The following is a 113540-nucleotide window of genomic DNA, read 5'->3' as shown; positions in this document are numbered from 1 at the left end:
GCGGCGATGGTCTTGGCGGCTCCTGCCATCTTCACCTTGTCCGCGCTGCCGGCCAACTCATCCTTGATCACCTTCATCGCGCCGCCCATTTTCTTGAAGTTGGCTTGGCGCGCGCCGATCGTGTCAGCCGGAGATGCTGCGATGGCAAGCGTTCCGCCTGCTGCGGCGACAAGAGCGATAGCGGCGGCAATAGTGCGGATACGGGGCTTGTTCATGGCAAGGTCCTGTCTTGTTGCAGCGTGATCAAAACGGCTTCAGCGCCAAAGCGGAAGGCGGCTTTTGGGGAAACACTTTCAAATATGCCTCGCGGACTGTGGCAAGGCCATCTTCAACCATTTTTGCGGCCGTGCGTCCATACTTGTCGGCAATGTCTGTGCGCGCGCCACGGCTTGCCAATACGCGCAGCATTGGTTCAAGGTCAGGATGCCAGCCACTGCTTAATGCGCGATGCAGTGCGGTCATCCCATTGGCATCAGTGATGTCGACGTTGGGTGCATAATCGAGCGCCAGCGCGAGCGCATCTGCGCTCTGCCCGGATGCAGCAGCCAGCAAGATGTTAGTGCCGTTTGCCAGAACAAAGGCCTTGTCTGCCCCCGCAGCCGCCAGCAGCCGCATCGCCTCGGCCTGCCCGGCCTGCGCCGCACTGAACAGCGGTGGCGTGGGAGGAACGGGCGGCGGCGGCACGCCAAAATTGGCCTCGGTCACCCAGACGACGCGCGATGGGCCGGTCAGAGCATTGGGATCGGCCCCCTTTGCCAGGAGTGCTGAAACCAGCACCCCCTGCCCCGCTGCTGCCGCCACATGCAGCGGGCGGGTGCCGTTGCGGTCAATTTCGGCCAGGTCCCAACTGCCGCGCGCCAGCAAGAGTTGCGCCGCCCCCCAGTTCTTTTGATAGAGCGCCAATTGCAAGGCACTGGTGTTTTCCGGCCCGCGATGACGAATGTCTGCGCCTGCCTGGACCAGCAGTTCCACCGCATCACCATTGCCGCCCGCAATGGCGAAGAACAGCGGCGTAAAGCCCTCCGCCGCCCTGCGGTTTGCTTTCGCGCCCGCTTTGAGCAGCAGCGCCACCGCATCTGCCTTCCCGGCAGAAGCGGCCCACATCAGCGGGGTTTGCCTGCGCGGATCGGGGGTGTCGGGCTTGGCACCCTTAACCAACATCGCGGCCACGGTTTCGGCAGACGCAAACCGCGCGCACAGGGCCAGCGGCCAGGCCCCTTCGGCTCCCGGCTTGCGTGGATCGGCACCGGCATCCAGCAGCGCCTGCACGATGGCGGCGTTGCCACGCTCGCATGCCAGCGCCAGCGGGGTCAGCCCATTGGCATCGGCAAGGTTCGGCTTGGCCTCATGCTTTAACAGCAGCGTGACGAGAGCGGGATCCTGCACTTCCACCGCGCGGGCGAGCGGGCTTTCGCCATAATCGAGCGCCGCGTTGGCATCCGCACCGCGCTCAAGCGCTGCCTGCAGAGCCACTGCATCGTCTGCCGCAATCGCAGTCGCAATGACATCTGGCACCGACATCGCGCCAGCCAGCAGAAGCCCTGCCACCAGCTCAAGCATCAGCCAAACCCTTGAGCGGCCCGATGCTATCGCCAAAGCTTGTCGCCGGAACGCCCAGCAGGTTCAGTCCCGCCAGCATCAGGTCCGACATCGGCGTGCCCTTGGCTACCTCCAGATGCCGCCCACCTTTCACCAGCCCGCCGGCCAGGACTACGGGTAAGTCCATGAAATCATGGTCGTTTGAATCACCAAAGGCCGATCCGCGAAGCACCAGCATGCTATCGAGCAGCGAGCCTTCGCCATCGCGAGTCTCCTTCAGCCGTGCCAGCATATAGGCGAAGAACTGCATGTGATAGCGGTTGATGACCGCCAGCTTGCCCATCTTGTCCGGGCTGCTGCCATGGTGGCTGAGCATGTGGTGCGAATCCGGAATGCCGATTTCCGGGTAAGTCCGGTTGGAAATCTCACGCCCGATCATGAACGTGCCGACGCGCGTCATATCGGCCTGCAGCGCCATGACCTGCAGATCGATCATCAGCTTCACATGTTCGGCAAAATCATCAGGAATGCCCGCCGGGGCTTGGATCGAGGTGGTCTGCGCAGTGGCTGGAGAGGCTTGCGCACGCTGAATGCGTTTTTCGATGGCGCGGGTGGCGTCCATGTATTCGTTCAGCTTGTGCCGGTCTTCCATGCCTAGCGCGCCCGTCAACCGCGCCGCATCCTCGCGCACGAAATCGAGGATCGAGCTCTGCCGACGCAATTGCGCCAGACGGCTTTTCTCGTCCAGCGCTTCGCCATCGCCGAACAACCGCTCAAACACCTCGCGCGGATTGGCGGTTACGGGCAGCGGCACGGTTGGCGTCAGCCACGAAATGCCGTTGGTATAGGCGCAGGAATAGTTGATGTCGCAACTACCCAGTAGGCTCGCCTGATCCACGCCGAGTTCGAGCGAGGGGATTTGCGTCGCGTCTCCCAGATGTGCGGCGAACAGCTGATCCATTGACACGCCGCAGCGAATGTCCGGGCCTTCGGTCTGCTTGGCCCGGGTGCCGGTGAGGAACGCCGGGCACGAACGGCCATGCCCCGCTGGCCTGTCACCAAAGGCCGCCGCCTGCGCATGGCCAAGGCCGCTGACCACCAGAATATCCTTGCGGTGCGGCTCAAGCGGCCCGAGCGTGGACGGCAAGGTGAAATCCGCGCCGGTGCCGGTGGGCCGGTATTCGGCCATGGTCATGCCATTGGGCGTGTAGAACACCTGAAAGCGCTTGGGCCGCTGCGCCACATCGGCGGCGCCGGCACTTGGCATCATCGCCTCAAGGAACGGCAGCGCCATCGTGGTGCCAAGCCCTCGCAACACGGTGCGGCGCGAAAGGGCTGCGCGGCGCACAATCACTTGGCCGCTCCTGCACGCGCGACGTTCAGCGCTGCGGGAGCTTTGCGCATGGTAAAAGCCGGGCTGGTGACAATGCCCCGAACGATGGTCTGCACGCGATAGTCCTCCTGCGCGGCCTTGCGCGCAATTGCACGGACCGCTGGCATGTCATTCGGCCCCAGCCCGCGCGCGAGGGCATAAGTCATCAGCCGCTCGGTAAAGGCCTGCGCAAATTCATCGCGCCGGTCGAGCAGCACTTGCTGCAGCCCGGTGAACCCTTTGATCGCGCGGCCTTCGGGCAACGTGGCCGTGTTGTCGATCGCCTGGCCCGCATCGACCGTGCGCCACGCGCCCACCGCATCGAAGTTCTCCAGCGCAAAGCCCAGCGGGTCCATCTTGGTATGGCAGGCGGCGCAGCTGGGATTGGCGCGGTGCAGTTCCAACTGCTGGCGCGCGGTAAGCTTGCGGCCATCATGCTCTGCCTTAAGCGCGGGCACATCAGCCGGTGGCGGGGGCGGCGGTGAGGCCAGCATGTTGTCAAGAATCCACTTACCGCGCTTCACCACCGAAGTGTGATTGCCATAGGAGGTGACTGTCAGGATGCTCGCCTGCCCAAGCAGCCCACCCCGTTGCATGACAGGATCGAGGCTGACCTTGCGGAACGCCGTGCCGCTCACGCCCGCAATGCCATAGTGCTTGGCAAGCCGCTGGTTGAGGAACGTGTAATCGGCGCGGATGAAATCCGTCACCGGGCGGTTCGCGCCCATCACGTAGGAGAAAAACATCTTCGTCTCGCCCGCCATTGCCGTACGCAGGCGGGTATCGAAATCCGGGAACTCGGTGATATCGGGGCGCTGCTGTTCAAGGTTGCGCAGATAGAGCCATTGGCCTGCAAAGTTCTCGGTCAGTGCCTGCGCTTTGGGGTCAGCCAGCATACGCGCAATTTCTGCATCGATCATGCCGGGTGCGCGCAAGCCGCCGTTTTCCGCCAGCGACAGCAGCCGTTCATCAGGAATCGAACTCCACAGGAACAGCGCCATGCGCGTGGCCAGATCAAGATCGGACACACCATAGGCCACACCCGCAATCCCCGCAGGCGGCGGGCTTTCCACCACGAACAGGAATTGCGGCGAAACGAGAATGGCCTCGACCGCCGCCTCGATCCCTTGCTCGAACGAGGCCCCTGCCCGCTCAGCGGAATAGAGCCGCATCAAAGGCGCGATATCACCTGTCGAAACCGGCCGCCGCCATGCGCGTCGTGCCAGCGACGAGACGATCTTGCGCGCGCAAGGCTCTTCTTCAGCGGCGCTGCGTGGACGGCATCGAAACACCGCGCGCTGGCTTGGCGTTTCGGCCATACCCTTGACGTCATAAGGCCCGGCCACATCCAATTGCAGCACATCGCGCGGAAAATTGCGCTGCGAATAGCGCGGATGCATGCGCCACGACGGCACCTGCAATGTGCCCGCGCGCTGGCCATCCACCCACACGTCCAGCGGCAGCAGCTTGGGCTTGTCGAGCGGCAGTGGCACATAATCGGTATTGTTGCGCAGCCACTGCACGCTTTCATCGGGCCAGGTCTGCCGCCGGAACGAAACGCTGATGCGGTGCGTCCCAGCCGTCATCGGCACCCGCAGCGTATAACGGTCCTCGGTCAGCCGGTCGTTCTCGTTGTTGGTATTGGAATTGAGCCAGGTGACGACATCATACAGTCCATCATAACGCGCATAATAGCGCACCGCCGCGCCCCCGCGCGATGCCAGCGGAAGGTCGCCTCCACCCAGATTGGTGGTGGCCCGTTCGTTGAAGGCTGGAATGCCCGAATTGCCGACCGAGCCATCCTTTGGCACCTGCCAAGTCGTTACAAAGGCGCGCGCTGGTACAAGGCCAGTCGCTTGCCGCGCCACTTTGCCTGCCACCGCCACATAGCGTTCCATCAATGTGGGCGAGACGCTCAACACATCGGCGATGTTATCGAAGCCGAAGCCCGAATTGTCCGGCGGCAGATCGCGCGCCACATCGGCCTCAACCCCCAGTAAATCCCTGACAGCGTTGGCATATTCCACGCGGTTCAGGCGACGCACCGCACTTTTGCCTGGATCGGGATGCGCGGCCACATATTGCGCGCGTACGGTATCCAGCCATTCGACCATCGCCGCGCGCTGCACCATATCAGGCTGCGGCTTGGAATGCGGCGGCATTTCTCCTGATGCCACGCGACGCAGGATTTTCTCCCACGCTTCGGCATTGCGGCCGGTGGCAACATCGCTGGCCTTGAGATCGGCGACCGATAGCCCCGCCACATTGTCAAAATCATTGTGGCAACGCGAACAGTACTTATCGAGCATAGGCTCAATCATCGCCGCGCGCCCATTGGCTAGCCCAGAAGCAGGAGAGCTATCAGCATTCGTCGAGGCGAAGAGGCAAGTGCCGGTTAGCAGCACGCTGGCGATCAGTGCAGTTCGTCCGGCGGGAACCCGCCAACCCGGCTTCATCCGAAATGCGCCCCTTATTCCGTTGTAGCAGGTCTGGCCAAATACCTGCTGCGCGGTGCGGACTATCGGGCGGAGGTGCATGCGTCCATTGCCATTAACCGGACGTTGCGTGTGCATTATTCGCGCACTAGCGCTAACCGTTCAACCATTGGACCAAGGCGCTCATCGGATCATCTAGAATGGCGCGCGTAGCTCCTTGCTCAATGCTCACCCCATTATGCAAAAAGCAGATGCGGTCGGCACTGCGCGCGGCGTCCTCAACATCGTGCGAGACGAAGATGATCGGCATGGTACTTGCCGCCCTGATCTCTGCCAGCAAGGCGTGAAGTGCCCGCCGCGTTGGCTGATCCACTGCTGAAAACGGCTCATCCAACAGCAAGACATGCGGATCGCGGGCAAGAGCGCGGGCAAGTGCGACGCGTTGCTGCTGGCCGCCTGAAAGTTCCGCAGGATAGCGCGTGCCCAGCCCGTCGAGATGGACCCGATCAAGCAAGGCGGCCGCGCGCGCCTCACGCTCGGCGCGAGGAAGGTCCAGCATGGACTCTGCCACATTGCCCAGCGCAGTCATGTGCGGAAACAGCGCGTAAGACTGAAACACGATCCCGACACGCCGTGCCTGCGCCGCCACATCGGTGCCCAGTTCACGGTCGAGCCACACCTGCCCATCGCAGACAATGCGGCCATGGGCGGGGCGATAGAGCCCGGCAATCGCCTTGAGAATCGTAGTCTTGCCTGCGCCTGAAGGCCCAACCAAGGCCAGCGATTCTCCGGCAGCAACGGCAATGTCCACCGAAAGCGCAATCGGCGCGTCCTGACGCAGGTGGATCGACAGGCCTTCAGCCATGCCGGTTGGTCCGCCTGCTCAGCACGAAACTGGCCGTGACTGCCACCAGTGAAATCGCCATCAGCAACGCAGCCATGCGCGCGGCCGCCGGGTTATCGAACGCCTGAACCCGATCATAGATCGACAGCGCTAGCGTGCGCGTCTCGCCCGGAATGGAGCCGCCCACCATCAGCACAACGCCAAATTCGCCCAGCGTATGCGCAAAGGCCAGGACAACGCCGGTCACAATGCCCGGCCAGGCCAGCGGCAGTTCAATCCGCCAAAGCGTACGCCAGAGCGAGTGCCCGCACGTGGCCGCAGCATCGCGCAGATCTTGCCCTATGCTCTCAAAGGCCCGCTGTGCGGGCTGGATGGCGAACGGCAGGTTGACCAGCACCGACGCTGCAAGGATGCCTTCGAAACTGAACACCAGCGAACCACCGTACAGCGCCGTCCACGCGTGGCCAGCCGCAGAATCCGGGCCCATGCCGACCAGCAGGTAAAAGCCGATGACCGTTGGCGGCAGCACCAGCGGCAAGGTCAGCAAGGCCTCGATCACGGCCCGCCCGCGCATCTGTGTGGTGGCAAGCCAACGCCCTACCAGAACTGCAACCGGCAAAAGGATGACAATCGTCAGCACGCCGAGCCACATGGACAATTGGAGGGCCTGCCAGTCCATCACCTCTCAACTCGCCTCGCCGGGCAAAGCAAAGCCATGGCGCACGAATATCCGCCGCGCAGCAGGTTGCTGGACATAGCGGTAAAAGCGTTGGGCCACTGGACTTGCAGATTTCATCAGCACCATCCGCTGCCGCAACGGCCGATGCCATGCCGCCGGGATCAACGCATAGCGGGCGCGGGCCGCAAACGCTGGGTCCAGCACCAGCGAATAGGCCACGATACCGCCCTGCGCGCCCCCGTCCGTGGCGAACTGCAGCGCTTGGGAAACATTCTCTCCGAGCACAAGCTTGCCAGCGAGCGGTTTCCACAGCCGGGCATGCTTCAACACCTCTTCAGCCCGCTTTCCATAAGGCGCGTGAGCCGGATTTGCGATGGCAAAGCGCGTGATCTGGCCTGCTTGCAGCGCCGCACGCAGACCGGCCAGATTGCCATCCACACGCAGCGGCGAACCTTTGGGCGCCACCAACGCGAGCCGCCCAATGGCATAAGGCGTCCCCCGGTCCACCGTCTTGCCCGCCTTTGCCAGAGCCAGCACATAGTCCTCATCCGCCGACAGAAACAGCTGAAACGGCGCTCCTTGCTGAAGCTGGCGGTAGAAATTGCCCGATGAGCCGAACGTCAGCGATACCTTTTGCCCGGTGTCGCGCGAGAAAGCAGCAGCAACTTCGGTCAGGGCAAGACGAAGGTCAGCGGCAGCAGCAATGTTCGGCACTGTCTGCGCCGCAGCGGGCGTAGCCAATCCCAACGCCAGGAGCAGAAACCCCAGCCGTGTTGTCAGGATTCTCAACTTCCCCGCACCCTTCCTGCGATGTATACCTCAACGCACATCGCAGGAAGGGTGCAGTCCTGTCAACGCGGTTGCACGAACGATCAGGACGGATTGGCCAAAGCGCATGACCGGAGAAAGCAAGCAACCTCTGTTGAAGCTGAAAGTGCAGGTACTGGTGGCCGAAGCGATTGCGATTGGCCCCGGCAAAGCCGATCTGCTCGGCGCAATTGAAAGCACCGGCTCGATCGCCGCTGCCGGACGGGCGCTGGGTTTAAGCTATCGCCGCACGCGCGACATGATCGATACGCTCAACACGTGCTGGCGCGAACCGCTGGTCTGCACCACCAAGGGCGGTCGCACAGGTGGCGGAGCGATGCTTACGCCTGCAGGAATGGAGGTACTGAAGCAGTATCGGATGCTCGATACAGCGCTCAATGCCACTGCGCGGGAATGCGGTGCCGCGCTCCTCGCGCTGGCCGGGCCGCGCGATCCCTGACTGTTGACCAATAGCAGTCCAGCAAGGCTCCATTCTTCATTCCGCTGTCGGTATTCCTTGTTAAATTACTCCAGCCTTGATCTGGCCAACGGCGTAATCACAGGCGCGCGCTGTCAACGCCATGTAAGTAAGCGACGGATTCTGGCAGGCAGACGAACTCATCTGCGCGCCATCGGTGACGAACAGGTTGGGCACATCGTGCGCCTGGCTCCACTTGTTCAGCACACTGGTTTTCGGATCATGCCCCATCCGCGCGCCGCCCATTTCGTGAATGGCCGATCCCCCCGCGCCGGGCCGATCAAGGCCCATGATGACCTTGCCACCTGCTGCGGTCAGCATTTCGGCGGCATCGGCTTTGGCTTGGGCCAGCGCGGCATGCTCTTCCTTGCCAAAGGCAAAGGCGATGTTGAGCAGCGGCAGGCCATTGGCATCGGTGCGGGTGCGGTCTAGCGTCAGGCGGTTGGTGCTGCGCGGCAGGCAATCGGCAAAGGCCACCAGCACCATTTTCCACATGCCGGGCTTGCGCAGCGTGCCCTTGAAGTCCTTGCCGATGCCCGCCATCCGCTTGCCCTGCGTCCATGTTGGCTGCAACGCGCCGCCCTGAAACGAGAACCCCCGCGTGTAGCCATCGCCATCCAGCACATCCATATTGCGATACCGCGCGATCACCGTGCCGGTGGGCCTGTTGCCATAAGTCGTGTGCTGTTCGAAACCGGGGAAAAGGGCCATTGATGACAGCGTGTTGGCATGGTCCATGATGTGTGTGCCCAGCACACCGCTGGAATTGCCCAGCCCCTGCGGCGCAGCCTCGGTTGCCGAATTCAGCAGGATGTGCACCGAATTGAAGGCGCCTGCATTGAGGAACACTACCCGCGCTGATGCCCGCTCCCGCGCTTTGGTCTTGGTGTTCACCCACCGCACGCCGGTGGCTTTGTGGGTCTTGGGATCATATTCCACCGCTTCCACCACGGCATCGGTCACCACTGTGAGCAGTCCAGTCTGCATGGCGGCGGGCAGAGTGCTTGATTGCGTGGAAAAATAGGCACCGTACGAACAGCCACGCGCGCAAATGGCGCGGTTCTGGCAGGCTGCGCGGCCTTGGTCGGGCTTGGCCTCGGTCAGGTTGGCTGTCCGGCCAATGGTTAGGCAGCGCTCTGGCCATTTGGCGCGGATGCGTTCACGTACGGCCTGTTCCACCACGTTGAGCGCCATCGGCGGCTGAAAGCGCCCATCGGGCAATTGCTTAAGTCCCTCTGCCGCGCCCGAAACACCGATGAATTCCTCAACCTTGTCATACCATGGGGCCAGATCGGCATAGCGGATCGGCCAATCGGTGCCATGCCCATCGCGCGCATTTGCGCCAAAGTCGTAGTCTGACCAGCGATAGGATTGCCGCCCCCATGTCAGCGACCGCCCACCCATCTGATAGCTGCGAAACCAGGTGAAATCGGTGTTCGGACCCTGCGAATAGGGATTTTCCCGGTCATTCACAAAGTGGTTTTGCGTAAACTCGGTAAAATGCCTGTTGAGCATCTGCACCGGATGCTCACGCGCATACATCGCTGCATCGCCTGATCCACGGAACGGCATATCCCATGGCGCTTTGGTCTCGGTTTCGTAGTCCTGCTGATGCGCAATATTGCGCCCGCGTTCAATCATAAGGACTTTCAGGCCCGCCCGCGTCAACTCCATCGCCGACCAGCCGCCCGTGATGCCCGACCCGACAACGATAGCATCAAACTGCATGTCAGTGCCTGCCATCACCCAAACTCCACTGCCGTCCAGTCGCTTGAAAAGGCGCGGGTTTCGGGCGTTACAGGCACGTCTGGATCAAACCGGCCGGGCACCAGTTCGTATTGCAACTCTTGCGAGCCACCTGCCTCGGAGGTGTAGTATCCAGTCAAGATCAGGCCCTTGATGCGGCTCCACGGCGCAGGTTCGCGCAGCGGCGGCCCCTGCGGGAACGCTTGTGCATCCAGTGCGGCCAGCACGCTGGCGCGCTGGGCCAGCGCAAGCTTCAGAAAGTCTCCGCCCGCCCGCTGATCCAGCGTCTGCTCCAGCCATGGCACATGCCGCAGCGAACCATCGGCGCGCAGATGCGGGCCATAGTCGCCGCCCGCCACAGGCTTGCGCGTGCCTGCCAGGCCGTGCGCCAGAGCAATCGCCACGAAATCCCCCACGCCAACATCGCCAGCGCCCGGTGTGGCGGTGCGCGGAATCACCAGCTGGCTCACTTCGCGCAGCAGCTTGCGCTGCCGCTCGGTCGGAGCCTCGTCATCGCCCAGACCGGTTAGCTGAACCGCGCCAACAGGCACACCGATGGCGAGCGCGAACAGAGCAGCGCCGCCCAGAAAATCGCGCCGCGTCCAAGCGCTCATACCGTGGCTCCGCGCGTGTCCTGCTTTGCGCCAAGCCCCGCAAAGAGGCAAACCGCAATTGCGCCCACAATCCCGATGGCCCCTGCCGCCACAAACGCGCCCTGCATCGTGCCCATGGCCTGACGCGACAGGCTGATCAGCAAGGGCGAGGTAAACTGGCCGAGGAAAAAGCAGGCCGTCCACACCCCCATCCCGCGCCCGCGATGTTCAAATGGCAGGAACGATTGCGCCCACCCGATCAGCACCGGGATGGCCATGCCTGCCCCGGTTTGCTGCACGATCATGCCGGCGGTCATCCAACGCCAGTCATGGGCATTGCCGATGAGCAAAAGCCCTATGCCAAGAAATCCGAGGAACAGGGTGATTTGTCCACAAGGCCCCATACCCCAACGTCCGGTGAGCCAGTACAGGACAGCGCCCGCAATAATGAAGAGACTGGGAATTGCGCTGAGGTTGGCGACCTCTTGCGCGCTGGTCACGCCAATTTCGCCCCAGACAATCGCGCCGTTGATGATGAACACATAATACAACGCCGATGACAGCAGGGTAACGAGACCATAAGTGGCAACCCCTTTCCACGGGAACGCAACCTGGGCTGGGGTTGAAACGGCTACCTGCTGGGGCACTGATCCGAACGGCCGGGGTTCATAGATAAATGCCCAGCTTAGCAGGCAGATTACAAATCCCATCCCGTAGATCGCAAAGGAGGCATTCCAATAGATTCCGGTCAGATAGCCGGACAGCAGTATCGTACCGCTTGCCAGAAACGGTCCGACCATGTTCTGCAACGCAAGCCAGTTGCGCCGTGGCTGCCCGTCCCAGTAATCACCGATCAGGGTATTGATGGACGTCAGCAGGATCGCTTCGGGCACACCCAGAAGCAGGCGCGACACGTAAATTGCATCGAGATCCGTCAGCATCAGCGGTGCCATGCCAACAAAACCATAAACGGCCGCAGCCGTAATCAACAGGCTGCGCCTGCCGAAGCGGTCAACAAAGTACCCGGCAAACATGGCAACAAATGCGATTGTCAAACCCGGCGCAGAGACCATTGCCGGCACTTTGGTCATCGCACCGGGATCAAGCCTGAAGTGTGCGATGATCGAAGGGACTGCAGGAAACAGCGAGACGATAGCCAAAATCGGCAAAAAGCCTGCCAGAATGATCGTCCAGCCTTGGGCAAGTCCGGGCTTGCGCGACAAGGGATCAGTTTCAATCATATCGCTCTGCACCTTTTGCATCCCCGGACTTTCCCTGCATGTGGCTTAAGCCATCTTGTGTCTTCACAATTGAGATCCGGACTTCATCCGGAGATGTTCAAGCAAAACTGATCTGCTTTTCATCATTGTTGAATGACGGGAACGGCATGTAGGAAATGCGCAATTTCTGTTGAAGCGTAAGCGTATGGTCACCTTTGGGGAAGCCGCCTGCGCAGCGCACAAAGATTGTCGCAGGTGCACCAAAGGCCCAGCGCCGATCGTAGGTGGTTTCCATTTCGTCCAGCGTCAATGGCCCAGCGCCCTCGTCAAAGCGAATGGCATCGCGTGCAAATACTTCGCCATCAATCCCGACATTGAGTTCCTCGACCATGGAAAGCCGCAAGCCGCGATAGTAGCCCAGCTTGGTTTCAAACGCGAAGCCATCGGGCGCGTCCTCCGGCCCGGTGTTGCGCACGGTTGCCGGATTGATGATGTACTTGTCGAACATTACGCAGCCTCCCTGACGCCGTGCCGCGTTTCGGCCTTTGCGATCAATCGTTCGAACATCACATGCTGGCGGCGCACCTGTTCGCGGCTGTCCACTTCGCTCACGTCCTGAATCCAACGGTTGCCTTCGTATTCGCTAGAAAGCGTGCCTTCCCATCCGCAGCCCACCAGCGCGTCGATCACTTCTTCATAGGCAATCGCTGGGTCGGTGCAGTCCTCGTTCATTTCATAGAACTTGGCCTGAATGTGATGGAAATAGGGGGCATAATCGGCCAGCCGCTTCGGGTTAGCATAAGGCGCATGGCGCAGCGTTTCAGCCATCGCCACTTCGGCCTTGTTGCCCTGCATTTTCACGGCAACTTCATAGATCGTGTACTCGGCCATGATTTTGGCCTCATGGCTATCGACGATGAACTGCGCCACTTCAGGCCGCGCACCCTGCCGTTCAAAGCGGGCGCGGAATGCGGGCGGGTAATGCTTCATGAAAATGCCCATGTCGGGCAGGATGCCAAGGTGCCTAGTACCCAGCCGGTCAGCCTCTTCGATGGTGCGCAAGATCCACGCATGTTCCAGATGCCACGGTGCATGAACTTCAACGCCCATATGGACATCCAGCTTTTCGGCAAAAGGCACACAGCGGCCAAGGATGTCGGGCCGGACGAACACCAGCACACGCATGTTCTTGATGCCCAACCGGTTGCACAGCGTCAGATCGCGCACAATGCTTTCAACCTGTTCGTGATCCGACATAAGCTGGTCTTTGCGCAGCTTCGTGTCGAGGAACATGTCATAAGCGGTGAAGTGGCAGCCGTGGCGCGCAACCATAGCCTTCCATTCATCAACCTGGGCATCTGACAGGTTGGGGAACGTCGGCATGTTCTGCTCTGGCAGAATTTCAATACCTGTTGCACCGATGGAAGCGGCAAAGGAAACACAATCCTCCACGCCCATCTGGCCCAGAAACATCTCTTCCTGAAAGGAGTAAAGGCTGACGCCCCGTTTGATCTTCGACATCGCAGGCCTTCTTCAAAAATGTCAGCCGGGCAGTTGTTGCCAACCGCCCGGCCTTAGTACCAATTTAGAAATCGAAGCCGAACGTGACACCGATCTGGCGCACGGAGTTGAAGCCGAATAGGTGGCCCAGCCCGACACGGCCCGCATTGGCTTCAGCTGGATCGATGCTGATATTGGTCGGCACGCGCTCATCAGTGCAATTGCGGCAGTATACCGAGGCACGCCAGCCGCCCTTGCCGCTCACGCCCAAGCTGGCACCCAACAATTGATGCGCGCGAAACTGCGTGCCGGGTACCTGGTTGACCGTGAACCACTGCGAGGAACGATGCGTGATATTGCCTTCAACAAAGGCATCCATCGCGCTGCCCAGCGCCCATTCATACTTGACCTGCCCATTGGCAACCAGCTCAGGAGAAACGGGCGTGCGCAACCCGCCTGCGTTGAACTGGCGCCCTGTAGGCGCAAGGCACGAAGGCGTCTGCTGACCGGGATAGCATTCCGCACCCGGGAAGTCCTCGAACGTCGAATCCAGCAAGGTGGCCGAACCTGTCAACGAAAGGCCGGTCACCGGACGGATCACGGTCAACAACTCGATACCCTTGCTGGTTGCAGCGGCAGCGTTCTGCACAAAGCTCGCCCCGGCAAGCGCATTGAACGAAGACACCTGCAGGTTCTTGAACTTCGAATGGAAGGCTGTGAGGTTGAACAACAGCTTGCCGTCCATCCAAGTGGACTTCAGGCCCAGCTCGATGTTGCGGTTCGTTTCAGGCTCGACCACCGGCGAAGCTGCCGTAGCGGGCAGGAGATCCGCAAAACCCGGCCCCTTATACCCGCGCGAATAGGTCGCATAGACCATCACATCGCGGGCGAAGTTGTATTGCGCACCAAGGCGATAGCTGAAGTCAGTGTTCGATGTGGTCGCCTTCACTTCGCGGCGCGGTCCGCCCAGCGTGACGAAGTAGAAGCTGTTGTTCTGGACCGAGTCGATTTTCAGCTTGTCGTGCGTAACGCGCGCACCGGCGATCAGCTTCAGGTTATCGACCACCTCATAGGTGAATTGGCCGAACGCTGCATAGCTCTTGCTGTCGAGCGAATAATCGCGGTCCTGCCCAAGGAAGAACACGTTGCTACGCGGGCATGCGGGCGGCGGGCCGCCGATGTTGGTCGCGCCAACGCAGAACGGAAACGGCGTGAGCAGGTTCTGCGGACGCAGACTGTTGCCGCCAAGCTGCGCCTCTACATCGGTCTGCGCGTTGAAGAAGAACAGGCCAACCTGCCCGGTAAAGCGATCCCCCGCCGGCAACGCCACGCGCAATTCGTTGGTGAACTGGCGATAGCGCGTGTCCGAATAGTTGCGATCCGCCCCGTTGTTGTTGGTATAGTCGGTGTCGAAGTTCTGCTCGCGGTCGGCAGCTTTCCACGCCACGGTATTGCTGATTTCGATGCCCGAGGACAGCTCATAGGCCAGTGTCGCCTGAACCCCGCCGCGGGTCACGTCGCGGTAGAAATCGCCATTGCCCGCAATCAGCAGGTTCTCATTGCTCGGCACGATGCCCAGCGCCGTGTTAAGCGGCACCGCTCCCGCCAGCGACGAAAGGTTGCGGTAAGGGCGGTCGAAGTACGTCGCGATGCCCTTTTCCTTGTTGTAGTCCCCGATGACATAGAGCGAAAGCGCATCGCTCAAGTTCACCAGATACTTGGCGCGCACGCCCCACTGTTCCTGGCCGAAATCGCCCTTGCCATTGCCGATGAACTTCACCACCGGATCCTGCGTCGAGAACACCGCATTCAGGCGCAGCGCTGAATTTTCGGACACCGGCACGTTGACCGTCGCCTGACCGATGAAGCCCAGTCCGTTGTTCGGCGTTGTCGGACGGTGCACACCTTCAAGCTGCACATTGCCTTCGGTCGTGCCGATCTTCGGGCGGTTCGTGACAATGTTGAGCAGGCCCGCCGAAGCGTTCTTGCCAAACAGCATGCCTTGCGGACCGCTCAGAACCTCAACGCGGGCCACGTCATAAAACGTGCCGACTGCGCCGCCCAAGATCGAGTTGGCAAGGTTCACTTCGTCCTGCTGGATGGCCACGCTTGCTTCCAGCGTCTGCTGAAAAGCCAGCGTGCCTACGCCGCGGATCGTGAAGTTGTTCTCGCCGCTCACCTGCAGGCTGGGGGCAGCCTGATTGAGCTGGCTCAGGTTGGTGACGCCAAGCGAACGCAGCGATTCAGATGTAACGGCGGTCACGCTGACCGGAACATCCTGCAGGCGCTCGGTACGGCGTTGTGCGGTGACGACGATGTCGTAATCGCGGGGCTGATCTGCCGTAGCATCTTGCTGCGCTTGCGGTTCGGCGGGCAACATCGTGGCATCGGCGGCAAATGCCGCACCGGGCATAGCTGCCCCAAGCAACAGAGTAAGTGTAAGATTGCGCATTGAAATCCTCCCTCCTGAAGACGCAACGAAGGGAACGTAGCCGTGCCGCAATTCAGCACTCCTCGATCCCGCGCTTCGTGATCGATCACCATTCCGAACAAGCGGGCCCGAACAGGCGGACTCGAACTGGTGGGATGGCCCCTCCGACGCGTCATTATTCGCGCTGACCGGTTTCCTGAGGTCCAGCGCGTTTTCAATATAGGCCCACCGCGCGTATTGTGTTAATTGTTTGATACAATGCTTAGCAAACGATTTGGATAATACCTTATGCGCTTCAAAGGTCTCGATCTGAACCTGCTCGTTGCACTTGATGTTCTGCTGGAAGAGCGCAACGTCACCCGCGCCGCAGAAAGGATGCACGTGGGCCAATCCGCCATGAGTGCAGCGCTGGCTAGGCTACGGCAGCATTTTGAAGACGATCTGCTGATCGTCTCGGGGCGCCAGATGGTTCCATCTGCCTTTGCCGCCACTTTGCAAAAGCCGGTCAAGGACGTGATCCTTCAAATCGGCAGCCTGGTTGAAACCGAACGCCAGTTCATCCCATCGCGTTCCACAAGGCATTTTACGGTGGAAATGCCTGACCATCTGCAAATGGTGGTCCTGCCGATGCTGATGCGCCAAATGTCCGCCGAAGCGCCCGGGGTCATTATGGACATTCGCCCTCCCAGCCGTGATCCATTCCCCTCGCTTGCAACCGGAGAACTGGATCTCGTCCTGACACCGGGAATCTATGCCGACCCGGAATTCGTGCACGAAGTCCTTGCCACCAACCAATTGGTTATCCTGGGCTGCAAGGAAAACCCTTGTCTGCAGCACCAGCCCGACATGGAAACCGTTTTGTCGTTACGGCAGGTCATCGTGCCTTTTGATCGGTACAGGCTGGGCCTTTTCCTTAACGAACAGCAACTGTCACTCTATTCCGGCAGAGGCCGCACCGCGCTGATTTCGCCCAATTTCGGTTGTATTCCGGCATGCCTCGTCAAGACTGAAAGGATCGCCATCCTCAACCGCAGGCTGGCCGAAGCATCCGTGCTAAGCTTTCCGCTCGTCCTCTGGGAAGTGCCGCTCGAAATGCCGACACTGGACGATATCATGATGTATCACCCACTCCGCCGTAGCGATGGTGGGCTCCTCTGGCTGCGCAATCAGTTAAAGCAAGCGGTAACAAATCTTGGTCGTGGTACGCCGGGCCGGAATTGAAAATCGCTGATTTCACAATTGTTGGCAGGGCCAAAGCCGAACGAGGCACACTAAATCCCTACCCGCCACGTCACAGCTCAACTCGCCCCAGCAATAAGTCCAAATGTGCTGAAATCAAACGCGAGATTTCGACAAAGGGGAACTCAGGGCGGGTCAGCATGATCGAAACCAGTCCATGCATCCCGGCCCACACGGTTTGTGCAGCCAGCTCTGCAGCATCCGGGTCGGCAACCACTTCCCCATAGGCACCGCGCAAAATCGAAAACGCTGCAAGCCCTGCTTCAAGCCCGCGATGCGTTCCGCTGGCCTCATCCATCGCAATATCAGCCATAAAAGCAACACGATAGGCCGCCGGTTCTTCGAGGCCGAAATCGATATAGGCGCGGCACAGTTCGCGCAGCCGCGCATGCCCCTTCATCGTCGTATCAACTTTACGCAGCCGCAGCTCCAAACTGCCAAAAGCGCGAATGCACAATTCCACCGCAATCGCATCGCGGTTGGGGAAATGGGCATAAAGCGAAGGCTGGCTGATCCCCACCGCCCTTGCGATCTGGCGCGTGGTTACTCCATCCAGACCATGCCGCAGAAACAGGTGCTGCGCCTCATCAAGGATCTGTTCGCGCCGGTCGAGCGCCTTACCCGGCATCGTACTCCGCGCCTTGTCACCTTCTTGCTCCATGGTGCCTCTTTGCGCCTTGACGATCCTTCGTCAACCTATCATTGATAGGCTATCAGCGATAGGTTTCGGAGTCGAACTGAATGTCATATCGTCAGGCCAGCCTCGGGGCGCTCGGCTTTGCGTTGCTGTTGGGGGCATGTTCAGGCGCTGATGGGCCGCAGGAAAAGCCCTTGCCTGTGGTCGAAGCAGTCTTGCCGATGAGCGGGTCTGGGCGCGCCAGCGATGGCAGCAGCTTTCCCGTCCGCGTGCTCTATGATCGCGAAGTGGCGGTATCGCTGCGGCTGGGCGGCACCCTCTCGGCGCTGCCGGTGCATCCGGGAGACCGGGTTCCGGCAGGCGCACTGCTAGTCGCAATCACGCCAACACTGCAGGCCGAAGCCGAACGCCGCGCCGCCGCCGAGGTCGATCGGCTAAGCCGCGCCGAACGCCGCACCGAAACGCTGCTGCCCGCAGGCGCAGTGTCCGAAGCGCAGCGCGAAGATACGCAAAGCGCGCTGGCCGCTGCCCGCGCCACTTTGCGCGCCGCGCGCTATGACCGCGCCTCCACCACCGCACGCATGCCCTTTGCCGGGCTGGTGCTGGCTCGCATGCACGAGGTGGGCGAGACGGTTTCCCCCGGTGAGCCCATCGTTCGGATTGCCGATCTCACCAGCCCCTTGCTGGCCCGCGCCGCCGTCACCCCTGGCATCGCCATGCGCATGCCGATAGGCACCACTGTTCAGCTCTCGCTCGCCAGCCACGGCGAAGTCACAGGGCGGCTGCTGCGCAAGGCCAGTCTAGCCGATCCAATCACCGGCACGCTCGATCTCGATTTTGCCCTTCCCTCAGGGCGCGGGTTGCTCAGCGGCTTGACCGGCAGCCTGATCATTCCAGAAGGGAACGCGAACGCCGCAGGAGGCCGCCTGACCATTCCCGCCGAAGCCTTGCTCGATGCCAATGGAAAACAGGGCCACGTCTTCGTGCTCGATCCCAAATCGTCCATCGTGCGCCGGCAGGCCGTTGGACTGCAAGGATTTTCGGGTGATCTTATCGCGGTTGAAGGGCTGGCTCCCACCGCGCGCGTCATCACCACTGGCGCAGGCTTTGTGCGGGATGGTCAGAAAGTGCGAGTAGACGCCCGATGACCTTCAACCCCGCAGCCTTCGCACTGGCGCGCTGGCAATTCACGCTTGTAGCTGCGCTCCTGCTCGCAGCGCTTGGCCTTGCCGCGCTGTACACCATTCCACGCACCGAAGATCCGCAGCTCAATCCGCCGATCTTCGTGGTCAATGCCGTCCTGCCCGGCGCCTCCCCTGCCGAGGTCGAGGAGCTGGTCACCCGGCCAGTCGAAGATGCCGTCCACCGGCTCGATGGCATCCGCGAAGTGCGCTCGCGCAGCACCGATGGCCTTTCGGTCACGCGCATCGAATTCAACTGGGGCACCGATCCTGACAGCAGCTATGACAAGATCACGCGCGAGGTATCCGCCCTGCGCGCCAGCCTGCCTGCGGGCCTGCAACGGCTCGATATCGTGCGCGGACGGCCCATCAACGTGGCGATCGTCGAAGTGGCTTTGGTCAGCGATCTTCTGCCGATGCACCGGCTGGAAAAGCTGGCCGACGGTCTGCGCGAACGGCTGGGCACGATACCGGGGATCAATGAGGCGAAGTACTGGGGTGCTGGCCGCACGGAAATGCGCGTCGCGCTCGATATGGCGCGGCTGGCCGCGCTTCGCCTGCCTCCTTCCGCCGTGACCGACGCCTTGCGTGCCGCAGGGCAGGAAAGCCCGGTCGGCGCGGTCAATGCTGGCGACCGGCGCTTCACCGTCAAGTATGGCGGCGCTTTCCGCTCTCCCGAGGCTATCACGGCGGTGCCACTTGTTGCGGGCAATGGCCGCGCCTTGCATGTGGGCGATGTGGCCACGGTGGGCTGGGCGCAGGATGAACCTGACCATATCACCCGCTTCAATGGCCAGCGTGCGCTGCTGATTACCGCCACACAGGGCAAGGATCAGGACGTCACGCGCCTGTCCGCCGCGATCTCTGCAGAGTTAGACGCCTTCGAACAGACCCTGCCCGGCGGGGTGAAACTGGTGCGCGGCTTTGACCAGTCTGAAAACGTGAAACATCGCATCGGAGGGCTGACGCGCGATTTCCTGATCGCGCTGGCGCTGGTCAGCCTTACCCTTTTGCCGCTGGGCTTGCGGGCAGCGGGCGTGGTGATGATTGCCATTCCGCTCTCACTGCTGATTGGCGTCGCCATTCTCGCAGGGCTGGGCTTTACGCTGAACCAACTGGCCATCGCCGGGTTCGTGCTGGCGCTGGGCATTCTGGTCGATGACGCCATCGTGGTGGTCGAAAACATCGCGCGCTGGCTGCGCGAAGGGGCAGACCGGACGACCGCCGTGATCAAGGGCACCGGCCAGATCGCCCCTGCCGTGCTGGGCTGCACCGCGTGCCTTGTCTTTGCCTTCGTGCCGCTGCTGGCCTTGCCCGAAGCCTCGGGCGAATTCATCCGGTCGCTCCCGGTGGCAGTCATTGCTACGGTGATGGGGTCACTCGTCGTGGCCTTCATGATCACGCCCCTTGCCGCCCGCGTGATCCTCTCGCGCCATGAACACCCTGAGGGCAACCGCCTGCTGCAGGCCGTGCAGCGTGGCATTCACCGCTTCTATGCCCCCGTCCTGCACCGCGCGCTTGATCGGCCCAAGCGCTGGATGATCGGCCTGCTGCTGCTTTGCGCATTATCCTTGCCGCTGGTCAGCGTGATAGGATCAAGCCTTTTTCCGCCCGCCGAAACCCCGCAGTTCCTCGTCCGCATCGAAATGCCCCAAGGCACCGCGCAGCGCCGCACCGATCAGGCGGTGCGCTGGGTAGAGCAAGTTATCGCCGAGCGGCCAGAAGTGCGCTGGACATCCGCGAATGTCGGCCGAGGCAACCCCCAACTTTACTACAATGTCGCGCAGCGTGAGACCGATTCTGCCTTTGGCGAAGTCGCGGTGGCGTTGGAAGCGTGGGAACCGGGCAAATCGGATGGTTTGCTGAACGATCTTCGCCGCCGCTTTGATGAATACCCCGGTGCGCGCATCAGCATCATCACGTTTGTCAACGGGCCTGAAGTTGAAGCTCCGATCGTAGTGCGAATTTCAGGGCCGGACATGCAGCGGCTGGCCACTCTTTCGGGCAAAGCCGAAGCAGCGATGGCAGCGGTCTCGGGCGTGCGTGACATCGGCAATCCCCTGCGCCAATTACGAACCGATATTCATCTGGCCGTGGATGAACCTGCAGCAGCAGCAATTGGCGTGGCTCCGGGCGCAATCAAGGATGCGGTGCGCATCGGCCTCTCAGGCATCTCAGTCGCAAGTTTTCGCGATAGCGATGGCGATGATTACAGCGTGACCGTGCGCCTGCCGAATACCGGTCGCGGAGAGCTGGCACAGCTCGGCCAGATCTTCGTCCCCACGGCAAACGGGGCGAGTGCCCCGCTTGGCGCGCTGGCAACGCCCGAACTGCGGTCCGAAGCCGCCCGGATCGACCGCTTGCGCCGCTCGCGCATGGTGACGCTCACCGCCTATACCGAACCCGGCGTACTGGTGTCAAAAGCCACGCGCGAGGTAAAGGCCAAGGTCGAAGGCGCACTCGATCTGCCGCCGGGCTATCGCATCACCTTGGGTGGCGAGGCCGAAACATCATCGCGCAGCTTTGCCGGGCTCGTGCCAGCAATTGTGATATCCTCGCTTGGCATACTTGCCGTTCTGGTGCTGGAATTCGGGCGATTCCGCACCGTGGCGGTTGTTGCGGGCATAGTGCCGTTCGGGTTCCTTGGCGCAGTTGTCGCGCTTTGGCTCACCGGCAATTCACTGTCCTTCACCGCTGCGGTCGGTCTGATCGCGTTGGTCGGGATAGAGATCAAGAACTCCATTCTGTTGGTGGACTTCACCGACCAGCTAGAACGTGATGGCTTGTCATCACGCGAAGCGGTCGAACGTGCCGGAGAGCTCCGCTTTTTGCCGGTGCTGCTCACCTCGGTCACTGCCATCGGCGGCCTCTTGCCGCTTGCAGTGGAAAACAGCGGTCTGTTCTCCCCAATGGCCATTGCCATGATCGGCGGGCTGATATCGTCAACACTGCTCGCCCGCATAGCCACGCCGGTGATGTATTTGCTGCTGGCAGGCAAGAATCCCCGCAAAACTGCTGATTGGGCAGGAGCAACCACATGAACCTGCGTCACTTGGCTCTCTTCACGCTGACTGCTGTGTTGGCAGGCTGCACTGCCGGGCCAGACTATGCCGCGCCCGAATTGCCTGTTGCACCCCTATGGCGGCGGCCGGTAGCCATCGGCACACCTGACGCCCGCCCTTGGTGGCAGGGCTTTAATGATCCGGTGCTGGACCGTTTGGAAGCCGAGGCACTTTCGGCCAATCTCTCGATCGAACAGGCGTTGGCCCGGCTGGATCAGGCTCAGGCAACAGCCTCTGCGGCAGGCGCAGCGCGTTTGCCAGCGGCAGACGCTGGCGCTTCTGGAGCCAGGGCGCAGCAATCGCTGAATGCAGGCCTTGGCCAGCTCTCGCGCTTCGTCCCCAATTTTCCACGGACCGTGGACAGCGCCAACGCAACGCTAAGCGGGTCATGGGATATCGACCTTGCCGGAGGATTGCGGCGACGGCAGGAGGCTGCGCGCGCCGGGACGGCTGAAGCCGAAGCCGGTGTAGGCGCTGCGCGGCTGGCGGTGTCTGCCGAACTGGCGCAGGCTTATTTCCGCATGCGCGTGACCGAGGCGCAAGGCCTTGCGCTGAAAACACTGGCTGCCCGCGCGCGCGAACGCCAGGCGATCATGGCCGCCCGGCTGGCCAGCGGGGCCGCTTCGCATACAGAAGCCGAGCGCACATCAGCAGCCGCCGAACAAGCTGCAGCCGCCCTTCCCCAAATCGATGCAAGGATCGAAACAGAGCGCACAAGGATTGCCATCCTGCTGGGGCGTTCACCGTCGCTACCGATTGATCTCAATGGCACGCTATATGCCGATGCGCCCGATCCGGTCGCCGGGCTGCCAGCCATCGTATTGCGCGGACGCCCCGATGTGGCCATGGCCGAGGCGCGGCTGATCTCCGCCAACGCTGCCATCGGCGCGGCCATGGCGGAATACTGGCCAAGCGTCTCGCTCAGCGCGCTGGCAGGTGTGCAGAGCAACCGCTTCGGTCAACTTTTCACCGGCGATTCCATTGCCATGCAGGGCGCGGTCGGGCTGCGCTGGCGGCTATTCGATTTTGGCCGGATCGATGCACAAGTCGCCTCTGCGCGCGGGCGCAACCGCGAAATGCTGGCTACTTACCGCGAAACCGTGTTGCGCGCGACAGGCGATGTTGAAGTGGCGCAAGCAGCACTGATCGCCGCCCGAGCCGCACTTGCCAGCACCAAGGCCGAGGTGGACCTGCGCCTGGCGGCCAGAGACCGCGACCGAGCCTCATTCCATGCAGGTGCAATAAGCAAGGAAGTTTTGTCAGCTTCGGAAAGCGCACTGGCAGAAGCGCACCTGCGCCTCGCCGAAGCGCGCGGAAATCAGGCAGCAGCGTTGGTAGACATGTCCCGCGCCCTCGGGCTGCAGACATTCTGACCGACATGCGACAATACTGCGATAGCCACCTTACGGATTTTGCGGCCAATTCTTGCGCTCAACCGTCCAGCGCGGATCGCGACACAGCCCGCAATCTGCGCCTTCAAATAGCGCCGCCGACCTGACCGATCCACGCAATTGCCATTCAAGCCAGTTCACCGCAGCCATCGCAGCCAAACCGCCATTAGGCTGGGCGAATGTGCCGCCATGGCCGACATCAAGATTCAGCATCATGGTTGGCACATGCGCAATTTTTGAAAAATCATCCATGCCGTTGGAGTAAGCGATATCGGTCTTGCCGCCTTCAAAGTAGACAACTGGCGTGTGCAGGCGTGTCAGCCAGCTTTTCGAAGTTACGGGCGAAGTGGCCGACGACGTGGTTTGGGCTGTACCACCATAAGCCGCAGATTGCGCAGCACATCCCGGCAGAGTGGCCAGAAGGCAAGAAATTGTCAGCGCGGTCAATCCGATACGCGCCTGAAATGTTTGCTTCATCGCTTACCCACCACCGGCCCGACTTGTGCCCTGCACCTTATCCATGCGCTTGTACAAGGCCAGTTTGATGTCCAGCCGGTTGCAAGTGTCTGTTTTCGAAATCTCGTTCCTTTTGAAAATTAGCATAATAGAGTTCGGAAAAATGCTTCGCAAAACCAGCGCCGCAATCGATGACTTTCAGATTTTTATTCAGATATCTAAACAATTTCAGTATTATATTCTGATGGAAGGCGATCCCCGCCGCACCATCCTTCGAGAAAAAACGCTACAAACGAACATTATTGACTTTCGTATGTATTTTTTGCGAGAGCAAACGCATGATGACTCAGTACGACATTCTCGTGGTTGGTGGCGGCATCAACGGCGTTGCGATTGCCCGCGATGCCGCAGGCCGGGATGCGCGCGTCTTGTTGGTGGAGAAGGACGATCTGGCAGCGCACACCTCGTCGGCCAGCACCAAGCTGATCCACGGCGGCTTGCGCTACCTCGAACAGTACGAATTCCGTCTCGTCGGTGAATCGTTGGCCGAGCGGGAGCGGATGATGCAGGCCGCGCCTCATCTGATCCGCCCGCTGACGTTCTTGCTACCGCATGACAAATCCATGCGCCCGCGCTGGATGATGCTGGCCGGGTTGTTCCTTTACGACCGACTGGGCGGCAAAAGCCGCCTGCCCCGTTCGCGGTCGGTCAATCTGTCGAGCGATCCGATGGGCGCACCGCTCAAGGCCGAAGTACAGCGTGGGTATGCCTATTCAGATTGCTGGGGAGATGACAGCAGGCTCGTGATCGCCAACGCCCTTGATGCTGCAGAGCGTGGCGCCACGATCATGACGCGAACCCGGCTTCAAGCTGCAGAGTCCATGGGTGGGCGATGGCAAGCGCGTTTACACCCCGCAAATGGAGTACCCTTCACCGTCAGTGCGCGGGCCATCGTCAACGCGACGGGTTCATGGGCTGCCGATTTTTCGCGCGCTTTCGCGCCCAAAAGCGCGGGTGGATCTTTGCGCATGATCAAGGGCAGCCACCTTGTCACGCGCAAGCTTTATGAGGGCGATCATGCGTTTCTGCTGCAAAACCATGATGGCCGCGTGATCTTCACTATCCCTTACGAAAGCAACTTCACGCTGATCGGCACGACCGATGTTGACTGGACTGGTTCGCCGGAAAAGGCGAAGGTTGCTCAGGCCGAGATCGATTATCTGTGCAAAGCCGTGTCAGACTGGTTCCGCAGCCCGCTTACATCGCACGATGTGGTGTCAGCCTATGCCGGAGTCAGACCGCTTTATGACGATGAATCCGATAATCCTTCAAAAATTAGCCGTGACTATGTGCTGAAATACGACAAGCAGAGCGGTGCGCCCTTCCTTTCGATCTTTGGCGGCAAGATCACCACGCACCGTGCTTTGGGGGAGCGCGCTGCGAACATGCTGCAGGCTGATCTGTCACACATGGGGCGTGAATGGACAGCCACGGCACCACTGCCCGGCGGCGATGCAGGGCCGCGCGGCCTCGCTGGAATTCTGGATGACATCGCAGTTGAAGCGCCATTCCTCGATCCTGCCACGATCAAACGGCTCGGCCAAAGCTATGGCACACGCTTCCGGCGCATCCTGAACGGTGCACACTCAAAGGCCGATTTGGGGCGCGATTTCGGTGGCGGACTTAGCCAGGCCGAAGTCGATTACCTGATGCGCGAAGAATGGGCTGTGACCGCGCAAGACATCCTGTGGCGGCGATCAAAGCTGGGCCTGCACATTCCTGCAGTCCGCCACGCCGAACTTGAAAACTACATTACCAAAAAATCATGCGTGACGGCACAAGTCTAACAATAACAATAGTATGGAGGGGGTCATTGGCTCGAAAAAGGCCTTTATTGGTGAACTGATTTCGGAATGCATTGGTTTACTGATCATCATCCTTATCGGTGAAAGCGCAGCGTCCATGCTGCTGCTTTATGACTCTAGCCCTTATCAGAACGCCTATTGGGGCGTTGGCATCACTTGGGGCCTTGCGGTGACTATCGCAATCTATGTAACCGGCGCGGTATAGGGAACACACGCAAATCCCGCTGTCATGCTGGCCCTTGCGGTTTATCGCCAGTTTCCGGTTCGCAAAGTGTTACCGTTCTGGGCAGCACAAGTGCTTGGCGCGTTTCTGCGCGGGGCCATCGTCTATATAGTTTTCACACCCATCATCGACAATTTCAACACGCTACATGGCCTGACCCGTGAACAGGGCGGAGCCGCAGGTGTATTCTTTACCTCGCCAGGTGCGGGCATCACCCCGATCCGCGCTTTCTTCAACGAAATCGTGTTGACCTCAATTCTGGTGCTCGGCATTTTCGCGATTACCGAGGAATACAACACACAGGCGCCACAAGCCAATTCCAGCGCGCTGATTATCGGCCTGCTTGTGGCCATGATTGGCGGCGGCGCAGGTTATCTGGAAGGTTGGCCTATTAACCCTGCGCGCGATTTCGGTCCGCACCTGTTTGCCTTCCTTGCCGGGTGGGGTCCATCAGCCTTCCCGGCAGCAGGCAATTACTGGTGGGTGCCGGTGGCCGGGCCGTTCTGCGGAGGGCTGGTTGGCGCTTCGATCTATCAATGGCTTATCCGCCCTTTCCTGCCCGCCCGCCACGCCGCACCTGCGGGGCTCGATTCCGCCGTGTGAGCCTCACATTGCTGCTGCTGATGGCGGTGCACAGCCGCCAATGAACCGCTACAACCGCACTTCTCAGACAGGATAGGACCCGCCATGTTCACTGCACCCTTTATCCTTGCCATTGATCAGGGCACCACATCCACACGCTGCATTGTCTTTGATGCAAAGGCACGCATCGTATCTGTGGCACAGCGTGAATTTGCGCAACATTATCCGCACCTTGGCTGGGTGGAGCACGATCCTGAAGATATCTGGAACGACACCGTTACTGTAATGCGCGAAGCCGTGGCCCACGCGGGCGTTGCGGTGCAGGATATCGCTGGGATCGGCATAACCAACCAGCGCGAAACGGTTGTGGTATGGGAGCGCGCAACGGGAAAACCGATCTATAATGCAATCGTCTGGCAAGACCGCCGCACGGCCGATGTGTGTGCCCGGCTGAAGCAATCCGGTGCCGAAGCCGAAGTCACCGCGCGCACGGGGCTGCTGCTTGATCCCTATTTCTCGGCCACAAAGCTTGCGTGGATTCTCGATCATGTCGATGGCGCGCGGGCAAAAGCGGATGCAGGCGATCTGGCTTTTGGCACAATCGACAGCTTTCTGCTCTCAAGGCTGACGCAAGGCAAAGTCCACGCCACCGATCCGACCAATGCCGGACGCACCGCGTTGTTCAACATCGTGGAACAGCAGTGGGACGCTACGCTGCTGCAGTTGTTTGATGTTCCAGCCAGCGTTCTGCCACAAGTGCATGACAATGCACATATATTCGGCATGATGGAGGCAAGCATCCTGGGCCGGGAGATCCCGATTGCCGGGATGGCAGGCGATCAGCAGGCCGCGCTTTTCGGCCAAGGCTGCTTCCATCCTGGCATGACCAAATCGACGTATGGCACCGGCTGCTTTGCCCTGATGAACATCGGCACAGCGCCGGTCATGTCACGCAACCGGCTGTTGACTACCCCTGCCTATCGCTTGAACGGCGTTACCACTTATGCACTCGAAGGGTCCATTTTCGTGGCAGGTGCGGCGGTAAAATGGCTGCGCGATGGCCTGCGTATCATCATCCACGCTTCCGAAACGCACGACATGGCGACACGCGTTTCTGATAGCCATGGTGTCTACATGGTGCCGGCCTTCGTCGGCATGGGCGCGCCGCATTGGGACCCGGAAGCACGCGGGCTGATCTGCGGGTTGACGCTGGATGTTACCGCGGCCCATCTGGCGCGGGCAGCACTGGAAGCAGTCGCCTATCAGACTCTGGACCTTGTCGATGCTATGCGTGCCGACATTGGCCCTGCGACATGTGCCTTGCGGGTGGATGGAGGCATGGCCGCCAACGATTGGCTTTGTCAGTTCCTGGCCGATGTCATGACAGCACCCGTCGAACGGCCCGGCATTGTCGAGACAACCGCGCTAGGCGCAGCATCACTGGCAGGGCTTGCCACCGGCGTGTGGGACGGGCTCTCCGCGCTAGAAGAGATCTGGGCACTTGAGCGGCGATTTGAACCCGTAATGGCTGGCGCTGATCGGGAAAAGATGGTCGCAGGGTGGCGCAAGGCGGTGGCGCAGGCACTGTACAAACACCCGGTCTGACCCCAACCCTGCCAGTTTCCCTGCCCCTGCTCTACTCTCCGAACCAACGTTCGGGGAGCATTTTCGCTTGAGAGCCTCACGCTTCCTAATAGAGACAAACGAAATTCGTTTAGTTCGTTTTTGATTGACAGACCATTGACCAACGCCAATTCCTTTTTCGTGGCACCTCCGGGCAGCAATGCCCGATCGGTCATCGTAGACTGCTGGTTTGGCGGTCAAGCGCTTGGCAATACCTGGACGGATCGGGGCTCGTCCGAAAACTACGTCATCCACCTTGGTCTCAATGCAAAGCTTTGGGCCGATTGGCAGGCGACCGTCACCGGCACCTGTGGCCGGAACGAGGATCTGGCCTATCAGGTGCGGATCAACGCCTTTTCGCCGCAAGTTGCCGCGGCGCTCGCCAGCACGAACCCCGCCGCTGCCCTCAACCTGTTCGGGCCGAACAGTCTTGCCGTGCTGCAATCGATCAACAACGATCTGTTTGCAGCCTCTGGCATCAGCAAGCAATTCGTGGGCGAAGTGAAGCTGGACGGCTCTGTCATCACCCTTCCCGGCGGTGACGTGCGTATGGCCGTCGGCTATCAGCGGCAGACCGACAAGGTAACCAACGGGCTGATGCTTGGCACTCCAGACAATTCGTTCGCGGCATTCGGAGGCCTCAAAAACCTTTCGCGGGATTCTGACGCATTTTATAGCGAACTACTGCTTCCCATCATTGGCGAGGGCAATACCATGCCCGGCGTGGAAAAGCTGGAAATCGACCTTGGTATCCGCACCACCAAGATTTCAGTGGTGAGCCGTTCCACCAATCCCAAGGTTGGCGTGAACTGGTTAGTGGCAGCTATGGCCGCTCGTTCCGCGCGCCGGGTCTGACGCAGTTGGTTGGCCCGGTCGCCGCCGTATTCGTGCAGCAATATGCCACGCCGAACGGCCCGGTTCTGGGATACACCACAGGTGGCGGCAAGCTTGATCTGCGGCCGGAAACGGCAACGAGTTGGTCCCTCGGCGCAGAATGGCAGCCTGACGCCAGCCCCGGCACCAAGATCTCGATAAACTACTTCAACATCAGCTATAGCAACCAGATCAGCTCTTATCTCAGCAACCTGAACATACTGCAGAACCCTGCGCCCTTTGCCGGCGAGATCAACACTTGCCCGTCTGCGGCCTGTTCTGCCCTGATCGACAAGTTCATCAACGGCGTCGGCTCCGATGCGTCCCCCCTGCCCGTGTTCGGCCCGATCCTCGCCTCGCAAGCCGTGTTCGTTGACGGGCGCGACCAGAACCTTGCCACAACTCGGACCGCCGGCCTCGATTTCGATCTGCGTCACCGGATTGCCACTGAAAGCGCAGGCCAGTTCGACCTTGGCATAAGCGGCACCTATTTCTTCAACTACCGCCTCACGCAAACGCCGGGCGCGCCTGTGAAGCGCGTATCGTCCTACACCACGATCGATGCGAGCTTTGCCTATGCATTTGCATCGGACAATGCGGTGCTGAATGGCGTGCGTATCGGTCTGGATGTGCGCAACCTGTTTGATACTGATCCGCCGTTTGTGAACATTGCCTTCAATGGCAACGGTGACGGTGCCTTTGATCCGCAGACCGCCAATCCCCTGGGCCGTGTGATCGGCCTTTCCATGTCAAAGAAGTTTTGATCCACGCCGATCCAAAGCCTGTTCAACGGCAGGCTTTGGAAGGCTGGCTGCCCTTTTCCACCGCAAGTAGAAGGTTGTGAAACCGACCGTCTGTTTCCATAAACAGTGCATGAGCAAATCAAACAGTGCCCGTCAGCGCCGGATTATCGAACTTGCCCGGCAACAGGGGCGGGTGAGTGTTGACGATCTTGTCACCCAGCTTTCTGTGACGCCGCAAACAATCCGCAAGGATCTGAACGAACTTTGCGAGCAGGAACTGCTGACGCGCGTCCATGGCGGCGCCATTGTCACCTCGGGTGTCGAAAACGTAGGCTATGAAGCGCGGCGGAAACTGGCGGCGGAAAGCAAGGATGCCATCGGCATTGCCGCAGCCGCGCTGATCCCCGATGGCGCATCGCTGTTCATCAACATTGGCACCACAACCGAGGCTGTGGCCCGCGCACTGGCCAAACGCACCAACCTGCTGGTCATCACCAACAATCTGAATGTGGTGGATATCCTGACGCCAAATCCAGCCATTGAAGTCATCGTCGTGGGCGGGCGCATCCGTCATTCCGATCGTGCCTCGGTTGGCCCTTCAGCGGTTGATTTCATCCGCAATTTCAAGGTCGATTTTGCCGTCATCGGCTCGAGCGCTATCGATTCTGATGGCTCGCTGCTCGATTTCGATCTTAGCGAAGTGCAGGTATCACACGCCATCGTGCAAAACTCCCGTTCGGTCACTCTGGTGGCTGACCAGACCAAGCTGGGCCGCAACGCACCCGTGCGCATCGGGCATATCAGCGATATCGATGTCTTCGTAACCGATCATATCGATGACCCAGCCTTGCTTGCAGTATGCGAACAGGCTGAAGTTCGCGTCATGATGACCATGCCCCCGCCCTCTGATGCAAAGGCGCATCGCCCTGATGGCAAAGCGCGCTGATTGGCCTCATCTGGGAACAGTCCCAAAGTTCTCCTTGAACACGAAATTCCGGTCTGTGATTCAAGGCGCCCTTCACTTTGATGTCGGCGGTCCGTTCGGAGCATGCCATAGTCAGCGCAGTCATCTTGACTAGTGATGAAGGCAAATCGGGATATTTGCCTCCCGATACGCCCTCGCTCGCCCGCCCGCGCGAGCTATTCGGACAGGTCGTCAATGGGCAAACCGTGGGCGCATCCACTTCATCGACCATTGCCGAACGGATCGAACAAGCCGTGTGCAACGGCCCGGATCAGCTGCGGCCCATCACCGAAGGCACATTGTCACGCGAATTTGGTGTTGGCCGTCGAATTGTGCGGCAAACTAGCCGTATCCTGCAGTTGCGCGGCATTCTGGAACCGCGCCGTGAGGGCAATGGGCTTGGCGGCTTGTGGGTTGTAACGCCCACGCTCGATCAGGCCCTGATGGCTGTTTCCGAAGAAGTGGTTCTCTGCAAGGCTGCTGATACGATTGGCGAGGCAAGCCGTTGGCTGGAACCTGCTGTTGACGGCCGGGATGATGCCCTTGCCAGACTGGTGCGGTCAATGTTGTAGCAAGGAGCGCTTGGGCCATTCAGCAGCACGGCCCCACCGCGTTCAGAGAGCCTTGCCGGATGGCTTGCCTCTCGCCTGCTCGATGCAATCACGCTCTCACGCGCACCGCAAGTGGCGCTGGGCTCGCTAGGCGCTATTGCAGATGATTATGGCGTCAGCCTTGAGGTAGCGGTTGAAGCCGTCCGCATTCTGTCCGATGCGCAGAATGTCGAAGTGCGGCGCGGGCGGAGTGGCGGCGTCTATTCCGCTGCGCCGCATGCTGGCCGTGCGCTGCATATCGCCAATGCCTATCTCGCCACCAATGGCGTTTCCGCCTCTGCCTGCCGCGAAGTGCTGGGCAGCATCAACACGGGCATGATTGAACTGGCCCGCCAGCGCCGCACGACAGAAGGCCTTGCCAACATCCTGCGCTCCTTCAACCAGATGCAGCATGCGGCCAACGGAACCGAACTGGGCAAGGCTTGGTACGGTTTAATCCGGGATATCGCCGATATGGCCGACAACACTTTGCTGCACTTCGTTGCACGCGCACTGGCATCTTCCATTCTGATGCGCCGCACCCGCAGTGCAGAACTGCCCGATGATGCGGCGCGCGAACTTCTGGCCGCCAGCCAGCAGATCCTCGATCACATCACCAGCGCACCGGTAACGCCAATCACTTCAGCCCAGTCCCGCTGCCAGAAGGCGCTCGAAAACTACTGGTAGCGCCTGCGCGCACGGCCAACCTCACCCCATGAAACCCTGCTCCTGCGCACACCCGCCAGTCGCGCAAGTTCAGGTCGCGCGCGCCCCTTCCCCCCGCCCTGCGCCCCGTGCTGATCAGGGAGTCAAATAGGCCGCTATTTTCCCAATCCAAAACGAACCAAAGGAAAATCAGCAATTCGCCGGTCGTCACCCCGTCAAGCGGGTGAGACCATCATGGGAGGGAAATAGCATGCGCACCAGACGCCTGAATCTGCTTGTGTCCGCTGCAGTTATCATCGCCGTAGCTCTACCAGCCTACGCGCAAGACCAGTCCGTTGCGGAAACAGCGTCAAACGATCCAAACGTAATCATCGTTACGGCACAAAAGCGCGCACAGAGCGTGCAGGACGTGCCAATCGCCATCACCGCCGTGTCTGGCTCCTCGCTTGGCATGCTGCAGATGCGCAGCGGCACCGAACTTGCGCGCCAGACGCCCAACCTGTCGGTTAGCGTGTTGGGCAATGAAGATCAGCCCAAATTCTCGGTGCGCGGCATTGCGCAATCGGCTTTTGATCTCAATGCCTCGTCTCCCACCGGCATCTTCTATGATGAAGTCTTCGTCCGCGCCTCGTTCCTGGGCGGCGCATAATTGTTCGACATGGACCGCGTCGAAGTGCTGCGCGGGCCGCAAGGGACGCTGTTTGGCAAGGAAACCGTGGGCGGTGCGGTCAGCTATGTAACCCGCGCGCCACAGTTCGATACTTCAGGCTTCATCTCGGGCGAACTGGGCAACTACAATTACGTCGGCCTTCAAGGTGCGGCCAACACTCAGCTTGTGGAAGATCGGCTTGCATTGCGCGTTTCGTTCAATACCAGCGACAGCGACGGTTTCGTCAAGAACCTGCTGCCCGGTGGCCGTGACAAATCGAACTTCAACAAAGTCGTCGTGCGCGCCGCGCTGAAGTATCAGGACGATGCCGGTTTCGACGCGACCCTGCGCTACAGCTACATACGCAGTTCGCCCGAAGCGGTGGGCACCAATGTCACCGGCTATTTGCCGGGCAATACCAATGCCTTCGGCTTCGATCAACGCCGCGATCCCACCACCGGAGCGCGGCTTGATGCGCGTGAGGGCTATTATGATCGTGATGGCCGCATCCGCGTGCGCGGCGATGACATCAATCTTACGATCAACAAGGATTTGGCTGATGTTACGCTCACCTCGATCTCGTCATACTTGAAGGGTTACTTCCTCAATGAAGTCGATGGCGGATTTGAAGGACGCCATACATATGTCCAGACCCGCACATCATATGCGGCCTGCATGGACGGGACATACGATTTTTCGCCCACCATCAGCCTCTATGGCGGTATCCGCGTGACACATGATAAGGCGACCATGCGCAACTTCCGCTCGGTCGTGAACATTCCCGGCCTTGGCATTCCCACCACCAATGTCGATTACACCGAAACCCAGCCAAGCGGACGGCTCGGCCTTCGCTACAAGCCGTCGTCCGATTTCATGGCCTTTGTGCAGTATGCCCGCGGCTATCGCAGCGGCGGCTTCAATGGCGGGGCATTGGTCTTCCCCGGCGATCTGAACATCGCCAAGCCCGAGTTTCTCGATGCCTATGAAGTGGGCATCAAAAGCCGCCTGCTGGACCGCAAGGTGACGCTCAACCTTTCAGCGTTCCATTATCAGTTCAAGGATCAGCAATTCATCAATTCGATCTCGGTGATCAATCAGGCGCTGGTCAACGCGGGCCGTTCGCGGATCAACGGGATCGAGGCAGAGATAAACGCCGCCCTCACCCCCCAATTCCGCCTTTCCGCAGGACTGGGCTATCTTGATGCAAAGTACACCAGCCTTGTGCTGAACGGCACCGACCTTGCCGGAAACCGCATGATCGAAGCGCCGAAGTTCTCCATGAGCGCGGCGGCGGACTATACCGTCCCGCTGGGCGGATCGGCCGAGCTTTCGCTCCATGGCGATATGGTGCACAAAAGCTCGCAGTTCTTCACCGCCTATAACGACAAGGTGTTCCCCTTCAGCCTGGGGCGCACGCCCGGCTTTGAGGAATACAATGCCCGCGTTGGCGTGTCCTTCGATGATGGCAAGTACGAACTGGGCCTGTGGGGCAAGAACTTAAGCGATAACAAGATGTTGGTCGGCGTGGGGATCGAAACCAACACCAACTTGCGTTTTGGCACGGTGCCCTATCCCCGCCGCTATGACGTTGATTTTCAGGCGAAGTTCTGATCATGGCAACAGGTTCTTCCAACAGGGTCAAGGCAGGGGCGCTGGTCGCCTTTGCCGCCTTGCTTGTTGCCATGGCAGGCCTGTTCCTTGCTGCAAGGATTCAGGTAGGCGACTGGGTGACCGTTTCTGAAATCCACTTCCGGGGCCAAAGCGGCGCAACCATGCGCGCGTTGCAGTTCCGGCCAGATAGCGCCACCCCGCAAAGCCCTGCGCCTGCCATTCTGGCGGTGCATGGCTACCTTAACAGCGCTGAAATGCAGGGCAATTTTGCCACGAAATATGCGCGGCGCGGTTATGTTGTGCTGGCCCCCGATCAGCGCGGGCACGGTGGCAGCGATCCGGTGGCCTTTGCCGATGGCTTTGGCGGCCCCGATGCGCTGGCGCACCTACGCAGCTTGCCCTTCGTTGATCGCAACAACATCGGTCTGGAAGGCCACAGCATTGGGGGGCTGGACGGTGCTCAGCGCCGCCAAGGCCCACCCTGATGGCTACCGCTCGCTGGTGCTTGAAGGGTCAAGCGTCGGCGCACCCTTCGCACCCGAGGGCACCCGCGCCTTCCCGCGCAACCTGCTGGTAGTTTACGGCACCCGCGATGAATTTGGCGGCATCATGTGGGGGCCAGAAGCCCCGCTGCAGACGGGATCGGTGCAAAAGCTGCGCGATCTGTTTGGCAGCACCGCACCAGTGGTTCCGGGCAAACTTTACGGCAACCTTGCCGATGGCAGTGCCCGCAAACTGCTGACTCCCAATGTAACCCACGCATGGCTTCACCAGTCCTCCACCGGCATCACGCCAGCGCTTGAATGGTTCGCGCAGACGCTGGACGGGGCAAAGCTGATCCCCGCGCAGGACCAGATCTGGCCGTGGCGCGAATTTGGTGGGCTCCTCGCCCTGCTGGCCTTGCCGTTGGTGATTGCAGGGCTGATGTCCACTGGCCCGGCAAGCACTGCGGCACCTGCCAGCACCACCCGATCAGCACGGCGCAACATCGAACTCGCCGCGACTGCCATCGTGTCAGCGCTGCTGTTCATTCCTGCCTGCATGGCAACAGAGGCGCTGCTGGGACAGAACGTGCTTTTCCGGCAGACGTTCACAAACCAGATCGCGGGTTGGGCCTTGCTGAACTTTGCCCTATCAGCACTCGTGCTGCGGCGTAAGCGCGCAGCATTGAGTCTTGGCGAAGCGCCATCAGCCCTGCCCGTGGCCCTGCTGGCGCTTGCTCCTGCCTATGCGCTCGTGTTTTTGGCGGAGCGGCTGTTGCACGTCAATCCTGGCTGGTGGTTCAACACGATCAGGACGATTGACGCGGAACGGTTGGGCGATTTCCTGCTCTATGCGCCGTTCTTCATCGCCAGCAGCCTTGCATCGTTGCGGTTGATCCAGACCGTTGCACCACTTGAGCAGGGAAGCCTTGCCCTGGCGACCGTCCGTGCAATGGCCGCCGTGTCGGGAGGTTTTGTGCTGTTCCTGATTGCGCAGTACGGCACCCTTGCCGCCACCGGGCATCTCCTGCTGCCCAACGAAGGCTTGCGCGTGATCCAAACCATCGGCCTGGCCGTGTTTCTTGGCTTTTGCGGCCTCTTTGGTGCGGTCTCTCAGCGCCGTCTAGGCACGGTGGTGCCTGCTGGGCTAGTGTCAGGGCTGTTTGTGGCATGGACGCTCGTTGCCACCCAACCTATCGGAGCCTGACATGATCCGTATCGCACCGCTTTTGGTTTGTGTCCTTCTGGCTGCAGGTCCTGTTGCTGCGCAAGCCGCAGACCCGGCGGCGCCTGCACTGCGTTTCGTATTCGAAGAACGCGTGGACCTTGAAACGCCCGAACCGGCAGGCGAAGGGCCGCGCGGCGCAGGTAATCGTATCGGGCTGCTAGGCGGAACGGTCAAAGGCCCGGCACTCAATGGCACGATCCTGCCCGGTGGCGCGGATTGGCAGTTGATCCGCAAGGACGGCTGCTCCGAAATCGTCGCGGACTATTTCATCCGCGCAGATGACAAGAGCCTGATCCACATCCGCAATGTCGGCCTTGCCTGCCCGCCCAGCCAAGCGCGTGGGGCCTATGCCCGCGCCAATCCGGTTTTCACCGCACCAGTGGGCCCGCACGATTGGCTCAACAAGTCGGTCTTCACGTCCACCATCGAACCGGTGATGGATGCCAATGGCACGCTTAAACAGGTGGTCTTGCGCTTCTACGAAGTGCTCTGATTGGCCTCAGCATCCCAGCGGCAGGATCAAGCTGCAGCCAGCGCTGCCAGAAATTCACGAATTCTGCGCGCGTTCACGCCAAGATCGCCAACCCCGACGCGGCTGACCGAGCGCATATCCACCCGGCTGCCTTTTCCGTCGGGCGTTGGCACGATCCGCAGCACCACATCATCCTTGAATCGGATGTACGAAACGCTGGCCGTGGCCTCCACATGACCCCGCGCCGGATCGGCTTTGGCAACGTCCCAACCAGCGGCTTCGGCAAGGCGGACAGCATCAGCTGTCACGGCCGCCACCGGTTTGGCAATCGTGACAGGGCCAAGATCGGGATAGGCTTGGCCATGAATACGCTGCCAGTTTTCGACTGTGTCAACGCCCACAAGGTTATCAGCTCTGAGCGGCAGAACCTCAAACTGCGGCGGCGTGGCAAGATCGGTGGTCAGATCATGAATGGCAGGCCCATCGCCCGCCACCAACGGTCGGCTTGCCAGAAAACCGACGTAGACCAAGGAAATAGCAATAGCCGCCCAAGCCTTAGTGCGGGCTGGCCATACTGCACTGCGCCCCGCAAACAGCGCCCATAACCCGATCAGCAGCGCCACCAGCGCAACCAACGCGCCACCGAGCAGTGCCGAAAATCCGGCCATTTTCGCTATCACATCATAGCGCGCCAGCGTTAGACCGATGGCCGCTATGGCAACAGATGCAATGGCGATGCGCATTGACCACCGCGCAAGGCCGGTAGCCCGGCCCGCGCGCTTGATGATATCGGGGTTATTCAGGTTCATGCGTTTAAGTCAGCAGGAAAGCGAGTCCGCGTCAATCATTGCGCGCATCCTGCCGGGATCGGTGTAAGGCCAAGCATGTTCGTACGACCACGAACTGCTGACATCGGAACTCAGGCCTAACGATGACACGTCGTGTAATCCTTGCAGGCGGCGGCCATGCCCATCTGGCGGTGCTGGCAGACTGGGCTTCCGCTCCACTGCCCGATACGGAGTGTTGGCTTATCACGTCCTCGCGCCATACCGCCTATTCCGGGATGCTTCCGGGCTGGCTTGCGGGGCATTATCGGGCCAGTGACCTGCTGATAGATCTGGCTCCGCTGGCGCAGCAGGCCGGGGCGCAGTTGGTGATTGCCGATGTGGTCGGGCTTGATCCCGATCGCCAGTTTCTGACCCTGTCTACGGGTGAGGAGGTGGCGTTCGATCTGCTTTCGCTGGCAACCGGCGGTGAGACCGACATTTCCAGCCTCACGATGCTAGGCGACCGGCTCCTGCCTGTAAGGCCGGTAGGCGCATTCATCGAGCGTTGGTCCGCTTTGCTGGAACAGAACGCCCGCACTTCGTCCATCAACATTGCCGTGGTGGGTGGCGGCGCTGCAGGCGTGGAACTCGCGCTGGGCGCGGCAGCAGCGGTCCACCACAGGTTCACCAACGCACGGATATCGCTCGTCTCCTCGGAAAAGGGCTTGCTCGCAGGCCACGCTGCCGCCGTGCGCGAGCGAGCTTTGGCAGAACTGGTAAGACGCGGGATAACTGTGCACTTTGCCCACGCCGCAGCCACCGAAGACGTCTTGCGCCTGTCCGATGGCACATTCCTGCCGGTTGATTGTGTTATCGCAGCAACCGGCAGCAGGGCCCCGCGCTGGCTTGCCGGATCCGGCCTTGCCTGCAACCAGGCAGGCTTCGTGGCCGTTGGTGCGGATTTGCGCAGCGCTTCCCACCCCGCAATTTTTGCCGCTGGAGACATCATAAACCGGACCGACCGCAAACTCGAACGGTCTGGGGTTCATGCTGTGAAAGCAGGCCCGGTACTCGCGGCAAACTTGCGCGCCACGTTGAACGGCACCACGCTCAGCCAGTACCAGCCTCGCAGCAGCACGCTCTACTTGCTGGCAACGGGCGACAAGCGGGCGATAGCATCATGGGGCCGCTTTGTTTCGACCGGGCGCTGGGCATGGGCGCTCAAGGATTGGATCGACCGGCGTTTCGTTAGGCTATACACTCAGGCCGCGCGTCATGATCCCAATATGCCGTTGCCCAAAATTGAACGGCCTGCCGCTTAATCAAGGAGCGATTTTTTGAAACGCATTGCCGTTGCTGGGCTGCTTTTGCTTGGGCTTGCCGCATGGTTCCTGTTCGATCTCGGGCAGTATCTGACGCTGGACGCGCTCAAAGCGCAGCAATCGACCATTGACGGATTTTACCGGACAAACCCGCTGCAGGTTCTCGCGGTGTTTTTTCTCGTCTATGTCCTGCTCACAGCGCTTTCCATTCCGGGCGCGGCGATCATGACTTTGGCCGCAGGCGCTATTTTCGGCGTGGCGACAGGGACGGTTCTGGTTTCCTTTGCCTCCTCAATCGGCGCAACACTTGCGTTTCTGGCGTCTCGCTACCTATTCCGCGATGCGGTGCAGGCGCGCTTTGGCGCACGGCTGAAGCCGGTGAACGATGGCGTTGCGCGCGATGGCGCGTTCTATCTGTTCTCGCTGCGGCTCGTTCCGGTTTTCCCGTTCTTCGCGGTCAACCTGCTGATGGGGCTGACCCCGATCAGGACATGGACTTTCTATTGGGTAAGCCAGGTTGGTATGTTGCTGGGCACCATCGTTTACGTCAACGCGGGCACGCAGTTGGCGCAGATCAGCACGCTGGCAGACATCGCCTCGCCCGGGCTGCTGGCATCCTTTGCCGCGCTTGGCCTGCTGCCGTGGCTGGGCAAATGGGTGATGGCCGCCATCAAGCGCCGCCGCGTCTATGCGCGCTGGAGCAAGCCAAAACGGTTTGATCGCAATCTGGTGGTGATCGGGGCTGGTGCAGCAGGGCTCGTATCCTCGCTGATCGGGGCCACCGTGCGTGCCAAGGTCACGCTGGTCGAAGCATCAAAGATGGGCGGCGATTGCCTGAACTATGGCTGCGTGCCGTCCAAGGCGCTGATCAAGTCTGCGCGTATTGCCCATGCCATGCGCCATGCCGAAAACTATGGTCTTGAAAACACCGACCCGCGCTTCAGCTTCAAGGCGGTGATGCGCCGCATCCACGATGTGATCGCCACCATCGAACCGAACGATAGCGTGGAGCGTTACACCGGCCTCGGGGTTGACGTGGTTCAGGGCTATGCCCGGATCATCGATCCGTGGACGGTCGAAATCGCGCGCAACGATGGCACATCGCAGCGCCTCACCACACGCTCGATCATCATCGCCGCCGGGGCCGAACCGCTGGTGCCCGACCTGCCAGGATTGGCGCAATCAGGCTATCTCACCAGCGATACCTTGTGGGAAGAATTTGCCCGCCTCGACGAAATTCCCCGGCGCATCGTGGTGCTGGGCGGCGGCCCTATCGGCTCTGAACTGGCGCAGGCCTTCGCCCGGCTGGGCGCGCAAGTGACTCAGATCGAGCGGGGCGACCGCCTGCTCCCGCGCGAAGACACTGACGTGTCCGACCTCGCCCGCGCAGCGCAGGAAGCCTCAGGCGTGACCGTGCTGACCGGCCATGAAGCGCTGCGCGTGGAAAACGGGCCAGACAGGCAGGTTGTCGTATCAGCAGGAGGGCAGGAAATGGCCATCGGCTTCGATGCCTTGATCGTGGCGGTCGGGCGCAAGGCGCGGCTATCTGGCTATGGGCTCGAAGCACTTGGCATCGAAACGCAAAAGACCGTCGTAACCGACGAATATCTGGCAACAATCTATCCCAATATTTATGCCGCGGGCGATGTTGCCGGCCCCTATCAGTTCACGCACGTGGCCGCCCATCAGGCGTGGTTTGCCAGCGTGAATGCGCTGTTCGGCCAGTTCAAACGCTTCAAGGCCGATTACCGCGTCATTCCGTGGACAACCTTCCTCGATCCCGAAGTTGCCCGCGTGGGCCTGAACGAACAGGAAGCGGCCGAACAGGGCATCCCCCACGAAGTCACTATATTCCCGATGCACGAACTTGATCGCGCCATTGCCGACAGCGCCACGGCAGGCTTCGTCAAAGTGCTGACCCCTCCGGGCAAAGACAAGATCCTTGGCGTTACCATCGTCGGCGAACATGCCGGAGAACTGCTGGCTGAATATGTGCTGGCGATGAAGCACGGCCTTGGCCTGAACAAGATCTTAGGCACGATCCACACTTACCCAACCATGGCCGAAGCCAATAAGTTTGCCGCCGGAGCGTGGAAGAAGAAGCACGCCCCCGAAGGCCTATTGCGGTGGGTGCAGCGTTATCACACATGGCGACGCAGATAGGGCGAAGCAAAGCACTGGAAGCTTTGCCGCGCACTCGCCACAAACAGCCCGTGCTTTGCAAAACCGTGGATTGAACCGGAGAACCTGCTTGCTTTCGTCTCGTCTCCTGCTGTCTGCCGCTATTGCTGCCGTTGCCTGTGCCGCGCCTGCCATGGCCCAGCAGGCGGGCATCCAGATCGCGCTGGTGGACGCTGCCACCAACCAGCCCGCCGCCGATATCGAAGTGCGCATCGAGAACGAAGACATCGGCTTTTCCCGCACCCTGCGGTCTGATGCGCAAGGCTTTGTCCGCGTCGAAGGCCTCACCACAGCGGGGACCTATCGCGTCACCACGCGGGTTGCCGGGGCCTATGTCAGCGACCAGCAGGCCAGCGTCACTTTGCGCGCAAACTTCACCAGCAGCGTCACCCTGCGCCTGACGCCCGTGGGCACTGAGGCCATCGTCGTCACCGGCGCGCGCGGCATTACCCGGCTCAACACAGTCAATGCCGAGGTTTCGGCTTCGATTGGCCGCGTGGAACTGGCCGCATTGCCGATCGAAGGGCGCGATGTGCTGGGCGCGCTCGTCCGCCTGCCGGGGGTGGTAGCATCGACCGGCTTCTTTCCCGAAGCGCCCTCGATCTCGATCAACGGCTCGAACGGCCTTGATACCAATTATCTGCTCGATGGGATGGACAACAACGAGAACTTCCTTGGCGGCATAAAATTCCCGGTGCCGCTGGGCTTCACCCGCTAAGTGACGGTGCTCGCAAACTCTTATTCGGTGGCCTATGGGCGCACCGCCAATGGCATAGTCAATTACACCTCCCCATCGGGCACGAACGATTACCACGGCGAAGCCTATGCGCTGGTGCGCCCCGGCCGCCCCTTCGACGCCCGCTCCCCCTTCCCGCGCCGCGACCTTTCGGGCAACGCCGTGGGTGAAAGTTTCGAGCGCTATCAGGCAGGCGGTGCCATCGGCGGGCCACTGGTGCGCGACAAGACCTTTTTCTACGCCAATCTCGAATATACGCGTGATCGCAATGTGCAGGTGGTCGATGCGCCCGCCTTGGGAACCGTGGCCAATGTGACCGGCAACAACGCATTCCTGCTCGGTTCGGTCCGGCTCGATTATCGGCTGACCGAGGATTGGACGCTGGGCCTGCGCGCCAATATCGGCCGCGTCACGATTGACCGCCCGGGCGGAGCGCTTGGCGGCGGCAATGTGACCTTTCCTTCGGCGGGATCGGATCAGGACCGCTTCTCCACACTTGTTGCCGCAACTGCCAGCTATTCAGGCGATTCATGGAGCTATGACGGTGCGGTCCAGTTCAGCCGCTTTCGCTGGAACTATGGCAAGCCCAAAGGGCCCGCTGGGCCGCAAGTGGCCATCCGCGATCCCAGCGGGTTGACCGTGGGCGTCGTTGGTCATCCGGGCTTTGTCTTCAACAATCTGGAAGAAACCTGGCAAACCACGCACCGGCTGCAACGCAAGCTGGGCAGCCACAAGCTAAGCGTGGGTGCCGATGTGATCCACGCCGACTTTGCCCTGCTGGGCGGCGGCAATCCCGATGGCAACTACACGGTGGACCTGACAGCGGGCCAACTCGCCAGTCTGGCCGCTGGCGGCAGAGGGCTGGCGCTGACCGCGCAGGATGTGCTCGCGCTCAATCCTGCCGTCGCCAACTACGCGGTCGAACTGCGCCCGCAGACTTTTGGCACCCTACAGACTCAGCTGGCCTTCTACGTCGAGGATGAATGGCAGCTCAGCCCGCAGGTGACGGCGACGCTCGGCCTACGCTGGGACTATGACAGCCTGACCGCGCAAGGCAGCGGCAGTGGCGATACCGACAACATCGCGCCGCGCTTCTCGCTCAACTATCGGCCCGATGCGCGGTCCACGCTGCGGTTTGGCGCGGGGTTGTTCAACGGCAAGCTGTCCTACGCCGTCATTTCAGATGCGCTTCAGCGCAATACCACTTCACCCGGGTTCCTTGCCCAACTTGCGGCACTGCAATCGCAGGGTATCCTGCCCGCAGGGACCGACCTTTCGCGGGTGACCTTCGATGGCAATCTCACAGTGTCGCCCACCTGCGCCACGGCTGCCGCCTGCCCGCCCCCAGCACAAGTCCAAATCTTGCGCGATAGTGCCACACTGGGCGAAGCACGCATTCTCAGTCCCACCGGCTACCAGAACCCGTGGAGCCTGCAATTGAGCGGGGGCTACCAGTTTCAGGCCAGCGATGCGCTCACGCTGTCGGCTGATCTGATCTACAGCCGCACCCGCAATCTGGCGCGGCTGCGTGATCTCAACGCGCCCGCGCCCTTTACCCCGAACCTTGCGAACCTCACCCCCGCCAACATCGCACTGCTGCAAGGCCAAGCCGATAACGCCGCCCGCTTCGCGCTCGCCCAAGCGCTGGGCCTCGTCCGCTCGGTAGCTGCTGCCGATGTCACCCGCCCGGTTAAGCTGATCCCCGGCGGCGCGAGGCAGATCACCGTGACCGAAATGGCCGGTGAAGCGGAATACAAAGCCTTGATCCTGCAAGTAAACAAGGTGCGTGGAGCCGATGCCTACGCCTTCCGCTTAAGCTACACCCTGTCAAAGCTCACCAACAATACCGACGACATCAATTTCCGCGCCGCCAATGCGAACGACTTCAGCACCGAACGAGGCCCGTCCGCAAATGACCGCCGCCATGTGATTTCGGCGGTCGGCTATATCTACCCGCTCGATGGACTGACGCTGAGCGTGGCCGGCCTGTTCCAGTCGGGCCAGCCGGTGAACCTCGTGCCCGATGCGCGCATCTTCGGCACGCAAGATCTCAATGGCGATGGCGCGTCCTTCGGCGAAAACTTTGTCGGCAATTCGGATCGTTATCCGGGCGAGACGCGCAACTCCGCGCGGCTGCCATGGTCGGCCACGGTCGATCTGGGCCTGCGCTATGCCATTGCCGGCTTTGGCGGCCGGTTTGAATTGAGCGCGGATGTGTTCAACCTTTTCAACACCAACAACGAATCCGGCTTTGCCAATGCCGCCACCACGTCCAATCAGGTGCAGTTCGGCGGAGGCGTACCTTTCGTGCAGCGCAATGCCGGACCGCCGCGCCAATTCCAGTTCGGCGCGGCCTTTAAGTTCTGACGGGGAATCACCGAACGTGGCGGTATTGCAACATCTTCAGGGCCTTATCGGCATCGCGGCGATCCTGCTGCTGGCATGGGCCCTGTCAGAAGACCGCAAGGCCCGCCCCGGCTGGCGCTGGATGGGTGGCGCGTTACTGCTGCAATTCGCCATTGCGCTGGTCGTCACGCAAGTGCCGTTCGTGTGGACCGTGGTCGGCTATGCCAACAGGGCGGTTTCGGCGATCGAGGCGGCAACGCTGGTCGGATCATCCTACATGTTCGGCTACACCGGCGGTGGGCCCATCCCCTTTCTGCTGAAAACGGGAGCGGAACCTCCGGTCGTCGTGGCTTTCCAGATCCTGCCGCTGATCATCGTCTTCTCTGCCATCTCGGCGCTGCTGTGGCACTGGGGCGTGCTGCGCATGGTCGTGCGCGGTCTGTCGTGGGCGCTGCAACGCACGCTGGGCGTCAGTGGCGTGGTGGGCCTTGGCGGTGGCGCAACGATCTTTCTGGGCGTGGTCGAATCTCCATTGGTGCTGCGCGCGTGGTTTGGCCGGATGAGCCGGTCGGACCTGTTCATGATCATGGTGCTGATTATGGCGACAATCTCGGGCGCAATCCTCGTCCTCTATGCCACCACCCTGTCAAAGACCGTGCCCAATGCGGTCGGCCACATGATCGTCGCCTCGCTGATTTCGCTGCCAGCGGCCATCCTCGTGGCGCGATTGATGGTGCCGGGCGATGGTGAGCACGATACGTCCCCGGCCGAGGCCGACTTGCGCTATGAAAGCAGCATGGATGCGGTGATCCGCGGCACGATGGAGGGCGTTACGCTGGTTCTGGCGGTCATCGGCATCATCATCACCGTCTTCGCGCTAGTGAATCTCATCGATCAGGCGCTGTCCCTGCTGCCGCTCGTCGAAGGCGCACCACTCACCTTGCGGCGCACGCTGGGCTGGCTGCTCTCGCCTGCCATGTGGGCCATCGGCGTGCCGTGGGACCAAGCGCCTGCTGCCGGCAGCCTGATGGGCACGAAGGCCATTCTCAACGAGTATGTCGCCTATCTCGATCTGGCCGCCCTGCCCGCAGGAACGCTCGATCCGCGCAGTCTGCTGATCGTGACGTATGCGCTGTGCGGCGTTGCCAATCTGGCCTCTGTCGGCCTGATCGTCTCCACCATCGCCACCCTCTCGCCCGAACGCCGGGGCGAGGTTGGCCAGTTGGGCATGAAAAGCTGGCTGGCCGGAAACATGGTTTCGATGATGACCGGTGCGGTGATCGGCTTGGTCACATGGTCATGACCGAGACCTAAGGAACACGCCATGTTCGATGCCCGCCTGCGCCCGCTGATCGATCCGCCGCTGAACGCGATGGGCCGCGCACTCGCGCGCCGGGGCATCGGGGCTGATGCGGTCACGCTGGCTGGTCTGGCCCCTGCCCTAGCCGCTGCCTATACCATTGCCCACCACCACTACCTTATCGCGCTGGCCCTGATCCTCATCAACCGCCTGATCGACGGGCTCGATGGAGCCGTCGCGCGGGCCAGCGGACTGACCGATTTCGGAGGCTACCTCGATACCCTCGCCGATTTTGCCTTCTATGTCGCCGTGCCCATCGGCTTTGGCCTTGCCGCGGCGGACAACACGGTGCCCGCGATGCTCTTGATCGCTAGCTTCACCCTCACCTGCGCCAGCTTCCTCGTCTTTGCCGCGATTGCCGCCAAGCGCGGACAGGAAACCGCAAAGCACGGCGCCAAGAGCTTTTTCTATTCCACTGGCCTTGCCGAAGGCGCAGAAACCATCGCCGTATTTGTCGCCATGTGCCTGTGGCCCGCCTACTTCCCAGCCATCGCCCTCGGCTACACCATACTGTGCCTGCTCACGGTCCTCCAGCGCAGCCTGCTGGCCCGCCAGACCTTCACGGATTAACGGCTACAAGCGGGGCAATTACTTCGGCCAAGCCTTAGGTCACTGCTCCATATATAAGACCTTTTGGGGCAAAACCAATTGGCGGAGAGGGTTGAATGCGAACCGCCTGTTTCAGGACATTTTTCTGCGGTCCATTACATCTCATATTTTCAACGTTTTCCAGTTCTTTGGTGATTTCGGCATCCGAAGGCTTTCCTGGACATTTCGCTTCATATAACCTGCAAAGTGGGACTGAAAGTGGGACCCAAAAGGTTCGGCAGAGACATCGAGATGGCGGCGCGCACACTCAACAAGCTGACAGCGATTCAGGCCGCAAAGCTGACCGCGCCGGGCCGACATTCGGATGGCGGCGGGCTTTACCAGTTCATCGACGACGCCAAGCGGCGGCGCTGGATTTTCATGTATACCCGACGCGGAAAGCGCGCCGAGCTTGGCATTGGAGGCGGGCGGACATGTCGCCCGCAGCTGCCCAGACTGAGGCTGCTGCACTGCGGGCGATCCTTGCCGCTGGCGACGACCCGAAGGCAGAACGCGACAAGCTTAAGGGTGTCCCGAGCTTCGGGGACTTCGCCGACGCCCATGTCGAGGCAATGACGCCTTCCTGGCGCAATCCCAAGCATACAGCGCAGTGGAAGATGACGCTGACCAGATATGCCGCGCTGCTGTGACACCGCCCAATCGACAAGATTGGCACGCACGAAGTCCTCGGGGTGCTGGAGCCGTTGTGGAAGCGCACGCCAGAAACCGCCGAACGCCTGCGCGGTCGGATCGAGAATGTGCTGAGCGCAGCCAAGGCCAAAGGGTATCGGTCAGGTGAGAACCCGGCGCTGTGGCGCGGTCACCGGATCAGCTACTGCCCAAGCGCCAGCGGCTGTCACGCGGCCATCATGCCGCGCTGCCCTATGCTACGGCACCTGCATTCATGGAGGATTTGCGGGGACGCAGCGCAACGGCCGCACGCGCCTTGGAGTTCACCATCCTGATGGTCGCGCGGTCGGGCGAGGTGCTCGGCGCGCACTGGGACGAGATCGACCTTCAGAACAAGCTCTGGACGGTGCCGGCCGTGCGGATGAAGGCAGGGCGCGAACAAGGCTTGCTGCTATCGCGACGAGCAATCGAAATCGTCGAAGCGGTGGCAGATATGGGCACCGAGAGGTTTGTCTTTTCAGGCCCCAAGCCGGGTACACCCCTTGTCTTCAATGGCAATGGCGATGCTGCTGCGACGAATGAAGGTCGATGTCACTGTTCACGGTTTTCGCTCGACATTCCGCGACTGGGCGTCCGAGGTAACCAGTTACCGGCACGAGGTGTGCGAGATCGCATTAGCTAATACCAACGCTAAAAATGGCCGAGGCCGCCTTTCGGCGCGGCGCCCTGTTTGAAATGCGGCGCAAGCTCATGGATGCATGGAGCAGCTTTTGCGGGGCATCCAAAACGCCGAAGGTGGTTGCGATCCGGCGGACTGCTTAGGAGACCACGCCAGAGTCCCGCACGCGTGCCCAGAACTGGACCGGTAAGAGACAGTCAGCTTTTCGGCGAACGACCGGAATAGCCGACATTTCTCATCGCCTTGACATCGGCAGAAGCTGGGCCCTCATCGCCTAAACACCCACCGGCTAGTGCCGCCGGACATGGCAATGCCATGAGGAATCTTCTGAACGGTGTAAATCTCTGTTGATCGACCAATCTGGGTTTCTCCCCGGCGCCCGCAACTCGTAGTGAAGGACTCGATGCCTCCGCTAATGGCGAAGGTGAGTTTCGTGCCGGCCTGATCAACTTGCCCATGCTTTTCCTGCGTCGTGCTGATTGTGCAGCCATCCTTCTCGGGATGTCGCCGCGTAATCGTCCAGTTGAATCGACCGTCCGCGTCTACCGCCAAGGACATCGACCGGGCGACAGTCATTGTCACCGGCTCGGTGACGATGGTGGTACGGGTCATCGACCCATAGCCCACCGTGCCCCCAAGGCTGGTGCCTGCCGTCACGCCGACATTGGGAACGAGCTTGATCCGTGGGATCAGCACCAGCTCCTTGCCGGTGCTCGACTGGGTCCAGCGCCCCGTGATGTCCACGGACGCAGGCGGAGTCGAGAGCAAGGCGGCACCGGCCAGCGCGGCGAGGTAGAGGATTTTCATCGGAGGTCTCCGCAATCGCATCAAAACACGCCGACCCAGCTCTCGCTGGCGGCAAGCTGGTTGGATTTCCCCCAGCACATCAGGCCGGGTCGCTCGACGCTCTGGCCGTCCTTTTCCAGGCGGTAGGTCATCTTGCGGCAGCGGAAGCCATTGACCTGCTCCTCACTGTCTACGCGGAGCGATCCGGCAAAGCCGTTGGCAGCCCAGCGATGGACGTGACCAATCGCAAGACTGGCAAGACGCTGCTCGTCTCCACCATGTTTTGCGGAATATTGGTCACGCGGCCAGACAGGCCAGCCCGAATAAGCGAAGCCACCCTCACAGCCGGTACACCGCACTTTGCCGAACTCGATATAGGCGTCCTTGGCGGTTTGCCATTCCTGCGGGATTTCCATCCGGCTGGGATATTGCGTGTCGCTCTCCGCCGGCCGCCGTGCCGCGCGCGGAGTGGCGGTTTCAGGTGCCGATTGCGCCTCGTCGACTGCCTGCGTTGGAGCCTCACCCTGCTTGGGTTGAGTTTTTTCGGCAGCCTTGCACCCGGCGACAGTCGCCGCTTCGCTCGCGCGTTGCTCGGCGCCGCGCTGGGCGGCGTCCTTGATGTCGGTACCGAGGTTACGCTGGCCGCGCGCTGCGCCCTGGAGGCGCGTGAGCAGCCCCCCGGCGCCCTCGGCACCGAACAGGCTGGGGCGACGCTTCTTCGCCTGAGTGGCGCAATCGGACTGGGCGTGGGCGGGCAGCGGCAGACCGACGCTGGTCGCGAACAGCAGACCCGCGACAAGGGTTATCGGCAACACAGGTTTCATGAGTTTCTCCTGATTGAAATGGCGCGGGTCACTGCGCGCTGGACCAGCTCGACAGCAGCACTTCGCGCTCAGTCTCGCCGCTATTGTGGAGCTTGAGCGTCCATCTGCCGCGGGTGGCGGGGCGATCGACGAATATTGATCGGAAGGTCTGGCTAGCCTCCGGGGTTGCTGCGTCATTGCGACCGGCAACCGCGCCGGTGTCGTCGATCAGCGTCGCCGACACGACGCTTGCCGCGACCAGCGTGAGGCCAAGATTGCGCGCCGCCTTGACCGGGATCGCAACATCCATCGTCTGACCCGGTGCCAGCTTCACCAGTTTGGCGAAGTCGGCTTTGCTTGATGGTGCCGGCGCAGGTGCTCCGTCATCGGTCAGCATGATCCGCGCCGTCGCACCGCCACTTCCACCGCCGGTCCCGCGATAGGCCGATGGCCCCTGCGCGAGGCGCGGCTTGACGAAGGACGAGAAGGGTCCGGTCTCGGTCATGGCGGTATGGATCACGTCGTCTTCGGCGGCGTCGGCGATCGTCCACCGTGCGGACTCGACGGCCACTACGCCGTCATTGGGCTTGGCCATCGTGCAGATGGCCGGGAATACATTGCCGGCGAGGACCGAGAATTGGACGCCCTTGCGCTCGGTCGTCGTTGCGTTGAACTGCGCAACGACGCTCGGGCGCAACTCTCTCAGCGCATGCATGGGAATTTCGAGATATTCGAGCGCCGCGCTGATCTGATCAGCGCATACGCTGCCCATATTCGGTGTGCCGAGCATGACGAGGCGCGACACCTGCGGCCGGCCATCCGCATAGCTTGGCATCAGATCATGAATATAGCGGCGGCTGATCAGCCCGCCCATCGAATGAGCGACTAGGTCGATATGCCAGGCGTTGCGATCCTTCTGGGCGTAGCTGACATATTTGGCGAGTTCGAAGGCGTTTTGCGCGATGGTGTAGGTCGCCCCGAAATTACCGACCTCCTCGCCGGTATTCATGCGGCCATGTTCGGGCTTTTCGCCGACCGCGAACGCCTTCCAGTCATAGCTGTGGGTCGTAGTCAGGATATTCTGCCACGATGCCCAGGCACCCCAGTTGGACCACAGACCATGGACGAGGACGAGCGGCTTGGGCGCGACCTTGAGGTTGCGGGTCTGCTCATCGACCTTCTTGCCCTTGTCCTCCAGCTCGGTGCGGATGCGCTGGATCGGGCGCGGGCGACCATCGTCGTACCAAGCATAGCCGGAGCTGTCCCAGTTGAACTTGACCTCGCGCTGCTGGCCGGCGGGCACGATCACCGACAGTTCGTTGATCGTGCCATCGGGCTTTGCGCCATCCCATTTGTCGCCCTTGAAGGCAGACATCCTCGTCCGTCGTCCGAACGGTCTCGGATGCGACCTGTGACAGATTGATGTTGGCTTTGGCGAGATTCGTATCCGTATCGGACGTCGGACGCACCACGACCTGCGCGGCATAATTGTAGGTCATCGACGTGGTGCTGGAATGGCTGCCCTTGCCCGACAATTTGGGCACGGTCTTGCTGTCGCGCGTTTCCTGGGTGCGCGAATAATGCACCGTCCCGCCCCAGCCGCTCGCGCATTGCGCGCCGATCGCCGGGGTTGCTGCGCCCGAGAGGATGACGCCCAGCGCCAAGGCAGGGAAACTACTGTGCATCGCGATCATGATGTCCTCCAGTGCGGCAATCGCCGTGGAGGAACACGCTACTGGGCAGGCCGGCCGTGACCAGCGCGCGTTCGGTGGAAGCGGCCCATCCCGCGACCGGTCAGGGGAATGAAGACGAACCCGGATTTCTCAGCGACGAATCCGATGGCGGGAGGTCAGGAAAGCCCCAGCCGTTCCAGCACCGATTTCACATAGCTCGGCCCAACCTGCACCACCGCGCCGTCGCGCATCTCCAGCGCGATGAGACCTTTGCCGAGCCGCTGTACACCCTGGACCAGCGCCGGGCGGATGAAGGTCGAGCGGTGAACCCGCATCAACTCGTCGGCGTCGAACAGCTTTTCCAGCGCCGCCATCGAGATGCGATGGATGTAGCTGCGCGTGGCCGTGTGGAAGAGGACATAGTCGCGCGCCGCCTCGACCCATTCGATCTGGGCGATAGGGAGGCGCAGGTTGCCGCCCGCGACCTGCACCCAGATTGCATCATCGCGCGCTTCAGGCTCGGGCATGGTCGCCAGCCGGTCGGCGGCATCGCGCAGCGCGCGCCGCCGCCGCGCGCGCTCGACCGCCTGGCGCAGCCGGTCGAACCGCACCGGCTTCAGCAGATAGTCGGCGGCATCCACCTCGAATGCGTCGGGGGCATATTGCTCGAACGCGGTGACGAAGACGATTTCGGGCCGCGGATCGACCGCAAGGTCAGCAGCAACGCGTATTCCGCTCTTTTTGGGCATCGAGATGTCGAGGATTACCAGGTCGGGTGTCAGCGTTGCGATCTGGTCCTCCGCTTCTTCGCCCGTAGCGGCAGTGCCGACGACATCAGCCGCGTCGATGTCGCCAAATAGCGAATCGAGCCGTCGCAGCGCCAGCGGCTCGTCATCGACCAGCAAAACCCTCAACGCGGTCATGCCGCACCCTCCCCGCTTCGCCGCGCCAGCGGCAGGCGCACCCGCGCAACGAAACCGCGTGGGCGCGGCCCGGCCTCCAAGCTGCCCGCCTCTCCGAACAGCGTTTCGAGCCGCTGACGGATATTGGCCAGGCCGACCCCGGTGCCGGGACGAACATCACCGTTCCCGCCATCACCATCGTCCTCGACCGACAGGTTCAGCATGTCCGCCTGCGTTTCGGCGCAAACACGGATCGTGACCGGATCGGCGGACGGCGCGAGCGCATATTTGATCGCATTCTCGACCAGCGGTTGAAGCAGGAAGCCCGGCACCAACGCGCGGTTCAGCTCTGGCGGACAGACGAACTCGACCGCCAACCGCTCGCCAAACCGCACGCTTTCGATCTCCAGATAATGCTGGAGCGTCGCCAGCTCATCCTCCAGCGGCAGCAGCGCGTTGGACTCCGACGACAGGGTCGCACGGAGGAACTCCGACAGCTTGGCCAGCATGGCGTCGGCCGCATCATAGTCACGGGTCACGATCAGTGAGGAGATCGCGTTGAGCGTATTGAACAGGAAATGCGGATTGAGCTGGTAGCGCAAGGCGGCGAGACTGGCCGCGCTTGCCGCCGCCTCGGCCCGGCTTGCAACCTCCCGCGCGACCGCAAGTTCCAGTTCGCGCGCACGCGCCAGCTTGTTCGTCTCGATCACTGTGAATGCCGCGCCGAGCAGCGCGAACTGCCAAACCAGCGCCACAAAGTTGTTGGTCGCCCGCAGCGCGAATGGCGCCGAGCGCACCGGCGTGTCCAGATACTCGTCAACCCATTGGGCCATCACCGCATCGATCAGTGCGAGCAACGCGGATGCCGTGAATGCCGACAGGATCATCGCGGCAAGCCTGACGATCATGTTTCGATGGCGGGTGCGCCGCGCCGCCCAGTAGATCCCCCCCGAGAACAGCCCGCCCAGAACACAGATGTTTACGACCGACATGGCAACATAGGCGCTGGGGTCGCCGAACAGCGAATAGGGGATAAGATAGAGCACCGCCGACAGCGTCCAGGTCGCGATGACCAACGTGAGCGTTTGGCGATGTTCGGTCTTCAGCTGCATACGACCCCACGGATAGCACGCTCTGCTGATAGCGAAAACGAAGGCGACTGACGCCTGCCCTCGTCGCACCCAGATCGGACTTCGTCGCGCGACTCTGCCTTTGCCGAACCTGTATCGGGATCGGTCGCGAAGCCGTGGCGGTCCAACGCGGTCAACCATATCCCGGCCCCTATTCGCGGCGCCTTGCCGCCGGGAGGTCGATCATGGCTCATCACGTTCATCGTTGCTGCGTCGCTGCACTAGGCCTGATCGGTGCCCTCGCTGCCGCACAGGCGGTTGCCCTTATCAGCGAAACGCCGGTGCCCGCCGCGATCCTAGCGCAGCGCTCGCTTGAGGTACTCCCGTCGGGCCATCCCGTCGTTCTCGTAACGCTCGACAATTCGGCTCCCAAGCGGTTCATTATCGACACTGCCGCGAGCATCACCGCGATCATGCCCAAGCTTCGCGCGGCGATTCCGGGCATTGTGGCCAAAGCCGGTGGCGCTCCGCTTCAGGCCGTCAGTGGATCGACTGCGATTGAGAGCACGGTTGTCGAACGGCTTCATCTGGCAGGCCGCACGTTCCGCAAACGCGACCTGCTGCTGCTCCCGCCAAGCCCGACTGACGCGCTGGGCATCGACGGCATTTTGGGTGCCGACATCATCGCGAATTTTGTGGTCGAGATGGACATGCCCGGCGGGCGATGGCGCATGACCGATACGGTCGAGCCCGCCATGCTCAACCGGATCGCCGGATCGGTGCCCTTCACCCTCGACGACCAACGCGCGCCTCGGCTCACCGTCCGCATCAATGGAGTCAACATGTCGGCGGTGCTCGACACCGGGGCGCGCGGAACGATCCTGAACTGGGCGGCCGCGAAGGCGATTGGCCTGTCGCCCGACAGCCCCGGGGTGGCCAAGGCCAGCGACATCAAGGGCGCGAGCAGCCACACCACCGCGAGCGTCGAGGCACCGCTGACCGAACTCGCGATCGGCGATGTGAAGATCGCGCGTCCCAAGGTGCGGGTTGCCGATCTGTCGGTGTTTAATGTGCTGGGCTTCACGCTCGATCAGCCTGCCGTAATCCTGGGCATCGACATGTTCGCCGACCGGCGGTTCGTGATCGATCACCCCGGACTGCGCCTGCACATCTCTCCGCCCGCACTGCGCGTGGTCGCGCCCTGACTCCAAGCGAGGTAAACCCGGCATGAAGGTCATCCTGTCCACCGGCGCTGCAATCGGCGCGGTAGCCATCATCTGCAACGCATTCGCCCAGCAGGCGACGAAGCCCAAGATCGAGGCGGTCTATTGGCTCTCCGCCGAAACCACGTCCGGCATGGCGACCGGCCAGCCGAACGGCGTCGAGAAAAGTCTGACACTCCAGCTCGGCTCCAGCCGCAGCCAGCCGGCACCGAGCGCGGCGCATCTTCCGCCCCAGGGGCTTAAGACGGGCGAGCGGCTCCCGCTGATCACGCCGAGGGGCATCGAGCAAAAGGCCGACGCTCCGACCGACTATCGGCCCGGAATGCCCAACGGGCCCAAGGGGCGGATCGAGCTCTTTTGGGGTTGCGGCGAGAACGCGCTATCGGGACAGCCATTCGTCGTCGATCTGTCTACGTTCCGCCCCGGCGGCCAATCGCCCTTTGGTGCGGTTCCCCAGGTGCGCGCGATGACGCCGCCGTCCCAGGGGCGTCACGCGACCTACGGCGAATGGCCCAATGGCCGAAAGGAGACGCGCGTTCCGCGCGATGCCTCGCTTGCCGGGGAGCATATCGTCCAGGCCAATTACGCGCCCGAAATACGCTTCACGATCGCCAACGGAGCCGACTTTCTCGGCCCGCTGACGCCGAAGCACGACGCTTTGCCGTCTGGAGCGGTGATGGTGAGCTGGCCTGCCCTCACCCATGGACGCGGCACCATCATGACCGTGGTGGCCGCGCGAGAAGACGGGACGACGGTCATGTGGTCGTCGAGTGCAGTGCGGATGCCGGGCATGGCACTGCCCGATTATCTGGCGGAAAGTGAAGCAGCACGGCTGGTCCAGCAGCGCATTCTCCTCTCGCCGCAGACGACCCAGTGCGCGGTCCCGGCGGCGGTGGCAAAAGCGTCGGATTCGGCGATGCTGATGATGACCGCCTTTGGCGCCGAAGCGAACTACGGATCGCCGAAGGACGCGCCGCTTGGCTGGGCGGTCAAGCTGCGTACCAGGGCGACGCATATGAGTGTGCTCGGCGTCGATCTCGCCGCGATGATGCGCGGTGACGACGACGGCGCAGATCGCGATGCCCCAGCAAAAGAGACAAAGCCGAAGAAGAAGCGCGGCTTGCTGCGCGGCGTCATCGGCGGCGCGCTCGGCATTCCCGGCTGAATCCAGCCCCAATTCTTTCAATCAGGAGATTATCATGCACGGTTCGCTCCGCATTGCGTTCATCGCCCTCGGCCTGATCGGGCTTGGCACCGCCGGTCACGCCATCGCGAATGGGCCGGTTCGCTATGTCAGCAACCTCAAGCCGCCCGCCGATGCCCAGGCCCGAAAGGATGCCTTCCGCAAATTCGGCGAGGTCTCGTGCACTGACTGCGAGGGCGGTATCGCCTTCGACAGCAAGCCGACGGCGCCCTACGACCAATATAGCGGCAACTATGCTGAATGGCCGCGTCGTGCAGGTAGCTGGCCGGTCGGTCATGTGCACCGCTGGAAGGGCAAGGCGTCGACCGGAACGATCACCGTCGTGACCGAAGAGCAGGTCGACGGGTTAAAGTGCCGCCGCCTCGAATATAAGCTGGTGCGCGGCACCGCATCGGCGATCCGCCCGGGCCTCATCTGCTTCGGCCTCGCCAACCGTGAGTCCACGGTCGAGAACTGGCACGAAGTTTACTGATCCTTGTCGCCCTATCGGCGCTTGTCGCCGCATGTCGAACCCATACGCCAACTATGAGAAACTGGCATAGGCTGTCGTGCGCTGCAGCTTGAGCGATGCAGGGATCAGCTGCGCACCGAACTGCCTCTGGTAAACGCATGCCCTCCAAATAGTGTCGCGACGTCGCTCGCACCTAAGCGGGAACAATCGTCGCCATACACTAGCCCAGAAAATCTGCCGATTTAGGGATCATTGCACGATAGGATGAACGACGGGAATAGCGCTGACGTGATGGGGTGGAATTCTGACGGTCGGTTTTTGACAAGATTAGCGAGAACTAGCCATTGCGCGGAGCGCCATGATCAGATGTCGACAAACCGTCCGATCTCGATCCGCTCAAGGAAAGAGCGGTCGTGACTCACGACAAGCAGCGCACCGTCGAAGTTCCGAAGAGCGTTCTCGAGAAGTTCGACGGTCTCAATGTCGAGATGATTGGTCGGCTCGTCTAGGATCAGCAGCCAAGGCGCGGCGGCCCCGCCTAGTGTCGCGGCCAGACTTGCCCGTAGGCGTTCTCCGCCAGACAGCGAGCCCACTATCCGCCGGGCGTCGTCGTTTCGGAAAGCAAAGCGGGCGCACAGCGCGAACGCGGCTTCTGCGTCCAGCTCTGGATGTAAGGCGCGCATGTTATCTACCACACTCGCCTCGGCATCCAGCATTGCGGCGTGTTGATCGAGCAGCGATATCCGTTCATTCGCTCGCCAGACGCGGCCGTCCACCGGGTCGAGTTGCCCAGCCGCTATCCTCAGGAGCGTTGTCTTGCCGGCACCATTCGGTCCCCTCACCGCGATGCGTTCCGGACCATCGACGCGAAGCGTCCAGGGCCCGAGCCGGCGACCACCGAATTGTGCTTGCACCCCATCCAAAGCCAGCAAGCGGCTGCCCAGTGGCAGTCCACTTGTCGGCACGTCAATCCTGAGAGGCGTGACGATTTCCACCAGAGCCCGCGCTACCTCCTGGCGTTTTCTGGCATCTGCGACGATCCGATCGGCGACGGACTGTTCCCGACCACTGCTGTTCTCGGCACGCTCTGCCTTTGCACCAAGGAGGATTTTTGGTTCCGATTTCCGGGCGGCGAATTTACGTCCCGCCTTGTCGCGCCGAGCCTTGTTTTCGAGTTGAGCCTGAGCCGATCCTTTAGCCCGGCGAAGCGCGGATTCGGCCCGCTCGCTCTCAACGGCGAATCGCTTTCTTTCATCTTCGCGCGCTTGTGCGAAAGCGGACCAGCTCCCGCGAAAAGCGCGCACCCCAATCGGATTCAATTCAACGATCCGGTCCATGCATCCCAGCAAATGCCTGTCATGACTCGCGACGAGGACGCCGCCCTTCCAGTCACGGATTAACGCTTCGACGACTTCGCGTCCCGCGGAGTCTAGATTATTCGAAGGCTCGTCCAGCAGGAGGAGGTCGGGCGCTTCGATTCGCAGCCGAGCGACACCGATGCGGGTTCTCTCACCGCCGGACAACGTGCCAATCCTACGCGCTAGCAGGTTTGAGGACAGGCCCACCGCCTCCAGAGCGCTTCCAATTCGCTCGTTCAAGGTCCAATCGGCCAGGTCGAAATCGTCAGCACTCCCGTCTCCGGCAAGGATACGACGGAGCGTTTCGAGCTGGTGGGCCACCCCCAACGCTTCCTCGACGGTCCAATTCTCGGGCATTTCCTGTTGAAGCATGCCGACCGACCCCGAAACGCTCAGCGTGCCGGAGTATAATTCATTTTCACCTGCGATCATGCGCAGCAGGGTCGATTTTCCAGATCCGTTGCGTCCGACAAGGCCCACTCTTTCGATGCCGATGGACAGCGTCAAATCATGAAAAAGAACTTGCCGGTCAGGCGTGAATGCTGAGAGCGCGTCGAGCGTAAGTAGAGCAGACATAGAGAACCGTATTTTCAAACAGGGGAGGGCAAAATCCGTCACTGATCCTGTTGTCCACGTTCGTTCTCCGCTATTTGGCCGCAGCTGATACTGACCGAACCTTGTTTGATCAAGACGATGTCGGCTGTTGGGATCTCAAAACTCATTCTTTGAGGATCGCTTTTGGGTAGACACCTGAAAGGCCCCTTTTTCACAAAGGTCGCGATTTCCTGCCAGTGAGGAACCAACCCCGAAGCGGTCGACTGATATTCGACTGTAGTGATACTGCACACTGGCAGGTCGCCGCTAACCTACCGCCATGGATCATCACTACGTTTGAGGCGAGCCGACTTTGCGGCGCGCATATACGATTGCAATGCACGGTCCCATCCCATGGCAGTTGCGATTTCATGAAGGATACGCGCGCAATATCGAGATCAACTTCCGAGGGCGGTGCTTTACGGCTCCCCAAAGAAAAAGCCCATCAGCGCGAGGCAGCAGACGAGAAGCGCTGGTCAAAAGTCACACACGATGACCGCTAACGTCAATGGCAGCTCCCCGCCCAAGGTGATGGCCCTCCGCGATTCCAAGACCGGTCAAGCAGCTTTGCTACAGGTTTTGCCAGAAGCCGACTTTCTTGTGCCGACCCAGTAGCGGTCCCCGGTTCTGTAGATTATGGAAGCGCATGCTTATCCGCCCTTTCCGATCTTCAGACGCCCCTAATTTGGCCCAGTTGTTCTACGCCTCGGTGCATCAAATCGCGGCACAATATTACACAGCCGAGCAAATTCGAGCATGGGTGCCTGATGTCCCAGATCCAGCACGCATTGACGCTTGGGGCAGAGACGGGCGAATTTTTCTAGTCGCCGAAGATGACGGTGAAGCGTTGGCTTTCGCAGATCTGGAGCAGGATGGTCACATCGATCATTTCTTTTGCCGTGCTGATCGGGCCGGGACGGGTGTTTCCGCTGCACTTTATCATCACCTCGAAACGGAGGCGCGCGCCCTTAAGCTGACGCATCTTTACGTGGAAGCCAGCGAGCCGGCGCGGCGCTTTTTCTTGCGCATGGGCTTCACTGCGGGCCATCGACGCGACTTCGTCATTGGCGGCGTGCCAATCCATAATTTCCGAATGGATAAGCAGATCTAACGCCAGCGTCTTAGCGGCCGCGTTCTACCCACATTCAGCCATAGAGCGCCCGGCTCGGTGATGCCCGAAGCTGATATTACCGCCGGATTCCTGGTGACCGGTCTTGGGCAGGGTGACGTATGTACGTAAGGACCGATACAGGGCGCGAAGCTGCCGTGTATCATCAGTCCGCTAGGCGTTAAGAACGCCGTTATTAAGCGCGACTATCGCTTGGGCATTGCGACTTAGATTAGTTCACGGTTCCTTCGAACGGCCATAGCGCGCAGGGCTCAATAACCATGCATTGACGGCAGATTCGCGCCAGCCTGCGCATCGTTCGCTGATTGCTGTTTGCTTGAGGAAGGTTCCCTGGTTGATCTTGCGATACAGCGTTCAGCGGCTGAGGCCTGTAGCTTTAAGCGCCGCTGGAAGACGGATAATTCGGTCAACGGCTTCGGTCATCGTTGGGTCCTTTCATGCGGCGTTCCTGATGCATCGGCTGGACAGCCTTGGCTATGCCGAGATCGCCCAGCGTCTCTGGATTGCGCTTGGTGAAGTCAAGCGGCGGATGGCGGAGGCGATGGTCGCGCTTATTGAGGCCGACGCGGGTGACTGAAATCGCGCCGAGTGCCATGCCTTGCCACCAGTGAACAGCCCTCTCGGCGGTAGCAGTCGGGGTAACGGGTGAAACCGATACCCCCAGGCAGAGGGTTGGCATGCTCTCCGACACGAAGATCAAGAAGGTGGCCAAGTGTTGCGAGCGCTGCGCTGGCGCATTGCTCGTCGCTTACCGATCCGCCCGAGCCTGCGACCCCGATTCCGCCAATCACCTCTCCGCCGTGCATAATCGGCAAGCCGCCGCCCAGCAGCAGGAGTTCCGGAACATTCGCCAGGTTGCGTGATCCGGGATCGGTTGCAGCCCGCTCGGCCAGAGCAGATGTGCTGGTCTTGGTTGACAGGGCCGTGAAGGCCTTGCGTTCGGCCGCACGAGTGTTGTGCGGCCCGATGCCATCCCCCCGCTGGAGCACAATCAGGTTACCGCCGCGATCAACGATAGCGACAACAGCGTCCCTGTTCGTGGAGCGGCACGATGCGAGTGTCGCGTCAGCGAGCGCATTGGCCATCTCTAGCGAAACTGAGCGCTGCGAGGCAGGCGCCGGCACGGCGGTCACGGCAGCAAGCCCAAGTGGGATAAGCAGGCCAATCATCATCAGTTGCCGCGATAGGTCGAATAACCATAGGGGCTGACCACGACAGGAACATGAAAGTGCCCTGCCTTGCCTGACACACTGAAGGTTACGGTAATCTCGGGAAAGAACGGCTTCGCTTCAGCATTCGGGTAGGCCGACATATCGAATTGCAGCCGATAGGTGCCGGTCTCAAAATCGGCGCCCGGGCCGAAGCTGCGCACGCGGCCGTTCTGGTCAGTGCGAGCCGTGCCGACCTCCACCCAGGTTCCAGCGGTGTCACGCTTTGAGAGAGTGACAGGGACATTTGCGCCGCCGACACCTTCTGCGAGGTCAAGCACATGGGTCGATATCTCTGCGGCCGCGGCCGGCGCCGCGATGAGGCTGAGTACGATCGGCGCAAGCGAGCTAGTCATCTTCATCGGTATGATCCTGATTTTTTGGCTGGGCCCGGGGAGTGGGGATATAGGCCCCTAGCGAAAAGCCTAATAATACTCGAATAAAATGATTGAATGCCTATCATTCACAATTATAATAATGTCGTGTTAGATCCCAGACTTCTCGAGGCGTTTGTGGCGGTTGCCGATGCCGGGAGCTTTACAGCTGCGGCACACCGACTGAACTCGACCCAGTCAACGATCAGTCAGCAGATCGGCCGACTGGAAGGCCTGATTGGCAAGGCTCTGCTCGATCGCTCTGCCCGGCCCGTAAAGCTCACCCCAGTGGGCGAACGCCTGATCGGATATGCGAGGCGCATTCTCGCCCTTCAGAGCGAGGCTGCCGCTTTGCTGGCTGATCCTTCGGGCAGCCGAATCCTCCAGATCGGCTTGCCTGATGATCTGATGACGGCCACGATGGGTCAGGGGTTTGCCCGCTTTGCCAAGCGCTACCGTGAAATTCGCCTCGATGTCACGACAGGGCTTAGCAGGGATCTGTCGCAGCAGTTTCGCGAAGGGGAATTCGACGTGGTCATCGTCAAGGAACCCCGCGCGCAGGCCGACGCGGTCGCAAGTTTTTCCGAGCCGCTGGCGTGGATCGAGGGTGCCAACGAATTGCAGCAGTGGTCTGAACCGATACCGCTCGTCGCCTTCCCGCCGGGCGGGCTCTACCGGGGACAGATGGTCGAACAGATCGAGGCCGCAGGATTGCGCTGGTATCTGGCCTTCACCGGGAACAGTCTTGTCAGTGTGCTGCGCGCCGTGGAAGCCGGGCTTGGCGTTTCGCTCGTGCCTGTTGCCACAGTCAAACCCTACGCAGTCCAGACTTGTCGGCAGTTTGAACCCGTCCCGCCGATGGTCCTGTCGGCTTACGCATGGGAAAAGGACGCCGCAACGAACGAACTTCTGTCTGTTTTGACACAGATCGTGTCGCTCGAACGCGTGGCCAGCGGTTACGCAGAAAGCCCGCCGACCAAGGCCTGAGCACGAGCCAGCAAAGGCCGCCCGAACGCTTAGTTCCATCAGCGACGGCCTTTGTTCAGCTTCTACCCTTGCATAACGTCGATTATCCGCAGACGTCGCTCCTCTCCAGCGCGATTAGGCCACGTAATCGACTGGCCCGCCTTAAGGCTGAGGAGTCCTGCTCCGACCAGAGACAGGATCGAGATGCGACCTGCGTCGAAATCGGCTTCCGTCGGATACACGAGCTACAGTGTGCGTTCGACAGGTTCACAACAATGTTGCGGACGTCTCTCGACCATCTTCCGGCCTCCCGGCAGCGCGAGCTTGCCCATGTAATGCGCGTGCTCTGCGAGGAGTTCGAGGCCGCGCATGCGATCGGCACCAAGGATTGGAAGAAGGCCCGGCGCATCTTCAAGTTCGTGCTCTACGGATCGTTCGCGCGGGGCGACTGGGTGGACGATCCGGTTGAAGGTTATCAGTCGGACTATGACATCCTCGTCGTCGTCAACGATGAGCGGCTGACCGAGTACGAATATTGGTCGGCAGCCGAGGACCTGCTGATGCGTGATAAGACGATCACCAAGGCACTCAATGCACCGGTCAATTTCATCGTCCATTCGCTGACCGATTTGAACGCCAAGCGGCGTGGTATGCGCGGACGCGAAGGCAAGGCCTATCGCGTCGCTGCACGTCCCAATGGGACAGATCGCCCGGCCTCTTTCGAGTTTTTGGCACGCTATGGCATATGGTGGCAAGGGGTATTGGCGGAGAGGGTGGGATTCGAACCCACGGTACGGTTACCCGTACACCGCATTTCGAGTGCGGCGCATTCGACCACTCTGCCACCTCTCCATGGTGCCAATCTGGGTGCCACAAAGGGCGTTCCCGGTCGAGGAAGCGCGCCGTTAGCGCATGGTTGCTGGCTTGCCAAGCTAAAAGCGGTCAGCTTGTGCACTGGTATCGCGGCTTTGCGAGTGTTTGGTCCCAATGCCTTTGTTGGCGTAACGCTTGTGCGCGCCGCGGCACGCTCCTATATTCTCCCTATGGATCGTGCGAGCTTCTTTTCGTCTCAGGCCGGACGCGCTATTTCGGCCCCTCCCGTCTCTTCGGCGCGTTTTTCAATCGGGGATGTGGTGCGCCATCGCATGTTCGGCTTCCGCGGCGTCGTATTTGATGTCGACCCGGTCTTTGCCAACAGCGAAGAATGGTACGAATCGATCCCCGAAGACATCCGTCCACCGCGGGACCAGCCGTTCTACCATCTTCTCGCCGAGAACGATGAAAGCAGCTATGTCGCCTATGTCAGCCAGCAGAACCTGCAGGGCGATGCTGAATCTGGCCCGGTCGAACACCCTTCGCTTGAAGAAATGTTCGAAGGCTTTCGCAATGGGCGCTATCGCCTGCGCCGCAGCCTTTCGCACTAACCGGGCGCTGCCTTAGGGCGAAGCACTACTGCCATAACCGCACTCAGTTTTTCAGCTTCCACCCTGAACGCAGCACGAAGTATACGCCGATGCTCAGCGCAAGGTTCAGCACGCCCAACCCGATGGCGCCCTGAAGCACGGCCATGTTGCTGCTACCAATATCGCTGCGCCCCAGAAATCCGAAGCGGAAGCCCGAAATCACGTAGAAAATCGGGTTCATCCGGCTGACAGCCTGAAACGCCGGGGCAAGGTTGTCGATCACGTAGAATGTGCCCGACAGCATCGACAGCGGCGTGATCACGAAATTGGTAACCGCGGCGTTATGGTCAAACTTTTCCGCCCAGATCGAGGTTAGCACCCCGATCAGTGCCAGCAGAATCGCCCCCATCAATCCGAACCACACCACCGCCCAAGGGTGCGCCATCGACAGCGACACGCCCGGCCACAGCAGCATTGCACCTGCCACAGCAAGGCCGACCAGCACGGCACGCGTAACCGCCGCCCCCGTTAGCGCAAGCAGCAGTTCGCCGGTTGAGATGGGCGGCATCAGATAGTCCACGATCGTGCCCTGGATCTTTCCTCCCAGCATGCTGAAGCTGGAATTGGCGAAGGAATTGTTGATCATCCCCATCGCAATCAGCCCTGGCGCAACAAAGCTGGCAAAGTTCACGCCCAGCACTTCGCGCGCTGCACCATTCGTGCCGCCGCCCAGCGCCAGCGTGAAAATCATCAGATAAAGCAGCGTTGTTACCGCCGGGGCCCAGATCGTCTGGGTCTGCACCTTGAAGAACCGGCGAACTTCCTTCATATAGAGGGTCCACAGCCCCAACTTATTGAAGCCACGAAAAACCGGTTGCCCCGGCGGGGTGAAAGTTCCGGTGTTGCGGGAAGTTGCCCCATCGCGGGCTAGCGCTTGATCGACCATGGTTGTGGCGGTATCGCGGCGGCGGGGCCAAGGCAAGGCCCGCAAAAGCGAAGCCAGTGCCAACCCGCCCGGCTGGTCGGATTACGATTTTTACGTCGGCCGCATTTCCGTGGCCCTGAAGGACAGGTTTGAAGCATGAGCTGGACCGAAGAGCGGATTGAGAAACTGACGCAGATGTGGGAAGGCGGCTCTACCGCCAGCCAGATCGCCGAAGAACTGGGCGGCGTGAGCCGCAACGCGGTGATTGGCAAGGCCCACCGCCTTGGCCTGAAAGCACGTCCATCCCCGGTCAAGGCCAGCGACAAAAGCGAAGCCTCGGCCGAACCGTCGGTCCCCAAGGCACCACGCGCAACCCCTGTTGCGGCGCCTCCGGCTGAGCCCAAAGTAGCAGCCCCGCGGCCTACACCGGCACCTCCGCCTCCTCCGGCCCCACGCGCGGCACCACCTGCTCCGGCCCCTACGCCAGAGCCGAAGACCGCATCCGATGCGCCTGCTGCCCCTACGCAGCCGCGCATCGTCTCGGTCGGCCCTGGAGGCTTCCTTCGCCAAGGCCCCGGCGATCAGCAGGCACCCATCCCGCCCGCGCCGCCACGCCGTCTTGTGCCCGCTCGTCCCAGCCCCGAAATCGCAGACAAGACCAGTCTGCTTGATCTGAATGATCGCATCTGCCGCTGGCCGATGGGCCATCCGGGTGAGCCCGATTTCCACTTCTGCGGTGAAAAGGTAAACCCCGGGTTCCCCTATTGCGTCGAACATTGCGGCCGCGCCTATCAGGCACAATTGCCACGCGGACATCGCCGCCCTCCCCCGCCAATGCCTTTCGGTGGACCGCGCGTACGCTGACCGTATTGGCCATATGCCGACTGGTCCTTGTTAAAATGTATTCAGGACCATTCGCCAATGTCGCATTTGTGCAACGCCGCATGGTTAATTCCATGCGGCGTTTGCCGTCCTACCGGACATGACACACGACCCTTCGCCTCGCGGTTCTCGTTCCCGCCTGCTCAAATGGCTCGGTATCGCGTCCGATGATGATGCAGACCAAGAACCAGCACGGCCCGAGGTTGCAAACTTCCGCGATCCCAGCGCGCGCGAAATCTGGCTCCCGGCCAAACGCCGCCTGCTTGGCAAGGTTGCCGATTTCCTGATCGATCATGATCTGGAAGTGATGCCTTGGACTCTCGAAATAGCTTATGATTGCGTGACCGGCGCCAACCCCCGCCTTGCGCAGCTGATCCTCGAACGCACCGAAGAGGGCCAGACCATATCGTTGGCATGGCTTGAACAGGTCATGCGCGAGGAACGTGGCGAAGGCTCTGCAGAAATGCTCGCTGCGCTAATGTCGCGCCTTGAGGAAAGTCTTGAAGACTTTGCCAGCACCACCAGCAGCGCCCGGACCGCAACCAGCGAATACGGCGCTGCGCTGCAGCAGCATGTCGATGATCTGGAGCAGGTCAGCCGCGCTGGCGTGGTAATTACCGAATTGGCTTCGCTGGCCAAGGCCATGATGCATCGTACGCGCGAGATTGAGCATAACCTTGCTCAATCCGAAGAGCGGGCAATGGCGTTGCAAAACAGCCTGGATGAAGCGCGCCGCGTGGCTGACGAGGACCACCTTACCGGCCTGCCCAATCGCCGCGCCTTCGAAGCGCTGCTCGATCAGGAACTGGCCGTGGCTGCCGATCGGGGCGAGCCCCTGTGCGTCGCCTTTGTCGATATTGATCACTTCAAGCGTATCAATGATACTCACGGCCATGCCGCAGGTGACCGCGTTCTCAAGATTGTCGCGGAAACGCTTGGACGCATTTCAGACGCCCGCTGCCACGTCGCCCGCCATGGCGGAGAGGAATTCGCAGTGCTGTTTCGCGCATTGAGCCTGCAAAAGGCATGGGACCGCCTGGATCAGGCGCGTGAGGAGATTGCCGAACGTCGGCTCGTCAATCGTGCCACAGACATGCCCTTTGGCCGCATCACCTTTTCAGGCGGCATTGCCGATGCCTTTGCCTATCCCACCAAGGGTGAGGCTCTGCGCGCGGCAGACGAAGCGCTTTATGCCGCCAAGCAGGCCGGCCGGAACCAGATTCTGCTTGCCGGACAAGAGCCACCGCCGCTTGAGAACGCAGCCTGACAGGCGTCAGGCTGTACCTCTATCTTAGCGGTATTGGGAGTTCTGTGCGCGCTGGAATGCAAAGCGCGCCACCTTGCCTTCAATGATGCTGGTGCGCAGCTTGATGCGCATTTCATCGGCACCTTCTTCACGGGTGCAGACCAGCCGTGTGCCGCCCGAAGGAAGCGATTCGAGCGCGCTGATGGAAACGCCTGCCCCATCGCAACGGCTGCGGACAACGGCTTCGGTCAGGCTCAGGTTCATGGCACGGCTCATGGTCGGTACTCCTTCGAAAACAGGTCAGCGGGCGCAAGGCCAAGGGCTGCATCGCCAACGCGCGCAGCTTCGCATCTTGGGAAAAGCCTAGACCGGACAGGATTTGTGCTGTGGTCCACAGGCGGCTCCCGATGCGTAAGCGGGAGCGCGAGGGTCTCTCAGCCGGAGGTGCCTACAATAGTGTGACCGCCGATGGTTTGCCCTGCACCTGAAATGGCGAAATAGCAAAGAGAAAGCGCAATGGCGTTGTTGCTAGGATGGTCAGTCCAGCAATCGAAATTCAATTGAAGGTTGTATTACCTTGATCTGGCGCACCCATTCTTCGTATCGCCACGGGATCACTTCACTATCAAAGTAAGCCTGCCGCTCGCCCGTCCGGTCATAAAGGCTGACGGAGTCAGTGCTGTCATCACAGCGTTCGATGCGGATAAAGGCAATGTCGGACAATGCAATCGCACCGTGGTCTCCTGGATGCTTTGCCGTGCGCCCCTGCCACCATTCGAGCGTTCCTGCGTTCGTATTGACTCGGCTGCCCCGGCGCGTGTTTGCCAGCAACGGCCCGGCGCCTCCGGCCAGCGCCAAAGCGCCCATCACGCCCGCCACCGGTACTAGCCATGGCGCGCACTCGCCGTCTTGGCTGCAATTGTCCTCCGGCCGCACGCTTTGGGATGCCGCCAAAAACACCGCTCCCACCATCGCCATCACCCACCAGCGCACATCACGCCGCGCGCTGCGTTCGAACAACAGGACGGTTTCGGATGCGGCTTCCATGATCGCACCTTCGCAGGAATTCCTCACCGCTTTGCAAACGCTGCACGCCAACGAAAAAGGCCCCACCTTGCGGCGGGGCCTCGTTCATCTTGCAGCTTGCGCCGAACCTTAGTCGTCAGACTTGAGGAACGCAGGCATGTGATCCGGGGCCGGACCGTCTTCACGGTCACGGCGCGGACGATCACCGCCCTCACGACGTGGACCACGGTCACCACCGCCACGCGGACCACGGTCGCCACCACGGCCGCCGCCGCCGGGACCACGACGGTCGCCACGATCACCACCACGGTCCGGGCGGTCACCCTTGGGTTCGCGCGGCGGACGTGTGTCTTCCAGTTCGGCACCGGTTTCCTGATCGACAACGCGCATCGACAGGCGAACTTTGCCACGCTGATCGATTTCGAGGACCTTGACGTAAACGTCCTGGCCTTCCTTCACCACGTCGGTCGGCTTTTCCACGCGCTCGTTCTTCATTTCGGACACGTGGACGAGACCGTCCTTGCCACCCATGAAGTTCACGAAAGCGCCGAAATCAACGATGTTGACGACCTTGCCCTTGTAGACCTTACCCGGTTCAGCTTCCTCGACAATACCGAGGATCCACTGACGTGCAGCTTCGATCTGCGTCAGGTCCGAAGAACTGATCTTGATCAGACCTTCGTCATCGATGTCGACCTTGGCACCCGTGGTAGCCACGATCTCGCGGATCACCTTGCCGCCGGTGCCGATGATGTCGCGGATCTTCGACTTGTCGATCTGCAGCGTCTCGATACGCGGGGCGTGAGCCGAAAGCTCGGTGCGGGCTTCGCCCAGCGCCTTGGTCATCTCGTTCAGGATGTGCGCGCGGCCTTCCGAAGCCTGCTTCAAAGCAACTTCAAAGATTTCGCGCGTGATACCTGCAACCTTGATGTCCATCTGCATCGTGGTGATGCCCTCAGACGTGCCGGCTACCTTGAAGTCCATGTCGCCAAGGTGATCTTCGTCGCCCAAGATGTCGGAAAGCACGGCGAACTTGTCGCCATCCAGGATCAGGCCCATCGCAATGCCCGAAACCGGACGCTTGATCGGCACACCGGCATCCATCATCGAAAGGCAGCCACCGCAAACGGTCGCCATCGAGGATGAGCCATTGGACTCGGTGATGTCTGACAGAACACGGATCGTGTAGGGGAACTCTTCCTTGGCAGGCAGCACAGGGTGCAGCGCACGCCATGCCAGCTTGCCATGGCCCACTTCACGGCGGCCCGGGGCGCCGAAACGTCCAACTTCACCAACTGAATAGGGCGGGAAGTTATAGTGCAGCATGAAGTTTTCATATCGCAGGCCTTCCAGCCCGTCGATCATCTGCTCGGCGTCCTTGGTGCCCAGCGTGGTGGTGCAGATCGCCTGCGTTTCACCGCGCGTGAACAGCGAAGACCCGTGCGTGCGCGGCAGAAAACCCACCATCGCTTCGATCGGGCGGACCTGCGTGGTGGTGCGGCCATCGATGCGGGTGCCGTCCTTCAGGATTGCGCCACGGACGATGTCGGCTTCCACCTTCTTCATCGTCTTCATCGCAACCATCTGGGTCTGCGCGCCTTCAGCAGCAAACGCAGCCTTCGCCTTGGCGCGGGCTTCGTTCAGCGCGTTGGAACGGGCAGACTTGTCAGTCAGCTTGTAGGCTGCGGCAACATCGTCGCCGACCAGTTCCTTGAGCTTCTTCTTGATGTCGGCGGTGTTGTCCGACAGGTCGATGTCCCAAGGCTCTTTCGCAGCCTTTTCGGCCAGTTGGATGATCGCGCCGATGACCTTGCGGATTTCATCGTGCGCAAACAGCACAGCGCCGAGCATTTCGTCTTCGCTCAGTTCCTTGGCTTCCGATTCCACCATCATCACGGCGGTGTCGGTGGCAGCCACGGTCAGGTCGAGACGGCCTTCGGCCAGCGCCACGTCCTGCTTGGGGTTCAGCACATATTCGCCGTTGATATAGCCAACGCGCGCCGCGCCAATGGGGCCCATGAACGGAACGCCCGAAATCGTGAGCGCAGCCGACGCCGCGATCATCGCAACGATATCAGGCTCAACTTCACCGTCATAGCTCAGAACCTGGGCGATAACGTTGATTTCGTTGTAGAAACCTTCGGGGAACAGCGGGCGGACCGGACGGTCGATAAGGCGGGAAACCAGCGTTTCCTTTTCCGTCGCGCCGCGCTCACGCTTAAAGAAGCCACCGGGAATGCGGCCGGCTGCGGAATACTTTTCCTGATAGTGAACAGTCAGCGGGAAAAAGTCTTGACCCTCTTTGACCGACTTGGCGGCGGTAACCGCGCACAGGACAACAGTTTCGCCATAAGTGGCAAGGACCGCGCCGTCAGCCTGACGGGCAACACGGCCGGTTTCGAGGGTGAGGGTTTTTCCGCCCCACTCCATGGATACGGTTTTGACGTCGAACATTGTATTTCCTTCAGCCCGCGCGCCCTATTGCGTGCGGGGTTTGCTGCCGGGGAATCCCGTCCCGGTCCGGTTTGGGGCCTTTTTGTCGTGCCCCTAAGGCGGTTCGCCGTATTGCGAACATGCCTCAAAGCAAAAGCGGCCCACTTGGGGCCGCTTCGCTTGATTACTTACGAAGACCGAGCTTCTGGATCAGGTCGTTATAACGACCCACGTCCTTCTTCTTCAAATAGTCGAGAAGCGAGCGACGCTTGTTCACCATCATCAGCAGGCCGCGACGCGAGTGGTTGTCCTTGTGGTTGGACTTGAAGTGCTCGGTCAGCGTCTGGATACGCGTGGTCAGGATCGCGACCTGGACTTCCGGCGAACCGGTGTCACCTTCGGCGCGAGCGTGAGTGGCGATAACTTCCTGCTTCTTTTCTGCGGTAATCGACATTGCATTTACTCCGCGACATCGGAAAGGTTAAACCCCCGCGAGACCTTCAGGCTTCCGCCCGAAAGCTCCACCAGCGCCAGCGGCACATGGCCAGCTTTCGCCCAGTAAAGCCCGTCGTCGTGGGGCAATCCCGCCAGAACGCGGCCCTGACGGACCGCCCTCGCCTGCTCGGGATCAAGGTTCAGAGCCGGGATGTCGACCAGCCCTGCCTGCAGCGGCAAGAGTATGTGTTCAAGGGCTGCGCCTTGGCCCACATCGTTCAGTTTGTCCAGCGAAATCGCCTGATCAACGCCGAACGGCCCGGCCTTGAGGCGGCGCAGCATCGTGACATATCCAACCGTGTCGAGCGCTCGCGCAATATCGCGCGCAAGACTGCGGATATAAGTGCCTTTCGTGACGTGCGCCGTGAGCGTGGCAGATTCAACCGCCGCGTTGGTTCCGGTGAAGGCATCGAGCGTCAATTCGCGGATCGTGATGGTGCGCGATGGCAGTTCCACCGCTTCCCCAGCACGTGCGAGATCATAGGCGCGCTGGCCGTTTATCATCAGCGCAGAGTAGGCCGGAGGCACTTGTTCTGAAGTGCACCTAAACGCACCTAGCGCGTCCTGAAGCGCAGCAAGTGTCGGCCGCACGTCACTTTGCGCCACCGATTTGCCCTCTAGATCAAGCGTATCCGTCTCGGTCCCAAAGGTCACCGTGAAGGCATAGATCTTGTCCGAATCCAACATCCGCCCACACAGCTTCGTCGCCTCTCCCACCGCAATCGGCAACACCCCGGTGGCCAGCGGATCCAGCGTGCCGCCGTGGCCAACCTTGCATTTGCCAAAGCCCGCCTGCCGCAAGTTGCGCTTCACCGCTGCAACCCCTTGAGTCGACCCCATTTCCAGTGGTTTGTCGAGGATGATCCAGCCGTCCACCATGGTCAGCGCGGTTCCGGCCCGGCGATGAAACCGGCCAGCCCTGCCAGATGCTCACCCAGCCACTGCACCGGCGGCCCGATCAGCCGGTCCACCAGCCGCAGTTCAGGCATAAAGTACGGCAAGATAACGAGAAATCCGAACACGATGATCAGCCCGAACGGCTCCAGCCGCGCGTATCCGCGCGCGAGCGGTGCAGGAAGAATGCCCATCACGATGCGCGATCCATCGAACGGCGGGATCGGCAGTAGATTGAACGCGCCCAGAAAAAGGTTCACGATCAGAAAGTTGCGCAGGTTATCTGCGAGGAACATGACGCCCAGCCCGGGCTCGGCTGCATAGTCCGTCGCCCGCACCAGCAATCCCAGCGCCACGGCAGAAAATGCAGCCAAAACAAAGTTCACGCCCGGCCCTGCGGCGGCCACCGCCACCATCCCCCAGCGCGGATTGCGCAGCCGGGCAAAGTCCACCGGCACCGGCTTGGCCCAACCGAACACCGGCGCGCCGGACAGCTTGAGCAAGCCGGGCAGGATGATCGTTCCGAACGGATCGACATGGCGCAAGGGATTGAGACTCAAGCGGTTCTGCTCTGCCGCCGTGGGATCACCCAGCGCGCGGGCGACCCAGCCGTGCGCCACTTCATGGAAAACGATGGCCAAAATCATCGGAATGGCAATGGTCGCGATTTGCCAGATAATACCGTTAGGATTCATGCACTTGCGCCTAGCCAGTCGTCCCGCAGGATGGAGAACATCACCGTATCGCGCACCCGACCGGTCCACGTGCGCCGTTCGCGCCGCATCACGCCTTCCTGCACCCCGCCAATCTTGCGCACCGCTGCTTGGCTGCGCGTGTTCAACACATCAACCTTGAAGCAAACGCGTTCGATCCCGCTGGCAAAAGCATGGTTCAACATCAGATGCTTGAGCCGCCGATTGAAGCCAGTGCCACGCATCGAGGGCACGATGTAGGAATTGCCGATCTCCACCGACCAGCCCGGCGCGCCGTGTTCGATCCATGCCGTCATGCCGACCAGCGTTTCGCCCGCGAAGACCGCATAGGGGCGGCGCTGGGGTGCGCTGTTCAGCAGGCTGTCGAATTGGGGATCGAAAGCTTCAGCCCAGTAGCTGAACGGATAAAGCTGCCATATTTCAGCATCTTGTGCACAAGCTGCGCGAAGGCCCTCGCGGTGATCCTCGCAGAGCGTTTCAAGCCGGAGATCACCATCGGCTAGCGGAACATACAGACCATCATCGGAAATCACGCCATCGCCTCTGAAAAGTGCTTGCGGCAAAGCGCCACATAGCGATCGTTGCCGCCAATTTCAGTCTGCTGCCCCGCTTTCACTGCTGCACCAGCCTGATCCACACGCAAGTTCATGGTCGCCTTGCGGCCGCAGTGACATACGGCTTTGAGTTCCACCAGCGAATCCGCAATGCCCAGCAGCGCTGCTGCCCCTTCGAATAATTGACCTTGAAAGTCGGTTCTAAGTCCATAGCATAAAACCGGAATTCCGGCCTCATCGGCAATCTTTGCCAACTGCCAGACCTGAAACTTGGTTAAAAATTGCGCTTCGTCCACCAGCACGCAGGACAGGGGCTGTACCGCATGGACATCTTTTACCCGTGCCCACAGATCCGTAGTCGGATCAAACCGTTGGGCTTGAGCATGAAGGCCGATCCGACTTTCGATGGCGAAGTCATCACCCTTGGCTCCACCACGATCATCGATGGCTGCGGTCCAAAGCATCGTCGCCATGCCGCGTTCGCGGTAATTGAAGTCCGCCTGCAGCAGGTTCGTCGATTTGCCGGCGTTCATGCTGGCATAGTAGAAATAGAGCTTGGCCATCACTGACACGCCATAATCGCGATGCTCCCGAATGCCAGAGGGAAGCGCTGATTATTCGATAAGGAACACCCGATGTGCGCATGATCGCTGGAACATTACAGCCGATACGCCTAGTGCTGGCAGCCATGCTGGTGCTTTCCGCACCATCGGCGGCGCAAGTCACCCCGTCCGGGTCCGTACTGCGCTATCGGATCGATGCGCCCAAGAGCAATGTGAAAGCCCGAGTCGGCTTTTTCGGCATCGCCAGCAAGACGGCGCGTTTTCCCAAGGTGATCGGCGGGATAGACCTTCAGCCCTCGCGGCTCGACACGATCCAGTTGGACGTGACGCTTGATACCACCGCCCTCGAAGCAGGCGACGAAGTGACGCTCAAGCGCCTGAAAAGCGATAACTTCTTCGATGTCGAACGGCACCCCACCGTGCACTTCCTCGGTCGCCGCATGACCATGACCGGGCCTGTGACGGCCACCATCGACGGTAATCTGACCGCGCGCGGCGTGACCCGCCCGGTTACCCTGGCGGTAAGCTTCGCCAATCCGCCCGCCAAAGCCACAGGGCGCGAACCAATCCGCCTGAGCGCGCAAACGAAGATCGACCGCACCGATTTTGGCATGGATGCCTACCGGCTGATCGTGGCCAAGACCGTGACAATCACCATCAACGCGCAAATGGTGCCGAACTGAGCGTCAACCCTCGTCGCTTCCAGCTTCATCCAGATCGCGTTGAACCTTGGGGTCGCGCAGCAGGCTTTCGATCTTGCTGGCAACGTCAAAGCTTTCGTCAGCCAGGAATTTCAGCTTGGGCGCATATTTCAGCCGCAGCCGTTGCGCCACCTCGCGCTGAAAGAACGCGGTATTGGTGCGCAAAGCCTTGAGGACCACGTCTTCGTCCTGCGCCAAAAGCGCCTTCATGAAGACCGTGGCGTGGCGCAAATCGGGCGACATGCGCACTTCTGTGACCGACATGGTATGCGCGGTCAGCACTTCGTCGTGCACTTCCTGCCGCGTCAGCAGTTCGGACAGGATATGGCGCACCTGTTCGCCCACCTTCAGCAGGCGGACGGAGCGGTTTTCTGGGGTGGTCTGCTTGGCCAAATTCAACTCATCTTTGCAAGAATACGGGCGAGTGAGCGCACATTGCGCGCGGTGCCCCGGCAGCCAAGGCGGCGTTCGATGAAAGCACCTGTTAGCTTGCTTTCCGCCACTCCGTTGGCGAAATCGATGTATATGCTGCGATCGCCGATTGCGAGTTTTTCCATGCCCCGCATCGCCTGATCCGCCGCGAGCTTGTCAAATGCGGCTTGGTCTGGCTGGCGTTCAAGGAACAGCGTGTGAACCAGATTGTCCTTGCCGATGCCGGTAAAGGGGTTGCCCTCCACTGCCTCGGCAATCGCAGTGCGATCACGTACCGCAACGAAGCTGTTGATCTCGAACCGGTCGAGCATGACGTGGGAGAACAGGTCCTCAAGGCCATCAAGCGGGCGGTCATCATAGTCGAACAGCAGATTACCGCTGGCGACAACGGTTTCGATTCCCGTCAGCCCTTCACGTTCAAACGCATAGCGCATGTCTGCCATCGTCAGCCGATTGCCGCCGACGTTGATGGAACCGAACAGGGCGACGTAGCGGGTCAGGGCGAAAACTCCATCCGTCCGGCTTGCCGGGAAGGATGCCAACCTCCTCCCCTCCCGCTTGCAGGAGGGGCCGGGTGAGGGCTTGTTGGGTTGGGCTCTGCGTTAACAGGCCGTCCCCTAACCCCTCCCGCAAGCGGGAGGGGGATTTAAGGTGTTCCGGCTTCGCGGAACGATTCTTACAGCGTCCGGTCGCGCATTTCGACTTCGAAGACTTCCAGCTGGTCGCCTGCCTTGATGTCGTTCGTGTCGGTCAGCAGCACGCCGCATTCCAAACCGCCGCGCACTTCGGCAACATCGTCCTTGAAGCGACGTAGCGACTGGATGGTCGTGCGGCTGACGATGACGTCGTTGCGCGTAAGGCGTGCATGCAGCCCCTTGCGGATAACGCCTTCGACCACGAGGAGCCCTGCCGCCTTGTCCTTCTTGCCCGCGGGGAAGACTTCCTTGACCTCGGCCCGGCCAACGACCGTTTCGATGGCTTCTGGTCCAAGCTCGCCCGCCATTTCCGAACGGATATCGTCGGTAAGCTGATAGATCACGTCAAAGTACTTCATCCGCACCTTGTTGCGCTCGATCAGTTCGCGCGCCTTGGCATTCGGACGGACGTTGAAGCCGATGATCGGCGCGCCGCTGGCTTGGGCAAGGTTGACGTCGCCTTCGGTAATCGCACCCACGCCCGATTGCAGGATGCGTACCTTGATCTCGTCGGTCGAAATCTTGTTGAGCGCATTGACGATGGCTTCGGCAGACCCTTGCACGTCGGCGCGAACGACGACCGCATATTCGATAACCGTGTTCTTGGCGGCAAGCGCGGAGAACATGTTTTCGAGGCTGGCGGGAGCCTGCACGGTACGCTTGGCCGTGGCGCGTTCATGGCGGTAGGCCGCCACTTCACGCGCGCGGGCTTCGCTTTCCACCACGGTCAGCGTGTCGCCTGCCATTGGCACACCGCCAAGGCCGAGGACTTCGACCGGCAATGATGGCCCGGCTTCCTTGATCTGGCGGCCCTTATCATCGTGCATCGCGCGAACGCGGCCCGATTGGGTGCCGACGACGAGGATATCACCGACCTTGAGCGTGCCGCGATTGACCAGAACGGTGGCGAGCGGCCCCTTGCCCTTGTCGAGCTTGGCTTCGATCACGGTTGCTTCGGCTGCACGATCAGGGTTGGCGCGCAGTTCGAGCAGTTCGGCCTGAAGCAGGATCTTCTCGATCAGTTCGTCAAGCCCTGCGCCGCTCTTGGCCGAAACTTCCACGTCCTGCACATCGCCCGACATGTCTTCCACGATGATTTCGTGTTCAAGCAGACGTTCGCGGATCTTCTGCGGGTTGAATTCGGGCTTGTCCGACTTGGTGATTGCCACGATCATCGGCACGCCTGCGGCCTTCGTGTGGTTGATCGCCTCGATCGTCTGCGGCATCAGGCCATCATCGCCTGCCACCACCAGAATGACGATATCGGTGACATTGGCACCGCGCATACGCATTTCCGTAAACGCTTCGTGGCCCGGCGTATCAAGGAAAGTGATCAGATCGCCGCCCTTGGTCTTGATCTGATAGGCACCGATGTGCTGCGTGATGCCACCAGCTTCACCGCGCACAACATCGGTTCCGCGCAGCGCATCGAGCAGCGAGGTCTTGCCGTGATCGACATGGCCCATGATCGCCACCACCGGCGCACGAACAACCAGCGAACCTTCATCATCCACATCAACTGACGTGTCGATATCGGCGTCGCTATCGCTTACGCGCTGGATATTGTGGCCAAATTCGGTGACAAGCAGTTCGGCGGTGTCCTGATCGATTGTCTGGTTGATGGTGACCATCATGCCCATCTTGAACAGCGCCTTGACCAGATCGGCGGCCTTTTCGGCCATGCGGTTGGCCAGATCCTGCACGGTGATGGCATCGGGCACCACCACATCACGGACTTGCTTTTCACGCGGCTGCGATTGGCCGGCAAAGTGCGCACGCTTTTCCTTTTCGCGCGCACGCTTGAGTGCGGCGAGCGAGCGGGCACGTGCGCCTTCGTCTTCGTTCAGCGCGCGTGTGACGGTAAGCTTGCCGCCGCGACGGTCTTCGGTCTTGCGATCGCGCGGGTTCGTGACGGGCTTCTTGGCCGCAATTTCAGGCCGCTTGGCTGGGGCTGTGGACTGCACCGGTGTAAAGCGGCGCGGCGCTGTGGTGACAGGCGCAGGAGCGGCAGCAGCTGCCGGTTCGGCCGGAGCGGCAGCGGGTGTCTGATCGGCGACCGCTGCTGTTTCGGCAACAGGGGCTGCTGGCGTTTCGGCAGCTTGCGCAGCAGGGACTTCGGCTGCAGGTGCTTCTGGTGCGGGCGTTTCAGGGGCAGGAGCAGGCGCTGCTTCGGCCCGGCTCTTTTCTTCGGCCCGGCGACGCTCTTCCTCGATTGCCTTCAGGCGGTCTTCCTGTTCACGCCGATTCTGCGCCTCGACTGCCGAAAGCCGCGCTTCTTCAGCTTCACGAAGCAGACGGGCCTGCAGTTCCTGGCGCGTTTCACGATTGGCCATAGGTGGCGGGGGCGGGGGCGGCGGCGGAGGCGGCAAAACGGGGGCCGCTACCGGCGCAGGTGCTACAGGCGCAGCAACAGGAGCAGCCTCGCCCGGGCGCCCCAGCACCTTGCGCCGCTTAACTTCGACCACCACCTTGTTGGTGCGACCGTGGCTGAAGGTCTGCTTGACCTCTCCTGCCTCTACTGCGGTCTTCAGGCCCAGTGGCCTGCGGCCCAGTGTCGGCTTCTTGTCGCTATCGCTCATCGAACTCATTCGCCCTTCGTATCAATATCGTCGTCCGCACCTTCGCCCATCTGGGGCTTGGCAGCGTCAATTTCGGTTTCGGTTTCGTGCCCGAGAAAGTGCATCAAGCGCTGTAATGGCGCTGCGACTCGTGCGGTCGCGGCGGGATCGGTCAGCGCGAGGTGAACGACGTTATCCCGGCCCAATGCCACAGACAGCGTCGCCCGGTCCAGCGGCAAGATGATGCCTTTCTTGCCAGTGCCTTCAGCTCCTTCGCCGACGCGCCAGGCTTGTGCCAGCTTGTTCGGACCATCGGTGCCCGCGTCATTGGCGTGGCCGAGGAACGTGACCGCTCCTGAACGCGCGCCTTGGGCGATCTTTTCGGTGCCCAGCAGCATGTTGCCGGCCCGCAATTCGATGCCGAGGCGATCAGTCAGCAGGCGGCGCAGCGCCTGTTCAATGCGTTCGGCAAGGTCAGCGGGAATGGTTAGCGGGGCGCCTTTGAACGCACGCGCCAAGGCTCCCTTAAGTTTGCCATTGGTGATCGCAATTTCAAGGGCTTGGCGGTTTACGCCAATCCATGCGCCGCGCCCGGGGGCACGCGCCATTACATCTGGAAGCACATCACCATCGGGCGAGATGGCAAGACGAATTAAATCGTCCCGCGCATCATGACGCCCGGTAAGCACACATTTGCGCTCTGGCTGGGCCCCCTCTTTTGAAGGGGCACCCGCCGCCGCTTTGCCAGCGATGTCGGAGCTTAGCGGCTCATTGTGAGGATTCCGCATGGGCGGCCTCCTCGGAACTTGGCTCAACTGCTGGTTCATCGTCGAACCAGTGCGCGCGCGCAGCCATGATGATTTCGTTGCCCTGCTCTTCGTTCAGGCCGAATTCGCCCAGCACGCCGCCCTTGTCTTCGGTCCGCTCCGAACGCTCGCTCTTTTCACGCGGGCCCTTGTCGTTGCGGCGGCGCTGTTCGACGCGCTTCTTGGCGATAAGTTCGTCTGTCGCCAGATCGGCAAGATCGTCGAGCGTCTTGATCCCGGCCTTGCCCAGCACGACCAGCATCGCTTCGGTCAGGTGGGGCAGTTCGGCCAACGCATCTTCGACGCCGAGGCCACGGCGCTGTTCGCGCAGGCCTTCTTCGCGGCGTTCAATCGCTTCAAGCGCGCGGCTCTGGAGTTCCTGCCCCAGTTCCTCATCGAAGCCTTCGATCGCAGCGATTTCTGCCAGATCGATGTAGGCGACTTCTTCCAGCTCGGTGAAGCCTTCGGCCACCAGCAACTGCGAGAGGGTTTCATCGACGTCGAGCTCTTCCTCGAACATCTTCGAACGCTCTGCGAATTCCTTCTGGCGCTTTTCCGAAGCTTCGGCCTCGGTCATGATGTCGATGGCCGAACCCGTCAGCGACGAGGCGAGGCGCACGTTCTGGCCACGGCGGCCGATGGCGAGCGAGAGCTGGTCATCCGGCACGACGACTTCGATGCGGCTTTCTTCTTCGTCGATCACCACGCGGCTGACGGTGGCGGGCTGAAGCGCGTTGACCACGAAGGTCGCGGTGTCTTCGCTCCAAGGGATGATGTCGATCTTTTCGCCCTGCAGTTCCTGCACGACGGCCTGAACGCGGCTGCCCTTCATACCGACGCAAGCGCCGACCGGATCGATGCTGCTATCGCGGCTGATCACGCCGATCTTGGCGCGGCTGCCCGGATCGCGGGCGGCGGCCTTGATCTCGATGATGCCATCGTAGATTTCGGGCACTTCCTGCGCGAACAGCTTCTTCATGAATTCAGGGTGCGCGCGGGACAGGAAAATCTGCGGACCACGGTTCTGGCGCTCAACCTTCATGATCCATGCGCGGACACGCTCACCCACGCGGGGAACTTCGCGCGGGATTTGCTGGTCGCGGCGGATCACGCCTTCGGCGCGCCCGAGGTTGACGATCACGTGGCCGAATTCAACCGACTTGATCACGCCGGTGATGACTTCGCCCGCACGGTCCTTGAACTCGTCATACTGGCGGTCACGCTCAGCATCGCGGACCTTCTGGAAGATCACCTGCTTGGCCGACTGCGCATCGATACGGCCCAGATCAACCGGAGGCAGCGGATCAACGATGAAATCGCCAACCGTCGAGCCCGGCTGCAGCTTTTCTGCGGCCTTCAGATCAACCTGCTTGAAGTAATCCTCAACCACTTCGACCACTTCGACGACGCGCCACAGACGCAGATCGCCGGTGCGCGGATCGAGCTTGGCGCGAATGTCGTTTTCCGCACCATAGCGATTGCGGGCGGACTTCTGGATCGCTTCTTCCATCGCTTCGATAACGATCGACTTGTCGATCATCTTTTCCGTAGCAACCGCGTTGGCGATTGCGATCAGTTCGGCGCGGTTGGCAGAAATCGTACTGGCCATGGCTCAGTCTTCCTGTTCTTCGAGAATTTCGTCCGCGCCACTGGTGTCGAGCGGGCGGGATGCGGCAATGAGCTTGTCCGTAAGGATCAGCTTGGCGTTGGCGACAAGGGCAAACGGCACGTCATAAACGATGCCATCGTCCTCGATCGAAATGGTCTGGGTTTCAGCATCGAAAGCCTTGAGATCACCACGGAAACGCTTGCGTTCTCCGAGCAGTTCGGAAAGCTCGATGCGGGTTTCATGGCCGATCCATGCGGCATAATCTTTTGCGCGGGTCAGCGGACGATCAATCCCGGGCGACGATACTTCGAGGCGATAGGCCTCCTCGATCAGCATTTCACCTTGCTCTTCCAGTTCATCGAACCGGTCAGACACGCGGCGCGACAGCGCGGCACAGTCTTCGATCACCAACTGGCCGGTGTCTGGGCGTTCAGCCATGATCTGGAGCGTATGCTCCTCATCACCGATTTCGCCGCCCTTGAAATAACGCACGCGCACGAGATCAAATCCGAGGGCCTTTGCCTCAGGCTCGATAACTTCCGTGATCCGCGCGATATCCGCCATGCATTCTCCACTACACCCATAAGGCAAAAGCCGATCCGTGCCGGTGCTTGTTGGCACCAGCCTGACTTTGCTTTCACAATGTCGGGATGAGGCGCAATTAGGCAGGTCTTGCCGAAAAAGCAAGTCGCAATCGACGCTTCAGGCACGGCACAAGCAGTCGATCAAAATGCACTTCCCAAAAGATGGGAAAATTCCCCACTGTTCAGGAGCGAGAAAGGTTATGCGCATGGCGACGTGGAACCAAAACGTCGGATTTTAGCCAATTCTGGAGTTTGGCACGGCCTGTGCAAAGAGGTCTGCACGAAGCTGAACGGCTTCAACCAGACAAACAGGAGGACTTGACCCATGACCGAATTCACCAACCGTATCGCCGCCGCTGCCAGCGCTTTTGCCTTAAGCCTTGCCCTGATTGCCGGAACTGTCAGCGTTCCTGCCAGCACCGGCGCCCCGGCAGCGCAAGCACAGAGCCTGATCTGATGAGCCAGCTTTTCAGCCAGTTCGCCGCTGCAACGGGGGCTTTTGCCCTCAGCCTTGCGCTTATTGCCGGAACCGTGAGCCTTCCTGCCCATTCCGATACCAACAGTGCAGCGCCTGCTGTCGCTCAGGAGATGATTTGATGTCCCAGCTTCGCTTCGATGATTCGGCCCCCCGCCCGCTTGAAACCTCACGCGGGTTCCGCCTCGACAAAGCGCGCGGCAAGCTGATGGGCGTTTGCGCCGGTATCTCCAATTATTTCGGCGTGGACGTGACGCTTGTGCGCGTCGCCTTTGCCCTGGCGACCCTGCTGGGCCTCGGTTCTGCGATCATCGTCTACTTGCTGATCGGCCTGATCGCCGATTAACCTTGCCGATTGCGCACGCAGGCAAGCCGCGTGCCCCGTTATCCGCCTCTCCCACTCCCGGAGAGGCGGGGTTTCTTTTGCGGTGCGAGTCGAGTGTGGAGCATCCTTCGACAGGCTCAGGATGCCGGGTCAATACCTGCGTCAGACCTGAGGCGCTTTTGCAAAGGGCGAGAAATCCGTGTCGGTATCGAACACTTCAGCCCCTTCGCGGCGCTTCAGCCAGCCGACTAAGGCATAAGTTACCGGCGTCAGTCCCGCTTCCCATGCTACTTTCATCGCCCAGTTGGTGACCATCACCGTCAGCACCTGATTCACAGACCAAATGCCCAGGAACGCAATCGGATAGAACAGCATACTGTCGATAGCCTGCCCGAAGAAGGTGGAGCCAATCGTGCGGCTCCACATATGCTTGCCGCCGGTCCACACCTTCATCCGCGCCAGCACGAACGAATTGACGAATTCCCCCGCCCAGAACGCCACGACTGATGCGATCACGATGCGCCAGGTCGATCCGAACACGCTTTCATACGCCGCCTGCCCGCCCCAATCGGGCGCTGGCGGCATGGCGACCACGACATAGCTCATGAACGCCATGAAGATCAGCGCGAAGAACCCCATCCACACGCAGCGCCGCGCATTGGCATACCCATAGACCTCGGTCAGCACATCGCCGAGCACATAGGATACCGGGAAAAACAGAATGCCCGCGCCAAATGTGAACCCACCAACTTGCGCCAGCTTTGACGCGCCGATCAGGTTCGAAAGCAGCAAAATCGCCACAAACGATGCCATGACATAATCGAAATAGCGGAAATGGCGGCGAGCGCCGGACGTGCCATCGATGCGCGAAAGCTGGGGATCGGTCATGGAACGGCACGCTAGCGCGGTTTGCACGATCCGCAAAGCATGCTTATGGGAAGTCCGGCGCGCGCCCGTAGCTCATCTGGATAGAGCGCGAGACTTCTAATCTTGAGGCAGCAGGTTCGAGTCCTGCCGGGCGCGCCACTTCCGAACAGACAAGATTTTAGCCGGGACACGGCATACGCGATTGGCCTGCGGCCTGCGGATGTCAGGCGACTCTTGGCCTTTGTTGAAATCTTGGCCCTTGCTGAAAAAGAATAAGTTTTCTAATTCCTATGCTTCGCGTGAAGAGGAATTATCTGTGAAGAATATGCTGTCCGGCGTCGCCATGACGGTGGCGATTTTGTGCTCGTCGTCATCAATTTCCTGCGCCCAATCGATGCCGGAAATACGCAACCGTCAGCTTCTGGTCGATGGGAAGCCTTATCTTGCGCTTGGCGGCGAACTTCACAATTCGAGCGCTTCGGATCCAGAGTTCATGGCACCTGTCTGGGACAAGCTAAAGGCCATGAACGTGCGCACGGTGATCGGCACAGCGGCGTGGGATGATTCTGAACCAAAAGAAGGGAAATTCGATTTCGCCCTGGTTGATGCGCAGATTGCAGAGGCGCGCAAGCGCGATATGCGATTGGTTCTGATCTGGTTCGGGGCTTTCAAGAATGCGGCTTCAACCTATGCTCCAACATGGGTCCGCAGCGATACCAAGCGATTCCCGCGCGCAGTGGCGACTTCAGCACTGAAAGAGGCTTTCACTTACAACGGCGCGATGCCCAAGCCTGTTTTGAGCGTCTTTTCTCCCGAATTGCTGGCGGCCGACCGCAGGGCTTTTGTGGCCTTCATGAAGCATCTTGCAAAAGTCGATCCAGACCATCGCGTGATCATGGTGCAAGTAAATAACGAACCGGGGCTACTGCGCGACAGCCGGGATCGTTCAGCTTTGGCCGAAGCCGCGTGGAAATCGCAAGTGCCAGAACGACTGCTCAAGTTTATGGCAGTCAACCGTGCCGCCTTGAAGCCTGAATTGCTCGCAGTATGGGATCGTCAGGGTCAGCGCACTTCGGGCAATTGGGCACAAGTTTTCGGAACGGATTGGCAGGCAGACGAGATCTTCATGGCGTGGCATTTTGCCAGCTATATGGAAGGCCTTGCGGCTGCGGGCAAAAAGGCATTGCCACTTCCGCTCTACGCCAATGGCTGGCTTGGTCCGCAGCAGGGCCAGCCGACCGCAGGCCAGTACCCCAGTGGTGGACCTACCAAGCGTGTGCTTGATGTGTGGCGCGCGGCCGCGCCTTCGCTCGATATGCTTTCACCCGACATTTACGCACCGAACGTCAAGGAAGTGCTGACCGACTACGATCATGCCGGAAATCCTTTGTTCGTGCCCGAAGCGCAATTCAAGACTGGTGATATCTTCTGGGCGCTTGGGCAGCACAGGACCATAGGCTATTCGGTGTTCGGCATCGACGACGGGCGCGTCGATAGCCAGTTGGCGCAAGCCTATTCCGTTCTGGCCGGAATGGATGAAGTGATCGCCCGAGCGCAAGCAGAAGGACGCATCGCCGGAGTTCTGCTGGAAGATGAGAAGCCCTCAGTCATAAAACTGGGTGGCTATACCATCACTGTTCAGGAAACGATGGGCCTGCTCAAAAAGATGTTGCTGGACGTTGGCCTGCAGGCACCACCGCCACCACAACCCCTTCCTAGCGAAACGGAAGGTCCAGATGCCCGTCCAGCACCCGGAGATGGCCGCTCTTTCGGCTTCATCATCGCCGAAGGAAACGACACGTTCCTGATCGTCGGCAAGGGGTTTACAGCTGATTTCGCGAAAGGTTCGACGCTGGCCGAAGTAGATCGCGTTGAAGAGGGACACTTTGGCACCCAAGGTTGGCAGCCAGGCCGCGCTCTGAACGGTGACGAGCGACTGAGCATTGTTCCGACAAACCGCATTGGCGCAGTCAGAATCAAGCTGCTGCCATCAAAATAAGACGGAAAAACAAGACCCTTTTGACACGACTTTCTTGCAAGCAAGGCTTCGAGCCGACTTTCTTTTAAGCAAGGCAGGGCCATGCGGTAAAACCTGCATGGCCCATGCAGCGCTATCTGGCCACAGGCGGGCAAGGGATAGCTTCGCCCACTCCTTCAATCACGGCGTTGCGAATGCTGACGGCAAGGCCCTTGTCAGCCCCTACCCGCAGCGGTTGTGCAACAGCGGCCATTTGCGCCCCGTGTGCCGCAAAGCAGGTTAGCGGGATGCGGAGCATACCGGTTGCACCTGCAGCAGGCAGAAATGCGCTGATATCCAGCGCAACGCCGCCAAACGATGCGGTCACTGGCCCGCTACCCCGCGCATCCAGCCGCCAATCGAGCCGCAACACGTAGCCGCCGCCCATCTGCCGCTGTACATCGATCGGCGGACCATCAAGCGCAAAGGCGCCCTTGCCACCCCACGTGAACTGGCGACCATCTTCCTGCGCCGAAACATCAACAGTGCGCGTGGTGACTACGCTGTCGAGGCCCAGCCGCCACGGCTCGATCACCTTGCCTGCGCGGATATAGGTCGTCTCGCTGAGCGCTGGGCCAATATCCACGCGCGGATCTTCGTTGACCGGGCCGACCTTTGCAGGCTTGGCATAGGACAAGCCGTGGCCCACCTTATACAGTGGATCGACCATCGGCGCGCGGGCATCCTGCGGCCAGTCAAACGACAGTGTGCCAGTGAAATCGCGCATCGGCTTGCCGTCGCGGCCTGCCACCAAGACATCGGCCACGCCCTGCCCTTGCGATCCCGGCTGCCATGCGGCCACAAAGGCGTCGGCGAGGTTCATGGCCTTGCCCACAAACATCGGGCGGCCCGAGAGGAACACCGCAACGACCGGAACACCCTTGTCTTTAAGAGACTTGATCAGCTCAAGCTCGCCCGATTGCGGCTGGAACATCAGGTTGGAAACATCGCCCTGAAATTCGGCATAAGGCTGTTCGCCAAACACCACGACAGCCACGTCAGGCTTCGCTGTGCCCGGAGTTGCGGCAATTTCGGCTTTGCCACCCGCTGCCGTCACCGCCTCGACAATCGCGCGGCCGATGGTGCGGCCCTTGGGGAAATCGGCAGGGGCGGTATCGGTGCCCTGCCATGTGATCGTCCAGCCACCGGCTTGCATGGCCATGCTATCGGCCCCCGGCCCCGTAACCAGCACGTTCGCGCCGGGGCGGATCGGCAGTACCGAACCTTCGTTCTTGAGCAACACCAGTGATTTGGCGACGGCTTCTCGGGCAACTTCGAGGTGCTTGTCAGCACCCAGCATGGCCGGATTGCCGCGGTTGACGGGCTTTGCGCCCATCAGGCCCAGCTTGAACTTAACCCGCAAGTTGCGGCGCACGGCATCATTGAGCCGCGCCATCGGGATCGTGCCATCGAGCGCCTGCTTCAACGTATTGTCAAACAAGGCTTTCCAGCTGTCTGGCGCCATGTAGAGGTCAAGCCCGGCATTGATCGCGGCGGCGCAATCTGTTGGCGTGCAGCCCGGAATCTGGCCATGGCCGTTCCAGTCACCCACGATAAGCCCTTCAAAACCCATGCGCTTTTTGAGGACGTCTGTGAGGAGTGAGCGGTTGCCGTGGTTCTTCACGCCGTTCCAGCTGGAAAAGCTGGCCATGATCGTCAGCGCGCCAGTATCGATGGCAGGAGCATAGCCCGCAGCATGGATACGCACCAGTTCCTCTTCGGAAATCTGCGCATCGCCCTGATCCTTGCCGCCGGTCGTCCCACCATCGGCAAGGAAGTGTTTGGCGCTGGCAGCAACCTTGTTGGCGGGCAGTTTCCGAAGTGCACCTAAGCGCCCCTGAAGCGCCTCTACCATCACCGGCGAGTATGCAGCTATCACCTTGGGGTCGCTGGAATAGCCTTCATAGGCGCGACCCCAACGCAAGTCTTGCGGCACGGCCAAAGTGGGGGCGAAAGTCCATTCGATGCCGGTGGCGGCAATCTCTTCTGCAGTTGCTTCACCGATCCGCCGGATCAGGTCAGGATCGCGCGCTGCGCCAAGGCCGATGTTGTGCGGAAAGATCGTCGCGCCCGGAACGTTGGAGTGCCCGTGGACCGCATCGACGCCGAACAGGATCGGGATACCAGCACCTGCCCTTACCGAAGCCGCGCGGTATTCGTTCACGAGTTTCAACCACTTGGCAGCGTCTGCTCGTTCATCGCCATAAGGCCCGCTGTTTCCGCCCGCAAGGATCGAGCCGAGCGGATAGCGTTGGAGATCGGCGGGCGTCATCGCGCTGATATCGCCCTGAATAACCTGCCCGACCTTTTGCTCCAGCGTCATCTTGCGGATCAGACGGTCAATCGCCTTTTCAGTGGCACGATCCGTGATCGCGGCCGGGCTTTTTGCTGCGGGCCAGTTTGCGGGATTCGCGACGCCCGACGGTGCCTGTGCAGCCGCTTGCGGTGCGGTTGCCAGCAGCGCGCATGCCAGCGTGGATGGTAGCGCAACCATCTGAATCGCAAGTGATCCTTGGCGGAGCATCGACATCTTCTTCCCCAATTTTACGTGAACGTTCTCAATTGCGTGTTTTCCATGGTTTGCGCGATAAATCAAGCCTGCTTGGCTAGCTATTTCGGTGGCTGCAGCAGCAGGACCAAGGCCGCAACGGCAAAGAGCGCCAGCACCGCAAACAACCACCCAAACCCTAGCGCCGGAACGAGTGCCAGCGTGAGCGAAGGCATTACCAGCGAAGGGATCGTGTTGGTCAGGTTGAACAATCCCAAATCGCGCCCGCGCCGCGCGCTGTCTGGCAAAACGCGCAAGACGTGCGCGCTGTGCAGGGCGAGGAACACGGCGGTGGAGAGCCCGAACACCAGATATCCGGCAATCGCCAGTTCCCGCCCTTGCGCCAGGGCCATGACGATCAGCCCAGCTGCCGCGCCACCCGCTGCCAGCACCAGCGGGGCAACCGGTCTGCCCTGCCGATCAGCCCAACGTCCCGCGCCAAGCGCCGTCAGCGCGCCAATCACCATGGCAACGACCAGCACGCGGGCAATCGCATCATCGGGCAAGGCCGGATCAACGGTTCGTAGCCACAGGTAGAAATAGGCGAATAGTGAGGCTTCAGACACTTGCACCAGCAACCGGGCCAGCCACATGCGACTGGCCATGCCGCGCAGCACCTTGCGCGCCATTTCACTGCTCTGGCTTGTAGCAAAGCCGTTCTTCTGGTCCCCTTCCTCTCCCAGCACGGCAAGCGGAAGGACGCAGGCGACGACAAGCGCGCCGACGATGCCAAAGCGCAGTGAAAGATCAGCCACACCGGGAATTGTCACCAGTGCTCCGGCCAGCGCGCCAGAGGCAGGCGCGAAGGCCAGCAATCCGCCCAGCATGCCGCGCCGCGCATCGGGCACGCGGTCCCCGGCCCAGGCAGACAGCGGTCCGAGCATGAGGTTCAAGCCCAATTGCCAGATTACGATCACGCCCAGCAGCGCGCCCAGCGTGGCGGCATGAGGCATGGCGAGCAGCATCGCCGTGGACAGCGCCAGCCCGGCAAGAACGAATGGCCTGCGCCGGCCAAGAAGATCGCTGAGCCAGCCTGCGCCGATATTGGCCGCGCTGGCAAAGATGGCACCGGCAAAGGTGATTAGCGCCAGCCAGCGCACGGCTTCACCGCCTGCGAGCTGTGAGACATGCATCGGCAACAGTAGCGTCAGCAGCGGGACATAGGCAACTGTCGCTCCGGCCCAAGCCAGCGCGTAGAGCGCCAGAAACCGCCGGTCGCGTGCTTCTTGAAAAGTCACGATTCCTGCAGGCAATCCGCTGGAACGGCGGTTGATCCGCGTACCACAAAGCCCATCGGGATGATGACCGGTTCCAGCCGTGGCACATCATCCCGTTGTGAAGTTATCAGAAGACGCACGGCAGTTGCCACGGTTTCGGCAATGGGCTGATCCACCGCCGTCAATGCCGGTCGGGTAAACCGCACGAGCGGGGTATTATCAAAACTGACGAGCGACAGGTCTGCCGGTATCGCAAGGCCCAGTTCGCCTGCGATTTCCGATGTGGCCAGCGCCATCTGATCATTGCTGGCGATGATGGCGGTGGGCCGATCATCGCGCATCAGCAGCGCCCGGGCCGCGCGTACACCCGAAGCGAAGGTGAAATCGCCCGCTTCGAGCAGGCCTTCGGTGGAACACCCGGCAGCATCCATCGCCGCGCGCCACCCATCAACGCGGGCTCCGGCAAGGCGGTATTCGGCGGGGCCGGAGATCATGCTGATACGGCGATGGCCCAATTCAAGCAGATGATTTGTCGCCAGCTTTGCGCCGCCTTCATCGTCCATCGAAACGCAAATGCCTTCGGGCAGGCCATCTTCACCCGATTGCGCGCCGATGCGGGCAAAAGGGATATTGTGGCGCGCGAGCACTTCCAGGATTTGCGGATTGTCCGAATGCGGCGGGGTGAGGATGGCTCCATCGGGCTGCAATGCGGCAATGGCAGCGCTCAGTTCGCGCTCCACGTGATCGCTGTGCGTATCGACCAGTTCGAAAATCAGGCGATAGCCATGTTCGGCGCATTCCAGCATGCCGCCCAGCAGCATCTGGTCCACCCAGTCGGTGCCCTGCCGCGCGCGCCAGTCGGCAATCGTGCGTTCGCGGTCGTTAAGCGCGAGGATCAAATAGGAACGCGAACCGCTCATCCGCTGAGCAGCAATGCTGGGCACGTAACCCAGCTTGTCGATCGAGGCCTGCACCTTTTCGCGCATTTCGGCGCGGACGTTGGCTTCGTTGTTGATCACGCGGCTGACCGTCTGCAACGAGACGCCCGCATCGGCCGCCACATGCTTGATCGTCACCGCCTGCCGCCTGCGCGCCATGGTCGTCAGTTACCCTCGTTCTTCATTACGCTCTGAGCGGTATCTGCAATGGGCAGCTTTTGCCAGACGCGGACGAAATCGATTTCCATCCTTTTTGGATAGCCTGCTGGATCGACGCCTTTGGCATTGCGGGTTTCGGACAAGTGACCGCCGATGGCGAGGTTCAGGATCAGATGAAAGGGTTTATCGAACGGCGCGCCGGGCTTGTCCGAGGCCAGAGTGTGCCATTCGTGCGCGGCGCGGCGCGCATAGTTGTTGCCATCGATCCGCCAGACCATGCCGCCTGCATCCCATTCCACTTCATAGGTGTGGAACGCATCCCCAGCGCTAGGCAGACTGGTTTCGGCAGTGATATAGCGGTTGCGCGGGGGCTTTCCGCCGAAGTGGATCGTGCCCAGTACGCGGTCTTCGCGGCCAGAGGCGCAGGTGTCGCAAGCCTCTCCCAGATTGACCGCTTCCATGATGTCAATCTCGCCCGACAAGGCCCATGCGCCATAGGACCAGTCTTCGGGCAGCATCCAGATGGCGGGCCAAGTGCCCTGCCCTTGCGGCAATTTGGCGCGGACCTGCACTTTGCCGTAAAGCCATGCCGCTTTGCCAGCGGTGGAGAGGCGCGTCGAGGTGAACGGCTTCGTGCGGGTGGCGGCAGACTTTTCGGTACTGTCACGCTGATCGAGCGTGAAGGCGGGGCCCGTGTGGTTTTCCTTGCGCGCGATGATGTGCAGGACGCCGTCCTTCACCTCATGGTTGGCGTTGCGGGCGGTATAGCACTGGCGTTCTTCATTGCCGCCACCCCAGCAATCCTCGGCTAGAACCCAACGACTGCGATCCAGCGCCGCACCATCGAATTCATCGGCCCAGACCATTTGCCAATTCGGCTGCGTCGCCGCAGCGGCTGCAAGCAGCAGAATACTCATGCCGCAGCCGGAATGTCTGCGCCGCAATAGCGCGCGACGTAATCGGCATGAGACGGGAGCGCTGCCACGGTGCGCGCCACCTGTTCACGCAAGGTGGTGAGCAAATGCGCCATTTCATCATCGCGCAGCTTGGCCGCAACGGGGTGGTGGCTTTGCGGCATGATCCCCTGCCCCATCATCACCTGCACCCATGAGTTTTCGGCAAAGAGTTCCTCGTTCTTGCGGAACACACGGCCCGTTTCGCGGAACAGTTCGATCTTGTGCGTCAGGCTTTCCGGCACGTCCATCGCCGCCACATGCCGCCAGAATGGCGTGTCGCGACGGTCGGTCACTTTGTAGTGCAAGACGAGGAAATCGCGGATCTGCTCCATGTCGGTGAACTGCTGATCGTTGAATTCATCGATATCGCGCTGGCTGATGGTGCCTGCCGGGAGCATCCGCACGATGCGCAGGATCGCGCGCTGGATCAGGTGGATTGAGGTGCTTTCCAGCGGCTCCATGAAACCGCCCGAAAGGCCCACGGCCACACAATTTCGGTGCCACTGTTTGCGCCGCGCGCCGGTGCGGAAGCGGATGTGGTTGGGCTTGACCAGTTTTTCGCCCTCAACCGTGGACAGCAGCTTTTCCAGCGCGGCATCGTGGCCCAGAAAGTCGCTGCAATAGACCACGCCATTGCCCTGCCGGTGTTGCAACGGGATGCGCCATTGCCAGCCAGCTTCGTGCGCGATGGCGCGGGTATAAGGGACTGCCGGGCGGACACTGCTGGTCTGGATCGCGATGGCGCTGTCGCATGGCAGCCAGTTGGACCAGTCATCGTAACCAACGCGCAGCGCCCCTTCGATCAGGAGCGCGCGGAAGCCGGTGCAATCGATGAACAGATCGCCTTCGATGCGCTCGCCACTGTCGAGCAGCAGCGCAGCGATATCGCCGGATTCGCCATCAAGCTGGACTTGCGCGATCTTGCCTTCGACACGGCGGGTGCCGTCCGCTTCGGCCATGCCGCGCAGGAACCGCGCGTAGAGGCCGGAATCGAGCTGGTAGGCGTAATTCATGCGGTCTTCGGGCAAATGGGCGAAACGGCTGGCCTCTGCCGCTTTCAGCTCAAGGCAATATTCGCTGTAGGGTACGGTATGGCCGCGCGTCAGGCCGTTCATCCAGAAGTGTTGGAAGCCTGCCGACCAGTGATCCTTGCCGGTACCGCCGAACGAATGGAAATAGGCTTCCCCGGCAACGCGCCAGTTTTCGAAATTGATGCCCAGCTTGAACGTGGCCTGCGTGGCGCGCATGAAATCGGCCTCGGCAATGCCAAGGATGCGATTGTAGGCGACGAGCGGCGGGATCGTGCTTTCGCCCACGCCCACGGTGCCGATCTGTTCGCTTTCCACCAACGTGACTTGCGCCACGGATCCGAGCGTGCGGGCAAGCGCGGCGGCGGTCATCCAACCGGCAGTGCCGCCGCCTGCAATCACGATGCGGCGCGGGTTATGGGACGTGGTCATTGGCTCAGGCTCCTGAGGAGGAACTGCTGGATGCGCTGGGCGGTGCGCGCGTCGATGGGGGCGAGGATGCCCTGCCCGGCTTGGGGCACATGGGCGCGGGCGTCTTCGCCGCCGGAGAAGACGTAATAGTCAAACATGTCGCGCCACACCGCGCGTTCGGCTGCGGGCAAATCGCGGATGGCCATAATCGCGTGCGTCATCGCGGTCTGCGGTTGACCGAGGTAGCGCGGCGTATCGCGCCACCAATAGTTGACCAGCACGTTGAACGGCGCTGTGGCATCCACGTGGTGATACCACAGCGAGGGGATGAACAGCGCATCGCCGGGGTCGAGGTCCGCCACTTGTGCATGGGCCAGCGCTTCACGGTAGCGCGGGTGGCGATCAAAATCGGGATTGTCGAAATCGACGAGCGAGACCGGTCGGCCTGCAGGCGTCACATCAAGTGGACCGAGGTAAAGGTTGGCGAATTGATCGGGCGGGAACAGCGTGAACCGCCGTTGGCCGACCGCGCAGCACGCCAGATTGCGCGGGTGATCGTTATGCGCGGCAATCCGCGTGGCATTCCCGATCCAGATCGAGGCCAAGGCGTCATCCGGCACGGCGGGAACGTGGTTGGCCTGATGCAGGCCATCGAAATAGCGATGAACGTCAATCGAGCCGAGATAGACCGTGGGCTGATCTCCCGGTGCATCGAAACGGGCCAGTACATCGGGCAGGCGGCCCGATGCCATCTGGAAATTGACTGCCATCTGCGCGTCATAAAACAGCTTTCCGCCCTGATCGGGCGCAGCCACCGAATAGGGCAGATCGACCGCGCGCGCATGGGCCGACAGATAGCTTCGCGCCTCTTGCGCCGAGGCCAAACCAGCTGCAACCAGCGGCCATTCGCGCACAAGACCGCGCACCACAAACGGTGCCTCTCCGCTGGCAATCAGGCCGGACAGCGCCTGCGCTGCGGCCTCTGGCACGTGGGGCAAGGCTTCAACCGTGAGCACGACTGGACTTGCGGGCGACAAGATCAGCCAAGCGGCCTACCGAGGCCACGGCCATGAAGATCGGCAACAGATGCCCGGCGGCGTGAAGCTCACCCAGCACATCGGCGGGCAAAGTGCGAAGCCGCTCTTCGTTGATGGTCAGGAAGCCTGCGAGTGACTGGCGCGATCCATCGGCCTGCGGGACTTCGAACATGAACGGTTCGGCCAGATCATGCCGCTCCAGCGCTTCGTAGAACGCGCTCGATGCACGGTAGGCTCCATCAAGATCGCCAAGGTTTTGCGCAATGTCTTCCAGCAGGGCTGCGGGATTGCCCATGTCATCGAACAGGCGCTCGCCCTCGGCTTCCGATACGCGCGAGCTGGCCAGATCGATGTGGACTTGGGGTGTGGCAGCAGGATCGGTGGTGCGGCCGATCAGGAAGGGCTGCACCGCATGGGCCAGCGGAATCCAGGCAGCGTCCCACCCGTTCTCGCCCAGAAACAGGTTCTCGCCGTTCTCAAAGCCGAACAGCGCCAGTGCCGAGAGCCGCCCGCTTTCCAGATCACGCTGGAACACGATGGGATAATGGGCCTGCGCGCGCCGGAATTCAGCAGGCATGACAAGGCATGCCATTACCGCATCACCCAGCGTGGCAGCACGATCTGTGCGCACACGCAAATAGCGATGTTTCAGCGAATCGAGGACTGCGTGCTGGGTCATGGTGTGCCTGACTTCATCCTTGCGGGACTTTGCGATCTGCGCCGCTGTGCCCCGGTTTTCAGAAGAAGGGCCAGACCTTTCGGTCCGGCCCTTTTCCCATTGTGCTTGAACGTTATCAAGGCCTCAGAAGTTGATGCGTGCACCCACCTGATACCGGGCATAACCCGGCGAGGAGAAGAACACGTTGTTTGTGCTGCGCAGATGGCCACGGCGGTTCGAATTGGTGATGTTGATCCCTTCGAGGAACAACGTGTAGCCCTTCTTGAACTCCCAGCTCGCGCTGGCATCGACCTGGCCATAGGCCTCGATGAAGAACGGGTTCGGGCCGGTGCCGCCAAGGAACTTGTCGCGCCAGTTGTAGGCAACGCGGGCCTGCAAACCGTTCTTGTCATAGAACAGCACCGCGTTGGCACTGTCGGACAGACCGGTCAGCGCAAACTGGGGCACGCTGGAAGGCTGCGTCACGTCGTACCGCGCATCGCCCTTCACCACGGTGTAGTTCAGGATCGTGCCGAAGCCCGTGTCCCAGAAGCTGTGCTGAATGGCGAATTCGAAGCCATAGAGCCGCGCCGTGCGATCCGAGTTGATCGGCGTGGTGATCTGGAAGTTGACCGCGTTGTCTTCAGGCAGGCCAAGGATCTTGCCGGTGTAGTTGCCGGTTGCCGGATCGAAGCTGTCGACAACCACCGAGCCCGGATAGTTGGCAAAGATGTAGTTGCGGACCGCAGTCGTGCTTGCATTCGCACCCAGCGCAGCGATGGCGGCGCGATAGCGCGGACCATCAGCCGGGTTGGTCAGGCCGAAGGCTTCGCTGTCGATGCGGTCTTGCGCGATGAAGTTGCTGACGCGCTTGTCAAAGAAGCCGACCGAAAGGTAGCTGGCCTTGTCGTAGTACCACTCTGCCGAAACATCGATGTTCTTCGACTTGTACGGGCTAAGTCCCGGGTTGCCCTGGCTGCCAAAGCCGCCGCCGATGCGGAACAGCTGATCGACGGTGCGCCCGCCCTGCATCGAGGCATAGTCAGGCCGCGTGATGGTGTGGCTGTAGCTGGCACGAACCTTGACGTTTTCAATCGGTTCAAAATCGAAGTCGACCGCTGGGAGCCAGTTCTCATAGCTGCCCTTGAACGTCGTGAAATCGGTGGTGTTGCCATAGACGAGGTTGAATTCGTTGGCAGAAACCCACTGCGTGCCGGTTGGGATCGGCACCAGCGCCGATGACGTGATGTTCGTCTTTTCATAGCGCAGGCCTGCACGGAAGTGCGCCGGGTTCTGGAACAGATCGAACTTCGTGTTAGCTTGCACATAAGGCGCAACGGTGCGCTCGCGGATGCGGCGATCGACCTGGAAGGGCGAGAGGCAGTTGTTGTCACCGCCGCAGATGCCATTCAGTCCATCGAGGAACTCGACCATCTTTTCGAAATTGAACTTGTAGAAGCTCTGGATCATCGCCGGATCGTTTGACCCCGAAACACCGGAGAACTTGTCGGGCAGGGTTTCCAGCGTGAACAGATCGTCGGGCATCTGCGCCTTGGTGGTCGAACCGCCCCAGGTATCGTTCTGAATGAAGCCATAGGCCGAACGCACCTTGTTTTCGGTGTAGACGACGCCGAAATCGAGGCTTTCGAGGACGGAGTCATCGAAGTCCCAGCCGCCACGCAGCTGTGCTTCATTGATTTCGTCGCGGAAGAAGGCGTTGCGGAAAGCGTTGCCAGTGGCTTGGATGTTGCTTGCATCAAGCGCATTGATGCCCGGGTGCATGGTGTAGGAGATGACCGGCAGGTCCTTCTCGTAGTTCACCGACTGCTGAGCAATGCCAAACACCGCCGTGCCGACCGAAGTGCTGGTGCCATAGGGATTGTTGGCACCCGATTGCGCGGTCGAATGGTGCGCATCCAGCTCAACCCGCAGGCCAAAATCGCTCTTCCACTTGAGGTTACCGCCGAACGAATTGTTCTCCGAACGATTCTCGGTCAGCGCGCCCGAATAGGACAGATCCTTGCCTTCGCTCGCCCCAAAGCGTTCGGAATAGAACAGCGGCCCAGCCGTCGGACCATTGGTCCACGCGCTCGAAACGTCGTTGAAGTTGAACCACACGCCGACGTTGGAATTGCGCACCTGCACGGTGTTGCTGGAATAAGTATAGTCGAACGTTGCGGTCAGGTTGTCGGCCAAACGAGCCTGCAGCACCAGCTGGCCATTCAGACGCTCACGATCAATGTCATTGAGGTCATAGCTGGCGTTCTGCTGCACCTGATAGACATCGGTTGGCCCCGGACGGTTGGTGATGTTGGCAGCGCGTGGATCGGGTGCCTGCGGCAGCGAGCCCCAGTTGTTTTCCGAACCCAGATAGCCATCACGCCAGCCGACATTGGCCTGATTGACGCTGGCCTGACGCTTTTGCCAGGTGCCAGTCACCAGCACGCCGAACATGTCATCTTCACCGAACGTGGCCGAAACGATGCCCGAAACTTCGGGCGTGATCTTCGTGCCTTCGTTGAGCGAGGTATCATAGACTCCACGCGCGGCGATGCTGCCGGACACGCCCGGCTTGTCGAGCGGACGCGGCGTCTTGATGTTGATGGTCGAGCCGATGCCGCCGGTCGGCAGCGTCGCACGGCCCGACTTGTAGACCTCGACGCCTGAAACGCCTTCTGAGGCCAGGTTGGCAAAATCGAACGAGCGTGTGGACGGGGCGCTGGCGCCATCGCCCAACGAGCTTGTGGGCATCTGGCGGCCATTCAGCAGCACAAGGTTGAATTCAGGGCCGAAGCCGCGAACCGTCACCGTCGAACCTTCGCCATTCGAACGGTCGATCGAAACGCCGGTGATGCGCTGCAGCGATTCGGCGAGGTTCGTATCAGGAAACTTACCAATGTCTTCGGCCGAGATCGCATCGACGACACCTTGCGCGCTGCGCTTGATGTTGAGCGCCTGCGTGAGCGAGGCACGAATACCGGTGACGACAATCGCTTCACCTTCAGGCTCATCAGCAATCTGGGCATCGGCTTGGGCAGCGGTGGCCGCAGCTTCCTGCGCTTGCGCAGACTGGCTGGCGAGTGCCAGCGCCAAAGCGGCCATGCTTGATGCACGGACGGCGACAGAACGGGTCGTGGAAACTCTCATGATCCTCCCCCTTCTCCGGCTGCGAAGTTGAATCTCGAAGCTCGGATGCAAATCACAAGCGGACGCCAATACGCCGCCTTGTGAACGTTCACCTAAATGAGAACGTTCACGTGGTCAAGCGCCATTGTGGCGGGAAAGGCAGGGGCTGTGCTCTTTTTGCCAACATACATCAGGACCAAATATGGCTGAACCGAATTCCGTTTGGCCTGCCGGATGACTTGGCTTAGCTCTTTGCTGCAAGAGCGCCGCTGGAACACGCAGCCATGCGGGCAACCTATCAAGGGAGTGGGGTCTGTTGCGTGATCATGAACTAAGGCGCCGCGCGGTTGGCGAAATGCATTTGCGCCGCTGGCCGGTGCTGCCGGTGCCATGCCATATCGTGCAATGGGTTCTGGCTGTCGATGAAGACGAACGCGCAAGCGAACTTGCCGCGATTGAGGCCCTCACAGTCGGCAAGGACGTTGTTGGCAATCCGTCTCACCGTGAAGGCAGAATCAACGAATCGGTAGGCTTCACGTGGGAACGGCAAAGTGAGGGCAGCAGTCTGACGCTGTTTGCATCGCCATGCGATGAAGACGGCTTTCTTGATGTGCAGAGCGACCGGCATATCGCAGCGGCAATCGTTTGGGCACAAACCCTGCCCGGCAGGATCATCCGCAGTACTCGCGTGTGGCTGGGCGAGGACGACGCCAGTGTCACCCGCCTGCTTGATCGCCAATTGTTGAACCGGGACGAGCTGATTTCCAGCAAACTCGGAGACAACGTGCGGATCTGGTCGGATTTCCGCATCGTGGATGATGGCTTCGGACGCTTGTTTGTAGCCGCCAATGGGGCCGACCGGCGCGATCTTTCACGCCAGTTGCAGCGGATGCAGGAACTGGGCAACTATCGCAACAAGGCGCTGCTTGGCCTGCCAATTGCCCGCGAATGCTGGCCCAAGCTTGATGCAGCCGAAGCGCGTCTGCGCGAACTGGCCGACCGTATTGCAGATAGCGATGCCCGTGATGACAGCATTCTTGAACAGTTGTCCGGCCTCGCGCTGGATCTGGCATCGGTTTCCACTGCAATATCGTTTCGCATGGATGCGACCCGCGCTTACGGTCAGATCGTGGAAGAGCGGCTTGAACAGCTTGATGTTCGCGCGGTCGAGGGGTTTGCCTCGCTGGTCGATTTCACCCAGCGCCGTTTCCGCCCGGCGATGAACACCTGCCTTGCCACCAACGAACGCGTCGAACGACTGGGTAGCCGTACCGAGCAGTTGGCATCGCTGCTGCGCGCCAGAATTGACACGCGAATCGAGAACCAGAACGCTGAACTGCTGCGTTCGATGGAGCAATCAATATCGATGCAGGCCAGATTGCAGCAACTGGTCGAGGGACTCTCAGCGGTCGCGCTGACTTATTATGCGCTGAGCCTGCTCAAATATGCGCTCTATGCCGTGCCAGACGACCTGCTGGGTGTTTCGGACAATCTGCTGATCGGTCTGCTGGTTATCCCGATGGTCCTCGGCGTATGGTGGACCATGCACGTGCTGAAGGATCGGCTGATCAAGACGGCCGCCGCAAAATAATCCGCTTGTCCTGACGCAGTAAACTGTCCAAAGTGTTTGACAGATGGCGCGCTTCCCTTTCTCAGCAATTGTCGGTCAGGACGAGATGAAACTCTCGCTTTTGATTGCGGCGGTCGATCCCACAATTGGTGGGGTCATGGTTTTTGGCGATCGCGGGACCGGCAAATCTACCGCCGCCCGCGCTCTGGCCAGCCTGCTTCCCCCGATCATGGTGATGGATGGCTGCCGTTTCGGTTGTTCACCCGAAGCCCCGCGCACCTGCCCCGGCCCGTGTGAGAGCACCAAAGCCAGCAAGCGTCCGGTGCCCTTCGTGGACCTGCCTTTGGGCGCGACCGAAGACCGCGTGCTCGGCTCGCTCGATCTCGAACGCGCGCTGCGCACCGGGGAAAAGGTGTTTGAACCCGGCCTTCTGGCGCGCGCGCATCGCGGCTTTCTCTATATCGACGAAATCAACCTGCTCGAAGATCATCTCGTCGATCTGCTGCTCGACGTTGCCGCATCGGGCGAAAACGTCGTGGAGCGCGAAGGGCTTTCAGTGCGCCACAAGGCGCGCTTCGTGCTGATCGGCAGCGGCAACCCCGAAGAAGGCGAGTTGCGCCCGCAATTGCTTGATCGTTTCGGGCTTTCGGTTGAGGTTCGCACCCCACGCGCGATAGATGATCGCGTGGAAATCATGCGCCGCTGCGCAGCGCACGATGCGAACAGCGAGGCGTTTTCCGCCAGTTGGGCGGAGGAAGACGACAAGGTCCTCCACCAGATCGCGCGCGGCCAGAAGCGTTTGGCCAAAATGGACGTACCCGATGACGTGTTGGTCGATGCAGCCCGACTGTGCAGCGCTATCGGCGTCGATGGCCTGCGCGGGGAACTCACGTTGATGCGCGCAGCGCGTGCTTATGCTGCGCTGAAAGGCGCCAAGCTGGTGCGGCGCGAACACCTACTGCACATCGCACCGCTTGCCCTGCGCCACCGCTTGCGCCGCGATGTGCTGGACGAAAGCGGATCGACCGCCCGGATCGAACGCGCGATTGCCGAACATTTTGTATGATTAATCAGCTGGCAGATGCGCTGCTGGCAGCGCGCCTGCTGGCCCATTCGCGTACCAGCCTTGGCGGCATCTGCCTGCGCGGCGGTGGCCCGGCGCGCGATATGGTGATCGATGCCCTGCGCGCGCTGCTCCCACCTGAAACCCCGTTCCGCCGCCTGCCCGGCCATATCGATGATGATCGCCTGTCTGGCGGCACCGATATCGCCGCCAGCCTTTCCAGCGGCACACTCGTGCTCCAGCGCGGTTTGCTGGCCGAAGTGGCGGGCGGCGTGCTGATCGTGCCGATGGCCGAGCGCTTGCGCATCGACATTGCGGGCCGCGTGGCGCAGGCGATGGATAACGACGCCGCTTTTCTGCTTATCCTGCTAGACGATGGCGCTGACGGTGATGATCGGCCCCCGCCTGCGTTGATGGAACGGATCGCTTTCGACCTCTCGCTGAATGCGGTGCGCCCTGCCGATCTGGCCACTCCATTACCGAACGCCAGAGCACCCGGCCCTGCTGCCACGCTCGACAGCGAAGCGTTGGGCGCGCTTGCCGCCACGGCCACAGCGCTGGGCGTGGCTTCACTCCGCCCGCTGCTCCAATCCGCCGCTGCAGCCCGTGCCCACGCCGCATTGGCAGGCCGTGATCTTGCGGAAATGGCCGACCTTGAGGCTGCCACTCGCCTTGTCATTGCTCCGCGCGCCACGCAGCTTCCGCCCGAAGAGCAATCACCGCCGCCCCCTCCTCCCGAGCCGGAGCCCGAACCGCCCGAGGCTGAACAGGATCGCAGCGACGACGACGATGACGATACCCCGCCCGATATTCCCGAAGACCTGCTGATCGAGGCTGCCCGCGCGATGATCCCGCCCGATGTGCTGGATCTGATTGCCAAGGGCCGCGCCCAGAGGTCCGCGCGCGGGGGCGGACAGGGCCGCCGCACCGGTTCAGCCATGCGTGGCAAGCCATTGGGCGCACGGCCCGGCATGCCCGGCGGCGGCGTGCGCATGGCGCTGGTCGATACGCTGCGCGCCGCCATCCCTTGGCAGCCGTTGCGCCGCCGCGACCCCGCTCCGGAAGGCGCAGGCCCCATCCGCTTCCGCCGCGATGATTTGCGCGTGCGCCGCTTTGAAGAGCGCAGCACGACGGTCACGCTGTTCTGTGTCGATGCTTCAGGTTCCGCCGCGATGTCGCGCCTTGCCGAGGCCAAGGGTGCGGTCGAACTGATCCTTGCGCAAGCCTATGTAAAGCGGGCCGAAGTGGCGCTCCTTGCCTTCCGCGGCGCTGGTGCAGAGCTGCTGCTGCCGCCCACCCGCTCGCTCACTCGCGCCAAACGGGCCTTGTCGGAACTGCCAGGCGGCGGTGGCACGCCGCTCGCCAGCGGTATCGCGCTCGCCCGCCAACTGGCCGATGCCATCGCCTCGCGCGGGCGCACGCCGATGCTGGTGTTTCTGACCGACGGGAGCGCCAACATCGCCGCCGATGGCTCGCCCGGTCGCGTGCAGGCCAATGCCGATGCGCTCACCGCCGCGCGTGCGATTGCCGAGGCGCGGATCGATGCGGTGGTGATCGATATCTCCCCCCGCCCCCGCCCCGAAGCTGCCCGCGTGGCCGAAGCGATGCGTGCACGCTACTTGCCGCTGCCCTTTGCCGATGCCAAAACGCTGAATGCTGCGGTTGCCCTTGCCACGCAGCCGGAAAGGAAGCGGGCATGAGCGGACCACGCTGGGATGTTGATGGCCGTAATTGGCCCAACCGAACGACCAGCCGCTTTGTCGAAACGCCCGGGCTGAAATGGCACGTGCAAGTGGCGGGCGCAGGGCCCGCCGTTTTGCTGCTCCACGGCACGGGCGCGGCCACGCACAGTTGGCGCGATGTGCTGCCGCTGCTGGCCCGGAACTTCACCGTGATCTCGCCCGATCTGCCGGGCCATGGCTTTACCACAGGCCGCCCGAAGCAGGGACTGACCCTGAACGGCATGGCCAGCGCGCTGACCGATCTTCTGGCCAAGCTGGAGGCCAGCCCTACCTTGATCGCCGGACATTCCGCAGGAGCGGCCATAGCGCTGCAGCTGGTGCACGCGCAGGGCTGCAAAACGCCCGTCGTCGGCTTCAATCCCGCGCTGATGCCCTTCCCCGGCCTTGCCGCAAAGCTGTTTCCATCATTGGCCAAAGCGTTGTTCATCAACCCTTTCGTCCCACGGATGCTGGCCGGAATTGCGCGCATCCCCGGCGAGACTGGCCGCTTTCTGGGCCGCGCCACCGGGTCGAAAATCGATTCTCAGGGCATCGCCGCCTACGAAGCCTTGATGAGCCACCATCGCCACTGCGGCGGAGCGATGGAAATGATGGCCAGCTGGGATCTGGAAGCACTAAGCCGCCTGCTGCCAAAAATCGCCAGCCCGGTCTTGCTGGTCCATTCGAGCGCAGACAAAGCGGTACCGCTTGATTCGGTTGATCGCGCGGCCAAGCTCATCCCCGATTGCCGTCTGGAAGTGTTGCCTGCTCTGGGCCACCTTGCGCACGAAGAACAGCCCGAGCGCGCCGCAGACCTGATCGGCGCATTTCTGGCGCAAGAAGTTGGCCAAAAGACAGGAGAGCCTGCATGAACACTGTCGGTGAAAACTTCGGATGGATCGAAATCGTCGTGTTCGCAGGCATCGCTCTGGGCTTCGGGCTGTGGCAACTGCGGTCAATCAATCGCGAGATCGCAAAAGACAAACAAGCGGCTGAAGACAGACAGAGGAAAAATGACGATAGCTGAGCATTGATTTCTTTTTCGTCAAAGTGGGATACAATACCGGCTTCACGCGTTTGTTGACCTGTTATCTGTGGATTGCAAAAAATTCCCATTGGTAATTATCACGTTGGATTACCATAGGGGCACGATCATGAAATTTTCCAGTATTTTTGCAGCGACAACTGTCATGATTTCAGCCCTCGCCCTGTCCGCGTGTGCGTCTGGCGGAATGGACAATGGCGATCTTATCTCACAACGGGGCGGTGACATTTCCGCCCGCGGCAAATCTTGGGCCGATGGTCAGCGCGATCAGCGCGAAGGTCAGAAACTTGTTTCGCGCAGCGAAAAGCAAGTGTCCGACGGCGAAAAAGCCTTGAAAAAAGCGCAAGACGATATGGCCAAAGCCCAACGCCGCATCGAGGACGCCCGCAATGACCGCGTGAATGGTGAACGGCTCGTCACCAGCGGCAACCTGAAAATGCAGCAGGCCGAATCGGACTACTCAACCATCAGGCAAGGTCCGTCTGCCGTTCAGCAGTAGTAGGCCAGTCAGCAGGTTGGACACGGCGCACTTCTGAATTTGGGTGCGCAATCGCTTGATGCGGACTAGGGCTCAATGATCAATCCGCTCCGAAAGCCGCAACCACACTCTTATGCCTGCTCATTGCCCCCAATTGGACGAACTTGGCTGGACCAGTTTCTTCAGCGCCCAAATATCGCACGATGAAGCCGCCGGGTCCCTGCCGGTTCGGGTGACGGCGGTGCATCGCGGCAAGATTGCAGTGGCAGGCGCCGACATCCAGATGCTGATCGAGCCGCGCATCCCCGGCGCTGATGCCGAGGCAGACCGTCCGGCTGTCGGCGATTGGCTGCTGCTAGACCGTCAAACCCTCGAACCCATCCGGCTTTTGCAGCGCGCCAACTTGTTCAAACGGCTTGCCGCCGGAGAACGCCAGAAGTTGCAGGTTATCGCCGCAAACGTTGATACGCTGTTCGTCGTCGCATCGTGCAATCAGGATTTCAACATTGCGCGAATCGAGCGTTACCTGGTGCTGGCGCGCGAAGTGGATGTGACGCCGGTTATCGTGCTGACCAAAGCGGATCTGACAGACGATACCGAGACTTATATCGCCAAGGCCCGCGCTCTGCAGCCGGATATTGTGGTGGAAGCTGTCAACGCCCGAGATGCGCAAAGCGTTACGCGGCTTACGCCATGGTGCGGACCGGGCCAGACCGTTGCCCTGCTGGGCTCATCGGGCGTCGGCAAATCAACTTTGGTCAACACGCTGACCGGCAGGGACGATATCGCGACTCAGCCAGTTCGCGAAGAAGACGGCAAGGGTCGCCACACCACCACCGTGCGTGAAATGCACCGTCTGGCAGGCGGTGGGTGGCTGATGGACACACCGGGCATGCGCGAGTTGCAATTGTCCGAGGTCGCATCGGGCATTGCCGAAGTTTTTGACGATATCGTGCAGCTGGCTTTGGAGTGCCGCTTTTCCAACTGCTCGCACGAGGGAGAGGCTGGGTGCGGCATCAAGGACGCCGTTGCGCAGGGCACGCTTGATCCAGCACGCTTTGATCGTTGGCGCAAATTGGCCGCCGAAGAATCAACCAATTCCGCCAGCCGCTCAACCCGCCGAGAGCGCGCCGACCTTGCCCAGAATGCTGCACAGGCCATGGCAAAAAATCAGGGCTACCGATCACGCCGGTAGCGCCGGCAAAGCCGGTCAGATACCCATCCAAATTCCCGAAATTACCAAAGTTTACGAGGCAAAGATTTCATGGCCGATCTGTATCTCAAGGCGCTCGAATCCGAACGCAAAAGCCTGTGGGCAAGCTGTCGCCTCAAAGGCTTGGCCAAGGACACGAAGGAACGCATGCGGGTTGCAGAATTGGACGAGCTGATCGAAGCGCACAAACTGAAAAAGACCAAGCCAGCGAAGAGTTAGGACGCTATCACTTGAATTCAAACAAACACCCGTTCATGTCGAGCGAAGTCGAGGCACGCCGGAAATTGTCTCGACTTCGCTCGACGCGAACGGGCTCTGGTTTTGGTTCTGGTTCTTCGCCTAACTATTCCACCCGCGGCATCCGGTAGGGCAGCATCAGTTGCACAATGGGTGAGGCAAAGCGGTCAAGGTCCAGACTTTCCTGCACCGCCACCACTGGCTCACCAAACAACCGCGTAGCCAGCGTTGATCGGGCATAGAACGGCGCGTCTTCCCAAGTGCGAATCACGCTGGCGAGGCCTTTGTCGGCGCGGGTTTTGCGCTCCATCTGCCACAGCGTGTTGGGCAGCGGAGCCACTGGGGGCAGCACGTCTTCTTCATGCGGGACGCCATCGGGGCCAAAGCGCAGCGCGCTGGCAAAGGCCTGCCCATCGCGCCGGATGCCTTCATAACAGACCACCGAATCGCGTTTTGCATGGGCACGGGACCAGTGCCAGACGCGGAATCCTTCTTCGAGCGACTCCGATCCAAAGTTCGAATCGAGATAGGCACTGCCCTTCCAGTTAAGGCCGGGCTTTTCCATCACCACTTCGATCCGCGCGCGCGGGGCAACACAGTGCCAGCGGTGTTTGCCTTCGGGATCGAGCGAAAAGGCGCGATCATTCAAAGCTTCGGGATAGACCCGCACTTTGCCCGCCACACGGCGCTGCCATGGCACGCCCACGCGCTTGTCCTTTTCCTCGATATCGATTTCCAGCGCATCGCCGGTCCAGCGCACCGTGCTTGGCCCGATCTGCAGCGTATCAGCATCGCGCGCCACATGGCCACGCCCGCGCTCAGTCATAGTCCAGCGAGCGCCGGGGCCATAGAGCGCCACATTGAGCGCGCAGTGGTTTTGCGGATCAGGGCGGCCACTCTTCTTGTAAAACGGCGAAAAGACACTGCCGATGAACGCGATGATTGTCAGGCCGTGGCGTCCGCAGTCGCTGATCGCATCGACGTACCACCAGCCGTAGCCACCGGGTGGGATCTGCGCATCGAAACGAGGTCTTGCAGCACTGCCTGCGTCGCCAGCCGCCCGGACAAGGCGGCCATCGGTACCCCGGCCCCCGGATGGGTACTTCCACCCGCGCAATAAAGCCCAGGGATCCGTGTCCGGGTGCCCTGCCGGAGGAAGGACGCCGCCCAGCCGTGCGAGGCCCGACCATAGATCGCCCCGCCCGTCGCTGGCAAAAAGCTCTCGAAGGCGTTCGGCGTCAACAGTGTGTGCGGGAAGTCCTGTTCCAGTTCCAGTCCACAGCGTTGCAGGCTGCGCCTCATGGCCAGAGTGCATTGCGCCTTCTCCTCATCAGAATAAGTGTGGGTGTCGCCGTTCGCGGGTGCATTCACGATGATCTGCAGCCGTTCGCGCTGCCCATCCGGCACATCTGCCCCGCCCTCGCGATCCTGCGCACAGACGTAAACGCTCGGGTCTGATGGCGTAGCCCCCCCGGCAATATTCGCAAACTCTCGCGGATAATCGCCAGAGAACAGGACATTATGGCGCTGCAATGGAAAGCCATTCGTGCGCGTGTAGGCCAACCAGACCATCGCCGAAAGCGACCGTTTGCGCGGCCCATGGCTGCTAACCGCCATCGCCGCCAGCGGGCCGAAACGGCCTGCCGCCAAAGCCTCGGGATCGGCATTGGCAATGACGGCATCGGCGGCAATCCGCTCCCCCGTACTCAGGATCACGCCCGAAGCGCGGCCTTGCGCGGCCTCGATCAGGGCCGCCCCCGTACCGAACCGGAACTTGGCCCCGTGGATCTGCGCCAGCCGCATCAATGCGCCTGCCAGCGCGCTCATGCCGCCGTCGATCAGCCACACGCCTTGTGCTTCGACATGGGCGACCAGCATCAGCGTGGCCGGCGTTTCGAACGGCGATGATCCGCAATAAGTGGAGTAACGCGCAAACAGCTGGCGCAGGCGCTGGTCGGCAAAATGTTCGCCCAGAACCTTCCACATCGATTCATACGGACGGATCGCCAGCAGATCTCCCATGCGCCACAGGCCGATGCGCCACATCAGCGGCAGTGGCCACGATACTTTGGACCCGCGCATCATGGATTGATCAAGAATACCGTGGATGCGTGCTGCCTCTGCGCGGAACTTGCGAAAACCCGCTGCTGCCTCAGCCCCGGCAAAATCGCCAATAGCCTCTTCGCTGCGCGCAGGATCGGCGTGAAGGTCAAGCTGGCGATCGGCATCCCAGGCGTGCCGGGCAATCACTCCGGCGCGGCGGACGGTCACGTATTTGGACAGATCCGCACCGCATTCGGCAAAGATCGATTCGAACACATCGCGCAGGGTAAACACGGTCGGCCCGGCATCCACCGAAGCGCCATCGACAATGAGTTGCCGTGCTTTACCACCGGGTTGCGGGGCTTTTTCAATAACGGTCACATCGCACCCGCGCGCTGCCAACAGCGCCGCTGATGCCAATCCGCCAATTCCTGCGCCGATGATCGCCACGCGCGATGCCAAGGCTCTTCTCCCGGAGGGAATGCCTCCAAGGGAATACAATTGACGTTTACAGTTCAAATGTCCAATCTTTTGGACATATGCTGAATATTTCCCCCCACAGCGAAGCGCGACCCGCGCCGTCTCCTCCTGAATGGCGGAGGCGCTGGGTCATGCTGCGCAACCGGATTTTGGGCAGCCTGAAGTTTCAGTACTGGGCCGCGCGACTGCCTGTTTTTGCAAGCGTTTCACGCAGCCGTGCGGGCCGTGCATTCGATCTTGTGGCCGGGTTCTGTTACTCGCAGGTGCTGCTAGGTGCTGTTCAGAGCGGGTTGCTCGAGCGGCTCGAAAAAGGGCCGATGCGAGCCGACGAACTGGCGCGGATCGCCGATTTGAGCCTCGATGCAGCCACGCGACTCGTGCGTGCAGCGGCCGCGCTGGATCTTGCCGAAGAGGTGGCGCCGGGCTGCTGGATGCTGGGCCAGCAAGGCGCAGCGCTGCTGTCTAACCCCGGCGCACTGGCCATGGTCCGCCACCACCCGCTGCTCTACGCAGATCTGGCAGACCCTCTGGTCCTGCTGCGCAAGGATCGCAAGCAGCCCACGTCACTGTCGCAGTTTTGGCATTACAGCACTGATTCCAGTGATAAAACGGCCTCGGAATACTCCCAACTCATGGCCACTTCGCAAGCGATGGTCGCGCGCGAGGCTTTGGCCACCTACCCCTTTGCCCGCCACCGCCGCTTGCTCGATCTGGGCGGTGGACACGGCGCTTTTGTCAGCGCTGTGGCAGAGGCATGCCCAAATCTGGAACTTGGCGTGTTCGACCTCCCACCAGTTCTGGCGGGCGCCACAAACCTTGCGCCGGGAATCGCGCGCCATCCCGGCGACTTCTTCGCGACTCGGCTGCCCGAGGGCTACGACTGCATCACACTGGTCCGCATTCTGCATGACCACGATGATGATCGCGCGCTCGCCATCCTCAAAGCCGCAAGGATCGCGCTGCCGCCGGGAGGCAGGCTGGTTATCGCTGAGCCGATGGCTGGAGTTCGCGGCGCAGAGGCCATGGGGGATGCCTATTTCGGCTTTTATCTCTGGGCGATGAACGCAGGACGACCGCGCACGCCAAAAGAGTATCACGCAATGGCGGCAAAGGCAGGATTCACGTCATTTTCACGCAGGCCCACATCCATGCCAGTTATCACAAGTCTGACTGTCTGCTCATTTTGACGGTATAAAGCGTCCAATCTGTTTGACACTTCCCCTGACAAGCGTATGGTGAACATCGTCGAACAGGTCCCATCCGGATCCTGCGGCAGGCCGGGACGGCCGATAAGAGGGGAAGACCGGCATGGAGTCGCTGGCGGTCATACTGGAAGCACCGAGGCGGATTGCACTGCGCAGGCTTGTCTTGACTGGCAGCGCCGCGCCGGAAGCTGAGGCAGGCCTGCTCGGTCCCTCCGACGTGCTCGTCGATATCCAATGGAGCGGCGTGAGCGCCGGTACCGAAAAGCTGCTGTGGAGTGGCGAGATGCCCAACTTCCCGGGCATGGGTTACCCGCTCGTACCTGGCTACGAATCGGTTGGCCGCGTGGTTGATGCCGGGACCGATGCCGAAGATCGCATCGGGGACTGGGTCTTTGTTCCCGGCGCCACATGCTATCGGGATGCCCGCGGCCTGTTTGGCGGAACCGCCCAGCGCGTGATCGTCCCTTCGGCGCGCGCTCATACAGTTAACGAATCGCTTGGCCGTGACAGCGTTCTCTTTGCGCTGGCCGCCACGGCTCTTCACGCCATGAACGGCGGCGATCCGCCCGACCTGATCGTGGGCCACGGCACACTTGGTCGCTTGCTGGCCCGCATGACAATTGCGGCCGGAGCGCCCCCGCCAGTCGTCTGGGAAATGAAGCCCGCCCGCCGTACTGGCGCGCAAGGGTACGATGTCATCGCCCCGAAGGATGATGACCGCCGCGATTACGGCAACATTTACGACGCCAGCGGCGATGCCGATTGCCTTGATATGCTGGTGCCGCGCCTACGGCATCGCGGCGAAATCGTGCTGGCTGGATTTTACGCCAACCGGCCCAGTTTTGCCTTTGCCCCCGCGTTCCGCGCCGAAGCACGCTTTCGCGTGGCAGCGGAATGGGGGCCTGACGATCTGGCCACCACCCGTGCGCTGACCGAAAGCGGCGCGCTCGATCTCTCGGGCCTCGTGACTCATCAGCGCGATGCCGCCGATGCACCCGAAGCCTACCCTGAAGCCTTTCTCGATGCTGACTGTCTGAAGATGGTCCTCGACTGGAGCGAATGCGCATGACCATGCTGGAACACGAACTTGCGCAATTGGATCAGGCTCTTCGTGATGAAGCCTCGATCGAACCCGATGCGCCGCACACCGGTGAAGTGCGCAAGGAAACACAGATCATCGCGATCTACGGCAAGGGCGGTTCGGGCAAGAGCTTTGCGCTTGCCAATCTCAGCTACATGATGGCCCAGCAAGGCAAGCGGGTGCTGCTGATCGGCTGCGATCCCAAGTCTGACACCACCAGCCTGCTGTTTTCCGGCAAGGCCACCCCGACGATCATCGAAACCTCATCGGCCAAGAAGTTGGCAGGCGAGGAAGTGCGGATCGAAGACGTTTGCTTCCAGCGCGACGGCGTGTTCGCAATGGAACTGGGCGGCCCTGAAGTCGGTCGCGGTTGCGGCGGACGCGGGATCATCCACGGTTTCGAACTGCTCGAAAAACTCGGCTTCCACGATTGGGGCTTCGATTACGTCCTGCTCGATTTCCTCGGCGATGTGGTGTGCGGCGGCTTCGGCCTGCCGATTGCCCGTGACATGTGCCAGAAGGTCATCGTCGTCGGATCGAACGATCTGCAATCACTCTATGTGGCGAACAACGTCTGCAAGGCGGTGGAATACTTCCGCAAGATGGGCGGCAATGTCGGCGTGGCCGGCATGATTATCAACAAGGATGATGGCTCTGGTGAGGCGCAAGCCTTTGCCAACGCAGTCGACATCCCAGTGCTTTGCGCGATCCCGGCGGATGACGACATTCGCCGCAAGTCGGCCAATTACCAGATTATCGGAAAGCCCGGTGGACAGTGGAGCAGCCTATTCGAAGAGCTGGCCTCCAATGTCGCCTCGGCCCCGCCGCGGCAGCCCAAGCCCCTCGACCAGGATGGACTGCTTGGCCTCTTCTCCCCCGAAGACACCGGTGGTGACGTCAAACTCATCCCGGCGACACAGGCTGACATGCGCGGCGGAACTTTTGAAACGCGGCCTTCGCTGGAGGTGGTTTATGACGAAGTCTGACATGAAAGGGCGCGCCGCATGAGCGATCTTGCCCCCGACATTGCGGAATTTGCCCGCCAGCCCGACAGGATCGCGCTTGATCCTCCTGTAGAAGGTGGCGGTTGCCATGCTGGCGCTGACGTTCTGCGCGAAGCAACCAACAAGGCCCAAGGCTCTGAACTACTTGATCGCTATGCTGCCGATTATCCGGTTGGCCCGCACGATCAGCCGCAAAGCATGTGCCCTGCCTTCGGATCGCTGCGCGTTGGTTTGCGGATGCGGCGCACGGCCACAGTGCTCTCGGGCTCGGCCTGCTGCGTTTATGGTTTGACCTTCACCTCGCACTTCTATGGCGCGCGCCGCACGGTGGGCTACGTTCCGTTCAGTTCGGAAACATTGGTTACCGGCAAGCTGTTCGAAGATATCAAGGAAGCGGTCGAAGGCCTTGCCGATCCGGCAAACTATGACGCCATCGTGGTTACCAACCTGTGCGTGCCCACCGCCAGCGGCGTACCGCTGCGGTTGCTGAAAAAGCAGATCAACGGCGTGCGCATCATCGGTATCGATGTGCCCGGCTTTGGCATACCGACCCATGCCGAAGCCAAGGACGTTCTGGCTGGTGCCATGCTGGCTTATGCCCGCGAGGAAGTGGCCCAAGGCCCTGTTGCCGCGCCTTCCATCAGGCCTGACAAACCGACCGTGACGCTGCTGGGTGAAATGTTCCCGGCAGACCCCGTCGGCATCGGCATGATGCTTGAGCCGCTGGGCCTTGCTGCAGGGCCGGTTGTGCCAACGCGCGAATGGCGCGAGCTTTATGCCGCGCTTGATTGTGCTGTCGTTGCCGCAATCCATCCCTTCTACACCGCAAGCGTGCGTGAATTCGAACATGCGGGCCGCACGGTGGTTGGCTCCGCACCTGTCGGAGTTGATGGTACAGCAGCCTGGCTCGACGCGATTGGCGCGGCCTGCAATATCGATCAGGCAAAGATTGCTGCGGCCAAGGACAAGTTCCTTCCGGCAATCAAGGCGGCTCTGGCTGCTAATCCGATCAAGGGCCGGATTACTGTATCGGGCTATGAAGGCTCTGAACTGCTGGTCGCCCGGCTGCTGATCGAAAGCGGCGCGGATGTGCCGTATGTTGGCTCTGCCTGCCCGCGCACCAAGTGGTCCGACCCGGATCGTGAATGGCTGGAAGCACGCGGCGTCCGCGTCAATTTCCGCGCCAGTCTTGAGCAAGACATTGCTGCGGTTGAGGAATTCCAGCCTGATCTGGCCATCGGCACAACCCCGGTTGTGCAGCATGCTAAGCAAAAGGCAATTCCGGCGCTTTACTTTACCAACCTGATCTCTGCCCGCCCGCTGATGGGCGTGGCAGGGGCTGGCAGTCTGGCCCAAGTCGTCAACGCGGCGATGGCCAACAAGGCTCGGTTCGACAAGATGACAACGTTCTTTGAAGGTGTAGGCGCAGGACCGAATGCCGGCATCTGGACCGACACCCCGCAGGATCGCCCGCAGTTCAAGAAGAAGTACGCAGCGCTTAACGAGGCAGCCCGCAAGGCCGCCGAGGCGGTGGGATCATGACGCTCGTTCTCGACCATGATCGGGCTGGTGGCTACTGGGGCGCGGTTTACGTGTTCACCGCCATCAAAGGCCTGCAAGTCATCATCGATGGCCCGGTCGGTTGCGAAAACCTGCCGGTCACCTCGGTCCTTCATTACACCGATGGCCTCCCGCCGCACGAATTGCCGATTGTCGTCACCGGGCTAGGTGAAGAAGAACTGGGCAAGATCGGCACCGAAGCGGCGATGAAGCGGGCGTGGAAGACGCTCGATCCAGAACTTCCCGCCGTGGTCGTTACCGGTTCGATTTCCGAGATGATCGGCGGCGGCGTGACGCCGATGGGCACCAACATCAAGCGCTTCCTGCCACGCACAATCGATGAAGATCAGTGGCAATCGGCCGATCGCGCGATGAGCTGGCTTTGGTCGGAATTCGGCCCGAAAGCCGTTCCTCCGGTCAAGCCGGTGAAAGAAGGCGAAAAGCCCAAGGTCAATATCCTTGGCCCCGCCTACGGCATGTTCAACATGGCGAGCGACGTTCACGAGATCCGCCGCCTGATCGAAGGCATTGGCGCAGAAGTGAACATGGCTTTCCCGCTTGGCAGCCACCTGGCTGACGTGCGCAAGCTGGCTGATGCACAAGCAAACGTGTGCATGTACCGCGAATTCGGCCGCAATCTGTGCGAGCTGATGGAGCGGCCATTCTTCCAAGCCCCCATCGGGCTGGACAGCACAACCCGGTTCCTGCGCGCGCTGGGTGCGGAACTGGGGCTTGATCCCGAACCGTTCATCGCGCGCGAAAAGCACACCACGATCAAACCGTTGTGGGATCTGTGGCGTTCGGTGACGCAGGATTTCTTTGCCACGGCAAGCTTCGGCATCGTGGCGAACGAGACTTATGCGCGCGGCATCCGCCACTTCCTTGAAGACGATATGGGCCTGCCCTGCGCCTTTGCGTTTTCGCGCAGTGCCGGCATCAAGCCGAAGAACGAAGATGTGCGCGCGGCCATTCATGCCAACCCGCCGCTGGTGCTTTTCGGCAGCTACAACGAACGCATGTATAGCGCCGAACGTGGCGGGCGGTCGATCTATATCCCCGCGAGCTTCCCCGGTGCTGCGATCCGGCGGCATATCGGCACGCCCTTTATGGGTTACTCCGGTGCCACTTATCTGGTGCAGGAAGTGTGCAACGCGCTGTTCGATGCGCTGTTCAACATCATCCCGCTATCGACGCAGCTTGATGCAGTAGAGGCGACGCCGACCCGCGATCATCGTGAACTGGCGTGGGACACTGATGCCAAGGCCAAGCTAGACGCAGTGGTCGAAGCCCAGCCCGTGCTGGTTCGGATATCCGCTGCCAAGCGGCTGCGCGATGCGGCCGAGCGTGCAGCGCGCCGCGTTGGTGAAACCCGTGTTTCGGCCGACCGGTTGGCCGATGCCCTTCTGGAGGCTCAAGTCGGATGACCCGCCTCCTTACCCTTTTCAGCGCAGACAACTCCTGCGCTTCAACAAATCGCCCGGCAACCGCATTCGCGGAGCCGCGCCACACCCATCCTAGCAGGGCAACCTGCGTGGATACCGAAAGAGGTATATCCGCCTCTCGCACACCAACTACGATTGGAGAATGGCTATGAGTGATCAAGATGGTCGCTTCGGGCTGAGTACTTACCTCACCCCAGAGGAAGCTAAGGAATTCCACAAACTGTTCGTGAGCAGCTTCGTCGGCTTCACCGCCGTTGCAGTTGTCGCTCACGTTCTCGTTTGGATGTGGAAGCCCTGGCTTTAACAATCCACCCCGTCAGCAATGTTGCTTCAGGCGGGTTTACTTCCAATTAGACAAGGAGCTGTCCCATGTGGAGAGTTTGGCTTATATTCGATCCGCGCCGCGCGCTGGTCGCACTTTTCGGTTTCCTGTTCGTGCTCGCACTGGTGATTCACTTCATCCTGCTCAGCACCGACACCTTCAACTGGCTCGACGGTCCGAATTCGGCCCAGGGCATGGCACAGGCAGCAGCAGCGGCGCCAGCGGCACCCTGAACCTTGCTTGTGCGAGAGGCGGCGGCATTCCCGTCGCCGCCTCCGGTTTCTTGAATTACTAAACTTTTTTATCCCGTCGCGCCGCGATGGGGAGGGGTAGAATTATGGCACTCCTTAGTTTCGAACGAAAATACCGCGTTCGCGGTGGCACGTTGATCGGCGGCGACCTGTTCGATTTCTGGGTGGGTCCGTTCTACGTCGGTTTCTTTGGTGTTGTGACTGCGATTTTCGCAGCTCTGGGCACCGCACTCATCTTCTACGCTGCCTCTCAAGGGCCAACGTGGAATCCCTGGTTGATCTCGATCGAACCACCAGATCTCAAGTACGGTCTTGGCTTTGCGCCATTGGCCGAAGGTGGGTTCTGGCAGGTAATTACGGTTTGCGCACTTGTCTCGTTCACGAGCTGGGCCTTACGTGAAGTAGAGATCTGCCGCAAATTGGGCATGGGTTTCCATGTCCCTGCAGCTTTCGGCATGGCGATCTTCGCCTACGCAACACTGGTGGTGGTTCGCCCCGTCCTTCTGGGCGGATGGCATTTCGGCTTTCCTTATGGGATTTTCAGCCATCTCGATTGGGTTTCCAATACGGGATACCAGTATCTGCACTTCCACTACAACCCGGCGCATATGCTTGCAGTATCGTTCTTCTTTACGACAGCCCTGGCGCTGGCACTGCACGGCGCACTGGTCCTTTCTGCGGTCAATCCGCCAAAAGGTGGTGAAGTGAAGTCACCGGAGTACGAAGACACCTTCTTCCGCGATTTCATCGGCTATTCGGTCGGCACTCTCGGCATTCACCGGGTTGGCTTGCTTTTGGCGTTGAATGCTGGGTTCTGGAGCGCGGTTTGCATCGTGATCAGCGGGCCTTTGTGGACCAAGGGCTGGCCCGAATGGTGGACCTGGTGGCTTAACCTGCCGATCTGGTCGTGAAGGAGCATTGAGCGATGGCGACCTATCAAAACATTTTCACACAGGTCCAGCTTCGGGGTGAGCCCGAAGCCGGGATCGCCCTTCCCCCCGGCAGCGAGCCGCGGATAGGCAAGGGCACTTTCAACCACCTCATGGGCATTATCGGCCATGCGCAGATTGGCCCGGTATACCTCGGCTGGACCGGCGTAATCGCGCTGATCTGCGGGTTCCTGGCGTTCGAGATCATCGGGCTGAACATGCTCGCCTCGGTCAACTGGGATCCAATCCAGTTCGTACGCATGCTGCCCTGGCTCTCGCTTGAGCCGCCTGCGCCGAAGTATGGCTTCAGTCCGTTCGTGCCGCTGGCCGAAGGTGGCTGGTGGATCCTGGCCGGGATGTTGCTCACCGCATCGATCTTGCTGTGGTGGGTGCGCAGCTACTCACGCGCTCGTGCTCTTGGCATGGGAACGCACGTGCCATGGGCCTTCGCCGCTGCAATCTGGCTCTACCTCGTGCTCGGCTTCATCCGTCCGATGTTCATGGGTTCGTGGTCGGAAGCAGTGCCTTTCGGCATCTTCCCGCACCTTGATTGGACAGCTGCATTCTCGATCCGGTACGGCAACCTGTTTTACAATCCGTTCCACGCTTTCTCGATCGCCTTCCTCTATGGCTCCACGCTGCTCTTTGCGATGCACGGCGCGACCATTCTGGCGGTGGGCCGTTATGGCGGTGAGCGTGAAATCGAGCAGATCACCGATCGCGGCACAGCTTCTGAACGCGCAGCGCTGTTTTGGCGCTGGACGATGGGCTTCAATGCCACGATGGAATCGATCCATCGTTGGGCTTGGTGGTTCGCAGTGCTTACCACGATTACCGGTGGTATCGGCATCTTGCTAACGGGGACCGTAGTCGATAACTGGTACCTGTGGGCTCAAGAGCACGGCTATGCCTCGCTCTATCCCGATACCGGAGTGATCGATCCCGCAACGTTGGACAACACGGGGATGGGGAGTACGGGCCAATGAAAAGGACCATAGCAATCGCCGCTTTGGCGACCGCCGCTCTCGCCCTGACCGGGTGCGATCTGGGGCCCAAGCAATCGACCCAGAACGGGTATCGCGGC

General features: G+C 61.0%; 113 protein-coding genes, 2 tRNA genes and 2 pseudogenes (2 of these 117 only partly in view). 63 read left to right on the top strand and 54 right to left on the bottom strand.

The genetic code is table 11. The annotated features are described in order from the left end of the window. The 7 genes in view from AC2A1F_RS13730 to modA are tightly spaced (at most 52 nt apart) and all read right to left on the bottom strand, a layout consistent with a single transcriptional unit that may run on beyond the window. Nucleotides 1-215, bottom strand: partial view of a c-type cytochrome gene (locus tag AC2A1F_RS13730; protein ID WP_484209329.1) — the 5' end (the start) only. It extends 250 nt beyond the left edge of the window; the window shows 215 of its 465 coding nt (coding positions 1-215); its start codon is at nucleotides 213-215; its stop codon lies off the left edge, out of view. A gap of 28 nt (nucleotides 216-243) precedes the next feature. Next, nucleotides 244-1560: an ankyrin repeat domain-containing protein gene (locus tag AC2A1F_RS13725; protein ID WP_484209328.1), complete on the bottom strand. Its 1317-nt coding sequence runs from the start codon at nucleotides 1558-1560 to the stop codon at nucleotides 244-246. Beyond that, nucleotides 1553-2893: a DUF1552 domain-containing protein gene (locus AC2A1F_RS13720; RefSeq protein WP_484209327.1), complete on the bottom strand. Its 1341-nt coding sequence runs from the start codon at nucleotides 2891-2893 to the stop codon at nucleotides 1553-1555. Before AC2A1F_RS13720 ends, AC2A1F_RS13725 begins: the two co-directional genes overlap by 8 nt. Continuing rightward, complete coding sequence (locus AC2A1F_RS13715; protein ID WP_484209326.1) at nucleotides 2890-5448, bottom strand: DUF1592 domain-containing protein; 2559 nt, start codon at nucleotides 5446-5448, stop codon at nucleotides 2890-2892. The genes AC2A1F_RS13720 and AC2A1F_RS13715 overlap by 4 nt, the downstream gene beginning before the upstream one ends. A gap of 52 nt (nucleotides 5449-5500) precedes the next feature. Further along, nucleotides 5501-6211, bottom strand: a complete 711-nt coding sequence (locus AC2A1F_RS13710) for an ABC transporter ATP-binding protein (RefSeq protein WP_484209325.1) — start codon at nucleotides 6209-6211, stop codon at nucleotides 5501-5503. Continuing rightward, nucleotides 6204-6869 carry a molybdate ABC transporter permease subunit gene (modB, locus tag AC2A1F_RS13705; RefSeq protein ID WP_484209324.1) on the bottom strand — a complete coding sequence of 222 codons (666 nt, stop codon included), beginning with the start codon at nucleotides 6867-6869 and terminating at the stop codon, nucleotides 6204-6206. Before modB ends, AC2A1F_RS13710 begins: the two co-directional genes overlap by 8 nt. Nucleotides 6870-6875: 6 nt before the next feature. Further along, nucleotides 6876-7658, bottom strand: coding sequence for a molybdate ABC transporter substrate-binding protein (gene modA, locus AC2A1F_RS13700; RefSeq protein WP_484209323.1), 783 nt, complete (start codon nucleotides 7656-7658; stop codon nucleotides 6876-6878). A 106-nt stretch (nucleotides 7659-7764) separates the two neighbouring features. Between modA and AC2A1F_RS13695 the strand changes: the two genes are divergently transcribed. Continuing rightward, nucleotides 7765-8136, top strand: coding sequence for a winged helix-turn-helix domain-containing protein (locus AC2A1F_RS13695; protein ID WP_484209322.1), 372 nt, complete (start codon nucleotides 7765-7767; stop codon nucleotides 8134-8136). A 60-nt stretch (nucleotides 8137-8196) separates the two neighbouring features. On the opposite strand, the gene AC2A1F_RS13690 is transcribed toward AC2A1F_RS13695, so the two are convergent. The 6 genes from AC2A1F_RS13690 to AC2A1F_RS13665 form a co-directional block, all read right to left on the bottom strand. Beyond that, nucleotides 8197-9882, bottom strand: coding sequence for a GMC oxidoreductase (locus tag AC2A1F_RS13690; RefSeq protein ID WP_484209596.1), 1686 nt, complete (start codon nucleotides 9880-9882; stop codon nucleotides 8197-8199). Nucleotides 9883-9896: 14 nt separating this feature from the next. Continuing rightward, on the bottom strand, nucleotides 9897-10514 hold the full coding sequence (locus AC2A1F_RS13685) for a gluconate 2-dehydrogenase subunit 3 family protein (RefSeq protein WP_484209321.1): 618 nt from the start codon (nucleotides 10512-10514) through the stop codon (nucleotides 9897-9899). Next, nucleotides 10511-11734: an MFS transporter gene (locus AC2A1F_RS13680; RefSeq protein ID WP_484209320.1), complete on the bottom strand. Its 1224-nt coding sequence runs from the start codon at nucleotides 11732-11734 to the stop codon at nucleotides 10511-10513. Before AC2A1F_RS13680 ends, AC2A1F_RS13685 begins: the two co-directional genes overlap by 4 nt. 97 nt (nucleotides 11735-11831) lie before the next feature. Further along, nucleotides 11832-12221, bottom strand: coding sequence for a C-glycoside deglycosidase beta subunit domain-containing protein (locus AC2A1F_RS13675; RefSeq protein WP_484209319.1), 390 nt, complete (start codon nucleotides 12219-12221; stop codon nucleotides 11832-11834). Beyond that, a complete protein-coding gene (locus AC2A1F_RS13670) occupies nucleotides 12221-13234 on the bottom strand; it encodes a sugar phosphate isomerase/epimerase family protein (RefSeq protein WP_484209318.1) in 1014 nt (337 codons plus the stop codon). The genes AC2A1F_RS13675 and AC2A1F_RS13670 overlap by 1 nt, the downstream gene beginning before the upstream one ends. A gap of 64 nt (nucleotides 13235-13298) precedes the next feature. Next, entirely contained in the window at nucleotides 13299-15665 is a 2367-nt protein-coding gene (locus AC2A1F_RS13665) for a TonB-dependent receptor (protein ID WP_484209317.1), read from the bottom strand. 267 nt (nucleotides 15666-15932) lie between these two features. Here AC2A1F_RS13665 and AC2A1F_RS13660 point away from each other — a divergent pair, with 267 nt between their 5' ends. After that, nucleotides 15933-16865, top strand: coding sequence for a LysR family transcriptional regulator (locus tag AC2A1F_RS13660; protein WP_484209316.1), 933 nt, complete (start codon nucleotides 15933-15935; stop codon nucleotides 16863-16865). Nucleotides 16866-16935: 70 nt separating this feature from the next. Here the strand turns inward: AC2A1F_RS13660 and AC2A1F_RS13655 are convergent, their stop codons facing one another. Further along, a complete protein-coding gene (locus AC2A1F_RS13655; RefSeq protein WP_484209315.1) occupies nucleotides 16936-17544 on the bottom strand; it encodes a TetR/AcrR family transcriptional regulator in 609 nt (202 codons plus the stop codon). Between the two features lie 80 nt (nucleotides 17545-17624). On the opposite strand from AC2A1F_RS13655, the gene AC2A1F_RS13650 reads away from it, so the two are divergent. From AC2A1F_RS13650 to AC2A1F_RS13640, 3 genes are read left to right on the top strand one after another with little or no spacing between them, the layout of a single operon-like run. Beyond that, on the top strand, nucleotides 17625-18668 hold the full coding sequence (locus tag AC2A1F_RS13650; protein WP_484209314.1) for an efflux RND transporter periplasmic adaptor subunit: 1044 nt from the start codon (nucleotides 17625-17627) through the stop codon (nucleotides 18666-18668). Beyond that, a complete protein-coding gene (locus tag AC2A1F_RS13645) occupies nucleotides 18665-21742 on the top strand; it encodes an efflux RND transporter permease subunit (protein ID WP_484209313.1) in 3078 nt (1025 codons plus the stop codon). Before AC2A1F_RS13650 ends, AC2A1F_RS13645 begins: the two co-directional genes overlap by 4 nt. Continuing rightward, nucleotides 21739-23136, top strand: a complete 1398-nt coding sequence (locus tag AC2A1F_RS13640) for an efflux transporter outer membrane subunit (RefSeq protein WP_484209312.1) — start codon at nucleotides 21739-21741, stop codon at nucleotides 23134-23136. The genes AC2A1F_RS13645 and AC2A1F_RS13640 overlap by 4 nt, the downstream gene beginning before the upstream one ends. A gap of 30 nt (nucleotides 23137-23166) precedes the next feature. Here AC2A1F_RS13640 and AC2A1F_RS13635 read toward each other — a convergent pair whose 3' ends face one another. Beyond that, nucleotides 23167-23631, bottom strand: coding sequence for a hypothetical protein (locus tag AC2A1F_RS13635; RefSeq protein WP_484209311.1), 465 nt, complete (start codon nucleotides 23629-23631; stop codon nucleotides 23167-23169). 317 nt (nucleotides 23632-23948) lie between these two features. On the opposite strand from AC2A1F_RS13635, the gene glpD reads away from it, so the two are divergent. From glpD to AC2A1F_RS13565, 14 genes and pseudogenes are all read left to right on the top strand, one after another. After that, nucleotides 23949-25457, top strand: coding sequence for a glycerol-3-phosphate dehydrogenase (gene glpD / locus AC2A1F_RS13630; RefSeq protein ID WP_484209310.1), 1509 nt, complete (start codon nucleotides 23949-23951; stop codon nucleotides 25455-25457). Nucleotides 25458-25470: 13 nt separating this feature from the next. After that, the gene (locus AC2A1F_RS13625) at nucleotides 25471-25680 is read left to right on the top strand and encodes a hypothetical protein (RefSeq protein ID WP_484209309.1); all 210 of its coding nucleotides are present in this window, start codon (nucleotides 25471-25473) and stop codon (nucleotides 25678-25680) included. Between the two features lie 12 nt (nucleotides 25681-25692). Further along, nucleotides 25693-26301: pseudogene (locus tag AC2A1F_RS13620) on the top strand (MIP/aquaporin family protein); the annotation flags it as partial. Nucleotides 26302-26385: 84 nt separating this feature from the next. After that, a complete protein-coding gene (gene glpK, locus AC2A1F_RS13615; protein WP_484209308.1) occupies nucleotides 26386-27885 on the top strand; it encodes a glycerol kinase GlpK in 1500 nt (499 codons plus the stop codon). Nucleotides 27886-28044: 159 nt separating this feature from the next. Then, the gene (locus AC2A1F_RS13610; RefSeq protein ID WP_484209307.1) at nucleotides 28045-28758 is read left to right on the top strand and encodes a hypothetical protein; all 714 of its coding nucleotides are present in this window, start codon (nucleotides 28045-28047) and stop codon (nucleotides 28756-28758) included. Between the two features lie 5 nt (nucleotides 28759-28763). Continuing rightward, nucleotides 28764-29540, top strand: coding sequence for a TonB-dependent receptor (locus AC2A1F_RS13605; RefSeq protein ID WP_484209306.1), 777 nt, complete (start codon nucleotides 28764-28766; stop codon nucleotides 29538-29540). A 109-nt stretch (nucleotides 29541-29649) separates the two neighbouring features. Beyond that, nucleotides 29650-30465 (top strand): DeoR/GlpR family DNA-binding transcription regulator, encoded by an 816-nt coding sequence (locus AC2A1F_RS13600; protein ID WP_484209305.1) that lies wholly within the window; start codon nucleotides 29650-29652, stop codon nucleotides 30463-30465. Nucleotides 30466-30590: 125 nt separating this feature from the next. Next, complete coding sequence (locus AC2A1F_RS13595) at nucleotides 30591-31055, top strand: hypothetical protein (protein WP_484209304.1); 465 nt, start codon at nucleotides 30591-30593, stop codon at nucleotides 31053-31055. A 111-nt stretch (nucleotides 31056-31166) separates the two neighbouring features. Then, nucleotides 31167-31760, top strand: a complete 594-nt coding sequence (locus AC2A1F_RS13590; protein WP_484209303.1) for a FadR/GntR family transcriptional regulator — start codon at nucleotides 31167-31169, stop codon at nucleotides 31758-31760. 229 nt (nucleotides 31761-31989) lie between these two features. Next, nucleotides 31990-32388, top strand: a complete 399-nt coding sequence (locus AC2A1F_RS13585) for a TonB-dependent receptor plug domain-containing protein (RefSeq protein ID WP_484209302.1) — start codon at nucleotides 31990-31992, stop codon at nucleotides 32386-32388. Between the two features lie 9 nt (nucleotides 32389-32397). Next, nucleotides 32398-33999 carry a TonB-dependent receptor gene (locus AC2A1F_RS13580; protein ID WP_484209595.1) on the top strand — a complete coding sequence of 534 codons (1602 nt, stop codon included), beginning with the start codon at nucleotides 32398-32400 and terminating at the stop codon, nucleotides 33997-33999. Nucleotides 34000-34001: 2 nt separating this feature from the next. Continuing rightward, on the top strand, nucleotides 34002-34484 hold the full coding sequence (locus AC2A1F_RS13575) for an alpha/beta hydrolase (RefSeq protein WP_484209301.1): 483 nt from the start codon (nucleotides 34002-34004) through the stop codon (nucleotides 34482-34484). Beyond that, nucleotides 34405-35688, top strand: coding sequence for an alpha/beta hydrolase family protein (locus tag AC2A1F_RS13570; protein ID WP_484209300.1), 1284 nt, complete (start codon nucleotides 34405-34407; stop codon nucleotides 35686-35688). The genes AC2A1F_RS13575 and AC2A1F_RS13570 overlap by 80 nt, the downstream gene beginning before the upstream one ends. Nucleotide 35689: 1 nt before the next feature. Further along, a complete protein-coding gene (locus tag AC2A1F_RS13565) occupies nucleotides 35690-36202 on the top strand; it encodes a DUF3237 domain-containing protein (protein ID WP_484209299.1) in 513 nt (170 codons plus the stop codon). Nucleotides 36203-36228: 26 nt separating this feature from the next. On the opposite strand, the gene AC2A1F_RS13560 is transcribed toward AC2A1F_RS13565, so the two are convergent. Further along, entirely contained in the window at nucleotides 36229-36990 is a 762-nt protein-coding gene (locus AC2A1F_RS13560) for a DUF1499 domain-containing protein (RefSeq protein WP_484209298.1), read from the bottom strand. A 122-nt stretch (nucleotides 36991-37112) separates the two neighbouring features. Here AC2A1F_RS13560 and AC2A1F_RS13555 point away from each other — a divergent pair, with 122 nt between their 5' ends. From AC2A1F_RS13555 to AC2A1F_RS13510, 10 genes and pseudogenes are all read left to right on the top strand, one after another. Beyond that, nucleotides 37113-38270: an FAD-dependent oxidoreductase gene (locus AC2A1F_RS13555; protein WP_484209297.1), complete on the top strand. Its 1158-nt coding sequence runs from the start codon at nucleotides 37113-37115 to the stop codon at nucleotides 38268-38270. A 15-nt stretch (nucleotides 38271-38285) separates the two neighbouring features. Beyond that, nucleotides 38286-40433 (top strand): FAD-dependent oxidoreductase, encoded by a 2148-nt coding sequence (locus AC2A1F_RS13550; protein ID WP_484209296.1) that lies wholly within the window; start codon nucleotides 38286-38288, stop codon nucleotides 40431-40433. Between the two features lie 88 nt (nucleotides 40434-40521). Further along, a complete protein-coding gene (locus tag AC2A1F_RS13545; protein ID WP_484209295.1) occupies nucleotides 40522-41169 on the top strand; it encodes a carboxypeptidase regulatory-like domain-containing protein in 648 nt (215 codons plus the stop codon). Nucleotides 41170-41175: 6 nt separating this feature from the next. Next, nucleotides 41176-43554 (top strand): TonB-dependent receptor domain-containing protein, encoded by a 2379-nt coding sequence (locus tag AC2A1F_RS13540; RefSeq protein ID WP_484209294.1) that lies wholly within the window; start codon nucleotides 41176-41178, stop codon nucleotides 43552-43554. Between the two features lie 16 nt (nucleotides 43555-43570). Next, nucleotides 43571-44836: a NupC/NupG family nucleoside CNT transporter gene (locus tag AC2A1F_RS13535; protein ID WP_484209293.1), complete on the top strand. Its 1266-nt coding sequence runs from the start codon at nucleotides 43571-43573 to the stop codon at nucleotides 44834-44836. A gap of 21 nt (nucleotides 44837-44857) precedes the next feature. Further along, a complete protein-coding gene (locus AC2A1F_RS13530) occupies nucleotides 44858-45463 on the top strand; it encodes a CDP-alcohol phosphatidyltransferase family protein (protein WP_484209292.1) in 606 nt (201 codons plus the stop codon). Between the two features lie 270 nt (nucleotides 45464-45733). Then, nucleotides 45734-45901, top strand: a pseudogene (locus AC2A1F_RS13525) (integrase); the annotation flags it as partial. 14 nt (nucleotides 45902-45915) lie between these two features. Next, a complete protein-coding gene (locus AC2A1F_RS13520; RefSeq protein WP_484209618.1) occupies nucleotides 45916-46131 on the top strand; it encodes a hypothetical protein in 216 nt (71 codons plus the stop codon). 42 nt (nucleotides 46132-46173) lie between these two features. Then, nucleotides 46174-46446: a phage integrase central domain-containing protein gene (locus AC2A1F_RS13515; RefSeq protein ID WP_484209291.1), complete on the top strand. Its 273-nt coding sequence runs from the start codon at nucleotides 46174-46176 to the stop codon at nucleotides 46444-46446. Further along, nucleotides 46428-46793, top strand: coding sequence for a hypothetical protein (locus tag AC2A1F_RS13510; RefSeq protein WP_484209290.1), 366 nt, complete (start codon nucleotides 46428-46430; stop codon nucleotides 46791-46793). Before AC2A1F_RS13515 ends, AC2A1F_RS13510 begins: the two co-directional genes overlap by 19 nt. A 264-nt stretch (nucleotides 46794-47057) precedes the next feature. Here the strand turns inward: AC2A1F_RS13510 and AC2A1F_RS13505 are convergent, their stop codons facing one another. The 5 genes from AC2A1F_RS13505 to AC2A1F_RS13485 all read right to left on the bottom strand — a co-directional run bounded on the left by AC2A1F_RS13505 (nucleotide 47058) and on the right by AC2A1F_RS13485 (nucleotide 52066). Continuing rightward, nucleotides 47058-47597, bottom strand: a complete 540-nt coding sequence (locus AC2A1F_RS13505; RefSeq protein ID WP_484209289.1) for a hypothetical protein — start codon at nucleotides 47595-47597, stop codon at nucleotides 47058-47060. 20 nt (nucleotides 47598-47617) lie between these two features. Beyond that, a complete protein-coding gene (locus tag AC2A1F_RS13500) occupies nucleotides 47618-48400 on the bottom strand; it encodes a hypothetical protein (RefSeq protein ID WP_484209288.1) in 783 nt (260 codons plus the stop codon). Between the two features lie 28 nt (nucleotides 48401-48428). After that, complete coding sequence (locus tag AC2A1F_RS13495) at nucleotides 48429-49754, bottom strand: esterase/lipase family protein (RefSeq protein ID WP_484209287.1); 1326 nt, start codon at nucleotides 49752-49754, stop codon at nucleotides 48429-48431. Between the two features lie 474 nt (nucleotides 49755-50228). Continuing rightward, on the bottom strand, nucleotides 50229-50975 hold the full coding sequence (locus AC2A1F_RS13490; protein WP_484209286.1) for a LytR/AlgR family response regulator transcription factor: 747 nt from the start codon (nucleotides 50973-50975) through the stop codon (nucleotides 50229-50231). Further along, nucleotides 50972-52066, bottom strand: coding sequence for a sensor histidine kinase (locus tag AC2A1F_RS13485; protein WP_484209285.1), 1095 nt, complete (start codon nucleotides 52064-52066; stop codon nucleotides 50972-50974). Before AC2A1F_RS13485 ends, AC2A1F_RS13490 begins: the two co-directional genes overlap by 4 nt. 203 nt (nucleotides 52067-52269) lie before the next feature. Between AC2A1F_RS13485 and AC2A1F_RS13480 the strand changes: the two genes are divergently transcribed. The 3 genes from AC2A1F_RS13480 to AC2A1F_RS13470 are packed head-to-tail and all read left to right on the top strand — an operon-like array spanning nucleotide 52270 to nucleotide 54923. Next, nucleotides 52270-53229, top strand: a complete 960-nt coding sequence (locus AC2A1F_RS13480; protein WP_484209284.1) for an aspartyl protease family protein — start codon at nucleotides 52270-52272, stop codon at nucleotides 53227-53229. Nucleotides 53230-53251: 22 nt separating this feature from the next. Further along, nucleotides 53252-54412 (top strand): hypothetical protein, encoded by a 1161-nt coding sequence (locus tag AC2A1F_RS13475; RefSeq protein WP_484209283.1) that lies wholly within the window; start codon nucleotides 53252-53254, stop codon nucleotides 54410-54412. 34 nt (nucleotides 54413-54446) lie between these two features. Continuing rightward, nucleotides 54447-54923 carry a hypothetical protein gene (locus tag AC2A1F_RS13470; protein ID WP_484209282.1) on the top strand — a complete coding sequence of 159 codons (477 nt, stop codon included), beginning with the start codon at nucleotides 54447-54449 and terminating at the stop codon, nucleotides 54921-54923. Between the two features lie 341 nt (nucleotides 54924-55264). Here AC2A1F_RS13470 and AC2A1F_RS13465 read toward each other — a convergent pair whose 3' ends face one another. After that, nucleotides 55265-56836 (bottom strand): ABC-F family ATP-binding cassette domain-containing protein, encoded by a 1572-nt coding sequence (locus tag AC2A1F_RS13465; protein ID WP_484209281.1) that lies wholly within the window; start codon nucleotides 56834-56836, stop codon nucleotides 55265-55267. Nucleotides 56837-57539: 703 nt separating this feature from the next. On the opposite strand from AC2A1F_RS13465, the gene AC2A1F_RS13460 reads away from it, so the two are divergent. Further along, nucleotides 57540-57965, top strand: a complete 426-nt coding sequence (locus AC2A1F_RS13460; RefSeq protein WP_484209280.1) for a GNAT family N-acetyltransferase — start codon at nucleotides 57540-57542, stop codon at nucleotides 57963-57965. Between the two features lie 234 nt (nucleotides 57966-58199). On the opposite strand, the gene AC2A1F_RS13455 is transcribed toward AC2A1F_RS13460, so the two are convergent. Next, on the bottom strand, nucleotides 58200-58334 hold the full coding sequence (locus AC2A1F_RS13455) for a helix-turn-helix transcriptional regulator (protein WP_484209594.1): 135 nt from the start codon (nucleotides 58332-58334) through the stop codon (nucleotides 58200-58202). A 100-nt stretch (nucleotides 58335-58434) separates the two neighbouring features. On the opposite strand from AC2A1F_RS13455, the gene AC2A1F_RS13450 reads away from it, so the two are divergent. After that, nucleotides 58435-58560 carry a hypothetical protein gene (locus AC2A1F_RS13450; RefSeq protein WP_484209279.1) on the top strand — a complete coding sequence of 42 codons (126 nt, stop codon included), beginning with the start codon at nucleotides 58435-58437 and terminating at the stop codon, nucleotides 58558-58560. Here AC2A1F_RS13450 and AC2A1F_RS13445 read toward each other — a convergent pair. After that, the gene (locus tag AC2A1F_RS13445; RefSeq protein WP_484209278.1) at nucleotides 58535-59116 is read right to left on the bottom strand and encodes a GlcG/HbpS family heme-binding protein; all 582 of its coding nucleotides are present in this window, start codon (nucleotides 59114-59116) and stop codon (nucleotides 58535-58537) included. The genes AC2A1F_RS13450 and AC2A1F_RS13445 overlap by 26 nt on opposite strands. A 38-nt stretch (nucleotides 59117-59154) precedes the next feature. Next, complete coding sequence (uraH, locus tag AC2A1F_RS13440) at nucleotides 59155-59553, bottom strand: hydroxyisourate hydrolase (protein WP_484209277.1); 399 nt, start codon at nucleotides 59551-59553, stop codon at nucleotides 59155-59157. A 120-nt stretch (nucleotides 59554-59673) separates the two neighbouring features. On the opposite strand from uraH, the gene AC2A1F_RS13435 reads away from it, so the two are divergent. Beyond that, nucleotides 59674-60552, top strand: coding sequence for a LysR substrate-binding domain-containing protein (locus tag AC2A1F_RS13435; RefSeq protein WP_484209276.1), 879 nt, complete (start codon nucleotides 59674-59676; stop codon nucleotides 60550-60552). 62 nt (nucleotides 60553-60614) lie between these two features. Here AC2A1F_RS13435 and AC2A1F_RS13430 read toward each other — a convergent pair whose 3' ends face one another. From AC2A1F_RS13430 to AC2A1F_RS13420, 3 genes are all read right to left on the bottom strand, one after another. Beyond that, on the bottom strand, nucleotides 60615-60773 hold the full coding sequence (locus tag AC2A1F_RS13430; protein WP_484209275.1) for a GreA/GreB family elongation factor: 159 nt from the start codon (nucleotides 60771-60773) through the stop codon (nucleotides 60615-60617). Nucleotides 60774-60776: 3 nt separating this feature from the next. Further along, nucleotides 60777-61148: a hypothetical protein gene (locus AC2A1F_RS13425; protein WP_484209274.1), complete on the bottom strand. Its 372-nt coding sequence runs from the start codon at nucleotides 61146-61148 to the stop codon at nucleotides 60777-60779. 145 nt (nucleotides 61149-61293) lie between these two features. Beyond that, nucleotides 61294-61383, bottom strand: a tRNA-Ser gene (locus AC2A1F_RS13420). A 191-nt stretch (nucleotides 61384-61574) separates the two neighbouring features. Here AC2A1F_RS13420 and hspQ point away from each other — a divergent pair. Further along, a complete protein-coding gene (gene hspQ / locus AC2A1F_RS13415) occupies nucleotides 61575-61955 on the top strand; it encodes a heat shock protein HspQ (RefSeq protein ID WP_484209273.1) in 381 nt (126 codons plus the stop codon). Nucleotides 61956-61998: 43 nt separating this feature from the next. Here the strand turns inward: hspQ and AC2A1F_RS13410 are convergent, their stop codons facing one another. After that, nucleotides 61999-62880: an ABC transporter permease gene (locus AC2A1F_RS13410; RefSeq protein ID WP_484209272.1), complete on the bottom strand. Its 882-nt coding sequence runs from the start codon at nucleotides 62878-62880 to the stop codon at nucleotides 61999-62001. On the opposite strand from AC2A1F_RS13410, the gene AC2A1F_RS13405 reads away from it, so the two are divergent. The 3 genes from AC2A1F_RS13405 (at nucleotide 62879) to AC2A1F_RS13395 (ending at nucleotide 65008) form a co-directional block, all read left to right on the top strand. Then, nucleotides 62879-63019, top strand: a complete 141-nt coding sequence (locus AC2A1F_RS13405; RefSeq protein ID WP_484209271.1) for a hypothetical protein — start codon at nucleotides 62879-62881, stop codon at nucleotides 63017-63019. The two genes, AC2A1F_RS13410 and AC2A1F_RS13405, sit on opposite strands and share 2 nt — an antisense overlap. Further along, a complete protein-coding gene (locus AC2A1F_RS13400) occupies nucleotides 63016-63723 on the top strand; it encodes a GcrA family cell cycle regulator (RefSeq protein WP_484209270.1) in 708 nt (235 codons plus the stop codon). The genes AC2A1F_RS13405 and AC2A1F_RS13400 overlap by 4 nt, the downstream gene beginning before the upstream one ends. 118 nt (nucleotides 63724-63841) lie before the next feature. Then, the gene (locus tag AC2A1F_RS13395; RefSeq protein WP_484209269.1) at nucleotides 63842-65008 is read left to right on the top strand and encodes a GGDEF domain-containing protein; all 1167 of its coding nucleotides are present in this window, start codon (nucleotides 63842-63844) and stop codon (nucleotides 65006-65008) included. A 24-nt stretch (nucleotides 65009-65032) separates the two neighbouring features. On the opposite strand, the gene AC2A1F_RS13390 is transcribed toward AC2A1F_RS13395, so the two are convergent. The 8 genes from AC2A1F_RS13390 to AC2A1F_RS13355 all read right to left on the bottom strand — a co-directional run bounded on the left by AC2A1F_RS13390 (nucleotide 65033) and on the right by AC2A1F_RS13355 (nucleotide 71665). Further along, nucleotides 65033-65263, bottom strand: coding sequence for a hypothetical protein (locus AC2A1F_RS13390; protein ID WP_292632608.1), 231 nt, complete (start codon nucleotides 65261-65263; stop codon nucleotides 65033-65035). A 261-nt stretch (nucleotides 65264-65524) separates the two neighbouring features. After that, on the bottom strand, nucleotides 65525-66034 hold the full coding sequence (locus AC2A1F_RS13385; RefSeq protein ID WP_484209268.1) for a hypothetical protein: 510 nt from the start codon (nucleotides 66032-66034) through the stop codon (nucleotides 65525-65527). A gap of 108 nt (nucleotides 66035-66142) precedes the next feature. Then, a complete protein-coding gene (pnp, locus tag AC2A1F_RS13380) occupies nucleotides 66143-68467 on the bottom strand; it encodes a polyribonucleotide nucleotidyltransferase (protein ID WP_484209267.1) in 2325 nt (774 codons plus the stop codon). Between the two features lie 163 nt (nucleotides 68468-68630). Continuing rightward, entirely contained in the window at nucleotides 68631-68900 is a 270-nt protein-coding gene (rpsO, locus tag AC2A1F_RS13375) for a 30S ribosomal protein S15 (protein WP_292632611.1), read from the bottom strand. A gap of 5 nt (nucleotides 68901-68905) precedes the next feature. Continuing rightward, complete coding sequence (gene truB / locus AC2A1F_RS13370; protein ID WP_484209266.1) at nucleotides 68906-69820, bottom strand: tRNA pseudouridine(55) synthase TruB; 915 nt, start codon at nucleotides 69818-69820, stop codon at nucleotides 68906-68908. A 2-nt stretch (nucleotides 69821-69822) separates the two neighbouring features. Beyond that, entirely contained in the window at nucleotides 69823-70530 is a 708-nt protein-coding gene (locus AC2A1F_RS13365; RefSeq protein ID WP_484209265.1) for a site-2 protease family protein, read from the bottom strand. Further along, entirely contained in the window at nucleotides 70527-71081 is a 555-nt protein-coding gene (locus AC2A1F_RS13360; protein WP_484209264.1) for a GNAT family N-acetyltransferase, read from the bottom strand. Before AC2A1F_RS13360 ends, AC2A1F_RS13365 begins: the two co-directional genes overlap by 4 nt. Continuing rightward, the gene (locus tag AC2A1F_RS13355; protein ID WP_484209263.1) at nucleotides 71078-71665 is read right to left on the bottom strand and encodes a thymidine kinase; all 588 of its coding nucleotides are present in this window, start codon (nucleotides 71663-71665) and stop codon (nucleotides 71078-71080) included. The genes AC2A1F_RS13360 and AC2A1F_RS13355 overlap by 4 nt, the downstream gene beginning before the upstream one ends. An 80-nt stretch (nucleotides 71666-71745) precedes the next feature. On the opposite strand from AC2A1F_RS13355, the gene AC2A1F_RS13350 reads away from it, so the two are divergent. Next, nucleotides 71746-72348, top strand: coding sequence for a YceI family protein (locus tag AC2A1F_RS13350; RefSeq protein ID WP_484209262.1), 603 nt, complete (start codon nucleotides 71746-71748; stop codon nucleotides 72346-72348). A 3-nt stretch (nucleotides 72349-72351) separates the two neighbouring features. Here the strand turns inward: AC2A1F_RS13350 and rbfA are convergent, their stop codons facing one another. From rbfA to rimP, 6 genes are all read right to left on the bottom strand, one after another. After that, nucleotides 72352-72759, bottom strand: coding sequence for a 30S ribosome-binding factor RbfA (gene rbfA, locus AC2A1F_RS13345; RefSeq protein ID WP_484209261.1), 408 nt, complete (start codon nucleotides 72757-72759; stop codon nucleotides 72352-72354). Between the two features lie 2 nt (nucleotides 72760-72761). Continuing rightward, nucleotides 72762-73340: a DUF1697 domain-containing protein gene (locus tag AC2A1F_RS13340; protein ID WP_484209260.1), complete on the bottom strand. Its 579-nt coding sequence runs from the start codon at nucleotides 73338-73340 to the stop codon at nucleotides 72762-72764. A gap of 134 nt (nucleotides 73341-73474) precedes the next feature. Next, entirely contained in the window at nucleotides 73475-76072 is a 2598-nt protein-coding gene (gene infB, locus AC2A1F_RS13335) for a translation initiation factor IF-2 (RefSeq protein WP_484209259.1), read from the bottom strand. 5 nt (nucleotides 76073-76077) lie between these two features. After that, on the bottom strand, nucleotides 76078-76839 hold the full coding sequence (locus AC2A1F_RS13330; protein ID WP_484209258.1) for a DUF448 domain-containing protein: 762 nt from the start codon (nucleotides 76837-76839) through the stop codon (nucleotides 76078-76080). After that, nucleotides 76820-78466, bottom strand: a complete 1647-nt coding sequence (nusA, locus tag AC2A1F_RS13325) for a transcription termination factor NusA (protein WP_484209257.1) — start codon at nucleotides 78464-78466, stop codon at nucleotides 76820-76822. Before nusA ends, AC2A1F_RS13330 begins: the two co-directional genes overlap by 20 nt. Nucleotides 78467-78469: 3 nt before the next feature. Further along, nucleotides 78470-79030 (bottom strand): ribosome maturation protein RimP, encoded by a 561-nt coding sequence (gene rimP, locus AC2A1F_RS13320; RefSeq protein ID WP_484209256.1) that lies wholly within the window; start codon nucleotides 79028-79030, stop codon nucleotides 78470-78472. Between the two features lie 345 nt (nucleotides 79031-79375). On the opposite strand from rimP, the gene AC2A1F_RS13315 reads away from it, so the two are divergent. Genes AC2A1F_RS13315 through AC2A1F_RS13305 form a run of 3 tightly spaced genes read left to right on the top strand, consistent with a single transcriptional unit; the run spans nucleotide 79376 to nucleotide 79871 of the window. Further along, on the top strand, nucleotides 79376-79507 hold the full coding sequence (locus AC2A1F_RS13315) for a hypothetical protein (RefSeq protein WP_484209255.1): 132 nt from the start codon (nucleotides 79376-79378) through the stop codon (nucleotides 79505-79507). Continuing rightward, nucleotides 79507-79647: a hypothetical protein gene (locus AC2A1F_RS13310; protein WP_484209254.1), complete on the top strand. Its 141-nt coding sequence runs from the start codon at nucleotides 79507-79509 to the stop codon at nucleotides 79645-79647. Before AC2A1F_RS13315 ends, AC2A1F_RS13310 begins: the two co-directional genes overlap by 1 nt. Further along, complete coding sequence (locus AC2A1F_RS13305) at nucleotides 79647-79871, top strand: PspC domain-containing protein (RefSeq protein ID WP_484209253.1); 225 nt, start codon at nucleotides 79647-79649, stop codon at nucleotides 79869-79871. Before AC2A1F_RS13310 ends, AC2A1F_RS13305 begins: the two co-directional genes overlap by 1 nt. Before the next feature lie 141 nt (nucleotides 79872-80012). Here the strand turns inward: AC2A1F_RS13305 and AC2A1F_RS13300 are convergent, their stop codons facing one another. Then, nucleotides 80013-80738 carry a queuosine precursor transporter gene (locus AC2A1F_RS13300; RefSeq protein WP_484209252.1) on the bottom strand — a complete coding sequence of 242 codons (726 nt, stop codon included), beginning with the start codon at nucleotides 80736-80738 and terminating at the stop codon, nucleotides 80013-80015. A gap of 61 nt (nucleotides 80739-80799) precedes the next feature. On the opposite strand from AC2A1F_RS13300, the gene AC2A1F_RS13295 reads away from it, so the two are divergent. Next, nucleotides 80800-80876 (top strand) — tRNA-Arg (locus tag AC2A1F_RS13295). Between the two features lie 166 nt (nucleotides 80877-81042). Next, nucleotides 81043-82716 (top strand): GH35 family beta-galactosidase, encoded by a 1674-nt coding sequence (locus tag AC2A1F_RS13290; RefSeq protein WP_484209593.1) that lies wholly within the window; start codon nucleotides 81043-81045, stop codon nucleotides 82714-82716. A 112-nt stretch (nucleotides 82717-82828) separates the two neighbouring features. Here AC2A1F_RS13290 and AC2A1F_RS13285 read toward each other — a convergent pair whose 3' ends face one another. From AC2A1F_RS13285 to AC2A1F_RS13250, 8 genes are all read right to left on the bottom strand, one after another. Further along, the gene (locus tag AC2A1F_RS13285; RefSeq protein ID WP_484209251.1) at nucleotides 82829-85228 is read right to left on the bottom strand and encodes a glycoside hydrolase family 3 protein; all 2400 of its coding nucleotides are present in this window, start codon (nucleotides 85226-85228) and stop codon (nucleotides 82829-82831) included. A gap of 116 nt (nucleotides 85229-85344) precedes the next feature. Beyond that, a complete protein-coding gene (locus AC2A1F_RS13280) occupies nucleotides 85345-86520 on the bottom strand; it encodes an MFS transporter (RefSeq protein WP_484209250.1) in 1176 nt (391 codons plus the stop codon). Beyond that, nucleotides 86517-87596, bottom strand: coding sequence for a LacI family DNA-binding transcriptional regulator (locus AC2A1F_RS13275; protein WP_484209249.1), 1080 nt, complete (start codon nucleotides 87594-87596; stop codon nucleotides 86517-86519). The genes AC2A1F_RS13280 and AC2A1F_RS13275 overlap by 4 nt, the downstream gene beginning before the upstream one ends. A gap of 5 nt (nucleotides 87597-87601) precedes the next feature. Beyond that, nucleotides 87602-88513: a glycoside hydrolase family 16 protein gene (locus AC2A1F_RS13270; RefSeq protein ID WP_484209248.1), complete on the bottom strand. Its 912-nt coding sequence runs from the start codon at nucleotides 88511-88513 to the stop codon at nucleotides 87602-87604. After that, a complete protein-coding gene (locus tag AC2A1F_RS13265) occupies nucleotides 88510-90012 on the bottom strand; it encodes a tryptophan halogenase family protein (RefSeq protein ID WP_484209247.1) in 1503 nt (500 codons plus the stop codon). Before AC2A1F_RS13265 ends, AC2A1F_RS13270 begins: the two co-directional genes overlap by 4 nt. Beyond that, nucleotides 90009-91028 (bottom strand): cupin-like domain-containing protein, encoded by a 1020-nt coding sequence (locus AC2A1F_RS13260; protein WP_484209246.1) that lies wholly within the window; start codon nucleotides 91026-91028, stop codon nucleotides 90009-90011. The genes AC2A1F_RS13265 and AC2A1F_RS13260 overlap by 4 nt, the downstream gene beginning before the upstream one ends. Next, nucleotides 90994-91707 carry a SapC family protein gene (locus AC2A1F_RS13255; protein ID WP_484209245.1) on the bottom strand — a complete coding sequence of 238 codons (714 nt, stop codon included), beginning with the start codon at nucleotides 91705-91707 and terminating at the stop codon, nucleotides 90994-90996. Before AC2A1F_RS13255 ends, AC2A1F_RS13260 begins: the two co-directional genes overlap by 35 nt. A 123-nt stretch (nucleotides 91708-91830) precedes the next feature. Beyond that, on the bottom strand, nucleotides 91831-94833 hold the full coding sequence (locus AC2A1F_RS13250; RefSeq protein WP_484209244.1) for a TonB-dependent receptor: 3003 nt from the start codon (nucleotides 94831-94833) through the stop codon (nucleotides 91831-91833). A 295-nt stretch (nucleotides 94834-95128) separates the two neighbouring features. On the opposite strand from AC2A1F_RS13250, the gene AC2A1F_RS13245 reads away from it, so the two are divergent. The 8 genes from AC2A1F_RS13245 (at nucleotide 95129) to AC2A1F_RS13210 (ending at nucleotide 102121) form a co-directional block, all read left to right on the top strand. Further along, complete coding sequence (locus AC2A1F_RS13245) at nucleotides 95129-96403, top strand: DUF3422 domain-containing protein (RefSeq protein ID WP_484209243.1); 1275 nt, start codon at nucleotides 95129-95131, stop codon at nucleotides 96401-96403. A gap of 43 nt (nucleotides 96404-96446) precedes the next feature. Then, the gene (gene bchI / locus AC2A1F_RS13240) at nucleotides 96447-97448 is read left to right on the top strand and encodes a magnesium chelatase ATPase subunit I (protein WP_484209242.1); all 1002 of its coding nucleotides are present in this window, start codon (nucleotides 96447-96449) and stop codon (nucleotides 97446-97448) included. Next, nucleotides 97445-99145, top strand: a complete 1701-nt coding sequence (locus tag AC2A1F_RS13235; RefSeq protein WP_484209241.1) for a magnesium chelatase subunit D — start codon at nucleotides 97445-97447, stop codon at nucleotides 99143-99145. Before bchI ends, AC2A1F_RS13235 begins: the two co-directional genes overlap by 4 nt. Then, the gene (gene bchO / locus AC2A1F_RS13230) at nucleotides 99142-100038 is read left to right on the top strand and encodes an alpha/beta fold hydrolase BchO (RefSeq protein WP_484209240.1); all 897 of its coding nucleotides are present in this window, start codon (nucleotides 99142-99144) and stop codon (nucleotides 100036-100038) included. Before AC2A1F_RS13235 ends, bchO begins: the two co-directional genes overlap by 4 nt. Continuing rightward, complete coding sequence (locus AC2A1F_RS13225) at nucleotides 100035-100193, top strand: hypothetical protein (RefSeq protein WP_484209239.1); 159 nt, start codon at nucleotides 100035-100037, stop codon at nucleotides 100191-100193. Before bchO ends, AC2A1F_RS13225 begins: the two co-directional genes overlap by 4 nt. An 88-nt stretch (nucleotides 100194-100281) precedes the next feature. Then, on the top strand, nucleotides 100282-100710 hold the full coding sequence (locus AC2A1F_RS13220; RefSeq protein ID WP_484209238.1) for a hypothetical protein: 429 nt from the start codon (nucleotides 100282-100284) through the stop codon (nucleotides 100708-100710). 133 nt (nucleotides 100711-100843) lie between these two features. Beyond that, nucleotides 100844-101884, top strand: coding sequence for a ribosome small subunit-dependent GTPase A (rsgA, locus tag AC2A1F_RS13215; protein ID WP_484209237.1), 1041 nt, complete (start codon nucleotides 100844-100846; stop codon nucleotides 101882-101884). Nucleotides 101885-101953: 69 nt separating this feature from the next. Then, nucleotides 101954-102121 (top strand): hypothetical protein, encoded by a 168-nt coding sequence (locus AC2A1F_RS13210; protein ID WP_484209236.1) that lies wholly within the window; start codon nucleotides 101954-101956, stop codon nucleotides 102119-102121. A gap of 124 nt (nucleotides 102122-102245) precedes the next feature. On the opposite strand, the gene AC2A1F_RS13205 is transcribed toward AC2A1F_RS13210, so the two are convergent. Both AC2A1F_RS13205 and crtD read right to left on the bottom strand, forming a co-directional pair. Further along, nucleotides 102246-102965, bottom strand: coding sequence for a hydroxyneurosporene dehydrogenase (locus tag AC2A1F_RS13205; RefSeq protein ID WP_484209235.1), 720 nt, complete (start codon nucleotides 102963-102965; stop codon nucleotides 102246-102248). A gap of 119 nt (nucleotides 102966-103084) precedes the next feature. Beyond that, the gene (gene crtD, locus AC2A1F_RS13200; RefSeq protein WP_484209234.1) at nucleotides 103085-104644 is read right to left on the bottom strand and encodes a 1-hydroxycarotenoid 3,4-desaturase CrtD; all 1560 of its coding nucleotides are present in this window, start codon (nucleotides 104642-104644) and stop codon (nucleotides 103085-103087) included. 149 nt (nucleotides 104645-104793) lie between these two features. Here crtD and AC2A1F_RS13195 point away from each other — a divergent pair, with 149 nt between their 5' ends. From AC2A1F_RS13195 to pufC, 10 genes are all read left to right on the top strand, one after another. After that, on the top strand, nucleotides 104794-105849 hold the full coding sequence (locus AC2A1F_RS13195; protein ID WP_484209233.1) for a methyltransferase: 1056 nt from the start codon (nucleotides 104794-104796) through the stop codon (nucleotides 105847-105849). A 121-nt stretch (nucleotides 105850-105970) separates the two neighbouring features. Beyond that, nucleotides 105971-106936 carry a chlorophyll synthesis pathway protein BchC gene (bchC, locus tag AC2A1F_RS13190; RefSeq protein ID WP_484209232.1) on the top strand — a complete coding sequence of 322 codons (966 nt, stop codon included), beginning with the start codon at nucleotides 105971-105973 and terminating at the stop codon, nucleotides 106934-106936. Beyond that, nucleotides 106933-107934, top strand: coding sequence for a chlorophyllide a reductase iron protein subunit X (locus AC2A1F_RS13185; RefSeq protein WP_484209231.1), 1002 nt, complete (start codon nucleotides 106933-106935; stop codon nucleotides 107932-107934). The genes bchC and AC2A1F_RS13185 overlap by 4 nt, the downstream gene beginning before the upstream one ends. An 18-nt stretch (nucleotides 107935-107952) precedes the next feature. Continuing rightward, complete coding sequence (gene bchY, locus AC2A1F_RS13180) at nucleotides 107953-109494, top strand: chlorophyllide a reductase subunit Y (protein ID WP_484209230.1); 1542 nt, start codon at nucleotides 107953-107955, stop codon at nucleotides 109492-109494. After that, complete coding sequence (gene bchZ / locus AC2A1F_RS13175; RefSeq protein WP_484209229.1) at nucleotides 109491-110936, top strand: chlorophyllide a reductase subunit Z; 1446 nt, start codon at nucleotides 109491-109493, stop codon at nucleotides 110934-110936. Before bchY ends, bchZ begins: the two co-directional genes overlap by 4 nt. Before the next feature lie 166 nt (nucleotides 110937-111102). Further along, on the top strand, nucleotides 111103-111258 hold the full coding sequence (gene pufB, locus AC2A1F_RS13170; RefSeq protein ID WP_292632277.1) for a light-harvesting antenna LH1, beta subunit: 156 nt from the start codon (nucleotides 111103-111105) through the stop codon (nucleotides 111256-111258). Nucleotides 111259-111323: 65 nt separating this feature from the next. Then, complete coding sequence (pufA, locus tag AC2A1F_RS13165; RefSeq protein WP_292632274.1) at nucleotides 111324-111509, top strand: light-harvesting antenna LH1, alpha subunit; 186 nt, start codon at nucleotides 111324-111326, stop codon at nucleotides 111507-111509. A 104-nt stretch (nucleotides 111510-111613) separates the two neighbouring features. After that, entirely contained in the window at nucleotides 111614-112438 is an 825-nt protein-coding gene (gene pufL / locus AC2A1F_RS13160; RefSeq protein WP_484209228.1) for a photosynthetic reaction center subunit L, read from the top strand. A gap of 14 nt (nucleotides 112439-112452) precedes the next feature. Continuing rightward, nucleotides 112453-113442 carry a photosynthetic reaction center subunit M gene (gene pufM, locus AC2A1F_RS13155; protein ID WP_484209227.1) on the top strand — a complete coding sequence of 330 codons (990 nt, stop codon included), beginning with the start codon at nucleotides 112453-112455 and terminating at the stop codon, nucleotides 113440-113442. Next, nucleotides 113439-113540, top strand: the 5' end (the start) of a protein-coding gene (pufC, locus tag AC2A1F_RS13150; protein WP_484209226.1) for a photosynthetic reaction center cytochrome PufC. It continues 987 nt past the right edge of the window; 102 of the gene's 1089 nt are visible here — the first part of the coding sequence; it begins with the start codon at nucleotides 113439-113441; its stop codon lies beyond the right edge, outside the window. The genes pufM and pufC overlap by 4 nt, the downstream gene beginning before the upstream one ends.

This window comes from Novosphingobium sp. HNCC26BN242, from assembly GCF_057180525.1.
This window is presented reverse-complemented; position numbering and strand designations above follow the sequence as displayed.

Bases quoted from the DNA above. Each gene is read 5' to 3' on its own strand.
- AC2A1F_RS13715 (WP_484209326.1), bottom strand. From the start codon at position 5,448: ATGCACCTCCGCCCGATAGTCCGCACCGCGCAGCAGGTATTTGGCCAG.
- rpsO (WP_292632611.1), bottom strand. From the start codon at position 68,900: ATGTCGATTACCGCAGAAAAGAAGCAGGAAGTTATCGCCACTCACGCT.
- pufB (WP_292632277.1), top strand. From the start codon at position 111,103: ATGAGTGATCAAGATGGTCGCTTCGGGCTGAGTACTTACCTCACCCCA.
- AC2A1F_RS13485 (WP_484209285.1), bottom strand. From the start codon at position 52,066: ATGCAGCTGAAGACCGAACATCGCCAAACGCTCACGTTGGTCATCGCG.
- AC2A1F_RS13480 (WP_484209284.1), top strand. From the start codon at position 52,270: ATGGCTCATCACGTTCATCGTTGCTGCGTCGCTGCACTAGGCCTGATC.
- AC2A1F_RS13225 (WP_484209239.1), top strand. From the start codon at position 100,035: ATGAACACTGTCGGTGAAAACTTCGGATGGATCGAAATCGTCGTGTTC.
- AC2A1F_RS13710 (WP_484209325.1), bottom strand. From the start codon at position 6,211: ATGGCTGAAGGCCTGTCGATCCACCTGCGTCAGGACGCGCCGATTGCG.
- AC2A1F_RS13520 (WP_484209618.1), top strand. From the start codon at position 45,916: ATGTCGCCCGCAGCTGCCCAGACTGAGGCTGCTGCACTGCGGGCGATC.
- AC2A1F_RS13660 (WP_484209316.1), top strand. From the start codon at position 15,933: ATGCGCTTCAAAGGTCTCGATCTGAACCTGCTCGTTGCACTTGATGTT.
- AC2A1F_RS13645 (WP_484209313.1), top strand. From the start codon at position 18,665: ATGACCTTCAACCCCGCAGCCTTCGCACTGGCGCGCTGGCAATTCACG.
- AC2A1F_RS13250 (WP_484209244.1), bottom strand. From the start codon at position 94,833: ATGAGAGTTTCCACGACCCGTTCTGTCGCCGTCCGTGCATCAAGCATG.
- AC2A1F_RS13575 (WP_484209301.1), top strand. From the start codon at position 34,002: ATGGCAACAGGTTCTTCCAACAGGGTCAAGGCAGGGGCGCTGGTCGCC.
- AC2A1F_RS13400 (WP_484209270.1), top strand. From the start codon at position 63,016: ATGAGCTGGACCGAAGAGCGGATTGAGAAACTGACGCAGATGTGGGAA.
- glpD (WP_484209310.1), top strand. From the start codon at position 23,949: ATGATGACTCAGTACGACATTCTCGTGGTTGGTGGCGGCATCAACGGC.
- bchI (WP_484209242.1), top strand. From the start codon at position 96,447: ATGGCGCGCTTCCCTTTCTCAGCAATTGTCGGTCAGGACGAGATGAAA.
- AC2A1F_RS13655 (WP_484209315.1), bottom strand. From the start codon at position 17,544: ATGGAGCAAGAAGGTGACAAGGCGCGGAGTACGATGCCGGGTAAGGCG.
- AC2A1F_RS13505 (WP_484209289.1), bottom strand. From the start codon at position 47,597: ATGAAAATCCTCTACCTCGCCGCGCTGGCCGGTGCCGCCTTGCTCTCG.
- AC2A1F_RS13210 (WP_484209236.1), top strand. From the start codon at position 101,954: ATGGCCGATCTGTATCTCAAGGCGCTCGAATCCGAACGCAAAAGCCTG.
- AC2A1F_RS13560 (WP_484209298.1), bottom strand. From the start codon at position 36,990: ATGAACCTGAATAACCCCGATATCATCAAGCGCGCGGGCCGGGCTACC.
- AC2A1F_RS13185 (WP_484209231.1), top strand. From the start codon at position 106,933: ATGACCATGCTGGAACACGAACTTGCGCAATTGGATCAGGCTCTTCGT.
- bchY (WP_484209230.1), top strand. From the start codon at position 107,953: ATGAGCGATCTTGCCCCCGACATTGCGGAATTTGCCCGCCAGCCCGAC.
- AC2A1F_RS13270 (WP_484209248.1), bottom strand. From the start codon at position 88,513: ATGAGTATTCTGCTGCTTGCAGCCGCTGCGGCGACGCAGCCGAATTGG.
- bchC (WP_484209232.1), top strand. From the start codon at position 105,971: ATGGAGTCGCTGGCGGTCATACTGGAAGCACCGAGGCGGATTGCACTG.
- AC2A1F_RS13290 (WP_484209593.1), top strand. From the start codon at position 81,043: ATGCTGTCCGGCGTCGCCATGACGGTGGCGATTTTGTGCTCGTCGTCA.
- AC2A1F_RS13635 (WP_484209311.1), bottom strand. From the start codon at position 23,631: ATGAAGCAAACATTTCAGGCGCGTATCGGATTGACCGCGCTGACAATT.
- AC2A1F_RS13235 (WP_484209241.1), top strand. From the start codon at position 97,445: ATGATTAATCAGCTGGCAGATGCGCTGCTGGCAGCGCGCCTGCTGGCC.
- AC2A1F_RS13585 (WP_484209302.1), top strand. From the start codon at position 31,990: ATGCGCACCAGACGCCTGAATCTGCTTGTGTCCGCTGCAGTTATCATC.
- AC2A1F_RS13425 (WP_484209274.1), bottom strand. From the start codon at position 61,148: ATGGACGATGAAATTGACCGGTGCATTGAGTGCCTTGGTGATCGTCTT.
- AC2A1F_RS13305 (WP_484209253.1), top strand. From the start codon at position 79,647: ATGTCCCAGCTTCGCTTCGATGATTCGGCCCCCCGCCCGCTTGAAACC.
- AC2A1F_RS13495 (WP_484209287.1), bottom strand. From the start codon at position 49,754: ATGTCTGCCTTCAAGGGCGACAAATGGGATGGCGCAAAGCCCGATGGC.
- AC2A1F_RS13255 (WP_484209245.1), bottom strand. From the start codon at position 91,707: ATGACCCAGCACGCAGTCCTCGATTCGCTGAAACATCGCTATTTGCGT.
- uraH (WP_484209277.1), bottom strand. From the start codon at position 59,553: ATGAAGATGACTAGCTCGCTTGCGCCGATCGTACTCAGCCTCATCGCG.
- AC2A1F_RS13365 (WP_484209265.1), bottom strand. From the start codon at position 70,530: ATGAATCCTAACGGTATTATCTGGCAAATCGCGACCATTGCCATTCCG.
- AC2A1F_RS13330 (WP_484209258.1), bottom strand. From the start codon at position 76,839: ATGCGGAATCCTCACAATGAGCCGCTAAGCTCCGACATCGCTGGCAAA.
- AC2A1F_RS13195 (WP_484209233.1), top strand. From the start codon at position 104,794: ATGCTGCGCAACCGGATTTTGGGCAGCCTGAAGTTTCAGTACTGGGCC.
- AC2A1F_RS13355 (WP_484209263.1), bottom strand. From the start codon at position 71,665: ATGGCCAAGCTCTATTTCTACTATGCCAGCATGAACGCCGGCAAATCG.
- AC2A1F_RS13350 (WP_484209262.1), top strand. From the start codon at position 71,746: ATGATCGCTGGAACATTACAGCCGATACGCCTAGTGCTGGCAGCCATG.
- AC2A1F_RS13450 (WP_484209279.1), top strand. From the start codon at position 58,435: ATGCATCGGCTGGACAGCCTTGGCTATGCCGAGATCGCCCAGCGTCTC.
- AC2A1F_RS13690 (WP_484209596.1), bottom strand. From the start codon at position 9,882: ATGCAGTTTGATGCTATCGTTGTCGGGTCGGGCATCACGGGCGGCTGG.
- AC2A1F_RS13385 (WP_484209268.1), bottom strand. From the start codon at position 66,034: ATGGAAGCCGCATCCGAAACCGTCCTGTTGTTCGAACGCAGCGCGCGG.
- AC2A1F_RS13625 (WP_484209309.1), top strand. From the start codon at position 25,471: ATGGAGGGGGTCATTGGCTCGAAAAAGGCCTTTATTGGTGAACTGATT.
- truB (WP_484209266.1), bottom strand. From the start codon at position 69,820: ATGGTGGACGGCTGGATCATCCTCGACAAACCACTGGAAATGGGGTCG.
- AC2A1F_RS13390 (WP_292632608.1), bottom strand. From the start codon at position 65,263: ATGAGCCGTGCCATGAACCTGAGCCTGACCGAAGCCGTTGTCCGCAGC.
- AC2A1F_RS13695 (WP_484209322.1), top strand. From the start codon at position 7,765: ATGACCGGAGAAAGCAAGCAACCTCTGTTGAAGCTGAAAGTGCAGGTA.
- modB (WP_484209324.1), bottom strand. From the start codon at position 6,869: ATGGACTGGCAGGCCCTCCAATTGTCCATGTGGCTCGGCGTGCTGACG.
- AC2A1F_RS13410 (WP_484209272.1), bottom strand. From the start codon at position 62,880: ATGGTCGATCAAGCGCTAGCCCGCGATGGGGCAACTTCCCGCAACACC.
- AC2A1F_RS13395 (WP_484209269.1), top strand. From the start codon at position 63,842: ATGACACACGACCCTTCGCCTCGCGGTTCTCGTTCCCGCCTGCTCAAA.
- glpK (WP_484209308.1), top strand. From the start codon at position 26,386: ATGTTCACTGCACCCTTTATCCTTGCCATTGATCAGGGCACCACATCC.
- AC2A1F_RS13665 (WP_484209317.1), bottom strand. From the start codon at position 15,665: ATGCGCAATCTTACACTTACTCTGTTGCTTGGGGCAGCTATGCCCGGT.
- rimP (WP_484209256.1), bottom strand. From the start codon at position 79,030: ATGGCGGATATCGCGCGGATCACGGAAGTTATCGAGCCTGAGGCAAAG.
- AC2A1F_RS13580 (WP_484209595.1), top strand. From the start codon at position 32,398: ATGGACCGCGTCGAAGTGCTGCGCGGGCCGCAAGGGACGCTGTTTGGC.
- AC2A1F_RS13265 (WP_484209247.1), bottom strand. From the start codon at position 90,012: ATGACCACGTCCCATAACCCGCGCCGCATCGTGATTGCAGGCGGCGGC.
- AC2A1F_RS13725 (WP_484209328.1), bottom strand. From the start codon at position 1,560: ATGCTTGAGCTGGTGGCAGGGCTTCTGCTGGCTGGCGCGATGTCGGTG.
- pnp (WP_484209267.1), bottom strand. From the start codon at position 68,467: ATGTTCGACGTCAAAACCGTATCCATGGAGTGGGGCGGAAAAACCCTC.
- infB (WP_484209259.1), bottom strand. From the start codon at position 76,072: ATGAGCGATAGCGACAAGAAGCCGACACTGGGCCGCAGGCCACTGGGC.
- AC2A1F_RS13500 (WP_484209288.1), bottom strand. From the start codon at position 48,400: ATGAAACCTGTGTTGCCGATAACCCTTGTCGCGGGTCTGCTGTTCGCG.
- AC2A1F_RS13555 (WP_484209297.1), top strand. From the start codon at position 37,113: ATGACACGTCGTGTAATCCTTGCAGGCGGCGGCCATGCCCATCTGGCG.
- AC2A1F_RS13490 (WP_484209286.1), bottom strand. From the start codon at position 50,975: ATGACCGCGTTGAGGGTTTTGCTGGTCGATGACGAGCCGCTGGCGCTG.
- pufA (WP_292632274.1), top strand. From the start codon at position 111,324: ATGTGGAGAGTTTGGCTTATATTCGATCCGCGCCGCGCGCTGGTCGCA.
- AC2A1F_RS13475 (WP_484209283.1), top strand. From the start codon at position 53,252: ATGAAGGTCATCCTGTCCACCGGCGCTGCAATCGGCGCGGTAGCCATC.
- AC2A1F_RS13405 (WP_484209271.1), top strand. From the start codon at position 62,879: ATGGTTGTGGCGGTATCGCGGCGGCGGGGCCAAGGCAAGGCCCGCAAA.
- hspQ (WP_484209273.1), top strand. From the start codon at position 61,575: ATGGATCGTGCGAGCTTCTTTTCGTCTCAGGCCGGACGCGCTATTTCG.
- AC2A1F_RS13205 (WP_484209235.1), bottom strand. From the start codon at position 102,965: ATGACTGAGCGCGGGCGTGGCCATGTGGCGCGCGATGCTGATACGCTG.
- AC2A1F_RS13300 (WP_484209252.1), bottom strand. From the start codon at position 80,738: ATGACCGATCCCCAGCTTTCGCGCATCGATGGCACGTCCGGCGCTCGC.
- AC2A1F_RS13285 (WP_484209251.1), bottom strand. From the start codon at position 85,228: ATGGTTGCGCTACCATCCACGCTGGCATGCGCGCTGCTGGCAACCGCA.
- AC2A1F_RS13470 (WP_484209282.1), top strand. From the start codon at position 54,447: ATGCACGGTTCGCTCCGCATTGCGTTCATCGCCCTCGGCCTGATCGGG.
- AC2A1F_RS13465 (WP_484209281.1), bottom strand. From the start codon at position 56,836: ATGTCTGCTCTACTTACGCTCGACGCGCTCTCAGCATTCACGCCTGAC.
- AC2A1F_RS13640 (WP_484209312.1), top strand. From the start codon at position 21,739: ATGAACCTGCGTCACTTGGCTCTCTTCACGCTGACTGCTGTGTTGGCA.
- AC2A1F_RS13670 (WP_484209318.1), bottom strand. From the start codon at position 13,234: ATGTCGAAGATCAAACGGGGCGTCAGCCTTTACTCCTTTCAGGAAGAG.
- AC2A1F_RS13680 (WP_484209320.1), bottom strand. From the start codon at position 11,734: ATGATTGAAACTGATCCCTTGTCGCGCAAGCCCGGACTTGCCCAAGGC.
- pufM (WP_484209227.1), top strand. From the start codon at position 112,453: ATGGCGACCTATCAAAACATTTTCACACAGGTCCAGCTTCGGGGTGAG.
- AC2A1F_RS13530 (WP_484209292.1), top strand. From the start codon at position 44,858: ATGTTCGATGCCCGCCTGCGCCCGCTGATCGATCCGCCGCTGAACGCG.
- AC2A1F_RS13275 (WP_484209249.1), bottom strand. From the start codon at position 87,596: ATGGCGCGCAGGCGGCAGGCGGTGACGATCAAGCATGTGGCGGCCGAT.
- AC2A1F_RS13685 (WP_484209321.1), bottom strand. From the start codon at position 10,514: ATGAGCGCTTGGACGCGGCGCGATTTTCTGGGCGGCGCTGCTCTGTTC.
- AC2A1F_RS13675 (WP_484209319.1), bottom strand. From the start codon at position 12,221: ATGTTCGACAAGTACATCATCAATCCGGCAACCGTGCGCAACACCGGG.
- AC2A1F_RS13600 (WP_484209305.1), top strand. From the start codon at position 29,650: ATGAGCAAATCAAACAGTGCCCGTCAGCGCCGGATTATCGAACTTGCC.
- bchZ (WP_484209229.1), top strand. From the start codon at position 109,491: ATGACGCTCGTTCTCGACCATGATCGGGCTGGTGGCTACTGGGGCGCG.
- bchO (WP_484209240.1), top strand. From the start codon at position 99,142: ATGAGCGGACCACGCTGGGATGTTGATGGCCGTAATTGGCCCAACCGA.
- AC2A1F_RS13315 (WP_484209255.1), top strand. From the start codon at position 79,376: ATGACCGAATTCACCAACCGTATCGCCGCCGCTGCCAGCGCTTTTGCC.
- AC2A1F_RS13310 (WP_484209254.1), top strand. From the start codon at position 79,507: ATGAGCCAGCTTTTCAGCCAGTTCGCCGCTGCAACGGGGGCTTTTGCC.
- AC2A1F_RS13565 (WP_484209299.1), top strand. From the start codon at position 35,690: ATGATCCGTATCGCACCGCTTTTGGTTTGTGTCCTTCTGGCTGCAGGT.
- pufL (WP_484209228.1), top strand. From the start codon at position 111,614: ATGGCACTCCTTAGTTTCGAACGAAAATACCGCGTTCGCGGTGGCACG.
- nusA (WP_484209257.1), bottom strand. From the start codon at position 78,466: ATGGCCAGTACGATTTCTGCCAACCGCGCCGAACTGATCGCAATCGCC.
- AC2A1F_RS13650 (WP_484209314.1), top strand. From the start codon at position 17,625: ATGTCATATCGTCAGGCCAGCCTCGGGGCGCTCGGCTTTGCGTTGCTG.